The sequence below is a fragment of the Treponema sp. C6A8 genome (assembly GCF_000619925.1).
Taxonomy (GTDB): domain Bacteria; phylum Spirochaetota; class Spirochaetia; order Treponematales; family Treponemataceae; genus Treponema_D.
The window spans coordinates 403,700-519,042 of sequence record NZ_JHVB01000001.1; the positions used below are offsets into that span (position 1 = coordinate 403,700).

The window sequence follows — 115,343 nt, forward strand, 5'->3', positions numbered from 1 at the left end:
GCAGCAATTCTAAGGTCAGAAATACGTCCGTTTGTACAAGAACCGATGTAAATCTGATTTACAGGGGTTCCTTCCATTTCCTTGATTGTCTTTACCTGATCAGGCTTGTAACCGAATGTACATACTGGCTGCAAATCAGAAAGGTCAAGAGTATAAACTTTTTCGTATTCGGCATCGTCATCTGAACGCCATTTTGAATAAGCTTTCAATGCTTCTTCTTTAGAAGAGTATTCGTCTTTAATGAAGTCCCAGAGATAATCAACAGTTTTTTCATCTGGATAGCAGATACCGCTTGTAGCACCAGCTTCAACAGCCATGTTACAGATTGTCATGCGCTCTTCCATATCAAAGTTGTCTACTACTGGACCTGTGAACTCAACTACACAGTTTGTAGCGCCGTTTACACCGATTGTGCTGATAAGTTTAAGGATTACGTCCTTTGCAAAAACACCGGCTTTAAGTTTGCCGTTCAATACAAATTTAATTGATTTTGGCTCGCGGAAAGAACAAACTCCCTTCAAGATTCCAACTTCAAGGTCAGTTGTACCAACACCTGCTGCAAATGCGCCGAAAGCACCGTGTGTACATGTGTGGCTGTCTCCCATGATTACAGTGTAGCCAGGGCGAACAAATCCCTTTTCAGGGAAGATTGCGTGGCAAACGCCGTTAGTACCAATATCAAAAAAGTCTTTGATGTTCTGGCGGCGAGCCCAGTCGCGGAGGATTTTTCCCTGTGTTGCAGTTTTTGAATCCTTTGCTGGAGTTACGTGGTCAATTACTGCCTTAATTTTTGTGCAGTCAAAAACTCTATCCTTATTGCGTTCTACAAGGTCATTGATTGCGATTGGAGTTGTGATTTCATGACAGAATACGCGGTCAAGCTTTAATACATAAGTATTTGGAAATGGTGTGTCTACAAGATGTTCTTCAAATATTTTCTGAGCAATTGTCTTTCCCATTGTCAACCTCTATTTAATAATATTAAAGAAAGTTTAATATTATTAAAGTAGTATGTCAAGATGACGGAAAAATGAAAAAAATCGGCCACAGATAAACACAGAAGGGACACAGATAATATTAAACTGCGTGAATCTGGGTTCATCTGTGGCTATATATTATGATACAACATTAAATGCATTGCCGTTAATCCAGGCTTTGAGGTTTTCGTAAGCGATGTTCTGTAAGCGGGCACGGGTTTCAAGCGGAGCCCAGGCAATGTGAGGAGTAATTACGCAGTTTGGAATTCCAATAAGAGGGCAGTCAGCAGTCATAGGCTCTGCTTCCAGAACGTCAGCGGCGTATCCGGCAAGTTTTCCTTCTTTCAGCGCATCTGCAAGATCCTTTTCAACAATAAAACCACCGCGGGCAGTATTGATAAGATAGGCAGACGGCTTAAAAAGGCTGAGACTTTCTTTATTTATGATATGAGTTGTCTGAGGTGTAAGAGGGGCATGCAGACTGACAAAATCAGAGCGGCGGCAAAGTTCTTCAAAAGTAACTGATTCCGGCATTCCTTCGCGCGGCGTTCTTGTACAGCAGATAACCTTCATGCCAAAGGCACGGGCAAGAGCTGTTACTTTTTTACCAATGTTTCCGTAGCCGAAAATTCCAAGAGTTTTTCCTGTAAGCTCAGACAGAGGTGCATTCCAGTAGCAGAAATCAGGGCAGCGCTGCCAGTCACCGGCCTGTACCGATGCATTATGAAGTGCTACGTGATTTGTAAAATTAAGGATGAAAGCGAATACGTGCTGGGCAACAGAATCCGTGCTGTAGGCAGGAATATTTGTAACGGTGATATTGCGGCGGCGGCAGGCATCCAGATCAATTACGTTATAGCCTGTAGCAAGAACACCGATATATTTCAGATTAGGGCAGGCAGAAAGGATATCTTCTGTAATGTTTATTTTGTTTAAAAAAATCGCATCGGAATCTCCGATGCGATTTTTGACAAGTTCCGACGGAGTGCGTTCATAAACAGTAACTTCTGCAAGTTCCGAAAATTTGTCCCATGGCAAATCGCCAGGATTGACAGCATGTCCGTCTAAAATTGTTATTTTCATAGTCTTTTTTAATTTTGTTTTGAATGGAAGGTACGTTGACCTTAGCCGATTACATCTACTCCGCAACCAGAAATAGCTGCATTGATTGCTGCTTCTGCTCCTGCGTCATCATAATCAACAAGGACCTGTGATTTTTCGCAATTAGCAACAGCATTTGTAACTCCGGCAACTGCAGCTACAGCAGCCTGAACTTTTCCAGCAGTACCTTCATCAAACATACCTACTACATAAATCTTCTTCTGCATTGCAATTCCTCTTTCTTGATGTTTTTAAAATATACACTATCTCAGGTACTCTTTCAAGAAAATTTATAAAAAAAACGCCAACCGGTACTTTTGTACTTATTAAAGCACGATTACCGGCAGGCATTTTTTATAATTTCAGTAGTTTTTTTTTATTTTTCTATTTATTCAGCCTTTGCTTTGAGCTGATTGCTTATTTCACTTACTTTTTCATCAGTAAGGATATAGTGACGTTTGAAAACGATAAGGCCAATAATCAATACAGCCATTGGAATCAAAGTCATGCACATTCTGAGTCCCATTCTTGAAGACTGAGAAAGAATGGTTCCGCTGAAAGAATCTTTACTGATATGGAATACTGCCAGGATGATTGAAGCAATCAAGGCAGAAAGTCCTGAAGAAAGCTTTACAACAAAAGTCTGCATACTGAAAATTACAGCTTCTTCACGGTGTCCGTTCTTAAGCTCACCGTAGTCAACTGTGTTTGCAAGGAATACAGTAACAACGACGTTGAGCATACCGATTGCGCTCATAATAAGGAAGGCAGATGGAACAAGTACCCAAAAGTTTGATGTACCGCTGAAGGCAATAAACAGAAGGATAATGTAGCCGATAAATGCCATAAAGAAACAGCAATAGAAAATTTTCACAGTGTTGATGAAAGCACGGAAAATAGGGAAGAGAATCATCATTGCAAGAATCTGGAAGCCGCCGCCGAAGGTATTGAACAAAGTATAGTTTGTTTCCCACTGAGCAGGGCTGAAATCATACTTGAAGAAGTAGATTACCAGGTTAGAAGTGATGTAAAGGGCTGTGTTAATCATAACGATTGCAATTACCATTGTAACTGCCTGGTCGTTACGGAAAAGAGCCTTGAACATATCTCCAACGCTTGAAGTTTTTACATCAACTGTTGATTTTTCCTTAATATTGATACAGCAGATAACTGTAAAAAGTACAAACAAAACTGCAATTGCAAGGGCAACCATCTTAAATCCGATTGCATCAAGGCTTCCCTTAATCTGAACTGCCTGAGCTGAAGTATTTCCAAAATCTGCTACAGCCTGTTCGTACTGTGCTGTAAGGTTTCCGCCGAATTTGCTTCCAAGGAAAGCAACACATGGAACTGCAAGAATTGAAACGATGGCGCTGCCAACACCGGCGCAAGAGCGGGCAAGGGCAGAAAGACCTTCACGTTCTTTTCCACCTTCAGTAAAGGCTGGTATCATTGACCAGTATGGAATATCCATCATTGTATAGGTTACACCCCAGAGGATGTAAGTAACTGCTGCGTATGCAACTAAACCACGTCCGTTCATTGCAGGAGGGCAGGCAAACATCAAATAAAGAATTACTGCGTTAGTAACTGTACCAATCAAAAGCCAAGGACGGAATTTTCCCCATTTAGTCTTTGTTTTAGAAACAACAATACCCATAATTGGGTCATTGAATGCATCAAAAACACGTGCTGCAAGAAGAATAATTCCCATTGCAATTGCACTTACACCCATAATATCCTGATAGTAGTACAGGATATAACTTGCAGAAAGCATATAAACCATATCCTTTCCGACTGCGCCAAGGCCATAAGAGAGTTTCTCTACAAAGCCTAACTTGCGTTTATTTTCCATAGTTTCACCATCCTCCATTTGTGGTAAATCTTTTTTAAATGCTAATTTTTCAGAACTTCAAGCAGCATTTCTGCAAGAAGCTTCATCTGGGCAGTTCCATTAACTGCAGAATCCATTGCCAGCATGTTTGCAGAAAGGGAAAGCTTTTGTGCCATGCTGAAGAGCGAGTGCATTGTTGTAAAGTAAACGTCGCACTGGCAGTCTGCATAACGTTTTTTGATTGAGCCGTCGCTGATACCTTTTGAGATGGCATTTGCAACGACATCCTGAACTGTGGCAATCATTCCTTCATAGTCAAAAAGACGTTCGTAGCTGATTTTCTGACGATTGATGTAAGAGTCAAAAAAGTATACGAAACGCAGGAAGGTTGACTGAGTATCGTAAAGGTCAACGAACATTTCAAAAATCTTTTCAATCTGTCCGTAGCCTGTTAATGCTTCATAATCCTTTCCCTGCAGGCTTGGCATAATGTTTTCTTTCTGTTTGTTCCAGGCCCAGATTGCAGTACGGATTGCAATTTCATCTTTAGTTTCAAAGTAGCGGTACAAAGATGCAACTCCGATTTCTGCAGTTGCAGCTATGTCATTCATCGTAATTGTATCGATGCCTTTTTCAGAAAAAAGATTGAAGGCGCTTTCAAGAATTCTGTTGATTCTTGAAGTTTTCAACTCATTCTGTTCTTCCTGATGTTTTTCCTTTGGTGTCATTTCTCTTTCCTACTTTTGTTTATTTTTTACTATTTATATTGCCTAAAGCTGCATTCCAAGAGCGAGTTTTACTGCATTATAGGCACCGTCATAAACATGATTTTTGTGAGCATTAAGAATGTTCTTACAGAAATCAAGCTCAAGCTGTGGATTTTCCATAATCTGTTTAACTGCTGCACTTGCGATTTCAGGTGTTGCACATTCCTGAGTTCCGTCACCCAAATCTGCAGAATGAATTGCTCCCCACATTTCGTGTCCGCCGATACGACGGATGAAAAGCTTTGGAACCGGGTAGAAAGCAAGTTCACTTGGTTTTGTAACAAGGAAATCGCAGGCGCGCATTAAAAGATTTGTTATGTAAACTGCAGCAAAGATATCCTTGTTGCAGAAAACGTGTACTCCATTAGAAGAGAAATCATCAGAACCTGAAATTGCTTTTTCTGCAAAGTCGCACTCATCAGTCCAGTTATCAAAATGAGTATGGCAAAGACCTTCGTTTTTAAGTTCCGGAATAAGATTTTTGAGGGTTTCCCAAACGTTAGCGTAGTCTCCGCAGTTTACGTAAATGCAGGCTTTTTTCTGATTTACGTAAGGCATAAGAGTCTTGATAATCTGAGCAAAGAATTCACCCTGAGCGCCAGCCCCGCCGATTGTCAAAAGGAAGCGGATAGGCTTTCCGTTAGAAGCGCGGTCGCAGCGTTTTTTGCAGTCTTCTTCTATATTCTTTACAAGTTCGTCGTCAATGTAGTGGCCTGTGTAAACGATGTCTTTCATAGGCATAGGATTCAAAACCTTATCGCCGTCAAAACCGTTCAATGTAAGGTAGCCCCAGTAAGAATTCTGAGTCTGAATCGTGTGCAGTGAACCTTCCGCAAGATGCAGGGCCATCGGCCAGTTATCAGGAATCGCGTTTACGACTTTAGTCATTCCTGCATGGATGGCAGCCTGAGCAGGCCAGACGTGAGTTCCAATAATAGGAATGTCCTTTGGAATGTTCTTAAAAACTGTAGTCATCAGTTCTGCGTTTTTCTGGTCGCCTGCGTTATATGAAAGCTTTTTGAAGCCTTCATAGTTCAAAGGTTCCCAGACGAATTTATTGAAAAGTTTTGATTTCTGAGAAAGGCGTGAACCCATAGAATACAAATCATTCTGAGCAGAGATGATTTTTGTACAGGTTGTCTCCGGGAATGAGTTCAAGTCAAGCCAGAGTGGAGTGTAGCCCATAGCGTGAGCGGCGCTTGCCATAGCCATAGAGATACGGTAGTGACCAAATCCCATACGGATATTTCCGATAATAATCGGCTTTTCAGGAAGAACTGAAGCAAAATCGCTGGCAGCATTCTGGTCAATTACGATAGTTTTAAGGCCAAATGGCTTTGTAAGTACCTCATTATTTACAAGATTGAGTTTATAATCAACATTGCGGTCATCACCAAATTTCTTGATGAATTTTTTCTGACCTTTACAAGCTTTCTTGTAATCCTTTTTGCTGATCTCATTACCGAATATCTGCATATCTTTCCTCCAAATCGATAGTGCCCTGGTATTTTCCATTTTTTGATTCAACTGTATAAACATTGTCTCTCAAGGCTTTTACACTGAATTCTTCGTTTTTATATTTTTCGTTTATTCCAACGATAGTTTTTGCAATTTCAATTTCTTCTTTGCTTGTTGATTTTGCAGGATCATCAGAATACATAATCTGATTTCCGAACAAAACTGCAACTGTAGCAATAAGTTCCTTTTCCTTTGTAGTAAGCGAACAGTTTTCCTTTCTGATAAAGATTACGTCCGGGTCGTTATTGAAGATGATTTTGTTCCACATAGCGCGGCCGATTGAATCTTTTACGTTAAGATATGCTGAGTTGCGTCCGTTCCAGTTGAGCTTTTTAAGAAGCTTGTTTTCCCAGTGTTCAAAAGTGTCGCAGCCGGTACGAGAAAGCGGGAAGTAGTTGAATGCTGGTTCAAAAGGAACACCGCAGCCAAGGTAGCATACAGGCTTTCCGTCCTTATTCTGAGTTCGGCTTGTAAGGGCTTTTACGGCGCGGTTGAACCACTGGTAAGCAGCTCCTCCGTTTTTATAACATCCCCAAAGCATTCCGGCATACAAAAAGTCCAGCTTGATATAGCGGAAACCCCATTTATTGATTACTTTATCAAGAATTGAATCAAGGTAAGCGATTACTTCAACGTTACTCAAATCAAGACAGAAGAATGTTCCCGGAAGACTAGGCTGCATTTTTCCAAAGTTAGCGCCCCAGAGAGGATTGTAACCTGCCATAACAGGCTTTCCGTGCTTATTTCGTAAAATCCAGTCAGGATGTTCCTGTGCAGTTTTAGAGCGATAATCGATGATAAAAGGCGCAAGCCAGAGGCCCGGCACATAGCTGTTTTTTTCTATTAAATCTGCAAGAGTATCCAGTCCCTGTGGGAAGCGGTCCTTGCGAACGTCCCAGTCACCAAGGGCAATTTCCCAACCGTCATCAATCTGGAAAACGACATTCTTTCCTTCAAAGCCGCCGATATTGATGAGGTTCTGAGTTTCTTTAAGAGCCTTCAAATCATCAACAATGAGGTTGTGATTGATGTTGAAATAGTGATTGTACCAGCTTTCCCAGCCGGCAGGCTGTTTTCCCAAAAACTGAATTGAGTCAAAGCGGGAAGAGTAGTTAGGATTTTCCTTGTCGCAGGAACCAAATAATTTTTCAAGTTTTTCGCGGCATTCAAAATATGAACTTGCTGTAAATACAGTGATTTTTGCCTGAAGTTCGCCAGTCTGCCATTCTTTTCCTTTGTCTGCAAGTTCGTAAGTTACAGTGTTGTTATGACGGTTGAATACAAACTGTACAGGAGGAAGAACGTCATTAATATTTCCGCAGGAAACAAAGCAGAGATAAAAGTTTTCCCATCTGATATATGAAACGAACTGTCCCAGAACGATGTTTTTTGAAGTTTCAAAGTGTGATTCCGGGAAAAGAATGTAGTGATTCCACTGTTTTAAAAGGTGGCATTTAAGTGAAGGCTGAGTTTTGTTAGGCTCAAGCTCTTCACATGGGTTCCATGACTGCCAGCCGCCCATGTTAATCCATGCGTATTTTAAATTATATTTTCCGGCATTACTGACGTTGAGTTCTTTAAGCAGGGTAGAAATCCGGATTGGATCCAAAACTGTGTTTTCTTTAGCCTTATAGGCCTTGCCTGTAAAAAATTCTGTCATAGTCAATCCCAAGGCGATAGTTTTAGTTTTACACTGATAGTATTACTATCACCTTAATATCACTATAACTTGAATGCAGGATTATGTCAAATAGAATTTATAGCATTAGAAGAATCTTTTACTGTTTTTCCAAGCTGACCGCATGCCCCGCCAATTTTTCTTCCGCGTCTGGTTCTCAGCGTTACGTTTAGCCCGGCACGCTCCAGCTTTGCAACAAAAGCTTTTACTTCGCCGGAAGTCGGTTCTACAAAAGGCAGGCTTTTTACCGGATTCCATGGAATAAGATTGATGTTTACGTCAGCCCCGCAGGCAAAATCAATCATATTTTTTGCGCTGATGTCATCTGTATTTCGGCCGCCAAGCAGGGCAGCTTCAAGTGTAACCCTCTTGCCGGATTTTTCTGCATAGTAGGCGATTGCCTTTTTAAGCTCAGGAAGGGGATTGCCGCCTGTAACGGGCATGATTTCTTTTCTCAAGTCTTCGTTGGCGGTTGTAAGGGAAACTGCAAGCCTTATATGAGGACCGTTGTCAGCAAGGTCGTAAATGCCCTTGATAATTCCGCAGGTAGAAAGAGTAATGCGTTTTGAAGAAAGGGCTCGTCCGTCTTTATGGCAGAGAACTTCTATTGCCTTACGGATGGCGCCAAGGTTCTGCATAGGCTCTCCCATTCCCATAAAGACAATGTTGTCAAGTTTGCCGCTTGTTTCTTCCAGATATAAGAACTGCTCGACAATTTCGTATGCTTCAAGATTGCGGGAAAGTCCAAGTGTTCCTGTCATGCAGAAGGCACACTTCATGGCGCAGCCGGCCTGACAACTTACGCAGGCAGTCTTACGACCTTCCTTATCTGTAAGAAGGACAGTTTCTACGATATTTCCGTCGCTGAGTTTTATCTGAAGTTTTATTGTGCCGTCCGGATCCTTTAGCACATTTTCAATATTTGAAGAACGGAGCAGGGCCTTTTCTTTAAGTTCATTCCTTAAATCAAGGCTGAGGTTAGTCATTTTATCAAAATCTGATACACCCGTGCCAATCCATTTAAAAATCTGATTAGCACGGAATTTTTGAGAAAGCCCCAGTTTTTCTCCGATTTCCTGGGGTAAAAGTCCTGAAAGTATTATTTTTTCCATTTTGCTCTGAATACTAAATTCTTGTTAATTTAGCATAGAGATTTTTTACCGCATAATTGCGACCGTCAATTCTCATGTAGTTTTCAAGAGTTTTAACGGCATCTTCTCTTCTGCCAACAGCAAGATAGCATTCTGCAAGATCAATGTAAAGACGAGAGTTTCTCTGGTCATTTTTGATAAGATTATTAAAGCGGGTAATAGCCTCATCAATTTTTCCCTCACCTTTGCAGATAAGGGCAAGACCAATTGCTGCGTAAATATCAAAGTCAATCTCAAGAGCTTTATTATAGAAGTTCTTTGCTTCCTCGTAGTTTCCGGTTGTGCGGTAAGCATCGCCAGTACGGGTAAGAATAACCTTGTTTTTCGGGTCAATTTCAAGAATTTTCTTCCAGTATTCAATTGATTTGAACTGCTGGTTCATGCCGCGGTAGCAGTCTGCAAGACCGAAGAGGGCATAGAAATTGTTTGGTTCACGGTCGAGTGTCATCTCAAAGAACTTAACGCCTTCATCAAAAGTTTTAAGCTTTCTGTGGCAGTTTCCGATTGCAGTCAAAACACGAATGTCTGAATGTTCCTTATTGATTTCGTAAACGCGGGTCCAGTAGTAAAGGGCATCCTTATACTCTTTAAAGTCGTAGTTCAAGTGACCAAGACCGATAAGGGCATAAGCGTTGTCTGTTTCCATATCAAGAACTTTTAGGTAAAGTTCCTTTGATTTTCTGAAGTCATGGATTTTGCGGTAAGCATCAGCTACACGGGTAATTACAGTGATGTTTTTATCATCCTGAACAAGATACTGCTGCCAGATTTCAATGGCGCGTGAATACTGATTCATTGCCTTATAGCAGTCTGCAAGTCCGAAGAGGGCATAGCTGTTTGCAGGGTAACTTTCCAGACATCGGTTATAGTAAGTCATAGCTTCGTGGAAATGTCCCTGTTTGCGCTCTGTATCACCAAGTCCTACAAGAGCATAAGAGTTGTTGTCCTGGATTTTCAGGATTTCTTCAAAGGCGATTTTAGCTTCAAAAAAGTTGTTTTCTTTTAGAAGGAGATAGGGCCGCTTTGACATCTCGGCGATTTTAGCAAGCTGTTCATCGGCTTCGTTAAAATTTTCAGGAACAATAATGTCGTTTTCCTGACTAAATAAATCTTTTTCCACTTTTGTTATCCCCACTTTTTTTTAATTTTTATTTAATAAAAAGTTTACTTTTTTAATCGGTTATCAGCTTTGAAATAACCTTTGCTATCTGCTCATAAATGGGCTCCGTTTCCCTGTTATTATGGGCAAGATAATATGCCTTCAGTGCCTTTAAGCTCTGATTTTTATCCATGTAATGATTTCCAACTCTTGTTAAGCCGTCAGAATAACCAGTGGTGATAAAAATGCGTCTGGCATCTTCGATGTTTCCGTTATTAAACATTGTGTTGGCTTTGCGATTAAGAATTACCTTCTGTTCAGAAGACAGGCCATCAACAGGATTATCGGTCAGTCTTATAAAACCGTCCGGCATCTTTTTCTGCTGAATACTTTCTACGAACTTTTTTTCTATTTCTTTTCTCTTTGCCATTTTGTATTAAATAACCTTAACACACTTATAAATTAATTATAAGGCATAATTTTCAAAAATGCCAATTAATTATAATAAATTTTTATCACTTTTTATAAGCATAAAAATCTACAATTGAACGACCGTAAACACGCTGATCAACACGAGTGAGATTTCCAATAGTGTCTGGCATAAAATGCTCTTCCGGGCGATGAACCATAATCATGCCGCTTTCATTTAACATACCGGCTTCATCTGCTTTTTTGATTAAATCTTCATGAAATTTGTAAGGGAAGGGCGGATCAAAAAAGATGTAGTCAAACTTAGTTTTACAGCGTTTGATAAAATATTCAACCGGCATAAAATGACATTTGATTTTTACGCCGCATTCCTTTTCTGTAACTTCTACGTTTTCTAAAACTGTATTTACCTTAATTTTATCCTTTTCGCAGAGTTCAACATGACTTGCACCGCGAGAGACAGCCTCAATTGCAATTGTGCCTGAACCTGAAAACAAATCAAGCCAGGACTTTCCGCTCAAATCTCCAAGAATAGAAAAAACAGATTCACGCATTCTGTCCATTGCAGGGCGGATAACGCCGTCCGGACACTTTATGATTCTTCCTTTTAATTTTCCACCAGTAATTCTCATTTTTATTTTTATTCCTGTGTAAGCCCGCCGGTCAGAGCGGGCGGTGTTTTATTGCAAAGTACTCAAAACAAAGTTTTGAGTAGTAATTCCCAGAGGGAACGTACGTAAAAAAAATTGCGATGCAGCAATTTTTTAGCTTTACCTGCTTAATACTAACGCTGCGAATTCAATGACCAGTAAATATCATCGCGGGCTAATTTTGAATTTTCTTTTGCGTAATCAAAAACAGTCTTTCCTTCTACCGAACGAAGAGTTTTTAAAGCATCGTGTTCAAGAAGGATTTTTATAACTTCTGTTGAAGATGCGTACTGAGCCGCATACATCAAAGGTGTTTTTCCATTATAGAAAGTGTTTAAAGGAATTTCCTTTTCCAAAAAGAGGTTGATTTTTGCCTTCATTACATAATCAAAAGAGTAATTAGAAGACAAAAGAAAGATAAAGGCTTTTAAAAGTTCCTTATCTGAAGGCTGGTAATAGTCCATAAGACGTTCTGTTATCTGAGGATTATTTCCGTAGCAGACTGCAAGTAAAAATGCCGAAGCCCCATATTTGTTGATTGTTTTTGTGTCAGCCTTTGCTTCCAGTAAAAGATTCATAGTTGAAAGACTGTCAGAATAGCGGGCAGCATACATTAAAGCTGTCCAGCCGTCATCATCCTGCAAGTCAACCTTGGCGCCGCTTTCCAATAGATTTTTTACCTGCCATTCATTTCCGCTGGCTGCTGCCTTCATCAAATCTGTGCGGCCTTTATTGTCCCTTTCATTTGGATTTGGAATAAGTTTCTTTTCTACAGGCTCAACAGGAGGAATTACAAATTCATCGGCAACTGCATAATCCTGAAGATATTCTTTTTTGTAGCGGAGGGAAGAATCCGAAGTTTCCGGCACAAAAGAAAAGCCACTTTCCTCAGCTTCTTCGCTTTCTTCAGGCCGAAGAACTTCTTGAAAAGGTTCTTCTGTTGCATCTGTAATTTCTTCTTCAGATTCATTCTGCTGGCTGTCTGATTCAGGAGCAGCAGGGCTTTCAACATAGGCGCTTGAAACAGATCTTCTTGGTGCTGTCATGGAAGCAAATTTTTTAGAGATTTTTTTATTTGGCTTTATCGAATATTTTTTTAATGCCTCCTGGTGATTTTCTATGAGTTCTATTTTTACGCTTTCAAACTCCTCAGAAAAATCATTTTCAGGCTCAGATGTAACAAAGGTCATGTTTTCTGCAAGGCAGAATTTTTTAGGATTTATATCAAAATAGCACCAGTTTGCAAGGGCAGCCCTTCTGCTTTCAAAAGGCCCCTTTTTGATTTTTCGGGCAATTTCGCCCTTTCTTTTATTGATAGACCACTGGCTGATATTTTCTTCAGATTCTTCTACTTTTGTTTCTTCAAGAGACTTAGTTTCCTGGGCGTAAGCAATAGGCTGCAAATTTAAGAACATGATAAAAAAAGCAAAAGATGATACAGTTTTTAAAATCTTTTTTAACATAGAAAAATTATACCTTATTCGGAAAAAACTCACAAGTTTTTCTATTAATTACATATTTTTCAAGCTACTTGTATGTTTTTCATAAATTAGATATAGTACTAGAACTTGCTGAAAAGCATTTAACACCCCTTGGAAGTCCAAAGCAAAAGCTGAAGGATTTCCCTTATGTCCACAAGGAGGAATGATAAACTTTCTTACAGGTTTATCATTTATAATCAGATACCGTTGGTTTTTCAGATTATACGAATAAGTCCTCCTGAACAATTCTTAGGAGCTACTTTATGAAAAAGTACGAGCTTATGGCTATTTATCCAATGGATGATGAAAAGTCAAAAAAAGGCGCAGAAGATGTAAAAAGCGCTCTTTCTAACTTCGGTGCAGAAATCACAGAAGAAAAACTCTTTGGTGAGCGTGATCTCGCTTACACAATCAACAAACAGAGAAAAGGTCGTTTCTACCTTTACACAATGTCTCTCAACCCAAGCAAAGTTGCTGAAATTGAAAAGATTTTCAAAATCAACCAGAACTTGCTCAAATATCAGTTTGTCCGCCTTGACGACGCAAACTAAGATTTACTAAATCACTTTTAGGAGTTTATGATGACTGACTTGAATCACGTTGTACTTATCGGCCGCCTGACCAGAGATCTTGGTTCTGATGAACGAAGTTTTGGTTATGTTCAGAGCGGACAGGCTAGAGCTAATGTCAGCATTGCAGTAAACAGAAGCCGTAAACAGGCTGATGGCTCTTGGGGTGATGAAGTAAATTACTTTGATGTGACAATTTGGGGAAAAACAGCAGAAAATCTTAAGCCTTACCTTTTGAAAGGTAAACAGATTTGTGTTGAAGGATATCTAAAACAGGATCGTTGGGAAAAAGACGGTCAGAAGCAGAGCAGAGTTTCCATCGTTGCTAACAATGTTCAGCTTTTAGGCGGCAAATCAGAAGGAAGTGGAAGTCCTGTGAGCGGGGGTGCTCCTAGATTCCAGCCTGTAAATAATGCCCCTCAGGGTGGATATAATTCTTATCCAAATGAGTCATTCGGTGATTCTGGAAATGATTTTCCAGAAGATATTCCGTTCTAAATCTTAATTTATTAAGGAAATAATTATGGCTGAAGAAAACAAAGAATATGAAGAACAGGCAGCAGCTCAGGTTGCTCCAGAAGCTGAGGGACGTGACGAAGACCGTGACGGCCGTACAAAGGGAAAGACATACTTCCGCAAGAAGGTTTGCCGTTTCTGCGCTAACAAAACAAAGATTGACTACAAAGAAGCAGACGCTCTCCGCCGCTATATGACAGAGCGCGGTAAGATTCTTCCACGCCGCATTACAGGTACATGTGCAAAACATCAGCGCGAACTTGCAGGTGCTATTAAACGCGCACGTGCAATCTGCTTGTTGCCATACGTGACAGAATAAAATCGTAAACGATTTTATTCTTACGAGGTTTGCTACGCAAACTCTCGCGAGTAGTCTGTAATTTAGGAAAAACAAATTAAAACGCCGTGTCCATACTCCGGATATTAGGCAAAAATAATAAAACAATGGTGGCTCTGACCGGTCACCTTACACAGGAGCTTGTATGAAAGTTATTCTTAACGTAGACGTAAAATCACTTGGTGAAGAAGGAGACGTAAAAAACGTTGCTAACGGTTACGCACGTAACTATCTTCTTCCACGTAATCTCGCTGTTCCTTACAATGAAGCAACAGTAGCAATTTTTGAAGCACGCAAAGCAGAAATCGAAGCTCGCAAAGAGCAGAAACGCAAGGATTCTGCAAGCCTTAAAGAGAAGCTTGAAGCTCTTAACCTCGAACTGGTTATGCCAGCTGCAGCAAACGGAAAACTTTTTGGTGCAGTTACTTCAAACGTTGTTATGGAAGCTCTTGCAAAACAGGGATTCGAAATTGAACGCAAACGCATTGAAATTGCTGGTTCTACAATCAAACAGGTTGGAAACTATCATGTAAATGTAAAGCTTTACGAAGCTCAGGTTGCAGAAGTAAAACTTTCTGTTAAATCACAGACAGAAGAAGAAAAAGCTGCTGCTCCTAAAGCTGAAAAGAAAGCAGCTGAAGAAGCAAAAGCTGAGTAATTTTTAGAATAAAATCTGAAAAATATTCAGTAAAAAAGCCGGCATTTAATGCCGGTTTTTTTTTGATATGATATAATTAATAATATAAATAATATCAGAGGAAAAAAGATGGACGTAAATTTCAGTGATAAAGTTCCCCCGCACAGTATTGAAGCAGAGCAGGCCGTTTTAGGTTCTGTACTTTTGAATTGGGAATCCTTTTCCGAAGTTATTTCAAAATTACGCCCAGAAAGTTTTTATTCAGTACAGAACCAGCTGATTTACGCAGCTTTGCAAAAGCTTTTTACACAGAACATTACAGGCGATTCTCTTTCACTTATAAACGAACTTACAAAAGAAAATAACCTTGAAAAGGCTGGCGGTCCTGCCTATATTGCATCCCTTACAAACGAAGTACCATCTTCTTCCAACATTGAAGTTTATGCAAAAATTGTAATTGACCGCTTTGAACGCCGCGAACTTATCCGCATTTCTTCTGACATGCGCTCTACATCTTTTGAGCTTAATACACCAAGCGAAAACTTAATTGAAAACGCAGAAAAGAAAATTTTTGCCCTGGCAGAAAAGAATGAAAATACAGTAATTCATGCTGCAAACGACATCATGATTAAGGAAATCGGACTTATTGAAGCCCGCTACCGCAGTAAGAACCAGTTTACAGGTATCCCGACAGGTTTTGCAAAACTGGACACCTATACTTCAGGCTTTCAGAATTCCGAACTCATTATTATTGGTGCGCGACCTTCTATTGGTAAGACAGCGCTGGCTCTTTCTATGATGCAGTATATTGCCGTAGAAAAACATATTCCTTGCGGCTTCTTCTCTCTGGAAATGCCTTACGAAGCAATTGGTATGCGTATTCTGGCCCAGGAAGCCCGCGTAAACATGAGTAAAATCCGTTCCGGTATGCTTAAGCGCGAAGATGTTACTAAGATTCAGAACGCTGCCGGCCGCTGGTTTGAAGCGCCTCTTTATGTCGTAGATACTCCTAACATGCGTCTTATTGATCTTAGAGCCATGGCCCGCCGAATGGTAACAAAGCATGATGTAAAAATCATATTCATAGACTATATTGGTTTGATTACTACAGAAGATTCTTCTAAGGCTACTTACGACCAGGTAGCAGAGATTTCAAAGTCGCTCAAGGCACTTGCCCGCGAGCTTCAGATTCCTATTGTTGCATTAAGCCAGGTTGCCCGTGATGCAGAAGGTGAGGAGCCAAAACTCAATCAGATTCGTGGTTCTGGTGCAGTTGAACAGGATGCCGACGTTGTTATGTTCCTTCACCGCGACCGTCTTAAAGAAGAAACAGCCGCTCAGGATGCAAAGATTATTCTTGCAAAGCAGCGTAACGGTGCGACAGGTGACATTAAAATCATGTTCATTCCGTCGTACTCTAAGTTTGAGAACGCCCAGCAGGATGATGAAGGCTAAAATAGAAAATCCGTTAAAAATCGAAGTACAACAGTGCTTCGATTTAGGATTAACGTGAAAATGCCTCAAGTGGCGAGACTATGCGAGCCACTAAATAGCTTTACATATTACCTTTTATTAGTCAGACACGTCAAAGTCGAACTGAACCTGGACATCATAGTCCGGATAAGATTCTTTTACGTCTTCTACCACGTGATTGTAAATCGCCCTCATATCAAGGGAATCAAAGGAAACTACAATATCAAAGCGCATAAGCTTTTCAACTTCATCAATAAAAAAACCGTGCATCTGAATAATTTCGCTGTGTCCCATCACAATACGCATTACATCTTCATGGATTTTTGACGCCTGATCTTGCTTTGTGTTGATGCTGTAAACACCGATTGCAGTCATAACAACATTGTGCTTCTGTAAAACAACATCTGCAATTTTACGTGTAATAGTATCAATTTTATCAGCATTCCAGGTATCAGGAACTTCAATATGAACAGAGCCCAGATGCTTTTCAGGGCCGTAATTATTCAAAACAAGGTCATAAGCGCCGGCAATTTCCGGGTCAACAGAAATTACAGTCTTTTTGATGTCATGGGAAATATCAGAATCAATTCTTTCGCCAAGAATCTTGCTCAAAGTTTCCTGCAAAGTTTCGTAACCGGCCTTAATAATGGCAAAAGAAATCACTACACCAAGCCAGGCTTCAAGTGAAAGATGAAAGAAAATGAAAATAAAAGCCGCAAGAATAGTCGAAGCCGAAATAATTGAATCCATAAGGGCATCCTGACCGCTTGCAACAAGTGAATCAGAATTAACTTTTTTTCCTGTATGCTTTACAAAAAGCCCCAGAAAGATTTTTACAAAAACTGCAACAAAAATGATTATGATTGAAACAGTCGAATATTCAGGAGTAACGGGACTAATTATCTTCTTTACAGATTCAATAAGAGAGGTAAGACCTGCATATAAAATGATGACTGCAATTACAAGGGCTGTCAGATACTCTGCGCGTCCGTGTCCGTATGGATGCTTGCGGTCAGCAGGCTTTCCGGCAAGCTTTGTTCCAATAATTGTAATTACAGAAGAAAGTGCATCTGAAAGGTTATTCACGGAGTCCAGAATAATTGCAATCGAACCTGAAACAAAACCAACAAAGGCTTTAAATGCCGCAAGAGCTATATTTGCTGCAATTCCAATTGCACTTGTTCTTACAATAATTTTTTCACGTTCGTATGCAGTAATTGTCATAGTTACTCTCCAAGTAAAGCGCCGATATTAGTCTTATTCAAAACCTTGATTTTTCCGTCAGCACCGGTAACTGCAATTGCATTTCCTGTAACTGTAATAGGAGTGCCGGCTTTTACCTTTTCAACAGATTTAGATTTTAGTTTGAGGTTTGAATCAAAGCAAGCTAAATGATAAGTTCCTTTTTCATTGATTACGCAGTAAAAATCACTTCCGTCCTGAACCAGAAGGGAATTATCAGCAATAATCTCTTCGCTTTCTGAAACGATTTCCATATTTTCCTTGTCTATTAAAACAAGTTTAACAGCTCCGTTTCCCTTGTTTTCACCGGCAATTGTAAGGAAGTTATCAGAAATTGAAATCATCTGCCTGCTTCTGATTACATTAACAGGGGAGTTCTTTATTGCCTTTCCGCTAAGCTTGTTATAGCGGACGATTTTCAAAAGAGGCTTTTTTTCATCAATTATTACAAGGGCATAATCAGAACCTGCAGCGTCGTTTTCAGCCGCAGCTGTCTGAACTGCAATCTGGTCCCCGGCAATTTCCTTTCTTTCAATCTGAGCTTCAGAATCCTTTTTATCTGCAAGAGTCTGCTGTTTTGAAGCAGTTTCGCGTTCTTTTTCAATTTTTTCTGTCAGCTCTTTTTCAGCCTTCTGCTGCTTTTCAAGTTCCTTTTTAGCGTCGTCAGCATCCTTCTGCGCCTTCTGGTCGCCAGGATTCTGCTCGGCAATTTTCTGCTTTTCCTCAGCATCCCTTTTAGCGTCTTCTGTACGCGCCTTTTCTTCTTCCAGGCGTTTGTTGTCTTCTGCAGCCTGTTTTGAAGCGGCTTTAGCGTTTTCATTTGCAGTTTCTGCTTCACGCTCTTTAATGTCTACAAGATTTTTTCGGCTTTCAATGTTTTTATCATCATCTTCCTTCATTGAAGAAACAACGTTTTTATCGCTGATGACAGAAGTATCAATTGTGGAAAGTCCGCCGTTAGTTACATCATAAAGAGGAATTACAATCTGAGTTTTTCCTGGCCAGTCGTGATAGTCAACTGAAAGACCGCAGTTCTGTAAATCAAGGTGACTTACAACCGCTTCCTTATATTTTTCCTTGAATACGTCAAGCTGGGCGCGGTAAACGGCATTATAAACGGTAATAAAAACTGCAAGGGTATCGGCGTCTGTCTCTGAATAATTGTAGGCGGCGCTTAAATATCCGCTGATAATGCGGCGCAGGTTTTTGATATGGTCAAGCTGGGAACTTGAGCCGATTACAAGAATATCAGCATCAAGTTTTTCTTTTACGCCAGTATCAACGGCGTGAATAATAGAGTAGCGGGAAATATTTCCGATTCGGTCTGCTTTTTCAAGATTTTCTGCAACCTGAATTCCGATTTCGCTACCAATTCCTTTGATTTGAGCGGCAGTATTTATGACAGCATGAGGCCCTTCATAGTTTATAAACTCAATTTCCTGATTTTCTGCAAGGCTTTTTAATTCCGTAGTATTTACTTCAAGAGAGACAAGCAGACTGGAAAATGATATTAAAGAAACAAGTGAAAGAAAAAACTTTTTCATAAAAACTCCACAAATAAAATTCTGTTTAAAGTATCGGCAGTTTCATCAGAATTCAAAAACAGATTGCTTATAAGTTTTTTACAAAGAGACCCTTTTCCTCATTAAAGCCCATTTTCTTAAGGTAGTTAATATGAGCCTGAACATCAGTTTTCATAGTAAGCTTTTTAATGCCGTTCTGAGCAAGATAATTATAAAGGAATTTTCCAACAGAACAGTCACGGTAGGCTGGAACAGTGTAGTCAAGGTCAATCTCAAAAGATGCATCTGCAGATTTAGTTCCGTACATTACGCCGGCTGTATTTGCTCCGTTGTAAATAAGGTAAACGTCGCCTTCAGGTTTTTCAGCGCTCTTTATCTTTGCAAAAATGCCAGGGAAGAAGAGTTCAATGTCGCTTTTGTAAAGTGAAGCAAAATATGGAAGAATTGCGTCTGTTACTGGAACCTTTACAACTGAATATTCCTTCTTTGTGTTGGAAAGCTTATAGAGGCGGTACATATTGATTGCAATAAGGGCAAGCTGCATTCCGGCTGTCGGGTAAGATTTAATAACCAGAGCATAAACTGCAAAAATCACGCTTCCCGCAGTATTTACGATTCTAAGCTTTTTGAGCGAAGTCATAAGCATAGAAACTACAACTAAAATTGAGCCAGTATAGCCCACTAATTCGATAATTGTTGATATATTCATAAAAAAATTATACTTGATACTCGCTCTGGTGTATATTTAATTTCTTGATTTTGAAGTAAAATATGATAAAATTTAAACCCATAAATTTGTTTTATAATTAAAAGTGAGTAAAATCATGTCAAAAAAAGAAAAAAACAGAAGATCACTTAACTTTAAGTTGATTGCAATTCCTGCGATTGGCATTCTTGCCGCTCTGATTGTAGTTGTTTTAATGTCTGCCATGTCTATCATAAAAACAGCAGAACAGTTTGCAAAAATGCAGGGAGCCCCTGTTGTAGAAAAGGTTTTTGACCACATAGACGGAGATAAATTCGAAAAATTAACAATGAGCCTGAACAAAGATGACCCTTGGGCTGAACAGACAAGACTCTGGATGCTTGATGTGGCTCAGGTTGTAGGCTGTGAATATCTTTTCACCATGAGCCCTGTTTCAGGTTCAACTTATCAGTATGTTATAGATGGAAGCTGCGACCCGTCCGACAAGGAGCGCTTTTCTCCAATGGGTACAGAAGAAAACATTTCTTCCTGGTCTTCTGCTCCTTTTGAAACAATGAAAACCGGCCAACTCACCTCTACAAAAATGGTTTATCAGAAGGGCTGGGGCTGGACAGTTTCTACCTACAAGGCAATTAAAAACTCAAGCGGAAGAAACGTAGGCTTTATCGGCTGTGATTTTGAAATTTCTTTCATTATTAATATGATAAAAAAACGAATTACAATCATCTTTTCTATAAGCGCTGTAATTTTCATTGTATTTGTCATTATTATCCTCAAGCTCAAAAGCCTTATGCATCAGATTCACGCATCAGCTGAAAAAGAAATGCACATGGGTGAAGAGCTTTTTGAAGCGGCCCAGAACCTTGTTGTTTCTACAAAGGAAACAGCCGCTACCAGCCAGGATTCAAGCGCCGCAGTAAAAGAAATTGTTGCAACTATGGAAGATTCCAACGTCCTTTCAGAAAATATTTCAAAAAAGATTAAGGACGTTTCTAACGTTGCAAACATCACTTCTTCCGACGTAACCCAGGGTGTTGCCCAGATTGAACACAACGTTCAGCAGCTGCATGAAATTTTTGACGCTAACCAGCAGACAATCGAAGGAATTAAAAACCTCAGCGAAAAGATTGAATCTATCTGGGATATTGTAACGCTCATTAATAACGTTGCAGACCAGGCTAAAATCATCGCTTTCAATGCCGAACTTGAAGCTAGTACAGCGGGAGAGGCCGGAAAATCCTTCCGAATTGTTGCCAATGAAATCCGCCGCCTTTCAGACGGAATTATCGACGGAACCCGGGAAATTAAGGAAAAAATCAACGAGATTCAGCATTCGTCAGACTCCCTTATTCTTGCTTCAGAAAGCAGTACAGAAAAAATCAACATCGGCTATGAAACTGCAAACGGCCTTGGAGAAAAATTCGAAAGCATCAAAAAATCTGCTGAAATTACAGCTTCAAGCGCCCTTGATATTGCAGACATTATCCAGCAGCAGGCCAGCGCCAGCGAGCAGATTCTTATCGCCCTTAAGGAAATTTCAGCGGGCGTAGAAAACTTTACTGTTGCCACAGACAATATTTCGGGAGCTGCCGAAAACGTAAGAAAAATCTCCGAGGACTTGAATAATGCAAGCCATGACGAGTGAAAATCTTAGCGCATCAGGTTTCCTTGTTTTTTCAGTGAAGAAAGCTTTATACGCAATTAAAACTTCGTCTGTAAAGGAAATTATGCATTCAGCAAAAATTCATCCTCTTCCTTTTGTACCTGATTATATAGAAGGAATTGTAAACTGCCGTGGTGTGCCCTATACAGTGGTGAATTATGCTAAAATGATTAATGATGGTGAAAATGAAATTGAAGGCAGGACTGTTCTTGTTTTTAAACGCGAAGACGATCAGTTTGCCCTTCATATTTCCAATATAGAAATGTTTTTTGAACCTGAAGAAAATGACGTACGCGCGGACGGGATTCGCTATAAAATGAATCTGATTCCATTTTTTGACGCGGACGGTGTAGAAAAAAGACTTCTGGAGGATTTAAAGGTGGGGGATTTATGAGTAAACTTCGCATGCTGATTGCAGACGATTCTGCAATTACAAGAGGCTTATTTGAAAAGGCATTTACACAAAACGGTTTTGAAGTAGTATCGCTTGTTTCAAACGGAAGAAAAGCAGTAGATTTTTGCCGCGAAACAAAGGTTGATTTTGTTTTAAGCGATTATGATATGCCCGAATTAAACGGCGCAGAAGCAACTAAAATTATCACAGGCGAACTTGGCATTCCGGTTGTAATTTATTCAGATGATTTAAGTGTAAAAGCTGAGTGTATCAGCGCGGGGGCAGCACTTTTTACTAAAAAGCCGCCTCTTACTGCCTACAATGCCCAGACAATGAACGCTTTCGTTGCAGGCGTGCAGGAGGCACTGAAAAACGTAAAAGGCAGCCTTCATACAACAGCAGAATCTCATTCTATAAAAGACACGGTTCACGAAGTTCTTGGCAAGAAAGGCTTTAAGGTTTTGTGCATTGGAGCTTCAACAGGCGGACCGACAGCAGTTCAGAAGGTGCTTTCAGGGCTTGGAAATAATTTTCCTCTTCCTGTTTTATACACCCAGCACCTTGATATTGGCGCTGATGAAAAAATGGCAAAATGGTTTTGCGAAACCTGTCCGAATATTCCGATGTCTCTTGCCCGCGACGGAGAAATTGCAAAAGCCGGGCACGCTTACCTGGCTCCGGCAGACAAGCACCTTGTAATTGATTACGTAAAAAATGAACTTCCGGTTCTGCATCTTTCTGATGAACCGCCTGAGAGATTTTTGCGTCCTGCAGTAAATAAGCTTTTCCGCTCGGCCGCAAAAAATTACGCAAATAACTGCCTTGCAGTTTTAATGACAGGCATGGGACGAGACGGTGCCGAAGGCTGCAAGGAAATCATAGACAACGGCGGCTACACAATCTGTGAGGATAAATCTACCTGTACAGTTTTTGGAATGCCTGCTGCCGCCATTGAACTGAATGCCGCTACAAAGGTTTTTCCTCGTGACAGAATCGCCGGTGAAGTTTTAAAACTTGTAAAGTAGGACTTTTAAGGATTTTAATATGGATGAAAGTGAGTTTCTTTCAATAATAGCTTTGATTACCGCTCAGACTGGCATTGTTCCCCGCGAAAGTCATAAAATCGGTATCAAAAATTTTATTGAAAAAAGACTAAAAGAAATTGATACTCAGGGACTTCCTTATCATTCATATTTAAGATTAAATAAAGAAGAATTCGACCTTTTAATCAACGCTGCCACAGTAAACGAGACTTATTTTTTCCGGGAAGAAGCCCAGTTCCAGCTTTTAAAAGATAAGATTTTCCCCGAGCTTCGCGCAAAACTTGGAACTTCTCCTATGAGAATCTGGAGCGCAGCATCTTCCAGCGGAGAAGAAATCTATTCTCTTTATCTTCTTGCCCAGTCTTTGAATATCAAAAGTGAATGCATCGCAAGCGATATAAATTCATCGGTTCTTGAAAAATGCAGGGCAGGCCTGTATGCCAGCAGCACTACAAAAAAAATAGACGGCGCAAAATTTCATTATCTTCTGGCTCCCTTTCAGAAAGCAGATAAGTCAGTTTCATTCCCGGCAGCAGTCAGCAATAAAATAGAAAGAAAACAGCTAAATCTCAGCGACCAGGCAGCAGTCTTTCCAAAAGATTTAAGCCTGATTTTTATTCGCAACGTTTTTATCTATTTTACAATGGAAATGCGCAGGCAAATCCTTGAAAAAATTGTAAACGAAAGCCTTAATTCGGGCGGCTATCTTTTTGTTTCAATGAGTGAAATTGCTTCTATTGAAAAATCAATCATTCCAAAAGAGCTGGAAAAATGCTCAGACGGCAAGGTATTTTATTTCAGAAAAAAATGACAGAAACTAAAGCAGAATTCTTCAAGAAAACTTTCTCAACTGACGCCGGAAAATCAGAAAAAATCCTTCCGATGGAACTGGAAAATTCTCCTGTCATTAAAAATTATCTTCTGGAAACAAGGTGGCTTGCCCAGGCCCTAAAAGACCGTCCTAAAATTGCCAGGGAAATTTTCCGCGTTATCTGCATCACAAAAAACAATTCGCTTCTTTTAGGCTTTAATCCGGTTTATAAGCTTTACCGCTCTCTTGAAGAAGTTTATAAGGCCCTTGTAGACAAGAAAATCACTTTTTCACAGTCACTTTTCCTTCTTTTTGAAGCAGTATCAGAAAAACTTTTTGACTTCTGCAATCTTATAGAAAGGGGAGAACTTGACCAGGTAAATGAAACTGACATAAAGACTTATCTCATTTTCCTTGATAAAGCCCTTGCCGGAGAAATTTTCAATGCCTCTCATCTGCTTTCAAAAAAAGAAAATCCACTTTTATTGCAGAACCCGCAGCAGGAAGGCGAAACTTCACAAACCATAAAACCGGAAGAAAAAGATCCTCTTATTCATATTCAGTCTTCTAAAATCGGCCACTTTGTAAACCAGCAGGAAGAGATGATTGCCCGCTCCTATATCATCATGAATCAGGTTGACCTTTTGAAAAACGCCGTGCGGGAAGGTGACATGCGCACTGCCCGCGATTCCTTCAAACAGATAGCCCTAGACACTCAGACTCTTCAGAATTCCCTTTTGATTTCCCATGATGAACTTATGAGCTACATCCACGATGATAATTTCTTGCAGAATCACAAGGATTTACAGGGCTTTTTTGTATTTGCCAACGGCCGCAAATATCTTATTCCTTCAGAATTCGTAGTAGACATTGTAACCGGCAGCGCCCTTGATTATGAAGAAAAGATGAATCAGAAATACCTGATTTACACCCAGGAAAACGAATCTGGAACAGAACGCACAAGAGAAGAAATCCCGGTTTATTCTCTTTCATCACTTTTACCGGGCCAGCCTCCTGCAAAACACGCAGTTCTTGATTCAATCCTTCTGGTAAATTTCCAGCAGCAGAAAATCGGAATTATCGTAGATAAAATGCAGAAATTCGTTTCCCTTATCAAAAAGCCAATGCCTCCTGCCTTCGCCAATTTCCCGATTTTAAAAGGCCTGGCTTTTGATGAAAAATACGACATGATTCCTATTCTCTACATCCCGGAAATCATGAAAAAATTCCGCGCAATGCGTCCATACGACCAGAAGGTTTTTGAAGCCCATGCTGCCCGCCACATTCAGCGGGTTCTTATTGTAGAAGATTCAGAAACCACCCGCCTTATCGAGCACACAATTATTGAAGGCCGCGGTTTTCTGGTAGAAGAAGCAGCCGACGGAATTGAAGCAATGGCAAAAATCAAGGAAACTCAGTTTGATTTGATTTTATGTGATGATGACATGCCGCGCATGAACGGCGAACTCTTTTTGGACAATGTACGCCGCATGGAAAATTACAAAAATATCCCTGTAATTGCGGTTTCAAATAAAGACATAGCCAAGTCAACAGCCTTTATCAGTAAGGCAGATTTCAAGCGAGATGCATTGATTAAAAAAATAAACGAGCTTTTCAAAATTAGCGGAGGAAAGCAGAAATGAAAAAGCAGATTCTTATTTTAGAGCCAACTACAACACTTCAGGCCCTTTTTACAGAATGCACTAAAAAAACAGAACTGGAACTCAGCTTTGACACAAACGGAATCAGATTTTTAGTAACGCTTTATAACATGCTGCCTGATGCCGTATTAATCAATGCAAGAAACATGAATCCTTCCTGCATAGAAATCTGCCGCTTAATCAAAAGTGTTTCCCGCTTTAAGAATATTCCTATTGGAATTTACGTAACAAGTGACTTTGTTTTTCCTGCCGAATTCAAAACAACCTGCGGAGCCGACCTCTTTATCATTTTTAAGCCGGAAGATATTGCTAATAATATAGAAGAACTTTGCGAAAAAAAGAATACAGAACTTGCAGTTCCTGAAAAATACGACACAATCAAAAACGGAAGCTTTCAGAAAATCTTCTTTATGATAGACCATCTGGACGCTTTTTCTAAAATCGTAAATGAACTTTTGAACCTTATTACAGAAGTATGCCAGATTCCAGCCGCAGCAATCATTATGAATGATGATGATGGGGCAGAAGGCTACTATATCTGCGGAGAAAACTTTACCGAAACAGAAACAAATGACTTTTTGAAAGTCTGCGTAAATGATTTTGAAAAGCGCTTCCCGACTCAGAATATGACAAACTTTATTCCTCAAAAGCTGAGTACAGAAGTCCAGCTTGAAAAATATCACTCAGACGTAATTCCTCTTTCTGCCTATCAGGCCTTTGTTTTTACAAACAGCGAAGGAAAATCATTCGGTACTTTGAGCGTAGTTCGTGAAGGTGCCTTTACAGTAAAACAGACAGAAATCTTTTCTTATATGGTAAAGGAAGCGGCTCTGCTTCTTGAAACTGCCCTGAAAGAAAAACAGAAAATCAAATTTGAACGAAATATCCGTAAAGCCTTCAGCCGTTTTGTTCCTGAACAGATTATTGATGAACTTGTAGACGAGGCAGAAAAAAATGAAAAAGTAACAGTTGGAGAAAAACGCGACGTTGCCATTCTTTTCAGCGATATCCGTTCCTTTACAAATATCAGCGAGCACAACAAGCCAGAAGTAATCGTTGCATTTTTGAACCGCTATTTTACAATCATGACAACCATTATCAAAAAACACGGTGGAACTGTTGATAAATTTATTGGGGATGCAATTATGGCCTTGTTCGGCGCCCCTGTAAGTTATGAAGATAACGCCCTCAGAGCAGTAGCCGCCGCCAACGAAATGAGGGAAGCCCTTGCCACAGTTCCTCTTGAAGACCTTGTGCTTCCTGACGGCATGTCTTTTGATACAGGAATCGGCATTCATTACGGTGATGTAATTGTCGGTTCCATCGGTTCTGATGATAAAACTGATTATTCTGTAATCGGTGATAACGTAAACCTTGCAAGCCGCCTTGAAGGACTTACAAAAAAATACGGCACAAAGATTCTTGTAAGCGGCTCTGTTAAAAATGACATTAAATCTGATGAGTTTATTTTCCGCCATCTGGATGATGTAAAAGTGAAGGGTAAAGCAAAGGCTGTTCATATTTTTGCCGTAGACCGTGAACTTGCAGATTTTTCTGACCTCTACCGCGATTCTTATGATAAAGGACTTGCCCTATATCAAAAGGGTGTCTTTAATCTTGCAAAAGAGTATTTTGAAAAAGCCCTGGAAGCTGCCCCTTCAGATAAGGCAACAAAACTCATGCTTGCCCGCTGCGAAGATTTCATAGCCAATCCGCCGCAGAACTGGGACGGCGCCATTGCATTTAATGAAAAGTAGAAACTCACATTATTGACATCCATCCCTGTCTCTTGTATTGTGGTAAAACATTTATATATATGGAAAAATAAAACCACTAATAAAAGGAGGATTTATGAAATCTTTATTGAGGTTTACCGTGGCAGCTATGCTTTCTGCGGTAATGTTTACAAGTTGTTTGACAACAGGCGGTACAGCTTTAACTGAAAAAGCAACAGAAATGACACCAGAAAATTCCGTTGTTATGATTTTTGTTGAATTTGATGCTTATTCAACTGATACCCATCTGGTACAGATTAATCCTGCTTACCCTGCAGGAAAAGCTTCCGCATCTGCTAAGAATGGCGGTGCAACAGAACCTCTCGTTCCTGGTTCATGCTATATGATTTATTATCCTAGTCTGGAAAAAATTACATGGGCTGGAATACCATCTATTGATGGTTCAATAGCATTTCCATACCTTAATGCCACCCAGACTAATAAAATGACTTATGGTCATAGAATCGAAGTTCCTGCAAAACCAGGACTTTATGTTTATTATCCTGAAATTGATATTGATGCAATCAAAGAATCAGGTGCCCTTGTAATCGGAAAGCTTACAAACGATATGGAAGAGTGGCATAAAATTCCTAGCTACAGAAATAGAATTAGAAAATGTTTTGAAAAAGCTTCAAAGGCTTATGCGGGAACAGCATGGGAACCCCTTATTGATGAATATGTAGAGGAGTGGTCAGAATGAAAAATAAAATCTTAATTTGCGGTGTATTATTTACAGCCCTTTGCAGTGGACTTTCTGCAAAATCAAAATATATTGATATTCCTGGCGGAAATGAAGTAACAGTTGTTGGCCGCCTTAATTTTTCAACAGATGCAGACAAAAACTTCTTATTTGATACTTTTGAAGTTGATGAAGATAAGAGAAATTATCCGGACATTTATGCCCTTCCATATATTCCGGGTTCTGCCGGTCTTTTGACCAATGTTCATAAGTGGAAGGAACTTATTAAATTCGACAAACAGGCCTGGGGAGTAAACGGCGGTTACTTCTTTGTTCAGTATAAGCTTCTTAAAGACCGCACTTTGTATTTTTCTAGCATTACACTTTTTGTAGGCGGCTCTTACTATCTTCCTGTAAGACTGCCATTGAACTTTAAGGTAACAGTTCCAGAAAAAGAAAAATTCCTTTATCTTGGAGATTTTACTTTTACTGCTAAAGGCTGGGCTTTTGAGCTTTCTGCTTCTGTAAAAGACAATTATGATGATGCACAGCTTGCATTGAACAAGGTTACAAAGAAGCAGTATGACCTCTGCCGTGCCAGCCTTGAAGAAATCACAGAAGAAGATTTGGAAACTATCAAAAAGACCTTCTATTATGAGCCAACAGGTTATTCTTTTGCAGACTGGTATAAAAAAATTGACGATATGCTTGTGGAAGAAGATAATTCTGAAGATGGATCTGAAGAAGCTTCAGATTCAGAGTAGGAGCTTTATAAAATGAAAAAGATTATTTCAGCTTTGCTGACACTTTCTTTTGCTGCCGCTCTTTCGGCTCAGGTAAAAAATTATGTAGGTATTGTCCGCGAAAAATATTATCCAGCTCATGAGGAATTCCTCAAGGAACTTGCAAGCTCTCTTAAGGGCCGCGGATATGCTTCTTACGCAGAATATGTAGACGCATATCTTAAGGGCGGTTTTGGTTCAGGCTTTGTTTACGTTGATAAAGACGGAACAAACTATGTAATCACAAACCGTCACGTTGTAAGCCAGGCCGCTTCTGCTTCAATCGAATTTGAAAATGAAAACGGCAGCACAACAAAATATGAAAATCTTTCTGTTGTAATCACAGATGACGACATCGACCTTGCTGTCTTGAAGTTCGAAGCAAATGCAAAGCCTTTCAAATCAGGCCTTACACTTTCTTCTGCAAAAGTTTCTGATGGTCAGAACGTTTGTTCAGCTGGTTTCCCAGGCCTTGGAAACGATCCTGTATGGCAGTTCGGAAAGGGAAGCGTAACAAATGCTACAGCCCGCATTAAGGATTTAATTGACCCTTCAATTTCAACCGTAATCCAGCATTCCGCTCAGATTGATGCCGGAAACTCTGGTGGCCCTCTTTTGATTGAATCAAAAGCTGCTCCGACCGGTTATGAAGTTGTGGGAATCAACACATGGAAGGCTGCCGGCCGCGATTCAACAAACTTTTCTATTCCTGCAAAGCTGGCCCTTGATTTAATCGAAAAGGCAAAAAAAGCCGCTGACGAAAATGCTGTAAAAGCTGACCGCGCAGCAAAATTTAAGGCCGCTCTTACAGATTCTGCTAACGATTACACTTCTATCGTAAAGTTTATTTCTTATGATTACGCAGCTGCTAACGGTGAGGATGAATTTGATGAAATCCTCCGCCACGGTTCTACAAAAATCCGTAATCGTGTAGCCGCTGAATTTGCTTTTGACCCGATTGAAGGTCTCCGCTATGCGGTTGCCTATAACCTTTACAATAATTATTCCGGCGAAAATGCAACAGAAGAAAATCTTTCTAAGGTAGTATGGGCAAAAGAGCACGGACTTTTCCGAATTTCTTCTATTAACGAAGGTAAAAAGGAAAAGAAATCTGCTTCAAAGACAAGCTCAAAATCGGCCTCTGATGTAAAATCTACTTCAAAAAAATCTTCAAAGAAAAAGAAGAAGGGAACTTTTGATGTAAGTTTTGAAGGTATTGATAATCCATATTATGTTGGTATTGCCGGCGGTATGCTTTTCCCAATTGGAAAAAGTGAAGAAAATATTGATTTAGCAAACAGCTTTAACATTGCAGTAGAAGTATTCCCAAATGAATTCGGTATTTTTGGCGGAGTTTTTGAATATCAGCACACAAAATTCGGTACAGAAGACATGAATCTTTTTGGTGCAGGTGCTGCCATCAGAGTTCCTTTGAGTTTCAATTTCTTTACTCTTTGTCCTACAGCCCAGGCTGGTATGAAAGTTGGTTTTGGCAATATCAAAGATTTCCAGGTATTTGCAGAACTTGGTCTTACAACAACCTTCAACTTTGGTATTGATTATTTCAGACCAGGTTTTGAACTTGGAGTAAGAGGACTTTCTGATAAGTGTACAAGTTCAGACTTAAGGGGTACAGACTTTACTCTTAAGAGTGCTGACTTTGTTGCAAAACTCTTAATCGCCTTTACTTTTGATTAATCATAAGTAAACTGATTTTCAAACGGCATACTTTCTAAATGCACTTATTTCCTATATAATAATTGCATTATGTTAGAAATGTCGAAAATCAAGAAAATCCTTTCGGGCGCAGGCTGCAAGTTTTTACTTACATCAGCGCTTCTGGAAGGATTTTTTATTTTAAATGTCACGGCGCAAAGTCAGATTTCATATAATGGAAGCCCGACTTACACCCTTGTTGAGCGCACGGATCTCCTTCGTTATGACAATAATAAATATGTAGGCCTTATGAGCCGCGAAGTCCGTTCCTTTATTACGCCGGTTTCACAGAGCAACGGCTATCTTTATGAAGGAAACTTTTTTGTAAACGAAAAAACTCAGAGAAATTCATCATCGGTTGCTTCTGGCATTCACGATTCAATTCTTTCGGTTTTCAGAATCGGAAAGGACGGCATTTTGACAATGGTAGAAGACCATGGTTACCCAAGTTTCAGAAGCTTTCCAAGTTATCCGGCTCATAAAATTCAGCTGGGTGAACGCTGGCAGGCAAAGGCAGAACGCGCAGTTGACCCTTTGAACAAGGGAGTCGTTACCAAAATGCCTATTTATGTGGAATACACCTATGCCGGTGACGAAACTTTGAACGGGGAACCTGTATACCGCATTAATGCCCAGTGGGCAACCCGCTATGGAATGGGAAGCGGCACTTCTTACATTGACTGGGGCGGAGACCGCGAGCTTCAGAAGGCAATGGGAACTCACAAGGCTTCAATTTTGGTAAGCAAGGCAAGCGGAGCGGCTCTTGTTGTCCGCGATACAGTAGATGAAACTTTTGTTTATTCAGACGGAAATCAGATTCACCTTAAGGGAACAATAAATCTCTTTACAGAATATCCGCCAAGCGTAAACCGAGACAGGCTTCTTCCAGCCCTTCGCCGTTTTGCTATGATTGATGAAGAGGAAGAGGCAAAACTAAGAGAGGCTGTACCTGTAACGAAAAAAACTTTACCAGAAACAAGCGTGTCTCTCCTTGTTGAAAAAGAAGATACTGCGCTTGATACCGATATACCGCAGGAAAGAGTTGATATTGCCATGGCAGACCTTCCTGTTGATGACAGCCTGCAGGCCGAAGCTTTTTCTGAAGATTTAGAGCCTCAGGTAAAAAGTGATTTAACAACAGCCTTTAATCCTGATGAATTGCCGGAACTTCCAAAGAAGAATGCCGCAGCCATCACAGTAGACCAGACACCGGCTGGACTCCGCCTTACAATTCAGGATCTGCAGTTTGAAGCAGACAGTGACAAGCTTCTTCCGGGTGAGCAGAAACGTCTGGACAATATTGCAGCCGTACTTAAAGAGGCAGGAGAGTCTCAGTTTTTGATTGAAGGACATACAGCCCGAGTCGGCAGTACAGACGGTGAGATGGAGCTTTCTTTAAGCCGTGCCCGCACAATTGCAGAAGAACTTGCAAAGCGGGGTATTCAGGCAGGAAGATTTATCTGCAAGGGTAGCGGGGGTAATAAGCCGGTTGCCGATAATACCACTGCGGAAGGCCGCGCCCGTAACCGACGCGTAGAGATTACGATACTGGAATAGATTATCGGGTCAAGCCCGATAATGACACAAAACAAAAACGATAATTAAATATAAAAGGAAATATTAATGACAGAAGAAGAAAAAGAAACGTTATACACAGACATCAACGAGCTTTTGGATATTTTTAATCAGTTCAGCCCGATTCAGTCAAACGGCACTTATGTTCTTGAATCAATTAAGCCCTGCATTACAGAAATGACAGGCTACATCATTAAAGATAAAAACGAATCTGCAAGTCTTCTGGACTGGCTTGATTCATCAGATTTCTGGACTGCCCCGGCAAGTACCCGCTTTCATGGAAACTTTAAGGCAGGCCTGAGCCTCCACACCCTTAAGGTCATTCAGCAGGCTTTGCTTCTTGCCCGTCCTTTGCTTGAAAACTTCTGGACAAGCCCGGATGCAGAAAAATATCCTGTAACAGCAGAAGATATTTTTGTGGCAGCCTTGGTTCACGACTTCTGCAAAACTGATTTTTACGGTGTAGAATACCGCAACGCAAAGGACATCACCGGTAACTGGATTAAACAGCCTTACTATAAATCAAAGGCAGAAAACCGCAACCTTGGACACGGAAACGAATCAGTCCTCAAGCTGCTTGAAATCATGCCGTCTTACATCAAAAAGCGTCACGTTCTGGAAGCTGTAAGCCGCCACATGGGATTTTCTGATTTAAGTGAATCTGAAGGCTACAACTACTCAAACTTTTTGCAGAATCCTCTTGTAGTGCTCATTCAGCTTGCAGACGAAACTGCAGCCCAGTGGTTCAACTGCTAAATTGCCGGTTTCCCTCAAAAATAAAAAAAGTTGCGGGTCATAAGTTAGTATAATATACTGATTTTGTGCGAAACAAATATTTTATAACAGTCTTTTTTTTATTTTTATTTCTTTCGGGAAGCTCAGCTTTCAGCCAGCTCTATTTTACAGCCAGGCCTTCTTCAAGCGGCATGCTTCATGTAGAAGGTACTGAGCTTTACGACACCAACCAGCGGCGGGTAGTGCTGAACGGTGTCAGTACCCACGGCCTTTCCTGGTTTCCAAAATACATAAATTATCATCTTTTTAATCAGCTGAGTACGGAATGGAATACAAACCTTATCCGTCTTGCCATGTATTCGGAAGATTATGTAAACGGAGACCGAAAAAAGAACTTAAAGCTTTTGCACAAGGGAATTGAATATGCCATCGACAACGATATGTATGTAATCGTTGACTGGCATGTTCTTGAAGATAAAGATCCAAATAAATACCTGCCAGAAGCAATCAACTTTTTTAATCAGATTGCCAAGGAATATGCAGAAGTTCCAAACATCATTTATGAAATCTGTAATGAACCAAACGGCGAAACTACATGGGCAGACATCAAGGAATATGCAAACATCGTAATTCCTGTTATCAGAAGGCATAATGCAAATGCCCTTATTCTTGTGGGAACTCCGAACTTTGACCGCGAAATTCAGTTTGCAGCCGCTGATCCGCTTGATTTTAATAACATAATGTATACCTACCATTTTTATGCGGCTTCTCATAAGGATGATTTCCGACAAAAGCTGATTGATGTTGCAGGCGGCGGAACTCCGATTTTTATTTCTGAATGCGGCTTTTGTGAAGAATCTGGTAACGGAAAAATTGATTTTGAAAGCACGAAAATCTGGTTTGATTTACTTGATTCCCTTCATTTAAGCTATACAATCTGGAATATTTCCAACAAGGCAGAGGCTGCGGCAATTATTAAGGAAGATTCCCGAGCCAGTGAATACCTTATCAATGAAGATTTAACTTCCTACGGACTTTATGCAAGGGCCCTTTTCCACGGTGAAAATCTGGATGACATTCAGGTAAAGTTCAATTTACTGTATGAAATGAAAGTGCTCTGGCGAACAAGGCCTTATCTGGTATGGATTAATTTTGCAATTCCGATTTTCGCACTTCTTCTCTTTATTTTAATTCTTCTTAAAATTGGAAAGCACTTTAAGCACAAGAAAATTGCAAGCTATGATGATTTATTAAAATACAGGGAAAAGTCTGGTAAGGAAGATGAGGAAGGCAAGAAAGGGGAAGGAAACTTTGTCGGCGATCTATTTCTATTTTTAAGCAGCTTTTCTACGCTGATATATCTTTGCTGGCGAGTTACTTTTTCTGTACCCTTTGCCTACGGCTGGATTGCAATTGCGGGAAACTTACTTCTTCTTGCAGTTGAGCTTCTTGGTTTTGGAGAATCGCTTATTCATTTCAGCGGCATGCTCAAGCTTCGCAGTCATCCTCTTCCAAAAATCGCTGATGACGAATACCCGGACGTTGATATTTTTATTGCCACCTACAATGAGCCGGCAGAAATTTTACGAAAGACAATTATCGGCTGTAAATATATGGAATACCCTGACAAGGCCAAGGTGCATATTTATCTTTGTGATGATAACCGCAGGCCTCAGATGAGGGCACTGGCAGAGGAGCTTGGCATTAACTATTTTGACCGCCCGGACAATCAGGGGGCAAAAGCCGGAAACTTGAACGCGGCACTGGCACGCTCTAATTCTCCTTATGTGGTTACCTTTGATGCCGATATGATTCCTCAGAGAAAATTTCTTCTTAAGACAATTCCTTATTTTGTTGATGCGGAAAAAATCAATGAAAATCTTCCACAAGAGCAGCGCCGCCACCTTGGTTTTATTCAGACTCCTCAGTCTTTCTATACTCCTGACGTTTTCCAGCATAATCTTTATGCAGAGCATATCGTTCCAAACGAACAGGATTATTTTTACGACATTATCGAAGCGGCAAAAACTTCCAGCAATAGCGTAATTTACGGCGGTTCAAATACAATCCTTTCCCGCAAAGCCCTTGATGACATAGGCGGTTTTTATACCAAGTCCATTACGGAAGATTTTGCTACCGGTATGCTGATTGAATCGGCCGGTTATCTCAGCCTTGGACTTTCTACGCCGCTGGCTTCCGGTATTGCGCCTTCTTCATTTAAAGAACACATTCAACAGAGAACCCGCTGGGGCCGTGGCGTTATTGCAACTGCAAAACAGCTTAAGTTCTTCCGCAGAAAAAATCTTTCTCTTTCTCAGAAATTGAGTTATCTGAGTTCTGTTTTGTACTGGTTCTCTCCTATAAAGAACTTTATTTATCTTCTTGCACCATTGATGTTTGCAGTATTCTGTATTCCGATTTTCAAATGTAATTTGATGGACCTTCTGCTTTTCTGGTTTCCTATGCACGTTATGCAGACAATTTCTATCAGAACAACAAGTAAGGGAAAGATTTCTGCCCAGTGGAGCGGTATTTACGAAACTTCTGTAATGCCATTCCTCTTGCTTCCTATCATCAAAGAAGGGCTGGGAATTACACTTTCTACCTTCAAGGTTACCAGAAAGGACAAAGTTAGCTTAAAGCGGGTAATTGATAAAGGCTCGCTTATTCCTTTTGTTTTAATTCTGCTTTTGACCCTTGCGGGTATTGTACGAATGGGCTACATGCTTTTTTTAATGAAGTATGTGGGTATTCTTGCGGTTGTTTTCTGGCTGGTAAGAAACAGCTACTACCTGGCTATGAGCCTTTTTATTGTAATCGGCCGTGATAATGACGGTGAAAACGTTAAGGTTTTTGCAACAGAAGCAATTTCTATTGTAAAAGGCGACGGCAAGCAGGCAGACGGAGTTACGACAAGGCTTACAGAACATTCTGTTGATATCTTTACTGATGAGGCGGATATTCTTTACCTGGGTGAGCCTATTCAGCTTTCAATTTTATCTGAGCTTTATGATTTAAAATTAAAGGGAACCATTGTTTCTATCAGAAACTCCTATCACCCTGATGTTCCGAGTGTTTATACTGTAGAAATTCTTGATTTCGGCGGGGTAAAAGACCAGTATATCCACATGCTTTATGACAGAACGCCGACACTGCCTCAGCATTTGAGGCTGCGTGATGCCTATATTTCAAACCTATGGAAAAACCTTGCCCACAGGCTTAGCAGTAAATAAAAAATTAAAGTCCTTCTTACTGCACGGAAAAATTCTCCTAGTTAGACGGATATGTCCGCCTAGCTTGACTGATATGTCCGCCCAGTTTGACGGAAGCGTCCGTCTAGCTAGACGGAAACGTCCTCCCAGTTTGACGGACAAAGACAGCCTATAATCAGTTCTATATATTACACCACTTGTGATTGATATTGAGCGAGACGGGGCTTCCGGGGTTGAGGGAGTTTGTATCCAGAGTTTTTAAGTCTGCTGTGATGATTGTCTGGCAGGCTTTTTCTTTTATAAAAGTCGTTTCGATTACAAAGCGGGTGCGGTCGCCAAGGAAGCTTGCAGATTTTACTGTTCCTTCCAGGTCGCCCGGGGCAGTCCTCTTGTTTAGCTCAAACCATTCTGGGCGTATGATGTAAGACTGGCCTTCAAGTTCTATAAAGTTAGCGCGGCCGGCAAAGTCTGCGGTAAAATTGTCGTGGGGCTTAAAGTAAAGGTCGCGGGGAACTCCGTACTGCAAAATCTTTCCGCCGTTCATAACTGCAATTCTGTCTGAAAGGGAAAGGGCTTCTTCCTGATCATGGGTAACATACACGGTTGTGATTTTTAATTCCCGCTGAATTGCGCGCAGTTCTTCACGGACTTTTTCGCGGAGTTTTGCATCAAGGCTTGAAAGAGGCTCGTCCATGAGTAAAATCTGGGGATTTAAAACAAAGGCTCGGGCAAGGGCAACTCGCTGCTGCTGACCGCCGGAAAGTTCATTTGGATAGCGGTCTAAAAGCGATGATAAATCAAGGGTAGCGGCAATTTCGCTAGTTTTTTTCTGAAAATCCCGGTCCTTTTTGATTTTTAAGCCGAACTGAATATTCTGGCGCACTGTCATGTGAGGGAAAAGGGCGTAATCTTGAAAAACCATTCCAATTTTTCGTTTGTCCGGCGCAATTCCTTTTTGATTTACGCCAAAAAGTTCAATTTCTCCGCCGGCTGGCTGCAAAAATCCCGAAATCAGACGTAAAAGGGTAGTTTTTCCGCAGCCGCTTGGGCCCAAAAGGGTTGTAAAACTGCCTTTTTCTACATCAAGAGAAAGATTTTCTATTGTAGCCGGGGCTGGTACCTCCGTGCCCGGGGCATTTTTCCCGTTTTTATATGAGAAAGTTACGTTTTTAATGCTTAAAGCGGCTTCAAAATCAGAAAACTCTTTCATTTTTTGCGTCCCCATAATTTCAGCGTTGATTTTCCAATAAGTAAAAGAGCAAAGGTTATAAGTGTCAGAACAAGGGCAAGGGCAGCTGAGTCACCCCAGAAGCCTTCTTCTGCAAGGTTTAGAATCTTTACCGACGAAAGCGGTGTGTCAAAAGAGACTAAAAATATTACCGCGCTCATTGTGCCGACTCCCCGCATAAAGTCATAAATAAAAGAGTTGAAAAGGCCTTCTTTTGAAAGCGGCATCAGAATAAAAAAGAGAAGCTTTAAGCCGGAAGCCCCCAGCGCGCGGGCACTGTCGTCCAGGGATTTTTTTATCTGCGAGTAAGAGGCAGAGATTGCCCGGTAAGAAAATGGTATAAAGCCGATTGTGATTGCCATTACAATCAAGAGGTTTGATTTATAAAAGTTGACTTTTGCGGCTAGGAGTGAAATTGCAAGACCGTAGAGAGTTCCCGGAACGGCTGCCGGCAGCTGGATTACTGCATCAATGTATTTTGCAAGCGGTGCCTTTGTGCGGAAGGTAAAATATGCAGCAAGGCTTGCAATCAAAGTGCTGATGGTGGCGGCTTCCAGAGCAAAGCGGATGCTGTTTAAAAGTTCATTTTTACAGCGGGCAATTGTCTTTATGTGACTTAAAGTCGGGGTAAAATTAATGCCCCATACTTTTTGGAAGGCACCCGCAATAATGGCTGCAAACTGCAAAATTACGCAAAGGGTAATAAAAAAGCAGAAGGCTGTGAGCAGAATGCGTGGTAAAAGCGGCAGTTTATTTTCTGCTGTAAGCTGAGATCGTCCGCCTACAACCGCCAGTTTTTCCATATTTTTTGAAACAAACTTATTCTGCAAAACAAAAAGAATAATCGAAGGAATGATAAGGATAATTCCAAGTACGGCGCTTATTCTTCCGTTCATCCAGCCGGTAAGCTGGGTATAGATTTCTACGGCAAGAACCTTGTAGCGGCCCGCAACAATCATAGGGTTTCCGAAATCACTCATTACAGAAACCGCTATATAGAGGGCAGAAGAAATCAGTCCCGGAAGGGAAAGGGGAAGGGTAATCTTTAAAAAGATTTTTAAGTGCCCCCCGCCAAGCGACCGTGCCGCCTGCTCAAGATTTGGATTTATATTTTCCAGTGTCTGCACGCAAATCATGTAGGCCATGGGAAAGAAACATAGAGCCTGGGCAATCAAAAGGCCCCAAAAGCCGTAAAGGTTGACGTCCAGTCCGAGCATAGTTTTTGTAATAAAGCCCTGTCGTCCTAAAAGAAGGATGAAGGCAAGGCCCCCTACAAATGGCGGTGTAACCAGGTGCAAAAATGGTACAAAAGTAAAGAAGCGGCGGAAGGGTACGGCGCCTTTTACCACCGCAAAGGCATATACATAACCAATGGCAACGGCGGCGGAGGTAGAACAGATTACTTCTATCAGCGTGTTTAAGGCTGTTTTTCGCCATACAGCGGTGGTGCCAACCTTTACAAAGTCTGCCTTTGTCGGTGTTAAGAGTACATAAACAAGAGGAGAAAGAATGCAGATTAATAGAAAGAGACAGACTCCCAGCCAGACAAGGGTAAGAGGGAGGCTGTCTTCAATTTTTAGCTTATTAAAGCTTATTTTACTTCTGCAGTCCATTTTGCAAGTACTTCGTCCTTCTGGGCAGCGGCTTTATTTACATCATATTCAATTAAATCAAGCTGGGTAACAGGAATTGAACCTGGGGCGCCCTTTGCTTCCGGATTTACAGGCATTGTAAAGTCGATTGAACTCATAAGCTCCTGAGCTTCTACAGAAAGCATAAAATCAACAAACTTCTGTGCCGCTTCAAGATTCTTTGTATTTTTCATAATCGAAATACAGTCGATGTCTACTACACTTTGAAGTGGCGCAACTGTGTAAACCTTAAAGCCGTCTGAGTGGTATTTGTTCACTACATGAAGGAAGGTAACGCAGAGGGCATATTCTCCGGTTCCGATAAGGCGGCCAGGTGCAGAGCCGCTGTCAGGAAACTGACCAACAAGGCCTGCAAGGTTAAAAAGGTAATCCCAGCCTTTTTCCCAGCCAAGACGCTGAAGCTGATTCTGAACAAAAAGGTAAGCAGTAGAAGAGGCAACCGGGTTTGTAAGAACGATTTCGCCCTTATATGCAGGATTTACAAGGTCATCCCAGGTTTTAGGTACCGGAATACCCGCAAACTTCTGATTATAGCGGTCTTCATTAATTCCAATTCCAAGAGAAAGTACGCAGAAACCTGTCCAGGTTCCGTCTTCAGCAACTGCATATTTTGGAAGATTAGCTGCAACAGGCGAGCGGTAAGATTCAAGGGCTCCGTCCTTATCCAGCTGGATATGATATGAGGTGGCTCCTCCCAAAAGTATGTCTGCCTGAGGATTATCTTTTTCTGCACGCACGCGGTTTACAAGTTCACCGGTAGAAGCGCGAAGAAATTTTGCAGGAATGCCTGTTTTTTTAGTAAAAAGCTCAGTAAGCGCCTGAGTTTCTTCTTCGTGAATAATCGAATAGATGGATACTGACTGCTTTGCGTTAGATTTTCCGCAGCCTGTAAAAAGGGATAAGGCAAGAATGCCGCACAAGGTTAGACAGATAGTTTTTTTCATAAGCTTGACCTCACTTTATTAAGGGTTTAATACAAACCCTTAAAACGGCTGAGTCAAGGCTTTAAGCGAAGCGTGCCTTGACCAGACGTATTTTCTATGCGCTTAATTTATACTAAATCTGATATTATTGTTATAGTCAATTTTCCTAAAATATATTAATACCAGATTTGCAAAATCACCATATTTTATTTTTAATGCAAATTTGTTATTATAAGAAATTAATATTTTGATTAAGGATTAAAAATGAACAGAAGACTTATCACAGCAGCTTTACCATACGTTAATAATATTCCACATTTGGGAAATATAATTCAGTCGCTTTCAGGCGATGTTTTTGCACGTTTCTGCCGCAGCCGTGGCTACGACACTCTTTATGTTTGTGGTGTTGATGAATACGGTACCGCAACAGAAACTAAGGCTCTGGAAGAAAAAACTGAACCTCGAGCTCTTTGTGACCATTACTATGGCGAGCACACAAAAATCTATGAATGGTTCCACATCAATTTTGATAAATTCGGACGCACTTCGAACGAGCAGTGTACTGAAATTACTCAGTCGCTTTTTAATGACCTGGACAAGGCCGGCCTGATTCACGAGCATGTAAACAAGCAGCTTTTCTGTCCTCACTGTAATATGTTCCTTGCTGACCGCTATGTTGACGGAACTTGTCCTAAGTGCGGTTATGAAAAGGCCCGTGGTGACCAGTGTGATAAATGTGGTTCGCTGCTTGATCCAATCGAACTTAAAGAGCCTCGCTGCCACACCTGTGGTTCAACTCCTGAGGTTCGCGAAACAAAGCATCTTTACATTGACCTTCCTGCTATGAGTGACAAGCTCAATGCATGGATGGACAAGGCTAGTGTAGAAGGACGCTGGTCTGACAATGCCATCAACATGACTAAGGCATGGATCCGCGACGGTCTTCAGGAACGTGCTATTACCCGTGACCTTAAGTGGGGTATTCCGGTTCCAAAGGCTGGTTATGAAAATAAGGTATTCTACGTTTGGTTCAATGCACCAATCGGATATCTTTCTATCACAAAGCAGCTGGCTGATGAACTTGTAAAGGCTGGCAAGCAGAGCTTTGACTGGAAGAGCTGGTGGCTGCCTAGCGAGTCGGAAGAAGCTAAGGGCAAGGAAAAGGTTGATTTGTTCCAGTTTATCGGTAAGGACAATATTCCTTTCCACACTGTTGTATTCCCTTGTACAATGCTCGGATCTCCTCACGACTGGACTAAGCTTCACCACATGTCTTCTACAGAGTTCCTTAATTATGAGGATGGTAAGTTCTCTAAGAGTCTTGGAATTGGTGTATTTGGTTCTGATGCTATTGAGAGTGGAATCCCTGCTGATGCATGGCGTTTCTATATTTTCTATAACCGCCCTGAAAAGCAGGACTACCAGTTTACCTGGAAAGACTTTATGGAAAAGCTCAACGGCGAGCTGATTGGTAATCTTGGTAACCTTGTAAACCGCACTCTGCTGTTTGTTACAAAATATTATGATGGAAAAATTCCTGACGCTCCTGTAGACCAAGAGCTCTGGCAGCAGGTTCGCGAGCTCGAGGCTAAGGCAACTGAAAGTCTTGAATGGGCTGATCTGAAAGATGCTTTCCACACTATGTTTGAGATTTCTGATATCTGTAATAAGAAGTTCCAGGCAACTGAGCCTTGGAAGGCACGTACAGAAAACCCTAGCGTTGCTGAAAGCCTTATCCACAACCTCTGTTATGTAATTAAGGATTTGATGATTATGATGAATCCTTATATGCCTCAGTACACTCAGAAGATTATGAGCTACTTCGGTAAGTCTATTCAGGAAAGCAAGGTTGGAATGGAGACAAAGCCTGGTTATACTTGGGCAGACCTTGGCGTGACCGAGGGCTTGAGCACTGTCGGTCCAACTGAAGTTTACTTTAAGCCAATGGATCAGAAGACTATGCTTGCATTCCGCGAAAAGTTCGGCGGTAAGCAGAATAAGGAAGCTAAGAAAGGCGAGGGCAAAAAAGAAAAGAAGGCTAAGAAGGCTGAACCTGTTGTATTGCCTATCGAACAGCAGGCTGATTTCTTCAACAAAAATATCGAACTTACAGTTGCAAAGATTGTTGATGTAAAGCCAAACCCAGAGGGAGAAAAACTTTACATTGAAACTTTGGATGACGGAAGCGGTACTCCTCGTACTATTCAGTCGGGCTTGCGCATGTTCCTTAAGGAAAGCGACCTTCTTGGAAAGCACGTTGTAATTGCTTCTAACCTGGCTCCTCGCACAATGCGTGGTGTAGAAAGCCGCGGTATGCTTCTTGCCGGTCACTATGAAGTTGACGGAAAAGAATGCGTAGAAGTTCTTGACGCAGGTTGGGCAGCACCAGGAACTAAAGTAGTTCTTGAAGGCGCTGACGCATCTGCCGCTAAGAAATCTGAAATCACAGGTGACGAATTTTTCTCTGTTCAGATTGCCGCTAAAGACGGTCTTGTTCAGATTGCAGGCAAAAAGCTTTTGGCAGACGGAAAAGAAATTAAAACTGGAAAAGCACTTAATTCTGATATAGCATAAATAGAGGAGAAAAAAATGGATGAAGAAAAGAGCAAGAAAAAGAAATTACCCTTACCAGTTCGGCTTCTGCTTATTCCGGTCAAAATAGTATTAGGGATAATTGCTCTTGTTATCATCTGGTGCACCTTCTGTTTTTTCAACAGAACTTCATCAGTTTCTGCAATGCCAGACGGATTTGCCCTTTACCTCAGAAGTGATTCTGTGTGGGAAACTGTAAATCCTTTGCTGGACATTGACGCTTCACTCGTTTTGCTCTCTACTCCTGAGTTTCAGAATTTCAGACAGCCTTTTCTTGAGCTCAAAAAATCTCCGCTTAGAAATAATTTCTTTGTAAAAACAGCCTTATCACGAAGAGTTGATACAGCTGTTTACAATTTCAACGAGAATGAAAAGCTTGATGCTGTCTTTATTCTTGATGCCGGAATTCTTTCCGGTTTTACCCGCCTTATTCCTTTTTGTATTAAAAACTTAAAACTTCAGCCTCAGAATTTAAAAATTAATACTTTTAAAAATGAATACGGCACTTATTTTGAACTTGAAGGAACTGGATATTTTGTTATCCATAAAAATCTTGTCATTTTTACAATGAACGATAAAAACCTTTCAAAAATCATGACTTTTTCTAATAAAGGAAAATACAATGATTATGAAATGAATATCTTCAATGAAAAGATGAAGGAACCTCTTAGAATTGCGGTAAACAGTTCAAACGTTGTTGAAAATTTTTCATCAATGCTGCAGAACCCTTACATCAATTCAATCGTAAAAAATCTTTCAGACCAGGAATATTCAATTTTGAATTTTGGTATTTCTGAAAGCAATTTAAACATCAGCCTTTCAGTTCCTTTTTCAATTCCAGAAGAAGCTGCTGATAATCCGCTTTTGAAGCTTATTTCAAAAGATTCAAAGGTTCCAAGCCTTCTTCCAAAACTTGCAGACACAGTTCAGTATTACACTTTGATAAACTGCGGTTCCCTTAGAGAATTAAAGGATGCGGCTCTTATTGCTCTTCAGGATAAAAATATTGCTGAAAAATGGAGCATTACTGATTACCGCTGTAAGCTTATCTTTGGAAAACCACTTGAAGAACTTCTTTTTTCATGGACAGGTGATGAATTTATTGCCTTTGGAATTGAAGGAAAGGCTGAACCTGTTTTTGGAATAAAAATTTCAGATGAAAGTAAGCGCCAGGAAATCTTTGATACAATTTTTTCTTCGATTATTCTTCAGTCCAACGACAGTCTTTTAGTAGATGGAATCCGTTTGCCATGCATTGAATTGCCGCCATTCCTTTCCGCCCTGGTAACTGCCTTTGGAATTGATATTCCTCGTCCTTATTATCTTGTAACTGACGGCTTTATCTTCTTCTCTCAGTCACCAGAAAATCTTGTAGGCTTTAATTCAGCTCTGAAAATAGACAACAGACTTTCTAAAAATGAAAACTGGAAGGCTGTATCATCACTTCAGTCTCTTTATTCTTCATTGTCAATTTACTACAACCTTGAACGCAGCGTTCCTTTCTTTGTCCGCGGAAATTCTACACTTTCTAAAATCATCCGTCTTTATAACCTGGGACGCTTTGACCTTGATGTAAAAGATGCAACCCTTACTTTAAATTTGCAGTCGGCAAATGTTCAGAACGGTTCTGTACTTAATATCCCGGGCTTCCCGAAAAAACTCAGCGAAGACACATCCCACACTTTGATTGCTTCAAACGCTCCAAAAAGTAACCTTATTTTCTGGAAGGAAGGACTTGAAAAAATCAGGATGCTGAACCTTTCTACCTTTGCTGAAGGAGAAACTGTAATCAGCGATCTGGAATATTTAATTGCCGCATCTGAAGAAACTGCAAGTGAAAGCGGTGGAGAAATCTGGGCTGTTACAAAACAGGGGCTCTGCTTCCTTCTTGATAAAAATCTTCAGGCTGTAAAAGGCTTTCCTCTTATGCTGGGAGTTTCAACTCTTTGCCAGCCGACAGTCTATAAATCAAGCCTTATGATTGCGACCCGCGATTCAACTTTGTGCTTTGTTTCATCAAAAGGTGATGTAAAGACAATTGAAACTTCAGCAGAAGAAAACATCCGTTCAACACCTTCTGTTTTTGGCGATTACATAGCTTTTTATGAAAAAGGATTCTTGGGCGGAGTTCATATCCTGAAAAACCTTAAGGAAATTACAGAAACTCCTTTTGAAATTGACGGAATTGCATATGAGGCACCTTGTCTCTTCAAAAAAGATTCAAAAACTTATGCCGCCTTTATTACTCAGGCAGGACTTCTTTATCTTTTTGATTTGCAGACTAAGAGCGTTGTTTCAGGCTTCCCTGTAAAACTTGATGATATTTTCTATGTAAACGTAAAAGCCGCTGACGATTATATCTTTGCACTTTCTTCTTCAGGAAATCTTTACAGAGTTTCTATGGAAGATGCAAGTTCAACATTGATTAAAATCCCTCATCTTTCAGCTCAGTCAGGAAGAATTACAGTCTGTGATTACGACAAGAACAAGTCTGAAGAAATCTTTGTAAGCGGGGAAGGTAATCAGCTTTACGGCTTCTCTTCTTCTTTAGACATGCTTTACAAGTTCCCGGTATCGGGCTACGGAAATCCTGTTTTTGCAGACATAAACAGCGATAACAAAAAGGACTGCATTGTAATTACATTCGACAGCAAATTAAATGCCTTGAATGTACTTAAATAAATTAGATTTTAGGAGAAGGATTTTGAAAAAACTAGGAAAAATCATAGGCTTATCGGCTTGTCTTATTTCATTTTTGTGTGTGTCATGCGCGACACTTCAGAATGACATTTTTATTTCAACTGAAGATAACGCATATATCTATTCTTCTATCGAATACTACGAAACAAGTTTTATAAAAACTGACTGCAGCTATCAACTTGATTCTGCCTCTACAATGGGCAAGGTAAATTCTCTTCTTTCTGAAATTACAGAATATATCGCTTCTTCAAAACTGGCTGAACCTGTAATCATTGCCCGCCTTACAGCCATCAAGGGCCTTCTGCTTGAAATGAGCGGAAATAAATCTGAAAGTAACACCTGCTACAGAAAAGCCAAGACTTTACAGGCAACAGACCGCTATGTTCTGCTTTTGAAAGTTCGTCTTGAAAAAGATGATAAAGCAAAACTTGAAGCCTGCAAGGGAATCCTTGATATTGATGCAAAAAATCCTGTAATTCTTCTGGAAGCTGCAAAAATCTTAATCAGAACTTCATCATACAAGAATGCCGTTGCCAAAATGGATGAAGCATCATTGCTTTTTGACAATGAAAATCTTGAAATTTACAACGAAGTTTACAAGCCTCTTAGAGATTATGCCTGGAACATGTATTCCATTTCTAACGGAAAAACAAAAATAATTTCCCAGGAAAATCTTTCAACACCTTTGACGGTAAAATCAATGGTAGAACTTGGCTTTGACAACTCAACTCTTTTTGATAACTATAAATCTTCTGCAAAACAGAACATAGAAAAAAAGATTCAGGTTCTTACTGATGAAAAATATTTTAACTCGCCGTCAGATTATAACGGACTGCTTTCTTCTTCAAAAGAAATTTTAGAAAGCCAGAATATTTCCAGAAGATTTTGTGCAAGATTTTTGTGGAATACCTTTGTAAAACGTCAGGGAAAGCCTAAGCTCCTTACAAAATACTCAGACCGCTATAAAGCTTCAGGTCGCGCAATGAGTCCAGTAGCTGATGTTTCTGTTTATAACCCGGATTTTGATGCAATTCTTGGAGTTGTTGAAAACGAAATCATGGAGCTTCCAGACGGTAAAAATTTCTATCCTGATGATATTGTCAGCAAATTAGATTACTTAAAATGGATTAAGAAAATTGAAAAATAATATTTACTCAATTAGTGTTTCTGAAATTAACCAGTCTTTAAAGCCTAATGAGGGTTCTTTTTTACAGACTCCCTTCTGGTGTCAGTTTAAAGAAGCCCACGGCTGGAAATACCTTCGCTTTAAGATTGATGCAAAAGTTCCTGTAGAAAATGGAAAACGCGAATGTGACGGTGACCATATGGAAGACCGTTCATATGAGGCAGGCGTCCTTATCCGCTCATTTGCAAAAGGACTTTTCAGCCTTGCTTATGTTCCGCTTTTTCCAGCTCTTTTATACGAATGTACTGCAGAAGAAAAAATTGCCTCCGCTTTTGAAGAAGAAAGCAATGAAGTTTTAATTGATGAAACTCTTGTTACTCCAGAAACTCAGAGCATTGAATTTGCAAACTTTATTTCTGAACTTACAGAGGCACTAAAACCATATCTTCCAAAAAACTGTATCTGCGTGCGCTATGACCCTGCAGTTGAGTTTTCAACACCTTTTGACCGCGATGCCTTTAATTATGGCCTTAAGGTTGTTTCATATGCAGACCGTCTCCACCTTAAAAAGGCCCGCGTAGACATCCAGCCGCCAGATTCAACTCAGATTGATTTGACAGCGGAAGAAGAAGAAATCTTAAACCGCATGAAGTCAAAATGGCGCTACAATATCCGCCTGGCAGAAAAAAAGGGCGTGCAGATTGAAAAAGTTTCCGGTAATGACAGCAACTTATCTGAAAAATTAGATAAATTCTACGAATTATATAAGATTACTTCAGAACGGGACGGCATTGCCATTCATGCAAAGTCATATTATGAAGATTTACTTCGCCGCTCTGCAGAAGATATTGCGGCAGGAAAAGACGTACCGGAAGTCAGTCTTTATCTTGCCCGCCATGAAGAAGATTATCTTGGCGCAATCATAACTCTTTTTTCAAAAACAGAAAGCGTTTACCTTTACGGCTGCTCTAGTAACGTAAAAAGAAACCTTATGCCAAACTTCCTCTTGCAGTGGACGGCCATGAAAGATGCAAAGGCATACGGAAGCCTTTATTACGACATGTACGGAATGCCTCCTACCGATGATGAAAATCATCCTATGCACGGACTTTATCTTTTTAAGACTGGCTTTGGCGGAAAGAATATTCACCGCACAGGCACCTGGGACATTCAGCTTAAGGCTATTTACAGCCTCTGCGTTATGGCAGAAAACCTTCGCGCCTTCTGGCACAAAAAAGTGCTGAAGAAAATCCGCGGACGCTAGCCGCAGCCAAGGGATGTTTTTATGAAAAAATGCCTTGTGATTTCCGGCGGAGATTTTTACGACGCGCCACGCTCTTTGTATGAAGAGGCTGATTTTGTTATCGCCTGCGACAAGGGCTGGGATTACGCCAAAAAACTTGGTTTTAAGCCTGACGTTGTAATCGGTGATTTTGATTCTAGCCTGCTGGCGGAGGAAGGGGGCGCTGAAAAGTCGCAGGACGGCACTGTCAGACAAGACGGTACCAAAATCATAAAGCTTTCCCGAGACAAGGACGACAGCGACACTATGGCAGGCGTAAAATACGCCATCGAGCAGGGCTGCGGTGATTTTACCTTTATCTGCGCAGCAAGCGGTCGCTTCGATCATTTTTTCTGCAACATCCAGACTCTTTCCTTTATTGCAGAACGCTTTGGTAAGGCAAGCTTGCTTTCTGAAAAAGAAGAAATTACAGTAATTAAAAACCGCTCTATTGAAATTCCTAGAAGAGAAGGCTGGAGCCTTTCAGTTTTCTCTCTTTGTGACGAATCCCGGGGCGTTTCAGAAGCGGGAACCCGCTGGCAATTGAATGGGGCAATTATGCAGCAAAACGCCCCTTACGGTCTTAGTAACGAATGGACTGCAGACAAGGCGGCAGTTTCGGTGGAAGAGGGCACTCTCATCATCATCCTTTCAAAAATGGATTAACTATGGACGACAAAGAATATTATTCAATTATGAACAGGACCTCATCATTTGTAATCAAGCAGGTTCTGGAAAAAAACAAGAAAAAGGTCGGAAAAGCTCTGCAAAAATCCTTTACCAAGCTTGAACAGTACCAGGGAAGGGACGACGCAGAAATGCTTTTAGAAAAACAAAATAATTTTGATAACTAAAAAATACTGTGTTATAATTTTTATAATATGGTAAAAAACGAACAGTTCCTTATCGATTTTATTTCTAATTGTAAGAACACGTGTTATATAACCTCAGATTCATCAACTATGGGGCAGATTCCCAAAATTCTTGGACAGGACTACTGCGTCATAAATCTTCTGAACGATTATTCGCCATTAAAACCATTTCTTGAACTGCTTCGATTTTACAATCCGCCATTCAGAACTCTTGAGTCCTGCGTTTATCCGCCACAGCTTGAAACTTTTGCCACCTACATTCACAACGGAACAGCAACCGAACGCCAGGATTTGATTCTTGAAGACGAATTTTCCTATGAAAAATCACTGATAAAAAATGCCATTATCAAATTGATTGAAGACCAGAACGACGGCACAAATTACATTTTTCTCAATGCACAGCAGATGAATGAAGATTCTCTGGAAATTGTACGCGAGCTGGAATCAAAAGAAATAAACGGAAAATTCATCTTCTGTTTTGACTCTTCGGATCCTCTTACGGCCCGCAAAACCGTAATGAACTTTTTGAAAAAGGTTGAAAGAGGTTCTCACGCCCTTTGTGATTTTAAGCTAGAAAAACAATATGGAAAGGATCTGGAAGACGCTGTACCGGAGCTTTCCCCTGAAGATTTAATAAACGCCCTCAGAAATGCCCGCCTCTTCCTTGATGTAAAGACAGTTCTTGGTCTGGCAGCAGAAGGACTTGAGCAGCTGGCAAAGGCAACGTCTGTAAAGCAGGAGAGGGAACTGGCTTTGGAAATTTCTCTTGCTTATTATCTGAGTTCAGATCTTGATAAGGCTGCCGTTCTTCTTGCTGATATTTCTGATGCCGGAATCGACGACATTTTTGATTTGAAAGCTAAATTGTATCTTTCTAAGATCTATCTTTCAAAATCAATGATTCCTCTTTCAAAAAAATATTCTGCCAGCGTTCTTCAGAAACTTATTGAAGCAAAAAATAAAAAATCTCATCTTTATGCTCTTGCCTGCATGCTGGATTATTTTTCTTCAACAAGAGAAGACAATTCAATGCTCTGTGACAAATACATGGAAGCAATGGATATTCTTTTACGCTGTGATTTGAACAACAACTATCTGAATACAGCCCTTCATTTCCCGGTCCAGATTTTTGAAGATAAAAAGAACGAAAAAATCTTTGCAAACATTCTGGAAAAAACAGAGCGAATTGCAGATGAAATCCAGAACCGACATCTGGTTGCGGCAGTTTACCACTGGAAGGCAATTCACGATGAATTTAACGGCGATATAAACTCCGCCCGCAAGGATTTTGACAAGGCTGAAAAAATCAGGACTGAGCTTGGAGATCTGGAGCAGCTTTTACGCATTAAAAACGGCATTTCAGACTTCAATCTTAGAATCTGTCATATAAAAGAAGCCTACAACGTTCTCAACGACTTTACTGAAAACCTCTTTTTAATCAATGATTATCCGCTGATTATTGAGTCTCTAAAAAATCAGGGGCAGGCAGCCTTCTACTTCCATGATTACGAAACAGCAGAGCAGATTACTTTAACACTGCTTGATTTGTATAAAAAATTCATTACCACAGAAGTTGCCATCAACTCCTATGTTCCAAAGCAGAACGACTTTTTCTGCTTTCAGGCAGTAACAGATATTTACAATCAGGATTTCTTCCATGCCGAGATGAATTATTCAATACTCTTAAACGGCATGAATGAAATAAGCGATAACTGCAAGCCTTTTGTGCCATTTATTCAGGCCTGTCTTCTTGCCCAGAAAGGAGATTTTACAAAATCTCAAAAGGCTTTAGACACGGCAATTTCACAGCTCAAAAAGCTTGAAAAATATAATCATATTATTGTCTTTATTCTTTATGAATATGCAATTTTACTGGACAGGCTTGAACAGAAAGAACTTTCAGAAAAGGCCTTTAATCAGGGACTTGAAGTTGCAAAAGAGCACAGCCTTGTTCATTTTTACAAAAACAAGAAAGAATACACGCTGGCTGATTATGTAAAGAGTTTTTCAAAGCTTGCTCCTCTGAACATTAATCACAGAATGCTGGAAGATAAGGCGGCCAAAGATTATACAATTAATTCCCTGCATAATAAGATTAATGAATATCAGTTTATAAATAAGGTAAACTCCTTCAGCGGAATTATTTCTGGAAGCAAGGCCTACCTTGAAAAGATTTCCTATCTGATTTGTGAATTCCTTACAGCTCAGTCTGTAACCTTTGCTCAGCTTGGACTTTCAAAAAAATGGTCAAATGTGACTTCCTTTGCCCAGTCCAGCACAAAGGAAAAAATGCTGCCTGAAAATATCTGGGAAAATCTATTTCAGAAATACGGCAATCAGGAAAGACTGGAACTGATTTTTGATTCAGATTACGAATTTTATTACTGTAATCTTTCAAAATTTGATTACCATGGGGCACTGATAATCATTCCTTATGCCAAAAAGATTTCAAGTTCAGTGCTGCAGATTATTAATATTGCCCTTGCAAATATCCAGAGCCAGCTCGTAATTTTCCAGCAGAATGAAAACATGGCGGCCATAAATGCCACTGACCCAATTACAGCCCTTCCAAACAGACGCGGTCTTTTACGCCATCTGACTCTTGAAAGTGAAAGAATTGAGCGATTCCACAAGCGAAAAGGACAGGTTATTCAAAAAGCAATCGCAATCATTGATATTGATAACTTTAAATACTACAACGAGCGCTTCGGTCATATTGTAGGTGACTTCCTGCTCAGAAGCTTTGCTGACATTCTCAAAAAGACTTTAAGAAGAATTGACTTTGTATGCCGTTACGGTGGCGATGAGTTTGTCGTTGTAATGAGCGATACAACTCCTCTTGAAGCAGAACGCATGTGTCAGCGTCTTTATATTGAACTTTCAAAAGAAGATTTCTTCCTTACAGAGCTTAAGAAATTCACAAGACAGGATATTGATATTCCGGAAAATAAGAAAATCGGCTTCAGTATGGGCTTGTGCAGTAACTCTGACATTCCGGCCCCGGAAAATCTTACCGAAGTTATGAGAAATGCAGACAAGGCCCTGAAATACACCCGTGAAAAGAGCAAGGGCTCTGTATCTAACTGGCTGAAGATAAAGGATTTACTGTAAGTGGTCAAAAAGGCTCATCGCCGTATTAAAAAAGCTTTTTTCCATAAAGGCAGAAAATTCCCTGTCCAGCGTGATTAGATTTTCCCGCAATTCTTTCATTGTCTCTGCTGTAAGCACAACCTCACAGTAACCGTGCTCGCGGTTCTGTTTTGCCTGATCGTTTACGGTCTGAGTAACGTGCTTTACAAAAGGCATGCTGCTGAGTTTTTGCAAGACGTCTGCTTCCAAGATAGGGAACTTCAGGGACATGGCAGGACGTTCTTTACCGCGAGGGCAGCCCAGCTGGCTTTCAAACTGCAGCTGGCTCATTCCGCTCAGGCGGGGGTTGAGTTCAAAAATTACCCAGCGATGATTCACCTCGTCCCAGCCGAAGTCTACCTGGCAGATGCCGTTTACTTTTATGAGATTTGCAAGGCGCAGAAGCTCGGAGTTCAGGCTGGCGAAAGGGAAGGTGGCACCGGCATTTGTACTAGTGCCTTCTACCGGCCCGATTTTTACACTCTGTTTTGGGCTTGTGATTCCGTACTGGTTTACGCTTACCATAAAAGGCTTAAAGACTCTGTAACCGCTTTCCGGCCTTCCCCAGATTTCCATTGCAAACTGAGGGCCCTGAACAAACTCTTCTACAATTTTGTCTCCGTTGTTTTTTTTGCCGTTCAAAAAGTTTTTTACCTGACCAAAGGTGTGGCAGACTTCCATTCCGTAGCTGGAAAGTCCCGAAGTATCCTTTATGATAACAGGGAAGGTCATGTTTTTTATTCTGTAAAAAACGCTTTCCTTATAAGGGTTTTCTTTTAGCTCTGCCCGGTTGCGTTCTGCCCAGAAAAGCTCGTGATGAACGTAAACTGCCTTTGCAACAGGGAAGCCGTTTAATTCAAGAAATGAATGGGTCTGTATTTTATCAAAAGACATGAGACTTACATCAAGCGTATTGCAGATTACATTTATTTCCTTTGTCTTTAAGATTTCTGCAATCTGAGCATCTTTGATAGGAAGCCAGTCAAAGGGGGTTACCCAGTAGGTTGCGGCAATTACAAGGTCAGGCTGCAAGCCTTCAATTAAAGCCGCAACTTCTTCCGGCAGATTTTCTTTTCCCTGTGGAAGGATTTTATATTCAAAGTGACGGGATTTTTCAGAGAGTTCGTTACCCTGCAAATCTAAAAGGAACATGCCGGGCAGTTCAGAAACAATCGTAAAATGATGCTTTTCAAAACAGTCTGCACCGAAAAAATCAGCCAGAACGCGCTCCGTGTTTTTTGCGTTTGAAGGAAGATTTGTATAATGATAGGTCGGGCCATCGAAGTTATTTGAATTTGTACTGTATATAATTATATTCATAGTCAGATTGCATTGAAAAAATGACGTGAGTGGAGCGGAGCTGCAAAGTCATTTGAGAGCTGGAAGGCGAAGCCTTATAATAATTTCCTATCAGCTCTCACTCATGTCTTTGCAGATACGCGCAGCGGAAGTCATTTTTTCTGTTAACATAACACTTGAATTTACCTTATTTTGCAGTATATTTACAAGCATGACAAAAGAAGAGTTTATTTTCAAAGTCGAAACAAAAAGCGGCTGGAGCTTTGTCTACAAGGGAAAGGAATATAACCTGACCTACGGTGTAGATAATGCCGGCCGCGATTACATACTTTTTGGCCGCACTTTTGAAGGCGAAAAATACTATTCGGTAAAGGAGCTTTTCAACAAGGCGCGAATTGAAAATCACTTCTTCAGGGAGATGCTGGAAGATTTATGAAAAATCAGCTGGACATGACCCAGGGGTCAATTTTTAATAAACTGATAATTTTCTCTGTACCGCTGATTTTGTCAGGCGTTCTTCAGCTTTTATTTAACGCCGCTGACGTAATTGTTGTAGGCCGTTTTGCGGGCGACAATTCCCTTGCGGCTGTCGGTTCTACCAGCTCTTTCATCAACCTTATGCTCAACCTCTTTATCGGGCTTTCCATCGGTTCAAGCGTTGTTTCAGCCAACTATTTTGGAGCCGGAAAAATCAAGGAACTTCAGAAAACCGTTCATACTTCAATGCTGCTTTCCCTTTACAGCGGAATTGCCCTTACTGTGGTCGGCGTGATTTTTGCCCGCCCGATTTTACACCTTATGCAGGCGCCGGAAGAAGTTCTTGTACTCGCAGTCCTTTATCTTCGCATTTACTTTGCCGGAATAAGTGCTACTGTCATTTATAATTTTGGAAGCGCGCTTTTACGTGCAAAAGGTGATACTCAGCGTCCTCTTTACATTCTTCTTGTGGCGGGTGTAATCAACGTAATCTTAAACCTGATTTTTGTTATTTTCTTCCGTATGGATGTTGCGGGCGTTGCCCTTGCTACGGTAATTTCTCAGATTTTTGCCGCCGCTTTTGTTGTAGTTCTTTTAATGCGGGAAGAAGACGGCTTTAAGCTGGAAATAAAAAAGCTGAAAATCCATAAATATATTCTCATTCACATTATCAGAATAGGTGTGCCGGCGGGCTTTCAGGGAATGATGTTCTCGATTTCAAACATGGTAATTCAGTCTTCTGTAAACTCTTTCGGGCCGGTTGTAATCGCAGGAAGTTCGGCTGGAATAAATATTGAGGGCTTTGTTTACCTTGCTATGAACGGCTTTTCTCAGGGGGCTCTGACCTTTACTTCCCAGAATATGGGGGCAGGGCACAAGGACAGAATCAAAAAGCTGGTATTTATTTCACTTCTGACAGTCCTGGTTGTCGGTGAGGGACTTGGCTTTCTTGTCGTTATTTTTGCCCGACAGATACTTGGAATTTACTCTAAAAATCCTCTTGTAATTGCAGCCGGTATCCGTCGTCTTACTATAATCTGTTCGACCTACGCCCTCTGCGGCATCATGGACACAATGAGTAACATCATACGAGGAATAGGCCACAGCCTCCTTCCGATGATTGTCTGCATTGTGGGAGTATGCGTCTTCCGAATTGTATGGCTTTCTACAGTCTTTTTGACTCCCCAGTTCCACACGGAATTCACTATTTTCGTTTCCTATCCGATTTCCTGGGCTGTAACCTTTATTGCCCACTGCATATGCTTTTCAATCGCTTTCAAAAAGCTGCAGACATCAAAATTACAGGCTTTGTAGAATTTTATGTAAAAATCCACTAAAATAAACTTCTATGAATATGGAAGCCTTTATTTTGGGTTGCGGCGGAATGATGCCGCTTCCTTACCGTCATCTGACTTCTGTTTTGTTGAGGCGTGACGGTGATTTGTTTTTATTCGACGGTGGTGAAGGTACTCAGGTTTCCCTAAAACGTCTGAATCTCAAGTGGAAAAAAATCAATGCAATTTTTGTTTCTCATACTCACGCTGACCACGTAACAGGACTGCCGGGAATCCTTATGCTTTCTGCCCAGGTTGACCGCACAGAACCACTTTACATTTACGGACCTCCGAAAATCAAGGAATACATTGAAACAAGCCGCCGCGTTCTTGATATGTACATCAACTATCCTATTGTTGTAAAGGAAATTACTGCGCCTTGCGTTGTTCACGGCGGAGAGGATTTTTATATCAGAGCCTTTCCTCTTGACCACACAAAGACCTGCGTAGGCTACACTCTGGAAGAGCTTGACCGGCCTGGCGAATTCAATCCTGATACAGCCCGTGAACTTGGCGTTCCTTGCGGACCTCTTTGGGGAAAGCTTCAGAAGGGCGAAGAAGTGCAGGCTGAAGACGGTTCTATCGTAAAGCCGGAACAGGTAATGGGAAAGCCACGCAGCGGAAGAAAATTCAGTTTTGTAACGGACACTCTTTATAAGCCAAGTATTGCTGATGAAGTGCGCGGAAGCGACCTTCTTGTTTGTGAAGGAATGTTTGAACACGCCCTTTTGGATCAGGCAAAAGAGAAAAAGCATATGACAGCAGTGCAGGCCGCAACAATTGCCCGCGATGCCAATGTCCGCCGTATGTGCATGATTCACTACAGCCCGCGCTACACAGACAAGGAACTTTCTGTTTTATTGGAAGAAGCCCAGGCTGTATGGCCTCAGGCAGAACTTTCAAAAGACCGCATGCATATAGAAATTCCTTACATTGACTAAAGCCTGAAAGGCGGCGCTATGATTCGTGTCTGTGATTTTTCTAAAGCTTATAAATCCTCTTTTCAAATCAGCGGAATTAATTTTTCGGTTGAGCCCGGAAAAATCACGGCCCTGGTTGGTGCTAATGGAAGCGGAAAAACAACGCTGATTAAAGCTATCTGCGGCTTTCATTATGCAGACAGCGGAAAGATTCTTTTAAGCAGGGAAGATGCCTCTTCTGAGGTAGACATCACACAAAAAACTGAAATGGCAATGAGCCTTACTGGCTATGTTCCTGAAGTTTCAAATCTGCCCCCGGAGTTAAAGGTTTATGATTTTTTGAAATATGCCGCAAAGACACACGGCCTTTCAGATGAAGCTGTAGAAAAAGCCCTAGAGGATGTAATCAAAAAATGTAATCTTGGCGAAGTTTCCAGTAAAAAAATCAAAACTCTTTCCAAGGGCTTCCGCCAGCGGGTTAGTCTTGCCCAGGCTTTGATTTTCAATCCGCCAAACCTCATTCTGGACGAACCGATAACAGGTCTGGACCCGCTTCAGATTGTAGAACTGAGAAAAGACTTAAAGGAACTTTCCAAAACAAAATCAATTTTAATTTCCACCCATATTCTGCAGGAAGTAGAAGAACTCTGCGACAATGTTGTCGTAATAAAAAATGGAAAGCAGATTGCCTTTGGAAGCGAAAAAGAAATCCTAGAGAAAAACGGAGCAAAATCTCTTGAAGAACTTATATAAATCTCAGCTGAAATTCTATTTGACTCCTAAAAGCCTTCTCCTGGGCCTCTTATTCTTTATTTTTACTTATGCAGACTTTTTCCTCCGCCACAACTTTTTTTCAGGTCTTCAACTTTCAATAAGTTTTCTCTTTAATTCAGTTCCATATATCAGCATTATTTTGATTCCAGCCCTTGCTTCAAAATCAAGAGTCGCATTATATGATGATTTTATACCTCTGCCTTTCTATAAGCAGCTGCTTGTAAGGCTTTTAATTTTACTTAGCATTTTTACAATTTATCTTTTACTTTTAATTCCGGCAGTTATCATTACAGGACTTTTTTATCCCTTTGATTTTGCAGTGGTAATTACAAGCTTTCTTTTCCTGCTTCTTTATGGAGCCTGTGTAATTTCCCTCTGCCTTTTGATTTACCAGCTTTTTCAAAATCAGATTGTGGCTTTTGTAATTTCTTCAGTCCTGCTTGCAATAATCAACAGCGCCCACAATTTTTCGGTTTACATTTCAAGTTCAAGCTTTTTTGCAGCCATCTTCAAAACCTTGAGCTTTGCCTGGCACTTTGACGCATCCGGAAAAGCAATTTTTGATTCCCGCGATTTTATCTTCTTCATTGTTTTTACACTGCTTTTTCTTTACCTTGCCTTTATTGCTTCAGAAAAAAAGAAGGGAAGAAGCTTTAATAAAAGCCAACGCTTTAGAAATACTTCCATTATTTTTATTCTGATAATGCTATTCCTAAACTCCGGCCGCTATTACTTCCGCCTGGATTTTTCTAAAAACAAGAACTTTTCCCTTTCAAAATATTCAAAGTCACTTTTGCAGAATCTCCCTGAGCCGGTCATAATCACATTCTACCGTTCAGGCACTTTAAGCAGACTTTACCCTCAAATCCGGGACGTTACGGATTTTCTTGACGCCTACAGTTCAAAAAATAAAAACATCAGCTTTAAGCTGATAAATCCTGACGGAAAAGCTGATATAAAAGAGCAGCTTAATAATTACGGCATTCAAAGCCAGCAGATAGATACATCTTCCGGCACTTCAAAAGGCTATACGGAAGTTTTTTCTTCCATCGTTTTGGAGTATCAGGGGCATTTTGCGGTAATTCCTTTTATCCTTGGATCAGAAACTCTTGAATACGACCTGGATGTAAGGCTCAAGTCTCTTCTAACAGGAAAAAGTCCTTATGTAAACATCATCCTTGGAAACGGAATGAATTATTCCGAGGATTATTCTTACATTGCCCCGATTTTTAATTCAGAAGGCATATTAATCAATCCACTTTTCCCGGGCACAGCTGATTTTACAAAGAGGCTTGAAGAGGCAGAGGGAGTTCTTTTAGTTATCGGCGACAGCAAAATCGGAATTGAGGATGCCACTGCTATAGAAAACTATATTTTAAGCGGCAAGGGTAACGCAATTTTTATGCTTTCCCCTTATTCCTGCGATATTGCCGGCGACTGGCGCCTTTTACAGAACGAACGCACAAATCTTGTAGAAATGCTTGAAAATTGGGGTCTTCGCTTTAAGGAAGCCATTGCCACTGATATTTCTTCTGCAAGAATTACAATGGTAAGCGGCGACAACAATCCGGCAGAAAATCCCTATACCCAGGTTTTAAATTATCCGATGTGGATAAAACTTTTGAAACAGGAAAATTCAAAGCAGGGACTTACTCTTTTCTGGCCGACACCTTTGGAAATTGAAAGTCAGGATTCTGCCGGGGCATATCTTGTTTCTACGCCTCAGGCCGGAGAGTTTACAATTAATAGAAATACTTATACAGAGGCAGGAAGCCTTATAGAAACAAATCCATTTGTAATCTCTACAATTAAAGCTGAGGGTAAAAAAGAGACAAAGATTCTGGCTGCCCAAATCAAGGGAAAAATCAGCGGGCTTTACAATTATGCAAGCTTTGACAATGCAAGAATTCTTGTAATTCCTGACCAGTATTTTTTGAACACCCTGATGAATAATTATTCCGCAGATCCAAGCCAGAAGGGAAATGATTTTTCAAATTTTGATTTTACTGTAAATCAGATTCTTAAGCATTCTGGCGAAGAAGAGCTTGCCGAATTACAGTTTAAGACAGAAGGTTAGAATGAAAATTAAAAACTCAGTACTTTATACATTATCAGCCATTCTTCTTTTTACATACCTCCTTTCTTTTACAAAGGTCTTTAATTCAGATAAAAGAAAGGTTCAGAAAACAGCCTTATTAAATCCAAAATATAAAGACCAGATTACTTCAATAGAGCTTTCAAGTGAAAACCAGCAGCTTATTTTAGAAAAAAACAATGATATTTGGATTGTAAAAGATGGAGAAGCTGGCTTTACCGCACCAGCCAGCAAAAATCAGATTGAAAATTTCATCAATACCCTTACAAAAATAGTAAATGTGTATAAAATTTCAGACCAAGTGTCTAAAAACGATGACTATTCCTTTAATTTTTCTGTAAAAATCAGCTATGCAGACACTTATTCCCAGCTGATTTTTGGTAAGCAGGATTTTTCCCAGACATTAAGATACTTTATGACAGGCCGTTCAGCAGCGGTTTATCAGGCGGGAAGTGATTTTGAAAGCATTCTGACTATCAGCCAGCGTTTTTGGACAGAACCTGAATTAATATCAAAATCCATCACAAAAAACATTTCATACACTGACATTCAGCGAATCACAATTTCAGATTTCCAGACCACCAGAATCCTTACACCAGAAGACAATACTTTCAAAGCCTATGCTTCTGACCTGCTGGAACTTCGCCACGGCGGCATTTACCAGCTGAAAGAGTCTGCAGAGGATTCGATTGCAGAGCCAATAAACATTCCGATTTTACGAATCAAACTTGAACTTGGCAACAAAGATGAAATTGTAATTCAAGCTTACAAAGCCACGGAAGAGAATTACCGTCTTTCTGTCCATTATCCAAAAATCAAATATGAGGCGGACTTTAAAATCAGCCACTGGACTTTATCAAAGCTGAGTCAGAAAGAGCTGAAATAAATTGTAGATAAAATGAGCGGCAATGCCGGCCCCTATAAAAGAAGTCTTTTTATAGCAGCATCTTAAAACGATGTGGGCAAATAAGGCGTTAAGCACAGCAAAAAGCCCCGCATAAGAATGGGCAAATGCAAAGAAAAGGGCAGTAAGGACTTCAATTAAAATCACAATTTTTTTCCGCCCGCCAGCATATTGTAAAAGAAATTCCGGCAGGTAAAATCTGTAAAGAATCTCTTCAAAAGAAGCAGACAGCAAAAATGTCAGGATGCAGAAAAGCCATTCAGTGGCATTTTTTGGAATGGCAATCTGATAATCAGGGCCGTCAAATTTTACTAAAAGGGCAATTCCATTCAGAAAAAAGGTAATTGAAAATAAAATACAAAGGGAAAAGGTCGCAGTGAAAATCAAATCATAAAATACAAAGAGCTTTCCGAAATGCTTTGACTTTTCCCATAAATTCTTATGAAAAAAGAATAAAAAAAGGGCAGAGGCAAAAAAAACAGCCTGAAAAAGAGGAAAAGTCCATACAGAAAATGACTCAGGAGCAGGCACCGTAAAAATCGGCGTAATTACAAAAAAGTAAAAAACTGCGCAAAAAATTCCGATTTTTAATAAGGAAGAATGTAATTTCATCTATATTATGATATAATATTTATGTCTTAATTGCAAAAAGTGAGGAAAAATGTATTCAATTATCGGAGTAATCACAGTAATAGTTTTTTTTCTGTTGCTCGGTGCCATCTACACAGCCTTTAAAACTAAAATCAAATTTTTTGTATCAGGCATGGATTCAGGTTTTTCTTTTGCAGATATAACTACACTTTGGGAAGCTGCCGAATATACAGGTCTTGAAAATCCAAACTCCCTTTATTATTCTATGCCGGCCCTTACAAAATGTATGGAACGCATTTCTACAACAGCGCAATCCATGGACCAGAACAGCGCAAAATCATATCAGTTTCTTTTGTCAAAGCTCTTTGATTACCGCACAAAAATCCAGAATGAATCTGATTCAAAAAAAGGAATGCAGACGACACTTTCCCTTGACCAGGGACAGAAGCTGAGAATCATCTTGCCGGGACAGGGCGTTTTTACATCAGAAATCATGAATAACGGCAAGCAGCTGGTTATTTCCATTCCTAAAAAAAAGGATTTAATTGAAGTTCCTGCAAACATGTGGCTTCATAAAACCCTTACAATTTACCTGTGGCGCAAGGGGGATGCCCGCTACGTTTTTGATTCTGCTGTAACCCAGACTGGACTTTATCTTGGTGCCCCTTGTCTTTTTATCAATCATTCAAACAACCTGGTTAGAACACAGAAACGCAAGGCTGTAAGAGCAAAGTGCGAAATCTACGGCTATCTCTATATCATTAAAGAAAAAATTGCAGACTATCACGCAGTTGAAACTCATAACGGTTATAAATGCCTTATTGAAGACATTTCTGAATCAGGAGCCCTTATCAGAATCGGCGGAAAGGGTCTTTCTAACGTTCAAATTAAGCTTCAGTTTAACATTCAGAATATGCTGATTGTAATGTTCGGAACCATCAAGAATTCTGAATTCAATCCTGTAAAAAATGAATCGCTGCTTCATTTTGAATGTACACATATTGATCAGCTTATGCGTAACGAAGTTTTAAGTTTTGTTTACAATTTGCTGCCTCAGACAGAAAAAGAAGTTATGGAAGCCCTTTCTCTTACAGATGAGGACCTTGCTTCTGATGTGACAGCTCCAAAAGAAAGTTCAGAATTAGACATTCCACAGGCTGAAGAAGTACCGGAAGAAGAGCATGAACCGGAATTCGACGAACCGCAGGTATCCAATATATAAATTATTTGTTTTATAGATAGAGGTGAGATATGAAAAAAACTATTTTTGCACTGGCAATTCTCTTACTTTCTTTTAATTCAATTACAGCAGCTCAGAAATCTTCAAAAACAGTAGATTTTATAAAAGGAAACCTGGCAGATAAAACACAGGCAGTTCGCGATGCCTCAGGTGAAGAAGGCATATGGCTTTCTGCAAAGGCTCTTGAATTCGCCCTGGAAAATAAAACTTACATCGGAACAGACCGCGACCTTGATGGTCTTGTAATTTCTTCAATTCTTTCTATTCCGGCAGATTTATTTTCAAAAGATTCTGCAAAATCAACTTCTTTTATAAATTCTTTTGCTGAAGTATTTAAGAACTTTTCTGATTCCAGCACAGTTCAGATTGCAGTATTACAGAAGATTCTGCTCATCAAAGATAAAACAGACGTTTCTGCTTTTACAGGTCTCTTAAACAACTATATCCAGAATGTAAATTCAAATGCAGATTCAGGGGTAATCAAGGCCGTTTTAAATGCCCTTGAAAGCATTGGCAACAGGGACTCTTTTGTAATTCTCTATAATCTTTGGAACAACAAACGCTTTTCTGCCTATTATGATGATATAGAAAAAGCCCTTGTTTCACTTTCTGCCTTGTCTGTAAATGAAATCATTCAGATTTGCCGCTCAAAAGATATTGCCCAGATCTGCAAGGTTTTTGCCTTAGTTCAAAAAAATACAAAAATTTCAAAGAATTTTCTCTGTGAGATTTCCGAAATTTCATTGTCTGAGACTATATTATTAGTAGACAGTTCTTCCAAGTACACAAATGAAGTTGACAGCTTACAGAGCCAGTGCCTGAAGATTCTTGAAGAAAACAAGTGGACAAGAGCTTCTTCAATTGCAATTGATTACCTTCGTTTCTGCAAAAAAATGTTTGATAACGGTTCAATTAAAGAAGATTATTTTGCCTCTGTAATTTCTTCTATGGCAGAAATCTCTCCGATTGAATCTGTAAGCCCGCTTTGTTCCCTTATGGAAGAATTTAACGGCAAGAAAGAAAAGAATGAAAAGATTTCCATTCCTGCCGTTAAGGCTGTCATTAATACTTTAGGCGCCATCGGAAACAAAACGGCATTTGATTATCTTCTGGCTGTAACTTATTTAAGTTATCCGGAAGATGTTCTGTCAGCAGCCCGGGAAGCGCTGGCAGGACTCAGATGGCAATAAAGCTTTTAGAAAAACCTTTTTTTACAGCAACTTTAATCTGTATTTTAATTTTTTACTCAAATTCAGCCCGGCTAAATCAAAGAAGTCGGGCTCGTTTTTGCCTTGAAGAAAGTGCAGTCAGCTCAGTAGAAGGCGAAATTATTTCTTCGCCAGCAAAAACTCAAAGCGGAAAATATTACATTTGCAAGCTAAGCTTAAATACTGTTTACGGCAAAGTCTCTGATGCGGATGCAAATTCATCAGCAAGGGGGATAATTACACTTTTAATTCCTTCTGAGCTTGCAGAAGTTTATTTCCCGGGAAAGCTTTACACCGCTGCAAATAATAAAGGAGCCTTTTTATATGAAAGCGGCGCCCTTTATAATTTTAAAGGCTCCTTTTCAAATTCAGTTTTTATTGCAAAAGACTGCCGGACCTGCAGCTGGAAAAAAGGCATTTACGGCAGAATCGATTACTTCCGAGCCTTATGCCGCCTGCAATTTAAACGCCTTATGTACGCCTGGGGCAATGCCGGCGGCCTTTTACTTGCTCTTTTGTGCGGCTCCCGCGAGTATCTTGAACCTGTTCTTTATTCCAACTTCCGCACAGCAGGACTTTCCCACATAATAGCCCTTTCAGGCATGCACCTTTCAATGTTCAGCGCAATCGCTCTCTTTTTTGGCAGCCGATTTGGACGCAAAAAGCTGACCTTTATAATCCGCGTGACAGCCCTGATTCTTTTCGTATGGTTTGCAGGCTTTTCTCCTTCATTATTGCGGGCCTTTATCTGTTCCATGCTGCTGCTTTTTGCTGCCATAGCCGGAGTAAAAGAGCCTGATATGCTTATGATTTTATGCTTTTCATTTTTGCTTCAGTGCATTCTTTCACCTTCAGACTTAGTAAATGCAGGCTTTATGCTTTCTTATGGGGCCCTGGCGGGAATCCTTATCACAAGCCGTTTTCTTACAAAAATCATCATGCGCTATTTGCCGCCTTATTTTTCACTTTCCCTTTCTGCTTCCTGCGGAGCCCAGATTTTTACTGCGCCCCTTTCCCTAAAGCTATTCGGAAGCTTTTCTCCCATAGGTGTAATTGCAACAGTTTTCGTTTCGCCCTTAATTACGATTTTTATTTATTCAGGCCTTCTTTTTATTATTCTCAGCCTGATTTTTCCACATTTATCTTCATATAGTGCATTTTTTTTAGCGATTGAGTATAATTTTATTAAGATAATCACAGGAGCATTTTCACAGGCTCCGCTAATTTCTTTTGGAGAATAAATTTGAAGACCCCTGATTATAACTCATCATCTGAATTAAAGAATGTCCTTGATGCAAATGGCTTTTCAATGCAGAAGAAATTCGGACAGAACTTTTTGATTAATGAAAACGCACGAAAAAAGCTTATAGATGCCCTTGAAATTGATGATAAATCTAAAGTATGGGAAGTAGGTCCTGGGCTTGGTGCAATGACTTCTGAAATCCTGAGCCGGGGCGCAGAACTCACCTGTTTTGAAATAGACCACGGTTTTGCAAAGCTTGTTAGTGAATTCTTTGATGATGAAGCTAAAAAAGGAAAATTCCACCTTGTAGAAGGAGATGTCCTTAAAACCTGGAAAAAGTATCTGGAAGAGCAGGGATCTGCGCCTGACAGATTTTTCGGAAATCTTCCATACAATATTGCTGCTACAATAATTGCAGACACAATCGAAAATGACGTCCGCTTTGAAAAATGTGTCTTTACAGTTCAAAAGGAAGTTGCCCAGCGTATGTGCGCAAAGCCTGGCAGCGATGACTATTCTTCTTTTTCTGTTTTGTGCCAGTGGGCTTATGACGTTAAACCTCTTATGGATTTGGGCGGCGCTAATTTCTGGCCAAAGCCAAATGTAGATTCCCGCTCAGTTGTATTTACCAAGAAAGAGGATTTCCCACGCTGTAAGGAACCAAAGCTTTTTGTAAAAATGCAGAGGGCGCTTTTTTCATCAAGAAGAAAAAATGTCAGAAACAATCTTACAGCCTTTTTGAGTAACGGCGACCTCTGTGCCCAGGCGCTTGATAAAGCCGGAATCGAACCTCAGAAAAGAGCTGAAGTTCTTACATTGGAAGAAACACTCCGTCTTAGTGACGTACTTAATGAACTTGGAGTAAAAAAATGAGCGTAAATATTGCAGCTAACCTTAAGTTAATTAATGATAAAATCCGCGATGCAGAAAAACGAGCCGGCCGTCCTGAAGGCAGCGTAAAGCTTATGGCGGTAAGTAAATTCCATCCGTCAGAAGATGTTCTTTCTGCAATTGAAGCAGGCCAGTTTTTGTTCGGTGAAAACCGCGTTCAGGAAGCCTTTGAAAAATTCCCGCCTATTATTGAAGCTCACCCGGATACAGAACTTCATATGATTGGTGTATTGCAGTCTAATAAGGTAAAAAATGCGGTAAAGGTTGGTTCCTGCATTGAATCTGTAGACAGACTTTCTCTCCTGGACGAAATTGAAAAGCAGTGCGCAAAAATCGATAAGAAAATAAAAGTGCTTTTTGAATTTCATACAGGAGAAGAATCAAAATCTGGCTTTGAAAGCCAGGAAGAACTTGAAGAAGCTTTGACAGCAATTAAGGATGGAAAGTATCCGCACGTAATTCCATCTGGCTTTATGACAATGGCGCCTTTTACAGAAGATAAGAACCGTGTAAGAAAGTCCTTTGTTATGCTGAGGGAACTTGCCCAGCGCATGAAGGAAAAATATCCTGACTTTGAAATGAATGAACTTTCTATGGGAATGTCAGGCGATTTTGAAATTGCAATTGAAGAAGGTTCAACTCTTGTACGAGTCGGAACAGCCATTTTTGGAGAAAGGGATTATTCAAAATAATGAAACATACAGGAATCTTAAAAATACTTACAGTCCTCTTTTGTCTTGGTCTGAGCGCAAACCTTTTTGCAGAAGATCACACTCCAGAACCATATCACGACAATGAATTTCCTCAGGTATTAAAAGATATCCGCCGTTTTGAAATCATTACCCTTGGTGCCCTGCCTTTTGTCACTCTGCAGACAACCCTTGGTTATTCCTGCTATCAGTACGTTAACCATGATTTTTCTGCCGCATATTTTCCAAATCCTTTCGCCGCTTCTTCCTACAGCCAGGACGAGCAGATTGGCATTCTTTTAACTTCGCTTGGAATCTGCGTGGGAATAGGTCTTACAGACTTAATCATTCAGCTGGTAAAGCGTTCAAATGCAAAAAAACGTGCAAACATCATGGATTCAGACCTGATGATTCAGCCGGTTGAAAATATAAAAATGCCAGTACCGCCGGAAGGGGGCTTTCCGCCGCCGCCTCCGGAAGAAGAAAAAACGGGAGACCAGTAATGCCTTTTTTCAGCGCAAAGGTTCCCGCCGACTATTCTAAAGCAGAAAGACTTGATAAATACATTGCCTCCCTTCCAAACGGAATGAACCGCTCAAAATTAAAAAGCGGAGTAACAGAAATCCTTATAAACGGAAAGAAAGTAAAAATCAGCCAGAAGGTAAAGGCAAACGACCAGATAGACATTCAATGGGAAGACAATATCCCTGATAACATTGAACCAGAAAACATCCCCCTTGATATTGTTTACGAAGATGACAATGTAACTGTTGTAAACAAGGCTCAGGGAATGGTAACTCATCCTGCCTGCGGAAACTGGACGGGAACTCTTGTAAACGCCCTTTTGTACCATTGGGGAAGGGCTTCCATTGAACAGCTGAAAGAGGGAAGTGATTCAGAAATTCTGGAACGACGCCGACCGGGAATTGTTCACCGCCTTGATAAAGAAACAAGCGGCCTTATCATAACTGCTAAAAACCGTGACAGCGAAGAATGGCTGCAAAAACAGTTTAAGGAAAAAACTTTACAAAAAGAATACATCTGCATCTGCACAGGCCGCCCTAAGGCAATGAAAGGCGATATCAGGACTCAGATTATCCGCGACCCTAAAAACCGCCACCGCTTCAAGGCTGTTGAAAATACGGACGAAGGAAAATTTGCCCGTACAATTTACCACTGCCTTGCCACTTACGGAAATTATTCTCTTATGAGGGTTCGCATTAAAACAGGCCGTACCCATCAGATTCGCGTGCACATGAAGTTTTTGGGCTGCCCGATTTTAGGAGACGCCACCTACAATAAGCCCTGCGCCGACTTCCCAGAGGCAACTCTTATGCTTCATTCCTGCAAGCTGAAAATCCATCTGCCTGGCTCAGAGGACCTTACGGAATTCCGGGCAAAAACACCCCAGCGTTTTCTGGAAGTAGAAAAAAAGCTGAAAAAGAAGTTTCCAAAGGGGTGAGCTTATGAAAATTGAAATCATTCAGCAACCATCGGAAACTTTTCCTTTTGCATTAATTTATAAACCTAAGGCCTTGGCTTCCGCTCCTATTACAGAGGATGATAAGGACAATGCCTTCTTTCAGGCAGCAGAAATGTTTCCACAGCTTTTGAGCGTGCAGGGAAGAAAAGCCATTGAACACGGACTTTTACACCGCCTTGATACCGCCACAGACGGCTTACTTTTAATTGCCGCAAGCCAGGAATTTTATGATTACATGATCTGCGAACAGGAAGAAGGGCGTTTTATAAAATATTACAGGGCCCGCTGCCAGCTGCAAGCTGATAATTGCAGAGAACTGGGGGGATTTCCAGAGGAGGGTGCAGCTGTAAGTGACTGGCTGCCTAATCCCCCGGCGCCGAAGGCGATTTTTCATCATGTAAAAATTTCTTCATATTTTCGTTCCTACGGCAAGGGCGGAAAGGAAGTGCGGCCGGTAACAGAAAAGTCAGGCCCCGCAGCTCTTAAAAAAGTGGGAAAATTAAAGCTCTATACAACAGAAATCTGCAGCCTGGAAAAAGAGGACAAGGTATTGAAGGTAGAATGCAGGATTTCTCAGGGCTTCCGACATCAGGTTCGCTGCCACTTAGCATGGACTGGGCTTCCAATCATAAACGACCCGCTTTACAACGCAAAAAGCCTTGGAAGTGCTGAGCCTTTGCAATTTACTGCGTCTGCAATAGAATTTATAAATCCAAAAGACGGAAAATTATTCCGGGGAGAAATCTAATGAAAGTAAGAAAAATTTTTTCAATCATTTTTTTGAGCATTAACGCGCTTTTTTTATTCAGCTGTGAAGAGCAGAAAAGTAATAAAAATAATAAAGTAGAAAAGTTCATTAAAAAAACGGAATATTTTTATGACGGAAACCAGATTGTAAGAACTATAACCAGCGGAATTGATAATAAAGTAACAAAATTCATTGAAACTTATGATGATAAACACAACCTGCTGAAAAGCTATTGCGAAACAGACGGACTCCTGTTTGAATACGTTTACAACGAAAATAATCAGAAAATCTATTCAAAAGACAATGGCGGTTCGGGGCACGAATACTTTTATGAATATGATAAAAACGGCGATATGGTATATTTCCACAGCACCATTGGTGGAGAGCCTTACCTGGAATACTATGCCGAATACAAAAATCATAAAATGGTACACCGCTACAATGAAAATTATTTCGGGGAATTAACCCATGAATGGTGGCATTATTCTGATGATTTTACTAAATGCACTTACGAAAGCTATGTCGGTGATACTGAGTATTTAGAATTTGATCTGGAAGGGCGAAAAATCTACAAAAGAAAACCTGCTGAAATTTCTGAAAGTAATTACGAAGAATTTTACGAATATGACGAAAAGGGCAACCTCATTTTATACAAAACAATCATGGATGGAAAAGAATCTGTCATAATTTACAAATACAACGATAAAAACGACAAAATCTACGAAAAGATGGGTTCCTATGAAGAATTCTATGATTATGAATATGACGACCAGGGCAGAATAAAGACAGAAATCTGGAGAGATTAGGGGAAGACTTAAGCTTATGAAGAAATTTATTTTTATAAAATAGTAGAAATTATAAATAAAAGTCACTATACTGATTTTCCCTGCAAAAAATCACCTTTGCAGAGCCGACAGTTCGTAGTCCTTCCTGTCGTAAATCAAAACCAGGTCAATTCTTTATTTTTTCAGAGGTTATATTATGCCTAATGAGTTACTGCTCATCATCTCTCTGGTTGTATCTTACAGCCTTTTGATTGCTTTTTTCAAACTTTTTGGAAAGCATGGTCTTTATGTATGGCTTGGAATCAGTACGATTTTAGCCAATATTGAAGTTACAATTCTTGTTGTTGCCTTCGGTATGGAACAGACACTTGGTAACACACTTTTTGCTTCTACCTTCCTTGCAACTGACATCCTCAGCGAAGTTTACGGCAAAAAGGATTCTCAGAAGGGTGCCTATATCGGCATTATGGTTCTGCTTGTATTTATGTTCTTCTCTTTCTTCTGGCAGATTTACACACCTTCAGAAAACGACTGGGCTATGCCAAGCGTGAAGGGGCTTTTTGCAAACACACCTCGCATGCTCCTTGCAAGTCTTTTTGGTTTTGCCGTTTCTGAATGTATTGATGTTACTCTTTACCACAAAATCTGGGAACTGAGCGAAAAGAAATGGGGAAATCATTCAAAGTTCCTATGGCTGCGCAACAACGGTTCAACCTTGATTTCTCAGTTTATTAACATCTTTATTTTCAACTTTGGAGCTTTCTGCTTTATTTACGATTTGAAAACTCTTACAAGCATTACTCTTTCATGCTACGTAATTTATGTATTTACATCTCTGCTTGATACACCATTTGTTTACATAGCAAGAAAGATTAAAAAAGACGAATAAATTAAATAAGTTCTGCGGCTAACGCTTCAAGCTGAGCTTCAGTTTCCTGAGTTACCGCAGTCTTAATTGTAACTTTATTCTGGGCAAAGCTAATGTTCTTTGAGTTTTCAAAGAGGGCTGCCATTCCTTTTGCAGCGGCCGGCGCCCAGGTTCCGTTTTCTATAAAGGCAATCGTGCGGTTCTGATAGTCACGCTCTTTAAGATGATCGATGAACTCGCGCATTTTAGGGAAAACTCCGCCGTTATAGGTCGTTGTAGCCAGTACCAGCTTTCCGTAACGGAAGGCATCTTCCACGCATTCATAAATATCTTCGCGCGCAAGGTCGTTCAGCGCAACTTTAGGGCAGCCTTTAGCCTTGAGCAGTTCTGCAAGCTTTTCAGCGGCTTTTTTAGTATTTCCATAAACCGAGGTGTAGCAGACTGCAACACCATCTGTTTCCACTCCATAGCTGGACCAGATATTGTAAGTATCAAGATAATATTTAATGTTTTCGTTCAAAACAGGGCCGTGAAGGGAACAGATAATCTTAATATCAAGGGCAGATGCCTTTTGCAATACAACCTGCACCTGTGCCCCGAACTTTCCAACAATGCCAAAATAATAGCGGCGGGCCTCGCAAGCCCAGCCTTCAGGATCTTCTATGTCATTTGCCCCGAATTTTCCAAAGGCATCTGCGGCAAAAAGAACCTTGTCTGTGCTGTCATAGCTCATTAAAACTTCAGGCCAGTGAACGTTCGGAGCGGTAATAAAGCTCAGGATGTGCTTTCCAAGTTCAAGTTTTGTTCCTTCTGCGGCTACAAGCTGGCGGTCTGCAAAATCTGTTCCAAAATAGTTTTTCATCATTACAAAAGCCATTTTAGAAGCTACAATCTTTACATCAGGATAGCTTTCTGCAAACTTTTTGATGTTAGCAGAATGATCCATTTCCATATGATGAACTACAAGATAGTCAGGAGAGCGTCCGCCCGCTGCTGAAAGTTCATTTTTAATATTTACCAGCCATTCGTCACCAAAATTCTGGTCTACGCTATCTATTACTGCAATTTTTTCATCAAGAATAAGGTAAGAATTGTAGGCCATTCCATTTGGAACCTGGAACTGGCCTTCAAACAAATCGATTTTGTGGTCATTTACACCAATGTATTTTATTGTGTCTGAAATTTTCATATCTAATGCTCCTGTAAAATACTATATGTATATTAACATAAGAAAAGCATTATTGATAGAAGAATATTTTGATTGATTTATGGCTTACAGGAAAGTCTTGCAAGAATTTCAATTAAATAGTTTAATGACATTGGAGACCATATGAAATTAATTAAAAATATCTTTGCTTTCATAGCATTTGGATTCCTGCTTGTTTCATGCGAAAAAAAGACATCGGGAAATGAATCAACATCAAACGAAAAGACATCTCAGGAAGAGAATGCAGCAGAAAAAAATACAGAAGTTTATAAATATGTAAATACAATTGACGGTATAAATTTACGTGAAACTATAGGTGGAAAACGCATCGATGTCCTGGACTTTAATGTCCGTGTTAAAATTCTTGAAAAAAGTGATTATGCAGAAATTGACGGTAACAAAGATTACTGGTATAAAATCCGGGCAGAAAACAATGAAGAAGGTTTTGTTTACGGCGCATATTTATCAGAATCAATTGAAGACGCTGAAAAATATCGCCGACTTGAACTTAGAGCAAAAATTATAGAATGGTTACAAGGCTGGGAAGAAAAGCTTTCAGAAGATATTAATATCGATCCAAATCCATATAATATCATCAAGGATGAATGGGGTGAATTCGCATTGAGTATGCGTGAATTCGATGGTCTGGATTTTATTTTATATGAAACTTATGACAAAGAGACTGACGAACACGGCATGTTCCTCTATTATGCATGCCTTTATAATGCTAATGGAACAGACCTTCCAGATTTTCTTCCTGTACGACTTATGGACGACATAGAAAAATTCAGAAGATATTTTGGTAAACCAGATAACAGAAAAGACTGTGAAGATGGTACAGAAGAGGAAAGCTGGGTTTTGATGGGCGATTTTTATATTTCCGCAGTTTATTCCCCTGCAGATGAAAAAATAACCACAATCTTTATTGGGAAAGAAGGCTGGTAAGGTGGTCTTTTGATAATTGACTAAACTCAAGTTTTTTAATATAATATTTTTACTTTAATTGCCCGGTTGGCGGAATTGGTAGACGCGCTCGGTTCAGGTCCGAGTGATTTTATCATGCGAGTTCAAATCTCGTGCCGGGTAATTTTTTTTGCCCATATCAATTTACAGACAGCTGTAAAGCATTCCTACAAGACCGAAAAGCACTACAATACAAGCCGCATAGACCCAGAGAGGAAGTGAATCAGATGAAGCCTTGCTGTTTTTAAGAGGCAGATACATCTGATTTTTTTTCATCTTGATATTTTTTGTTTTTGAGTTAATGCCTTTTTGAGAGGCATTTCCACCACCGGAAGCGCCACCGTGACCGTTTACGGCATAACCGCACTGAGGACAGCCGTTTATAAAGTCCTGGGTATTTCCTGTGTGGCCGCAGTTTGGACAAAGCACAGCCGCAAAGAATTTTCCGCATTTGGGACAGAATTTTGATTTTCTTGGAACTTCTGCGCCGCAGCACTGACAGAAGAATTTCGCTTCCTTACCAGCCATCAGCACACTTCCAGAATAAGAGATTTTTTGCTTTTGTCGTATTTAAGGATACGGGCAGAGTAGTCTTTGATTTTCTTATCAACGCATACACTGATATAAGGAATTTCATCTGAAGAAAAATCAGGAGTAAAATCTAGTGTACATTGTATTTTTGTATCAGAAAGGGAATTCAATTTTCCGCTGAGGATTTTTCCGCTTTCCGGCATGGAAAGTAAAATCTGTCCGATTGCAGGAAGAGGCGCATCGGGATTCAAAAAGTACAGTTCTTCCTTTGTGATATTCTTAAAATATCCGTTTATTCCAAGTTCAGAATATTTTTTCTGATCTTCTGCAGAAAGGGGAGCTTCTTCATAAAGATAGATGCCTACATTTTCGCCGCCGATTCCGCTTTTTACAAACTGAACAAGAGTTTTCCACAGGCGGGGATATTCGCAGGAATTAAGGATAATCAAATCAGGCTGGATTTCTTCTATATTGTCCAGAGCCTTTAAAAACCATTTATAAATAATTGTATCAGCGCCGTAAGTTTTTGCTATTGCGCTGATTTTTGAACTGATTTCTGTATTTTCTGTAATAATCAGGACTTTCATATCTGCTACTCAGTTCCAAGGTTTACAACATTATAATCGTAAATCTGCCATACTCCTTCACGCTGTCGGAGCTTGTAAGTGTAGCGTTTTTTCTCGCTGAAGTTCTGATATTTGAACCATTCGATTACAGTTACGTTTCCTTCTGTCGGAGAATAGGTTGTTCTTTCAATCTGGAATTTTTCAGGAACAGCAACGATGTCTGTATCAATTTTTGTCTGCATCAAATCAGCCTTGAAAGTAGAAAGGATGCGTTCACGTTCTTCTGCTGATGATGAAATGTATTTTTTGTTGAGGTTTGAGTTTCTCTTCAAAAGTGATTCCAGATCCATATAAAGGAAGTACTGGTCCCAGAGAGATTTCTGACGGGCAATGATTGTCTGCTCAACAACCTTATCAGGAGCAATGTCAGCAGGACGGAGCAGTTCAACAGATTTTTCCTTTACCGGGATAAAGTTTGAAGCAGTTGCCTTAGGGCTTGGCAAAATCTCAAGAGTAAGGCGGTTTGATTTAAGTGAAAGATACTTTGATTTATACAATTCAGGATAAAAAAGGAGTTCAAGATAGTAAATTGAGCTTTCTGTAATATTAAGATAGTCCTTTACGTTTTCAACAAATGAATATTCTTCTCCCTGTTCAAGAGAAATTTCACGGAAGTAAACTGTCTGATTAGTTGTACGGCGTTCAATCAGATCTACAGTCTGTTCAAGACGGCTGTTTTTTACTGTGTAGGCATTAAAATCGATGCTGAACATTCTGTCATCGGCAAGCTTAAAGCGTAAAGTTTCTGTTCCGTTGTTTTTAATGGAAATGTGTACGAATACCGGGCTTTCTTCTGCAGCTCCCGGGTAGTAAATGTTTTTATTATAAAATTTTATGCTTACAGAAGCCTTTGAAAAATCCTGACTTTCAGAAACGCTCTGCGCAAATGTCTGTCCAAAAACAAAGAGAGTTGTTATAATTACAAAAAGTTTACGTAAAGACAAAATAGTTCTCCTTTTATATTTATATTATCGGTAGAAAAAAATGAAATCATTAACTATAAACGACCTTCTGCACAACTGGCAGGCATTTCATAATGCGGCAGAAAAAATCACTTCCTCATACGAAAATGAAAGCTTTCCGCTGACTCTTTCGGGCCTTCACGGAAGCCTTTTTTCATATTTTATTCAGGAATTTTCCCGCCACAAGCACGCAAAAACAATCCAGGCTTTGCAGTATTCTGCTACAAGCAAGAAGAGTCCTAAGTACAATTCCTTTTCTACTGATATTTTAATTGTCGTTCCTACCGAATTTGAAGCAAATAACCTTGCAGTTGATTTTAATTCTGTTTTTCCCGAAGCCGAAGTTCTTGTTTTTCCTGCCTGGGGAGTTTTACCTTACCGAACGGCAGCACCAGGTTCAGTTGTATTTGGAAAGAGGGCAGGCTTTCTTTCAAAGCTTGTTCAGAAAAATAAGCAGGTTACTGTAAAGGAAAAAGCCCGTATTTTTATTGTGCCGGAAAGAAGTTTTTTGTCGCCTCTGCCGCCGCCGGACTATCTTCGTTCACTCAGCTTTAAGCTTGAAAAAGGGGCAAAGCTTGATACTGCAAAGATTGCAGACAAGCTTACAGGTCTTGGCTATACCCGCGTTCCAAAGGTTACTGTCCGCGGCGAGTTCAGCCTTCGCGGTGAAGTTCTTGATATTTTCCTTCCTGCAGAAGAAAACGCTGTCCGCATAATTTTTGATTTTGATGAAATTGAAAGCTTTAAGGATTTTGACGCCGACACTCAGTCTACGATTAAAAGCCGTGATGACGTTACCATTTACCCGATGAAGGAAGTTTTATGGACAGAAGAACTTGTTCAGACTCTTTCCAAAAACCTTGAAGACTATGAAGCAAGTGCTGTAATGCCTTTTACGGAAGAAGCCGCAAAAACAAAGGAGAAAATCCTTTCTGAATTAAAGACCATTCACGAAAGCGAAGGTGAAGAGTTTTTATATCAGCTTTTGTGGGACAAGACTTACAGTTTTCTGGACTATTTTGATCAGAGCGCCTTTGTATTTTTCTACGATTACGACCGTATGGATAACGCAAAGCTTCTTATTGACCGGGAATTCCATGCAAGTTACCGCAAGGCTCATGAGACTCTGCCTGTTTTACCGCCGGAAAAAGTCCTTTTTGACTTTGGAAAACTGGTTTCTAACACAGATAATGCAATATTGCTGCGTACTGTGGCAACTGACAAGGAGGAGGATGCCTTACCCCCCGGCGGCGGCGAAGCCGACGATTCATCTTCTGTCATTAAAATTGAATGTGAACCGGGCCACTCTTACTTTGGCAATATAAATTACCTTAAGGACGAGCTTCGCGAAATGCAGAAAGAGGGCTGGTACGTTTATATTTTTGCGGATAACGAAAACCAGTCGCTGCGATTAAAAGAAATTTTCAGGGAATTTATTGAAGGCGGAGAAGGGGGAGCGCCGCTTCATCCGCTGGAGCTTTATCCGAACGCAATTTCGGCGGGCTTTATTGTACCGGAAATCAAGCTCCTTGTGATTCAGGAAAATGAGATTTTTGGCCGCAGAAAATATGTACCTAAAACCGTCAACAAGGCAAAATCCAAGCCGATTGATACCTTTGTTGAACTGCAGCCGGGAGATTATATCGTTCACGTTAACTGGGGAATCGGACTTTTTCACGGAATTGAGCGTGTAAAGGCAGCAGGAAACGAACGAGACTACATTAAGCTTGAATATGCAGACAAGGAATACGCTTTTGTTCCGATTGAACAGGTAAACCTTGTTCAGCGTTATATCGGTAATGAAGGTGACCACCCGCGTCTTGACCGCATAGGCAGCAAGGCCTGGGAAAGCCGCAAGGCAAAGGCTAGGGCAGCGGTAGAAGAAATTGCCCAGAAGCTTATTGATTTGTATTCACGGCGACAGGCAGCGGTAGGTTATGCCTTCCCAAAAGAAACTGAATGGCAGACAGCCTTTGAGGCCGCCTTCCCATACGAAGATACTCCTGACCAGATTACGGTTACAGAAGAAATTAAGGCTGATATGGAAAAGCCTGTGCCTATGGACCGCCTTATTTGCGGTGACGTAGGCTACGGAAAGACTGAAATTGCAATGCGCGCTGCCTTTAAGGCCGTTATGGGCGGAAAACAGGTTGCTTTCCTTGCGCCGACTACAATTCTTGCAGAACAGCATTATGATAACTGCGTAGAACGATTTAAGAACTTCCCGGTAAAAATTGAGCGTATGTCCCGCTTTGTAAGCGCTGCCGAGCAGAAAAAGACTTTGACAAGGCTTGCGCTAGGCGAAGTTGATATTCTTGTGGGAACCCACCGCATTATCCAGAAGGACGTAAAGTTCAAGAACCTGGGCCTTATGATTATTGATGAGGAGCAGCGATTTGGCGTAAAGGACAAGGAACGCCTTAAGGTGATGAAAAACAACATCGACTGCCTTACAATGTCTGCAACCCCGATTCCGCGAACTCTGCACATGAGCCTTTTGAAAATCCGCGATATGAGCCTTTTGACAACACCGCCTCAGAACCGCCAGCCGATTGAAACAGTAATCGATGAATATACAGATGCGCGAGTAGCACATGCAATCAGGCAGGAAATAGAGCGGGGCGGACAGATTTTCTATCTGCATAACCGGGTTGAAACGCTGATGGACGTAAGGCAGAAAATTGAGCAGATTGTACCAGAAGTTTTAGTTGACGTTGCCCACGGTCAGATGACAAGTACTCAGCTGGATGACATTTTCCACCGCTTTAAGATGGGTGGCTTCCATGTTCTTATTGCAACAACAATTATTGAAAACGGAATTGATATTCCAAACGTAAATACAATCATCATTGACCGCGCCGATATGTACGGTGTAAGCCAGCTTTACCAGCTGAGGGGACGAGTAGGGCGAAGCGACAGACAGGCTTATGCCTACCTTTTGTACCCTGAGCACAAGGCGCTTAGCGAAGTTGCAATGAAGCGTCTTCAGGTTATAAGTGACTTTACCGAGCTTGGAAGCGGCTTTAAGATTGCCATGAAGGATATGGAAATCCGCGGAGCCGGTAACCTTTTGGGACGCGACCAGTCTGGTGAAGTTTATTCTGTCGGTTTTGATATGTATGTACGCCTTTTGAATGACGCCGTTAACCGCCTTATGGCCCAGAAAGATTATGATGCGGCTGAACATTCAGATGTTATCATGGAACTTGAATACACAGGCTTTATTCCTGACACTTACATATTTAACCAGCAGATTAAAATGGAAATCTATAAAAAGATTTCTTCTGTAACCACTGACGCAGAATTTGATTCTGTTCTTGGAGAGTTAAATGACCGCTTTGGTCCTATACCGGAAGAAGTTTCAAGTCTTCTGGCTTTGGCTGAAATCAGGATTTTGTGTAAAAAGCTTAAAATCTCTTCTCTCAGAGAGCGTCAGGGCGAAGTTAAGGTTGAATTCAAAAAAGTTTCAGATATTTCAATCGATAAGTTTATGAAGCTCTTGCAGAAAAATCCTGGAACAATCAGGCTTGATCCGCAGCTTCCGAATATGATTTTCCTTAAGCTTGGAAAAATCGGACTTAAAGAAAAATCTGAGTTTATACGTGAAAAATTAAGCCAATTAGGCTAATATGAGGTTACTATGAAAAAATTACTTTTACCATTGTTACTTACACTTAGTTTTACAGTTGCCTACGCAAAAGACCTTCCGTCGGAAGATATTGAGGCCGCTTTTGCAAACTCTAATCCTGAAACTACAATTTTATCAGAAATCCCGGACTGCCAGCTTATTTCAAAGCTTCTTCCTGACTACAATTTAGATTCAGATCCAAGTCTTTTCCGCGAAAAGATTTTCTACATTAATAATGATAAAGCAATGTCAGAAATCTCTCAGATTATGCGTTCAATAAGCACAATGCAGGGAATAAAATATTATTCAACGGGCAGTAAAAAGTGGGAAACCTTATATGAGGTGGCTACTTTTATAGACAGTCCAGAGACTAAAAATCCGATAGGCGAGGAAGAAATAAAAGAAGCTCTTTCTGCCGACGGTAAAAAAGTTTACTGTCTTTTAGAAGATCATTCTCTTGGAACCTGCGTTTATGAGCTTTCATACTTTGAAACAGAAAACGAAATTGCAGTGAAATTTCATCTTGTAGAACCTATCAAGCTGGGACCTGTAAAGGCTGTAAAAGCTGATAACCTTGTAATCAATCTTATTGTCCTTAAGGAAAAGAAAAGCACAGATGCAGACAAGCTTACACTCTATATCAACGTAAAAGCAAAATACGTAAAGCTTGCAATGATTGAAAACCGCCTGAACAAATCATTTGAACGCCGCATAGATTCAATGTACAGCTGGTTTGAAGATCAGATTAATAAATAAAAATAAGGCAAAATCCGGCGATTTGGCTGCATAAAGCCTGCCAGGTGTTTTTTTTTCAAATATATGATTACTTTTTTATAATACATGTTCTGTCTACCAATAGACAAACTTTATGTAAGGGCCCCTCGCCCTGTGTAAGCGTCATTTTTTTGCCCTATCAGGCCTATTAGAACCGTTGAAACATCTGATTTTTTTATCAATTTAAAAAGGCTTGATATATTTTCTATTTTAAAGACATAATATAAATTTGGCAGGGATTTTCTTCGCCCCAGATTTCTTTGATGACTTCCAGTTCTTTGAATCCACAGGAAAGATAAAAATGGTTGGTAATATCATAATCTGGATATACGCCCATCTGAACGGTTTTTACCTGCATAAAAGAATAGCCGTTTTCGATTGCGATTTTCTTTGCTGAGTCAAAAAGCTGCCGACCAAGGCCTTTGCGATGAAAATCTTTTTGCACTCCCATTACCGCAAGCTCAACAGTCTCTTTGCCAGTTTCTTTAAGGCAGAGAAAACCAACGTATTCATCTTTTTCTTTTGCTGCAAGGAATATCCAGTCTGCACAATCTGAAATATATTTTTCCCGGCTCTCATCAACTTCGAACCAATCACGCAAACCTTCGAGAATTTTTCTTGCTATTTTATGTTTTGTGTCAGGTGATTCAATCTGTTCAATCATATTTTACTTTTCCTCTAAAAATCTCAAATAGAAAGATTCATTCCTCCGCCATTGTTAAGGGATGTGATTTTATCACCACCACAACCACACCTGCAGTTCACAAATTACAAGGCAGACTATGTTTATTGTTAGTCCTTTCTGATTGAGTTTCATTTCTTTTTTTCTGATTCAGGAATCTCATTTTCTGTTTCTGGAACAAGATTCCATCTGTTTGAAATATCCTTAAGCAGGAAGGCGTAAGAAATCCAATAAAGAATTTTCAGAATCAAATCTGCTGCCAGATAATACATCTGGTAGCGAATTATATAGACTATATCGTACAACCAGTTTTTTGAATAAAACAAAAAGCTTATATAACTTGGTAACGAAAAACTGTAAGTTACCAGCCCCAGAAACACATCAAGTGAAAGGTATAAAATCAGGTATTTTTCTATTAGCGAAAGTTTTTTCTTATCTTCGATTTTCTGAATTTTTTGAGAAACAATAATGAGGACAATCAGCGGAATTAAATGAAGAATAAGGGACAGAAAAAGCGAAAGATTTTCCTCCCTGTTTTCAAAATAGCGTATAAAATTGAAAAGTGAATACGAGGCATTGAGTATAAGAGTAATCAGAAAAAATAAGGCTGGTTTGTTTTTATATTTTTTCATATGTTATTTTTGTTTTTATAGTTCCATATGAAGCAAAAGTTTTCGAAAACACTTGAGAAGAAAAGAATGTGCATAATAAAATAATGATGTAAAGCTTTTTCATTTTATCATTGACTTATAATAATTTAGAAGCATACACCCCTCGCCCTTACTCAATCTCATTAAAGTTCTTTCTGCGGTAAGAAATACTCATAATAAAGCCAATAGAACTCATAGCCATTAAAAGTGATGAACCGCCGTAAGAAAGGAAAAGAAGCGGAATACCTGTAATAGGCATCATTCCCATTACCATTCCGACATTGATGAAAAAGTGGAAAAGAAACATTCCAAAAATTCCTGATGCGATGTAGGTTCCGAATGAGTTAGCGCAGCTTTTCAAAAGCCAGAGAATTTTCAGGAAAATAAATGAATAAATGGCAAAGATTATGCAGGCTCCAAGGAAGCCGATTTCTTCTGAAATAATACTGAAGATAAAGTCTGTACTTTGCTGTGGCAGAAAGCGGTAATGGCTCTGGGTTCCATGAAGATATGACTGCCCAAATAGACCGCCGGCACCAATGGCAACCTTAGACTGAATGATATTCCAGCCCGCACCTCTCGGGTCTTTATTTGGATTCATAAAGATGATAAGACGCTTAATCTGGTAATCCTTAAGAACTTTGCTGGCAGGAATAGAAAAAATCAAAGCAAGGGTAATTGCGCTGAAAACGTAGGTAATCCATTTGAAATATTCAGGACCGTGAAAATATCTTCTTACAATATAGCCAAGAACAGTAATCAGCATCGTTGTAAAAATCAGGATTGTTCTAAGCTTCATGTTTGTAAGGATTGAAATAATCGCTACAGGATGATTGGCAATTTCAGTATTCCATACAGGAACTACGGTGTTGAAAATCGTAAGGCAGCCGAAGAGTAAAACGTAACCGATATATTTTACAGGCACGTCTGCCATAAAGCACATAATAAGGTAAACCGGAATATAAACGCTGGCAGTTCCCAGGTCAGGCTGCAGCATTATAAGTCCAAATGGAACCATCATAATAAGGGTTGCAAAAACAAAGCGCTTGAACTGGTTTTCTCCGCGGCTTTCATAAAGAAAGTTTGCAAGATAAAGGATATAAAAAATCTTTCCGAATTCAGAAGGCTGAATACCAAAAGAACCAAATCCAATCCAGCTGTAGGCGCCGTTTACATATTTACCAAAAATACGTGTATAAACAAGAAGAAGAATCAAAAAAACATAAAGATAAAAAGTTGATGACTGAAGGCGGCGGTAATCATAAAGGGTTATCAACACCATCAAAACAGTACCAATTGAAGCCCAGATAATCTGCTTGATATGTTCATTTGTAACCGAAATTCCGTCTGAGTTGATTGAAGATGAATAAATAAAAAGAACTCCGATAGTAACAAGAGAGAGAACTGCCAGAATCAATAAATAATCAAATTTAGCTAAAAACCTGTTTTTCATTTCCCCTACTCTCGTCTTCCTACGTTCTTGTTAAGATATTCAAATCCAAGCTCTTTAATTGCTTCTGCATAAGTCTGATGGGCAAAAATTCCCTGAATGATGATGTTTGTACAATATGGAGCCCACCATTCCCACTTATTAACGGCTTCTACGATTGTTGCAACGCAGACCCGCTCTTCCGGAGGCGCATCGTAAGGCGCATAGGCAACCAGCCATGAATGCCACTGGTTCAAGCTCTTGTACTGATCAACTTCTGCAGTACCGGTCTTACAGGCAATCTGTACAAGTTTATTGTGCATCGGATACTGTGGAGTACCGTCTGTTACTGTATAGCGGAGAGCTTCCTGAACTTCAAGCCAGACCTTTTTATCGATTGTAGATTCAGTCAGAATTTCAGGCTTTACTTCCGAAATAACTTCATTTGTTACAGAATCACGGACTTCCTTAAGAAGATGAGGCTTGTAAATGACACCTTCGTTAGAAACCATTGCAATCATATTTGCAAGGTGAAGCGGAGTTGCTTCAAGGTAGCCCTGACCAATAGAACAGGACATTGTATCACCGCCAAGCCATTTTTCGTGGTAGCGTTTTTCCTTCCATTCGGCAGTCGGAACAAGTCCAGGAACCTGGCTAGGCAGGTCAATCTGAGTAATCTGACCAAGGCCAAATTCTTTTGCGTAGGAAGAAATCTTTTCAATACCAAGATAGTCACGACCGATTGTCCAGTAGTAAATATCACATGACTGAGCCAAGGCATTTTTAAGATCAAGCCAGCCGTGTCCGGGTTTGTGAATATGACAGTGGAAAACACGTCCACCATAGTTCATGAAACCGCGGCATTCAATTTTATTTGACGAAGGATAGGCATTTTCCTGAAGCATTGCGGCAGACATAATGATTTTAAAAGTCGAAGCCGGCGGATAGGAAAGCTGAACAGCACGGTTAATCAAAGGCTTTGATGTATCGTTCAAAAGTTTTGCGTATTCAGTACCCGCATCATCGGAACTGAAGATGTTTGAATCAAAGTAAGGATAAGAAACCATTGCAAGGATTTCACCGGTTGCAGGCTTTAAAACAACGGTTGCCCCTACTCTGTTTCCAAGCGCCTCCTCAGCAAGCTTTTGTATATCCGAGTCAATTGTAAGTACAAGGTTGTTACCCATTTTTGGAGGCTCGACGATAGGTACATCAGAAATAACACGGCCAAATACGTCGATTGTGGACATTTCACGACCTACAGTACCCTGCAAAAGCGTATCATACTGCTTTTCAATACCGGTTTTACCTACAATACTATCCTTAGTATAACCCTTGTTATACAAAACGTTCATTTCTTCCTGAGTAATTGTACCTACATAGCCAACAATATGAGAAAGAGACGGCGTATGAAGATAGTTTCTTACAGGTTTTGAAGCCCATGAAACGCCAGGCAAATCCGTAATATTTTCTGCAATATTTGAAATGATGCTGAAAGGAACGTTAGATTTTACTACTACGCTGGAATAGGAACGTCGGATATTTTTTGGAATTCGCTTATCAATTTCAGATTTAGGGATGCTCAGATACTTTGCAAGGCGTGATGCAACAGTATCATACATATTGGCAGGGATATTTCCCGGCGTAACTTCCACCGCAAAGCTTTCCGTATTAATAACCATAGGAAGATTTGCGTTACGGTCAAAAATTTCTCCGCGCTGGGCCGGCAATGTTGTAATCAAACTTGAAATTCGCTGAGACTGAGAACGGTAGTGAGTTCCGTGAATAATCTGCATTGAAAAAAGACGCAGAATATATGAAATGAATATCAGCGCAAAAAGAATGAGAAGAAGAAATATACGTGCGTTTTTTGAAACTGTATTTCCGCTGCCGTTATACATTATCTACCTTGTCCTGAGTTGTTGAAATTTCCAGAAGATTATTAAAGAAGCTCAAAAACTTGAAAATCACAGGTGCCAGCAGAATATTTACAATAAACTCAAAAAGGAATTCCTGCGAAATAATTCCAGCATGAAAAACATTTACATTCGGGAAGAATACGATAACTGCAGAAACTAAAAGAGACTTGAGGAAGGTTGCAAGCCCGATTGTTACCATAGGAATTACAAAACCTTTGAGCAAGACAGTCTCTGTAAAAGAGCCGAAAATATAGCCCATGATTGTTCTGAAAAGGCAGTTGAAGCCGAAAGGAATGCCCGTTACAAAATCAAGGAAAAGACCTGAAATAAAACCTGTTACAGAGCCCGCTGTTTTTCCATTCAAAAGGGCAAAATAAACAGTAGAAATTAAAACCAGATCCGGTACAACCATAAGAAAAGTTATGTTTGAAAGAATAGATGATTCAATAATTACAGAACAAAAAAGAATAAAAGTGCTTACAAGAATTGATTTTGTCATTCTTTTTCCTCCTGAAGGTGTTTGTCATTAAGTTCCTTCTGGTTTACTACAATGACGTTTTCAAGACGTGAAAAATCAATAATAGGAGTAACTTCAATATTTAATGAAGAGTTGTAATCCAATACAGTGATTTTAGAAATCGTTCCAATCTGAACATCACGCATATAGTTGCCGTTTTCACCGGAAGTAACGATGAGGTCTCCGAAATTCAATTCAGGAGCAACACGCTTTCTGATGTACTGCATCTGAAGAGGCAAGTCAGGGTTTCCCTGGCCTGTTACAAGGCCTAAGTCTCGGGTGTTCTGAATACGGGCAGAAACGTTATTGCTTACATTGTAAACAGGCATGATAAGGCTTGTAAAAGTTCCTACCTGAACAATTTTTCCAACAAGACCGCGGTTTCCGTTCTGATATGCAAGGACAGGCATATTTTTTTTAATGCCGTTTACACTACCCTTGTCTATCGTAAGATATGAAAAGGAATTATCCAGCTCTCTTGAAATAATCTGAGCCGGAATATTTTTTTCTTCAGCGCTTACAGAAAAATCCAAAAGTTCACGCAGACGTTCATTTTCCTTTCGAATATCAACATTGCTGCGCTGCATTTTTTCATAATTTTCAAGCTTGATTACAAGCTCGTTATAGTCTTTTTTCAGCTTTCTCAGCTCGGCAACAGATGTAACTGTATTTCTAATTCCGTCGCTTACAGAAAATACGCACTTTTCAATTGACGATACAATGGAAAAACCTATCTTCTTAAAATTAAGGATAAATTTTCCCGAATTGAATGTCAGCATTGTTGATGAAACAACAACAAGGAGAATAAAAATAAACTCTGAAAAGCCGAACCTGAAGCCTTTGCTTTTTCTTGCCATGATTATTAGTCGTTAAGGCTGTCGTAAATAGAACGTTCAGAAGACATATCTTTGAACATTTCAAATGCCTTACCAGCACCAAGAGCAACACACTTAAGAGGTTCTTCAACAAGAATTACAGGAACACCAGTTTCTTTAGAAATGAGTTTTGGAAGTTCACGAAGCATAGAACCACCACCAGTCATTACGATACCGCGTTCAATAATATCAGAAGCAAGAGCTGGAGGAGTCTCGCTCAATACAATCTTAATTTCTTCTACGATTTTGCTTACAGGTTCCTTCAAAGCTTCACGTACTTCTACACTGTCGATTTCAAGACGGCGTGGAAGACCAGTTACAGCGTCTGTACCTTTAAGCTCCATCTTTTCGATTGTTTTTTCAGGGGCAGCATTACCAATCTGAACCTTAAGGCGTTCAGCGGCAGTCTGACCGATAATAAGGTTATGTACGTTCTTTACGTGCTTTACGATTGCTTCATCAAACTTATCACCACCAACGCGGATAGAATGAGTAACAACCATACCACCCAAAGAAATTACTGAAACTTCGGAAGTACCACCACCAATATCACAAACCATATGGCCGGCTGGTTCAAAAATTGGAATTTCAGCACCGATAGCGGCAGCAAGTGATTCTGCAATTACTTCAACTTCCTTTGCACCAGCTTTTACGGCAGCTTCAATTACGGCGCGGCGTTCAACATCAGTGATACAAGAAGGAATACCAATCTTCATGCGTACAGATTTGAAAATCTGATGACGTGGGATAATTTTAGAAATGAAGTATTTAATCATCTTTTCTGTACTGTCGATGTCGGCAATAACACCGTCAGCCAGAGGGCGGATAGCAATAATATTTCCAGGAGTTTTATCAAGCATGCGCTTAGCTTCAGAACCTACGGCAACAATCTTTTTTGTACCGCGCTCAACAGCAATTACAGAAGGTTCATCAATTACGATTCCCTTATCGCGCACATAAATCAATGTATTACAGGTACCTAAGTCAATTCCAATGTCAGTAGAAAAATGATCCAAAAAACTCATTCGAGTCCTCCCAACTTATTTTTTATACGAATATTTTATATTTTAATTTTCGGACATTTTTTGCAAAGCAAGCGGATGATTTGCCTGAATTTTTAAGGCGGCACGCCATTCAGCTCTGGCCTTTACAATATTGCCCTGTTTTTCATATATTACACCAATTCCATAATGAGCGTCAGCGGAATTTTCAGTTTTTTGCAAAACATTATTAAATTCTTCCAATGCCTCGTCATACTTTTCTTCATCGATAAGTATGTTCGCCATCAGGTTTCGTGCTTTTATAATAATATTATCATTTTTACTATTATTTATCACCCTGAAAAGGTACTGTTTTGAAACATTATATTCTTTTGTTTTGTAATATTGTTCGGCAATTGAAAGCAAAAGTGTATCAGATTCTCTGATTAATAAGGCTTCTGTAAATGAAGAAATGCTTTCTACTGTCATTCCAAGGGCAGCATAACTTAGTCCCAGATATTCCGGAATATCATCAGCCTTATAGCCGTTTTCTTTTGCAAGAAGTAGATATTTTACGGCAAGGTCAGAATAATAGTGGCTTGAAAGGGAGTTTTTATAAAAATAAGATTTACCCAGCATGTAATAAATCTGAGGCTGAATTGATTTTTTTGAATTATAAATTGCGATTCTTAAGTTTGTAATGCATTCGTCCAGATATTCCTGGGCTTTCTGATTTTCCAGCTGTGACTGAGAAAGAAAAAAACTTGCATAGCTGTTGTAAATTAAAGCTGTATTATTGAACGGTTTTGTCTGTAAAAACTGCTTGCTTATATCATAGACAGTCTGGTAATCATAATTATCATTCCAGGCTTTTTTGATGTTTCTGATGCTTATATTGTTTTTTTGGCTTTCGATTATTATATAGAAGGTAACAAAAAGGATTAAAAGGACAGAAAATACCGCTGCAAATATTTTTGACATTTTGAGCAGCTTCATATTCCTGATTTTGTAAAGGTTTGTATTCTCTGCAATCTTCATTTTTAATTTAATATAAAAAAAAGATAGGACAATAAGCCGGGTTCTGTTCTGTAAAGCCTGAAAAATCAGACTTCACGCATAACCATCTATCCACACAAGCCTGTTACCAGCCTGCTCCAGCGGTTTACCCGCAGTAAAAAGCTCGGAAAAACCTTACTGCTGCTTAACCTTGCTCCAAATGAGGTTTACAAGCGCCGGTCGTTACCGACCTGACCGGTAGTCTCTTACACCACCTTTTCACCCTTACTCCTTTTACAAGGAGCGGTACATTTTCTGTTGCACTCTCTGTCGAAAAACGGGGCTTTGCAGAAATCTGCAGCTGCCTGTTTTCGCCCGGTTATTACCCGGCATTTTTTCCGAAGGAGCCCGGACTTTACCTCACCACTGCCCTGTATCATCACAAGGCAGCAAAGCGGTTATATCCTATCCTATTTTCAAAAATCAATTACTCTTCAGAGTCGTCTTCGTCAGACTCCTCATCAGCTTCATCATCAAAGTCTTCGTCCTCATCGTCCTCAGACAAATCTGAATCATCTTCTTCATATGAATCGCCGAGTTCTTCGTCTCTGCTTTCCATATCTTCGTCATCACCTTCGTCTTCAAAATCATCATCAAGATCAGCAAGACTTCCGGCTGCATTGATGTCAAAGTAGTTCTCTGCTTCGTCTTCTGCTACCTCTTCGTAGAAAAGAATACGGCTGCAGTATGGACAGAAATTAATATTATCACCAACGCGAACGATGTTAGCAAACTGTGCAGGAAGAATCATGTGACATCCTGTACATACACCGTTACGAACAGCTACTATACCGTCAGAATTGCGCTGAATGATGCGCTGAAATTTAAAGAGGATTTCTTTATCAACATTCTGAGAGATTTTATCTTCTTCAGCCTGGAGTTCAGCGATGCGTGAGTTGTAACCAGAAATTGTGTTATCCAAAGACTGGCGGCTTGCATTCAAATCTGATTCCTGTGAAGCAATCATAGATTCGTAGTTTTTAAGGTTTTCGTTCAATTCAGAAAGACGTTTTTCTTCTCTCTGCAAATCTTTACGAACATTATTTTCTTTATCTGTAGCTTCTGCAATCTGTTTCTCAAGAGCTTCGTATTCACGGTGAGTTGTAATGTTATCCATTCCCTTTTCACCAGCTTCTCTTGATTTTACAGCTTCGTCTAAATCAACCTTAAGTACGCCAACTTTTTCTTTAAGTTCATCATACTCTGTATTTTTTGCAATGTATTCTTTTTTAAGACGAGCTAAAAGTTCATCCTGGCTAGAAAGCTGTTTTGGAGCTTCAGAAACCTTTGCTTCCAAATCATATTTTTCTACTAGAATGTTCTGTAATTCTTTTAAATTGTCAAAAACTTCTGTTACCATGTAACTATCCTTATAAAAATATTATTAACTATACATTAAATACGATTTTTAGTCTAGACAAAAGAGGCGGAGTTAAATTCTTAAATCCCCCCACCCCCATGAGAAAAACTTAAGTTTCGATATAATCGCGAAGTCCGTTGGCACGGCGCGGATGACGAAGTCTTCTTAAAGCCTTGGCTTCAATCTGACGGATACGCTCACGTGTTACGTCAAAGTAAAGACCAACCTCTTCAAGAGTAAGAGAATAGCCATCTTCAAGACCAAAGCGCATCTTAAGAACTTCCTGCTCACGCGGTGGCAGAGTATTCAAAACAGTTCGCAGCTGTTCCTGAAGCAATGTAAAGGCTGTCTGTGTTGCAGGATTTTCAACTTCCTTATCTTCAATGAAGTCTCCGAGGATTGAGTCTTCCTCTTCACCGATTGGAGTTTCAAGAGAAATAGGCTCGCGGGCAACATTTTTAACCTGCTTAACCTTTGCAACGTTCCAGCCAAGCTGCTGTGCAATTTCTTCATCAGTTGGTTCGCGGCCAAGCTTCTGCATAAGCTGACGGCTTTCGCGGACAACCTTGTTAATCTGTTCAATCATGTGAACAGGAACGCGGATTGTACGTGCCTGGTCAGAAATAGAACGTGTGATAGCCTGACGGATCCACCAGGTTGCGTATGTAGAGCACTTAAATCCCTTGCGGTATTCAAATTTTTCTACAGCCTTGATAAGACCAATGTTACCTTCCTGAACAAGATCAAAGAAGTGAAGACCACGGTTTGTATATTTTTTAGCGATAGAAACTACAAGTCGGAGGTTGGCGTTGATAAGGCGGTTTTTAGCCTTTTCCATCATTACGCGGCCCTTTTCAATGTTCTGAGCCATTACAAGAATGTCTTCAACATTATTTTCGAACTCGTATTCAAGACGGTGAAGCTTGCGGTCAATCTTCTGAATCTGTGTATAAATTTCACGGATTTCATCAGCGCTCATATTGAGTTCTGCTTCAAGAATGACAGCCTGTGAACGGATTGAAATTTTACGACCAAGGTTACGAAGCTCTGAAGGATTAGAAATACGAAGTTCCTTCATCTTCTTTTCCTGTTTCTGGTGATATTCTTCAATCTTGATTACAGCATCACGGTATTTCTGAGTAAATTTATCAAGTTCTTCTGACTGAATGTCTACTTTTTTTAACTCTTCAAGAATTACTCCACGAAGTTCAACAAGCTGCGAATCCTGGAAAATTGAACTTGACTGTTCAGCTTCAAAGAGCTGCTTTTTAATATTCATGTACTGCTTGATTTCCGGCAAAACAGGTTTCAAATGCTCGCCGTAATATCCGCGAAGACGCTTTTTATCAGCCATTTCTTCGTTGATTTCCTTACGGGTTTTTCCTGATTCATGAATATCAATGCGGGTAAATGCTTTCTGTGCAATTGCAAAAAACTCTGGAATCATGATTCCGGAATTTTTGATTACATCCTTTATGATGTTATTTCCCTCTTCCATTGCCTTGGAGAGTTCAATTTCCTGCTCAGCAGTAAGAAGATTTTCACGGCCGATTTCACGAAGATAAAGTCTGATCGGATCATCAATACTGGCTTCTTTATCACTGTTTACAAGACGTGATTTTGAAGCAGCTTTTTCAGCCTTTTCAATTTCGGCTACAGAATCATCCTGAACACCATCTTCATCATCATTTTCAAGAATCATTGAATCGTCATCTTCATCTGACTCTTCAATTTCATCATCCTGAGGCTCTTCGTCATCAACACCGATAATTCCTGTTTCTACAGGCTCGCGGTTGATTTCCTTAAGCTTATCAAGAACAGGTTCCATCAGTTCATCCTGATTTACAAAGTCCTGTCCAAGACGCTCAATAATTTCATCCCATGTAATAAACGGTTTTGATTTGGCAAATTCAAGAAGTTTCTCAATAGTAGAATCGAGTGTTTCGGTCATCTAAGTTCCCTTACTTTTGTAATTTTTGAACCTGTCGGTCAAGTTCAAGTTTTTGAGCCAGAAGATTGTTCAACTGCTTTCTATCATCATCGGTAATAATCTGGTAATTCCTTATGCGTTGCATCAATTTTTCTCTCTGATCGTTGAGTTTATTTTTCTTAACAAACTTTATAGTATCCCTAACAATGATACTCACATCCACACTCTTATATAAATCAGAAGAAAGGCTTGCCGTTATAAAGTTTACAAGGCTTTCATCGCTGCACTTTGTAAGGATAGAATTAATCTCAAATGAATTTTGGCTAGAACATTCCTCCAGTATCTGAAATAACTTTTGAGCTGACGGATTTTTAAAATCATTCCGGGTCAATTCCTGGCGTAGAACCATAAACTGGTTAAGGTCGGCGATAACTGCTACCAAACCGCGGAGTTCCGCATCTGGTTTTATTGCAATGTTCTGTGGTTTTGTATTGATTTCCTGCCGGAAGTTTGCGCGTTCTTTGGCCTGACTACGATTGTTAAAATCCCTTTTTACAGCCTCCGGTTTCAGATTGTATGCCTGACTTAATTGATCCAGGCATGATTCTTTTTGAATATCAGACTGAAGCGAATCGATGTACTCAAAATATTCAAGGGCAGCCTTAGTTTTTCCCTCTGGAGTGTCCACAGGGTATTTTTCACCTAGTCTAATTAAAAAATAATCGCTATCTAATATAGCACTGTTTACCTGTGCAGTCAAGTTTTCTTTTCCAAATTTATTAAGAATTTCTGAAGGGTCCTTGCCGCCACGCAGCTGAATTACTTTTACTGTAAGTCCGCTTCGTCTGCACATTAAAATTGCTTTTTTTGTAGCTGCCTGCCCCGCCTCATCAGAATCAAAAGAAAGAAGAATTGTATCTGCAAAGCCCTGAAGGATTTTTACCTGCTCTTCTGTAAAGGCAGTTCCCAAAGGCGCCACGGCATATTCAAGACCGCTCTGATGATAGGCAATACAGTCCATATTCCCCTCACAGACAATTACCTTATTTTCCTGGCGGATGGCATTCTTGGCAAAATTGAAGTAAAAGAGAGTGTCGCGTTTTTTATAAGTCGGAAGTTCCGGCGAGTTGATGTATTTACGCTCTTTATCATCCGGCGGCATGGCGCGGCCACTAAAGGCGACAACCTGTCCCTTGCGGTTAAAAATCGGGAACATAAGGCGGTTAGAAAAAATCGTAATGTCCGGATAGTTCTTGCTGAAAAGGCCTGACTTTGCAAGAAATTCGTCGCTGTAATTTTTAGACTTCAAGAATTTTTTAAGCCAGCGGCGGTCTGCAGGAGCAAAACCAAGCTTGAATTTTTCTATGATTTCACGGGAAAGCCCTCGGCCAAGGGCATATTTTAAAGCCTGTTTACCCTGCTCAGTTTCCAGAAGAAAATAACTGAACATTGTGGCGGTGCGCTCATAAAGCTCCAGAAGCTCATTTACAGTGTTATCAGGAACAAAATTCCCAGGCGCAGAAGCACCGTCTTCATACTTAACTTCAATTCCTGTTCTTTTTGCAAGTCCGATTACAGTGTCATAAAAAGAAGTTTTTTCCATTTCCATAAGAAAGGAAATTACCGTACCGCCTTTATGACAGCCGAAACAGTTAAAAAAGTGATTGTTGCCGTCTACATGAAAGGAAGGTGTTTTTTCTCCGTGAATAGGACAGCAGCCCCACCAGTCGTTTGGACCACGGCGTTCAAGCTTTGTGTATTCGCCGACAATGCTGACTATATCTGCCTGAGAATTAATTGCATCTACTGTTTCTTTAGAAATGCGGCCTGCCAAACTCAATCCCCTTCTTACAATTAATCTTTAGTATAGAGATTATGATTGACTTTATGCTGCTCAAAGGTAGTAGAAAAAACGTGACGTCCGGCACCCTGATCAGCAATCTGAAAGAAGTAATAATCAGTTTTTGGAGTATTAGCAGCGGCATCAAGGGCAATAAGGCCAGGATTAGAAATTGGTCCCGGAGTAAGCCCAGCCCATTTATAAGTGTTGTAAGGATTATCGATTTTCAAATCATCAAGAAGAATTCGCTTTGGATGAGGCTTTCCCTGAATTTCAGTGATGATATATTCAACAGTTGCGCAGGAATAAAGACCGATATTACGGCGAATGCGGTTTTTGAATACACTTGCAATAAGAGGCGCTTCATCAGCAATTCTGTATTCACGCTCAACAATAGAAGCAAGAGTCAGGATTTCAAAAAGCTCTGACGGAGATTTTTCTGCAAGTCCATCAACTTCCTTTATTTTTTCAAAGAAGTTTTCAACCATAATGCGGGCAGCAGCCTGAGCAGACATTCCGCTTGTAAAATAATAGGTATCCGGAAAAAGATAACCTTCAAGAGACTCGCCTGAAATCTTAAAATCAGAAAAAATATCAGAAGAAGTATCGTGACAGAAGGAAATAAAATCATAAGCCGAGCAGATTTTATTGTTTTCAAGAATTGCGGCAATTTTAGAAATCGTAAGGCCTTCAGGAAGTGAAATCACGATAAATTCCTGCTGACCGGATGATAATTCCTTTTGAATTTCAGAAAAATCCATAGAAGGCTTTAATCTGTAAATTCCGCTTTTCAAAACCAGACCTGATGAAGCTGGCTCTTTAAAAAACAAAAATGAATTCAAAGCCGGAAATCTTACGGAAAAATAAAAAAGACGGGCATTTTTTATAAGTTTTTCTTCTTTCAGGAGCTTTGAAATCTGAGTAACAGACATGCCCGAAGGAATTTCTACGCGTACATCTCTATCATCTGCTTTATTAAGAGGACGTGTCTGAATAAAAACAAAGGCATAAATACAAAGCAGCATCAACATTAAAAAAGATGCAATAAAAAGCAGGATTTTTTTCATGAGTAAAATTCTTTAACCTCTTCAAGTGTCATGCAGTCATAAACAGAATTTTCAACAGTCTTGGCAAAGTTTTCTAAACCGTGAGGAAGTTCTGTTTCATTTTTACGAAGAAATTTTGCAAGAAGCTTTATTTCTTTTGCAGTAAAGGAATAGTTCAGTGTGAATGCGGATTCGTTTTCGCTCATACTTTTACTTCAGTATCTTCCTTTGCAAGATTAATTTCAAGTTCCGGATGACCTACCTGAATTGCATACTGTCTAGATGTATTCAAGATGGCATTTAATTCTGCATCATTGTAAGTAGGTTCATGATGGAAAATATACATCTTTTTTATATTCCAGAAGCTGGCGTAATCAACTGCATAACAGAAAGCTGAATGCCCCCAGTTCTTTTTAGCGATATGATCCAGAACCGTATACTGAGAATCAATAATTATGCAGTCTGCCCCATCAAAAACCTTTTTACGGTCTTCGGTTACAACAAAATCTTCAGGCTCAAGCTCAACATCAGTTGCATAAACAACTTTTTTACCGTTTTTTTCAAATGAATAACTGAAAGAATCTCCGGGATGCTTCATTTTGCAGACATTCACCTTAATGTCATTTACCATAATTTCATCTGTCTGCTTAAGGGTATGGAAAGTGATATTTTTTGTGAATGCGTTATAACCTACAGGGAAAAGATATGGATTTGTCATCTGCTTTTCAAGATAGGCGCGGGCATTTTCATATGGCGAATAAATATCAATTGTTACAGAAGGATTGTAAATATCATCAAAAAAAGGAAGTCCCTGAATATGATCCCAGTGAAAGTGTGAAAAAAAGATGTGATAATGCTTGTTTTTAGGCTTGTCTTTTGATTTTCCAAGGGCACGGATACCAGAACCTGCATCAAGAATGATTTCGGTATCACAGTCTTTAAGTTCTACACAGGCAGTATTGCCGCCTGTAGTTCCATAAATCCAGTCAGGAAGGTTTGATACGAAACGGGCACGTGTTTCATCAGATTTTAAGTCGTCCGCACTTACACGCTGTACGACTGCCATAATTTTTGATTTTATTTGCTGCGGTGAAAGCGGAGTTGGAAGAGAACCCCTAACTCCCCAGAAACGAACTAACAAAGTGCCCCCTCAATTTTTAACATTTTTAAGTTTATAATATTTTGGGGATTTATGGTAGTGATTAAAAAGGATTTTAGCAAAAAAAAAGAGCTAGGAAACCTAACTCTTGAAACATCATGGGGAGTAGAGGACTCGAACCTCTGGAGACGCGAGTCGAGGGATTTACAGTCCCTTGCAATTGCCGCTATGCGAACTCCCCGAATTAAAGCTGCCTGTAGGATTTGGACCCACGACCCCGAGATTACAAATCACGTGCTCTACCAGCTGAGCTAAGGCAGCAGATTTATTTGTTGTTCATCGCTTAGCGCGTCGAACGTGTTATAATATATTCTTTTGAAAGATTTTAGTCAACACCTAAAATACTATTTTTTCAAAATTTCTTTAAAAAATGGCAAATATTTTTTCTGCACTACAGTCTTCCAAAGATACTCCTTGTGAATATATGTTGAGGCTGTCTTAATCAGCTTTGTAATTTCAGAAGGCTTGAGTTTTTTAAGCATGATTACTTCGCAGAGTTTTGCAACAAGACAGTCTGTCGTATTTCTCTGATAGAGGAAGCCTGATTTTTCATCAATGATTTTATTGAGTCCGCCGGTTTTGTGGGCGACCGGAAGAGTACCGTAACTCTGAGCAATATAGTCTTCAAGTCCGCAAGGCTCAAAATATGAAGGAAGCACGATAAAATCATTTATGGCGCAGACCATTCTGGCAATCGAGCGGTTATAACCGTTGAGGTAAGTAATTTTTCCGGGATAGCGGTTAGTAAGCTCTGTTATGCTGTTTTCAAGATCTGGTTCACCCTGCCCCATAAAAATAAATCTGACATTTGCAAAGTTATCCAGAATTACAGGAACAGCAGAAGCAAGGACTGTAAGGCCTTTCTGACTTGCAAAACGTCCGTGGTAAGCAATATAGATTTCCTTAGAAAAATCAGAAGAAGTTTCAAGCTTTCCGATTTTCTTTACGCCGCTGCAGTCATAGTTATCTGTATTTACGATATTCTGAATGAAGAATTTGCGGCACTTCCACTTACCTTCTAAATCACGTTTTTCAGGATTGAATTCAAAAGGCAAAAGGGAAATATTTTTGTCTTCCGGATTATAGCGGTCAAAATCAAAACCATTTGTAATTCCGGTAATTTTAATTCCTCTTTCGGCAAATATAGGCGCAAGTCCGTCCGTCAAATCCCAGTTATCAGGATCTGTAAGCTCTGTAGCATAAACTTCAGAAACCGTAGAAAGATGGGCGCCACTCTCCGCTGCCAGCAGAAATGGCTCAACCATATGGCGGTTCAAGGCGCGTCGCAAAAGAGGCGTTTTTAAGCCGGTATACCATGCAGCTTCACCAATACTTGAAAAACTATGATGATAAGCAGGTCCGCAGTTATGAATCGTTACTACAGTCTGTATTTTTGAAAGCTTTTTTTCTGCCGCAAGCAAGGCCGGAAGAGTTGAAGTTGAAGCATCCTGACAGTGAATGATTTCAGGTAAATCAGCTTTTTTCTGCATAAGGGCATAGGCGACAACAGCTTTCTGGAACAAAACATCTTCAAAAAGAGCATCCTCATGGCCGGAACCTTTTCTGTGACAGGGATTTTCCTCTTCTTCATGAGCCGTATAGGTGTAAACACCCTCTTTTTCAGCAAAACTTGGATGATTTACAAAAATTACGGAAAAATCTGAATCGCAGTAAGTGCCCCGGCTATAAGTAACAGTCTGCTCTTCCCCGCAGAGTTCAATATTTGCCGAAGCAATGTCTTTTTCAAGATTTTCGATATTATCCCAGGTATTGCACTTAAAAACCGGGATAAAAAGACATGTCTTATTATTTAATTTTGAAAATTCGTTGCAAAGTGAAAAAGTAACGTTTTTAACGCCGCCTGCCTCAGCAATTCCGGCGCATTCCATACTTACAATCCAAAGTTTCATAAAAACCTCTATCTTGAAAAATACGTCTGGTCAAGGCACGCTTCGCTTAAAACCTTGACTCAGCCGTTTTTAGGGTTTTGTTATAAACCCTAAATCAGGTCTGAGTTTTTCAGCCCCGTTCAAATAGACATTTTGTTTTACTATACTTTCCTCTGCGTAGGCCGTAATCATAGCGCGGATAACGTTTTTCATACCGCCTTCGATAAAAGCCTCCTGACTGCAGAAAAGCGCAAGATCAGAAGTTTCAATTACAGTCTGGCCAAGACGAAGCGCAGTTGCAGGATTCAAAACCGTAATATCATTTGTAAGTGTGAACTGAACAGAGACAATATCCTCTGCTTTCAGTTTATTTAATGTTACAATCTGATTGAAAAGAGTGCAAACATTTTTTGTAATTTCTTCTTTTTTATTTTCTGAACAGACCGCGCCGCGCACGGCAATAAGTTTCTTATTCATTCCAGTCACCTGAGTTTGTATTTGTATTGTCTGTCTTCTGATTTTCCGGATTTTTTCCGGCAAAATATTCAGAAGCGTCAAAGTGATTTCTAATCTGATTGTAAAGGCTGATATCCGGCATTTCGCAAGAAGTAAGAGAAACTGTTATTATTTCAAGCTCCGGGTATTCCTTATATGACTGAATTGCACGGATTAAATCTTCCCGACGTACGTTTTCGGGATGAAAATTTGGGTTTTCTTCATGTTTTTTTATATAGTAATTTCCCGCAAGCTGAATTATGTAATCAGCCGCTGAATCAAAAAACTTCATAAGGCTTTCCTGGTCTGTGACCTTATTTGCCTTGTAAAGTTCCAGAAAATCTTCCGGCGTTACGGTCATTGAAATTGAAAAATTAAAATTGTAGGCAAAGGAAGGAGTTGAATCTGTACTGCTCTTGTAAAAATCAGCCGAAGGAAGTTTTGAAGAAAAGGTTTTAGTGGTTGAAAAATAAGGCTCTATATTGAATCTGACAAGGGAAGCGTTAGTTGGCAGCAGGAACTGCCAGAACCAGGAGAACTCACCGTTCTTAACGATTTTATCGCTTACGCCGCTGGTTTTGGAAACGACCAGCGCGTATGATTTAGGAGGCACTTTTACCTGAGTCCATCCCACAAAAAAAACAAAGGCAGAGAAAATAGTCAAAATGAATAAACAGGCTAAAAACTTCTTCATGGAAATCAAGTTCTTTGATAATATACTATCATAAATTGTTTGGGCAAGCATGCAGACTGAAAATGTTTTTATAAGACAGCTGAAAAAACATCCTCTTTCTTTTTTATACAGACTGATAAAAAACATCGTATTTTCCCTGTTTTTCTTTTGTCTTGTACTTGTGGTGCTTTACATTGCCGGAAACTATCAGAATTTCCAGGCAGAAAGCCAGCAGCTGATTTTATCAACACTTTCTTTCAGTTCGATTGTCCTTTTGATTTTTTCGATTTTGATTTTTGGAGAGACTATAATCAGACTTATCACAAAAGGGGAAAAACTAAAAAGCGTGGCAGTTCTGCTGACTATGATTTTTAACATTCTTTTCAGCCTTGTCTGCATGAGTTTTTCAAACGTTGTATATTATCTTTCTGAAGGATTTTAAGGATTTTAGATGAAGCTGATAAATTTTATTAGATTTTTTCTAATCAAAAAAATAACAATCCCTGCCCTGCTCAAGGAATTCGGCGGCGTTTTTGAAGAGGCCGGCTATAAGGCTTACCTGGTAGGAGGCGCCGTACGCGATATTTTCCTTGGCAAAAAGGCTTCTGACTGGGATGTAGCTACAAACGCGACACCACAGGATGTAATGAAGCTTTTTAAGTTTGTAGTGCCCACCGGCATTGAGCACGGCACCGTTACAGTTCACTACAAAAAGCATGAAATTGAAGTTACTACCTTCCGCACAGAAAGCGGATATTCAGACGGACGCCACCCCGACAGCGTAAACTATGCTGCCACAATCGAAGAGGATTTGAGCCGCCGCGATTTTACCATGAACGCAATTGCCGTTGACCTTAAAAATGGCCGCATTGTTGACCCTTACGGCGGAAAAAGGGATATTCAGAAAAAGCTTATCCGCACAGTTGGAGTGCCCCGCGAGCGTTTTTTAGAAGACGGACTCCGCCCTATCCGCGCCATCAGGTTTTCAAGCCAGCTGGAATTTAAGATTGAAGATAAAACATACCGCGAGATTTCTACAGAGCCAGTGCTTAAAAAGATTTCGGGTATTTCCCTTGAACGCTTCCGCGATGAATTGCTGAAGCTTTTAAAAGCTCCTAAGCCCTCTCTTGGAATAAAACAGATGGAAGAAACGGGCATTTTGAATATCTTTATTCCCGAATTTACAGCCTGCCGAAACTGCATTCAGAGTGACGACCGCGGCTACCACATTTTTGACGTTTTTGACCACAACATTTACGCCTGCGACGGTGCCCCGGCCGCAAAACCTTTAGTCCGCCTTGCAGCCCTTTTTCATGACATCGGAAAGCCTGCTGCCCGTACAGAAAATACGACTCCTGAAGGCCTTAAGGTATTTCACTTTTTTAATCACGAAGCAGAATCAGAAAAGCTTGCCCGAAAAATCATGATTCGCCTTAAATTCTCCAATGCCGACACCGACCACGTCTGCCACCTTGTAAAGCATCATATGTTTTACTACACCCCGGACTGGACAGATGCTGCCGTGCGCCGCTTCCTTGTAAAAGTTGGCTCGGAAAATATCCCTGATTTAATTGACCTTCGTCTTGCCGACATGTACGGAAAATACAATCAGCCTGTCCGCCTTCACGACAGCGCCGCCTGCGACAATTTAATTGAGTTTCAGGAAAGAATTAAGGCAATTGAAGCAAAAAATCAGGCTCTCAGCCTTAAAGACCTTGCGGTAAACGGAAAAGATTTGATTGGCATAGGCATTCCCGCCGGCAAGCAGCTGGGCACAATTTTAAACCAGCTTTTTGAAGCCGTTCTTGAAGACCCGGCAATGAATGATAAGGAAAAACTTCTGGAAATTGCAAAAAAGTCTATAAGAGATTAAAAAAATGGTGTTCCCGGAGCCGTCACATCGTTCCGGCTCCGGTCGGCTGTTCCGCGGCTTGCTAACGCGCGGTCGTCCGCTTACGCTCCCGACTGGCTTCGCCACCGCTCCATAGCCTAACACAAAATTATGTATATCAAACTAATTTTCATTTACAAAAATAGCTTTTCCAGATACCTCTTTTACAGCTATTGGTACTGCAACTCCATAGAACATAACAAAGCCTCCTGAAGATAAATCCATATCTTCAATGATAACTCCATTTGCCCCAATTTTTGCTGCCTGTTTTTTTAATTCAGCAATTGCATAATTAAGCATATCTTGTTCTGTCTTTCCAGCATCACTTGCTGCTGTAACAATTCCTACAACTTCATAATTCTGAGGTGCTTCCGTATAAATTATAACTTGTTCTGGAATTGTTGCCTCTCTTTTTATACCTGTTACCAATGCAGTTCCACTAGCTGTTGCACAAGAAAAAATAATTAAAGAAATAAAAATATACGAAAAAACAAAAAATAATTTTTTCATCTAAAATCTCCAATTATCAATTATTGTAACATGACTTTTCTCTTATTTGTTAGAAAATCTGTTATTGTTTTTTTTCATTTTTATTACTTATTTTTAGGTTCATACCCTTTTGGGATTTCCTTTTTAGGTGCAGGCTCTGGAGAAAGTCCATTCATACGGTAATAATCTTCATTCCAGATTATTTTTCCACACCCCTTTCCATTTGATTTATAATTTGTACAACCTAAAAAGTACCTGCCATCTTTTTGCAATTTTGCTACTAAATATCCGTCACACATATCACATTTCTGAACAGCTAACTTTCCAGCTTCAATTCTATTTGTCATAAAATCGCAGACTTCAGGATCATTCATACAAATCCATAAGTTCAAACCATAAGCGGCTTTTACTTTATGCTGTAATGGATAACCACACATCGGACAGGATTTTTTGAATTCCAATCCTAGTTTTACTTCTTCACTCCAATCTCCTTTTAGAACTACATTTTTATAATCATGTTTAATTTCCAAAAGAAATTCTGATGGATTTTGTTCTGGTGCTATGAAATAAACTCTGTTTTTTGTTCTCGTCATAGCAACATAAAATAGACGTCGTTCTTCAGCAGCTTCGATAGCATTATCTTGTTTTACAACATAATTTAGTACGGGATCATTTTCAATTTTAGCAGGAAATCCATAAGTTTCATTTTTGCCATTAATAACGATAACATTATCATATCCCAAACCTTTGGATGCATGAGCCGTCATAAATGTTATTTTTAATTCAGGATATTTAAGAGATTTAATTTTGTTTCCGTAATCTTTACATTCAAATAGGCTTGAACGTTCCAAATTTTTCCCGTCAAACCCAAATCTTCCAAGCAAAAGGATTTCTTGTTTTTTGGAATCCTTACCGTCCATCTTGTTGAATTCAATAATTTGCTCGATTGCAGTTTCTACAGATTTTGCAAGATTGTAATTCGCATTTCCGCCAAAAAATTTTTGTTTTGCATCATAAGTATAAATAATTACAGGTTCATTTATTGTCTTCGGAGATTTAAGAGACTTTTTAATCTGTGCAGTATTTTTCTGAATAAAGTTTCCTGCAATATCAATAACTTCCTGCGAATTTCGATAGGTTTTTGTGATTTTTAAGAGTTCTGCATATCCCATTATCTCAGAAAATTTTGTAAATAAAGTGATATCAGAACCACTGAAAGCATAAATCGATTGCCAGTCATCACCAACAGCAATGATTTTTGCAGAAGTAACATCATGCAAAGCCCCAACCAAATCAAAACGCTGGCGAGATATATCCTGATATTCATCAACAATGATATATTTAAATTTAATCTGATCACTCACATTTTTAGATTCACGCAAAAGCTTTGCAGATTTATTTATCATGTCAGAAAAATCAATAGCATTGTTTTTGTGGAGATATCGTTCATATTCCAGATAACATTCTTTACAGATTCCCAGGAAAAGTTTTGTACGTACATTGTTAGACTGTAATGACCATTCATCAAATTTCTCAACTGGATATCCATTTGTCTTGAAGTTTGAAATAAAGCGATCCACAAGATTTATAAGTTTTCTGATATATCGGCTTCCATCTTGATTTGAAATCTTCTGCATAACTTCTTTATTATCACGAGGATTCAAAATGAAGCCAGAATTTTGCAATTGTTCTTTTAAATGTTCTAGAATAGTTCGTCCATCAATAAATTCAGAAAAGGTATAAAGAAGTGTTGTTCCATGCTGTTTATGCAAATCAACCTTGTCATGCACAGCCTTTTTATACTTTTCGAGTTCTTCTTTGGAATAACGATTACTGTTTCCAGATTGCGTAATTCCAAAATGCTCTATGTAAGCTTCTTTTCCATTTTGCCTAATTATAAAATCTGGAGTATAAGGCTTTTTAGCACCTTCTATATTAAATTTATATCTTGGTTCATATTCATATTCAATATTATTCAAATACAAAAAGTTAGCAATTTGAACCTCTTCCTGTGAACGAAGTACTTCATTTTGAATTGTAATGTGTTCTTTTCCGCGGGCATTTTTCATTTCTATTTGATAGTTAACTTCGCCAACTTCGCTTTTCATTGTAGAAAAATTTGAATTGCTAAGTTTTGTAAAAAGCTCGTTTTTATCTTTAACCTGAATGGGAGCATCAAAATAAGTTGCAAAAAATTTTATTAAATCATCAATAAGTTTTTGATTCTGTAAAACCGAATCCCGGAAGTAATCTTCAAGAACAAAATACAATTTTTCATTCTGAACAATTGTTAATTTTTCTTCAGAATCTTTTTGAAGAATTGCATTTCCTGTTGAATGAAAAGTTGTAATCGGAGACTCTATTTTCAGCTGCTTATTAATTTTCTCTTTTAATTCCCCTACTGCTTTATTTGTAAATGATACAACAAGAATTTCTGCAGGATTTATATTTTTCTTTTCAACAAGATATTTAACTTTTGCAGCGACTGTTGTTGTTTTTCCGGCACCTGCACCAGCAATTACAAGACAATAATCTTCATCAGTCAGAACAACTCGTCTTTGATCATCATCAAGCATTATATTTTTATCAATATCATGCAAAATAGTATCAAGATAAGTTTTTTCAGATTGTAGTTTCTCTGATATAAAATCCTCATTATGTTTTGTGACAATATTTACAATATCCGAGTATTTTTCCAAAACAGAAATAATCAAATCATTTGATACTTTATTTTTCTTGCAAAAATCAGAAAGTAAGTCGTCTGTCTTAAGTTGCTGAAAATATGAAATTGACTCCTTGCAAGATTCAATTTTCTTAAGATAATCACTTTTTGCAATATAGGAATCTGAAGAAAGAAGTTTTGTCAAAAAATCGTATAATTGTATAACCTCATTTAATTTGGGATTTTCAAAATTATGTAATTCATTAGAGTTTATTTCTGTTTGATTTTCTTTTGCTCCAAAAATACGATTCAAAATCGACATAATAATATTTTATCACACATTTTTTTATATGCCACAGTATTTACTTTTCTTCTTCTCTACTTTTATTAAATTATGTTATAATTAAATTAAGGACATATTTATGAAAAAGACTACTCTATTTATTACACTTTCTATGATTGCGTCACTTATGTTTGCAAAAGCGCCAAAATATGATTTGGATTACGACGTACCACAAGCCTTTGATGAAAGCCCTGTGATTGATTTACAGACATATAACTGCAAGGGCGTTAATTCTGTTTCTGTGACTTTTTATGCAAACAAGGCAAATATAATCACTCTCTACGGAAACAATCCTATTTCAAAAGAATGGGAAAAAATTGCTTCCTGTGATTTGAAAGGATTTTCTGATAAGGATTATGAAAGTTTCTTGAATAAGGATGCTTTAAACTGGCGTTATTTTACTTTTAAACCAGAAAATCAGGCGGAACTTTCCTATAAGATTCAAATCTCTGGAAAAATCTTAAAAGTTGAGATTAGACCTAAAGGTGAAGATTTTGACACTTCTCCGCTTCCAAAAATCAATCTTAGCGATGCCTATGTTTTCGACATTAAAAAAATCAGAGCTGAAGATTACCTTGTTTTCAAAAATTTTACGAAATGTGAAGAACTTAAATGCGTTCCATATTATTTTGACAAAAAAACTTATAAATGGTGTCATTCTTTTGAAAATGCGACAGTAAAAGAAAATGCAAAGATTGAATTGATTGATGATGAAGAAATTGACGGTATTCCTTATATTGCCGTACAGGTTATTCCGCAGGGAAATTACAGCTTCAAATTATACGAAAAGAATAATGATTTATTTATTGAAATCAGTGACGAAAATCCCTCTGAAAGTGATGATATAAACTTTATTAAGGAATAGTAATTCATTATCTTTTATACTTTCCGAAAATCTGCTATATTTCTACAAAAAGAAACACGAGGAAACTATGGCAGAATTGGAATACACTGACATCAACAAAAGCTATGAGGCAGCGCTTGAAAGAAGCAAGAAAATTGAAGCTGACCTTCTTGTAAATCCTAAAAAATACCGTGTACTGACTGGTGACCGTCCTACAGGACGCCTTCATATCGGACATTATTTTGGTTCTCTTCAGAACCGCGTTCGCCTTGCAAATATGGGCGTACCGACAATGATTTTGATTGCTGACTATCAGGTTTTGACAGACCACGATGCTTATCAGGAAATCAGCCAGAATACAAAACAGCTTGTAATTGACTATCTTGCAGCAGGAATCAATCCTGAAAAACAGGATGTAATCATTTACCCTCACTCTTACGTTCCAGAATGTAACCAGCTTATGCTGCCATTTTTGACTCTGGTTTCTAATGCTGAATTAAGCCGAAACCCTACTGTAAAAGAGGAAATCGAAAGCGCAGGTCTTAAAAACGTAAATGCCGGAATGTACACTTATCCGGTTCATCAGGCATGCGATATTCTTTTCTGTAAGGGAAACATCGTTCCTGTTGGAAAAGACCAGCTTCCTCACCTTGAAATGACACGTACTATTGCAAACCGCTTTAACCGCAAGTTCTGTCTGGACAGCGGAAAAGATCCTGTATTCCCGGAGCCTCAGGCTTTGCTTTCTAAAACTCCTATGATTTTGGGACTGGACGGAAGCCAGAAAATGAGTAAATCACGCGGAAACGCAATCATGCTTTCTGCAACAGAAGATGAAACTGCAAAAATGATTAAAAAGGCAAAGACTGACCAGGACAGAAACATCACTTATGATCCTGTAAACCGCCCTGAAGTTGCAAACCTTCTTATGCTCATCAGCCTTTGTACCGGTGAAGAGCCTGATGCAATTGCCGCAAGAATCGGTGACGGTGGCGGCGGAATGCTCAAATCAACTTTGACAGAAGCTTTGAACGAAAAACTCCGTCCATTGCGCGCAGAACGTGCAAGACTGGAAAAAGACCCTGAATACATCCGAAAAGTGCTTCTTGAAGGTGCCGCTCGCGCCCGCGAGATTGGTATTAAGACACTGGAGGAAGTACGTTCGGTAATGAATATGTGTATATAGTTTTTTGTTCACATAATAACTGTAAAAACAGCCCTTGAGGGCTGTTTTTTTTTATCTCCCACATCCTTTCTGTGTTAAATACTTTGAAAAGTTATTTTACTTACAAAAAATTGTCTGTCTGACCTTGATTTTATAGAGTAATCTCTATGAAAAACGTATTACAGGTTATTGAAGATTATATATCAGGCTGCAGACAGAAGATTGAAAGTCCTTTTTCAAAACTCTTTCTTCGCGCAGTTCTTGCCGGCGCAATGATTGCCCTCGGGGCATGTGCCGGAAACGTTGCATCTCACGCCATCACTAATGTCGGACTTGCCCGCGTTGCAAGCGCCGTCGTTTTCCCTGTTGGGCTTATGATGATAGTTTTGATTGGCGGCGAATTATTTACAGGCGACTGCCTTATGGCCATGAGCTGGATGAACAAAAAAGAATCATTGCTCAGCATAATCAGAGTTCTGGCAGTAGTTTTTGCAGGTAACTTCACAGGCGCTACTTTGATTGCTCTTGGAGCCTTTGCAAGCGGACAGTTCAACTATTCAGCAGGACTTCTTGGCGCCTATTCAATGAAGGTTGCCCTTGGAAAAGTTAATCTTTCATTTGCAAGCGCCCTTGTTTCTGGCATTTTGTGTAATATCCTTGTTTGCGCTGCAATTATTATGGCTGGCGCTGCAAAAGATGTAACAGGCAAACTTACAGCAATCTTTTTTGTAATCATGCTTTTTGTAGTTGAAGGTTTCGAGCACTGCGTAGCCAACATGTACTACATCACAGCAGGTTTGCTTGCTTCCCTTAATCCATTATACGTTCAGACAGCCATCGAAAAACTGGGACTTTCTGCTGAAAGCCTGCAGACTCTGACTGTCAAATCTTATCTAATCAGCAATTTAATTCCTGTTACCCTTGGAAATATCATAGGCGGCGCAGTCTGCATAGGACTTCCGCTTGTCTATCTTAATTTGGGTCAGAAAAAGAATGATTTAAATAACAAATCTGTTATGGAGGTAGCATAATGATTCATTTTATTGGAGTAGCATTTTTAGTTTTGCTCGCTGAGCTTGCAGGAGTAGCACTTACAGCATTAATCTTAAAAGGTTATTGCAATCTTAAAAAATAAGCATAAAAGGGACTTGCAAAAAAAACATTGCAGTCCCTTTTTTATTGCTCAAATTCTGATGACTAAGCGCACAAACAAGTTTATAATGCTTGCTATGAATGCGGTGGAATACTTTCAGGACTGGCTTGAAGATTATCTGAACTTTGAAAAAAATCCCAAAAAAGACATTTTCTGGCTGGATACAATAGACTATCTTTGCAAGCGCTTTGAAAACCCTCAGGATTATGCCCCTTGCGTTCATATTGCGGGCTCTAAAGGTAAAGGTTCTGTTTCCCGCATGATTGCCTGCATTCTTGAAGAAGCCGGCAACAAGGTTGGTGTTTTTTCTTCTCCTCATATTTCAGATTTCCGAGAGCGAATTACCCTGCCTACCACATTTTTTGATGAAGAAACCTACGAAGCGGCCATCCGCGAGATGATTCCAAACATTGAATCAATTATTCCGACTTCCCTTCCTGCCGAACGTCCTATTACCTGGTTTGAGCTTGTTACCCTTTATTCTTTCCTTGTATTCCGTAAGGCCGAAGTTGACTGGTCTGTTTTTGAAGTTGGACTTGGCGGCCGCCTTGATTCCACTAATGTCGTGCGACCGAAACTCTGCTGCATTACACCGATTGAACTGGAACATACCGAATTCCTTGGTGACACTATCGAAAAAATTGCTGGAGAAAAGGCCGGAATCATAAAAAACTGTACCCCGGTTGTAGTTGCACGACAGACTACAGAAAGCGTAAAGAAAGTTTTTGAAGAAAAGGCCTTTACCCGCCACGCTCCTATTTATTTTGTAGATGAGGTTACAAAAAATCTTTCCCACAGCTTTGATCTTGAAAAAAAGGTAATGAACATCTCTTTTGAAAGCGAGATTTTTAACCGTCCTATAAAAACAAGCCTCAAAATGCTTGGTAAAATGCAGCTGGAAAATGCGGCTCTGGCAGCCATTGCGGCGCGAAAGCTCTTCCCTAATCTTGATGAGGAGATTATTGAGCGCGGACTTGCAAAAGCTAAGCTTCCTGCCCGCTTTGAAATCCTTACCGAAGTTCCGGGCTACCAGCAGCTTCCTGCCTTGATTTTAGACGGCGCCCACACCCTCAATTCCATTACCCTGACTCTTGATACTTTGAACAAGCTTTACGGCGAAGAAAAAGTCAGTCTTCTTTTTGCCTGCGCTGCCGACAAGGACGTAAAGGACATTGCCAAGGTTCTTAAAGGCCGATTTGAGCATATTTATGCCACCCGCCCGGGTGACACAAAGCACTCAGACCTGCCTTCCCTCGAGTCAGCCTTCAATGCCGCCGGCCTCTCTTACGAACTCAGCGACGACTTCCCTCAGATGATAAAAAAAGCGCTCAAAGAAGCCTCTGAGCGCGGTGAAATCTTACTTGTTACCGGTTCCTTCTACCTGGTTGCCGAAGTAGACAGGATTGTTTTTCATAAATGAGGTTATAGGTGTCAGGTTTTAGGTTCTAGGACATACATATTGCGACAAAATAAAATTCCTATAACCTAGTACCTAGCACCTATTTTACAATTCTCAGAACCCTCTTGGTTATTGAAGTTAATACCTCATATGAGATTGTATTACCAATTCTCGCCAAATCTTCCGCTGTGTTCAGAGCCCCGCTTTCCTTCGGCCCGAAAATTACAGCTTTATCCCAAAGCTTTACGTCCGGGTTATTCTTGCCAATGTCTACCATGCACTGGTCCATGCAGATACGGCCGCGCACCGGATAATTTTTTCCGTTAATTGTAACTTCAAGTCCCGGACTGAAGCGGCGCAAAAGTCCGTCTGCATAACCGATTGGTAAAACGGCAATGTCAGTATCCTCGGGGCACTCGTAAGTACGTCCGTAAGAAACGGTCTTTCCCTTAGGGAAATGTCTGATTGCAACAACCTGACTCTGCAGCGCCAGAACAGGCTTTATATCAAAATCTTTTTTCTGAGACTGTAAATATTCCTTAGTAATTTCATCAGGATAGTAGCCGTAAGTAATGATTCCGGGGCGAACAAGATCAAAATGCAAATCTGAATTGTTCAAAAGTCCTGCACTTGCTCCGCATGACAAAATGCCGGGCTCTATACCAGCCTTTTTTACCTTTTCTACTGCAAGTTTAAAGGCCTCGCCCTGTTCCTTAGTGAATTTCTGGTTATCTTCAGAAAGGCTGTCGCTTACGCAAAGGTGGGTAATCATACCGCCAATCTTAAGGTGAGCCGAACCGCTGATAAGCTTTGCTTCCTCTCCAGCTTCTTCGGGATAGCAGCCGATTCTTCCCATGCCAGTATCAACCGCAAGAAATACCGAATGCTTTAGGTTTTTATCAACCTGACGCTTAAAATAGCCGTCAGCGGCTTCACTCAAAGCACCAATATATTCCTTACTGAAAACAAGAGGCGTTAATTCATATTCAAATAAATCATTAAATTCTTCCGGTACGCAAAGGCTCAAAAGCAGAATGTGAGCCTTAATTCCCGCATGACGAAGTTCAACACCTTCGCCCACGCTGGCAACTGCAAGATATTCAACGCCAAGGCTTTCTGCAATCTGAGATGTCAGCACCGCATTGTGACCGTAGCTGTCTGCCTTTACCGCAATGCAGAGCTTTACGCCCGGCTCAACAAAGTTTTTTATCTGTTTGATGTTATATTCAAGATTTGATTTATAGATTATTGCTTTAGTACAGCGATTCATTTTTTTAATCCACCCTAATAATATTTTATTTTCTTCTACCCTTTTTTACAATATATACTACGTTGAAAAATACCGATAAATTCGGTAAACTAAATCATTCCTTTTAAATGAGAATTATTATGAAAAAAATTATAGCAAAATCCTTAGTTATACTTCCAGTTATTTTTACAGCCTGTACTTCAGTGCCATCAAATAATAGCAAATCAGAAACAGAAAGCCCTTCAAATAACACATCAAAAGAAACAGCAGAAAACACACAAGATACCCAGTTCATTAAATCTCTGGACAATGTAAGTCTTAAAATTACTTCAAGTCCAAAAGTGACAACTGCCGGAACAGATTTTAATACTGCTTTTTCTCTTGCAATAACAGGAAAAGACGGCGCACCCCTTGCAGCCTTCCCTGTAACAGTTTCTTATCCTTCCGGAAAAGTTGATGGAAAGGTTCTTTTTTCAACAGCAGAATTAATTTCAGATGAAAACGGTTTCTGTACTTTTAAAGCAGAGAAACCAGACTTCGCCTGTGATGAAAAGCTTGCTTTCTATCCTACACCTATTTCCACTTCAGAAGAAGTAATTACAGCAGCGCAAAAAAAAGCTGTTTATGCAGACTGGAAAGTAAAATCTGACCTTACAAAAAAAGGCGCAGTACTCTTTATCTGGGAATTTAATGAAAAGAACCGTCCAACCCGTAACTCATATGAAGTTCTTTCAAAGCTCAAAGGATATGGAATCTGGAATGTCGGAAATGCTCCTGTAAACGAACCTAGCGACATTGGCAAATCACTTCAGACCTTATACAAAGAAAATTACGAAATTATTGAAGACCAGTATGGCTATTTAATCTGCGGAACGATCAAGTTCTCTCAGCCTGTAACAGCTCTTGAAAACGGTACAGGCTACTGCTGCACAATGGTTGCAGATATTTCTGCTGTAAACATGAAAAACGGAAAGGTTGTTTACACATGTAAATTTGAACAGTACGCGCAGGGAACAAACTGGAACAACGTAACACAAACCTGTAAAGATAAACTTTCGACAACAATTGCAGACAGCCTTATTTTCGGGCTATAGGATATACAAAGGGGTAAAATATGATTTACACAGACACACGAGATTCAAGTGTAAAGGTTGATTTCAAGACTGCCGTAATGGGCGGTATGAATGCAAAAACTGGCGGACTTTACATTCCAACAAGTTTTCCAAAGCTGGAGTCTTCTTTTATCTTAAAAGACCCGGCTCCTTCTTTCCGTGACATTGCCTTTAATATGGCAAAACCTTATGTAGAAGGTGAAATTCCTGATGAAGATTTGACTCAGATTATTCAGGATGCTTATCCTTTTACCCCAAAAATTGTTCCTACAGATTCAATTTCTTACATTCTTGAACTTTTCCACGGACCTACCTGTGCCTTCAAAGATTTTGGAGCACGCTTTATGGCTCGTGTAATGTCATATTTCAACCGTTCAGAAAAAGACAACCTCCACATTCTGGTTGCAACTTCTGGTGATACAGGTTCAGCCGTTGGAAGCGCCTTCCACAACGTACCAGGCATTGACGTTACAATCCTTTATCCGGAAGGAAAAATCAGTCCTCTTCAGGAAAAACAGCTTTCTACATTCACTGGCAACGTTCGCGCCCTTAAGGTAAACGGCACTTTTGATGACTGTCAAAAACTTGTAAAAACAGCCTTTACAGATGACGCTCTTCGCGGAAAACTCCGACTTTCATCTGCAAACTCAATCAATATTGCCCGTCTTTTACCACAGAGCTTCTACTACATGTATGCAGCCTGCTATGTACGCAACCGCTGTGTAATTGATTCAAAACTTAAAGATCCTGCAATCATTATGGTTGTTCCTTCAGGAAACTTCGGAAACCTCACTTCAGGTTTGATTGCAAAGGAAATGGGCGCTCCAATTGCAGGTTTCACAGCCGCAACAAATACAAACCGCACAATTCCAGACTGGATTTCAACCGGCGATTACAATGCCCGCCCTTCTGTAGAAACTTTCGCTAACGCAATGGATGTTGGCGCTCCAAGTAACTACGAACGCATTAAGGCAATGTACTCACTTGATCAGGTTCGTTCAATGTTCGCTTCTTACTGGACAGACAACGACGGCATCATGAAAGCAATTAAAAACTGCAATGACAAAACCGGTTATATCATCGATCCACACGGAGCAATCGGATATCAGGCTTGGGAAGAAATTAAAGCCGGCGGACTTAATACCTGCAAGAAAAACGACTGGAAAAAGCCTGGTCTTTCTCCAAACCTGCCAGAATGGGCTGCCAAAATCGATTCAAAAGAAGCTGTCGGAGTAATTTTGGAAACAGCCTCACCTGCAAAATTCGGACAGATTGTAAAAGATGCAATCAACAAGGATCCTGCAATTCCAGAGCGTCTTGAACAGATTCTCCGTCTCCCAGATCAGGCAGTTCCAATGGAAAATGACTATGACAAATTCAAAGAGTGGCTTCTTGCCAATCTTTAGAAATCTGATACCGGCTGTAATAATTACAGCCGGATTTTTTTCGTGTAATACTTCTTCCTCTACCGCCTCTGATGTAATTTCCTTTGAGGCTATGAATACTTTTATGAGCATTAAAAGCTTTGGAAAGAATGCTCAGACCGCAAATAAAGCTGCAAAGAAAAAAATCCTTGAAACAGAAAAACTGATTTCCGTTACAGATTCAGAAAGCCAGGTTTATAAGATTAATAATTCCTGCGACAGTGAAATTATTCTGTCAGAGGAATTAAACTCCCTTCTTTCACAGTCCCTTGATGCAGCCAGCAAAACAAACGGAGCTTTCAATCCCTTTTTGTATCCCATAACAAAAGAATGGGGCTTTACAACAAAAAACTATCATGTACCGGGTGACGCCCGCATAAAAGAACTTTTGACTCTTACAGACTATAAAAAGGCTAATAAAAAAGGCAATGTATTGTTCAGAGCCCCTGGAATGCAGCTTGATTTCGGCGGAATCGGAAAGGGCTATGCAGGAGACCTTGCCATAAAAACCTTAAAAGAAAATGGAGTAAGCTCTGCAGTTCTGGACCTTGGCGGTAATATCCAGCTGCTTGGAAGTAAGCCGGACGGGAGTGACTGGAATATTGGTCTAAGAAATCCCTGGAAAGCTGATGAAGGCCCTGTTTTTGCCCTTAAGCTGAGTGACTGCGCAGTTATTACAAGCGGCGGCTATGAACGCTTTTTCACCGGCGACGACGGAAAAGAATACATCCACATATTTGATTCCTCAACAGGCCGCCCGGTAGACAATGAACTTGTTTCAGTTACCATCATTACAAAAGACGGCATTACAGGTGATCTTTTAAGCACAGCTCTTTTTGCAATGGGAAAAGAAAAAGCAATCGAATTCTGGAAAAGCTCTTCATATTATGATTTTGAAATTATTCTTTTATGCAAAGATATGTCTGCAGTTATTTCAGAAGGAATTGAAAAGTCTTGCACAAAGCTGGCTGATTTTAGGAAAATTGAAGTCTGCAAGAAGCAGTAAAATAAAGAGCGCAAGTTGAATAATCAAGAGAATAAAAACATTTGAAGAAGTCACTTCTTTTTCCGAATATTCAAGTTCCCCCTGCTGCAACACCCTTTTAATTCTATAAAACACATTTCCACTTGTATTATAAAATAAATTCATCAGGGAATAAAAATATGCTGCAGTCAATCCCAACACAGAAGTTCCACGTGTTCTGATTTTTGAAGCAGACTGAGAAATACAGATTACAGAACTTAAAACCAGACACTTTCTAACTGCATCAAAAAAAGCTGCTTCATAAATCGTAAATTCTCCCAGTCTTAATAAAACTTTTCCTCCACCGCTGAAAAAGCTCAGAAAAATGATAAAAATCCATAAGGAAATATGAGGCAATAAACGAAGCTTTCTTTTATTCAAAAGCTGAAAGATTAATAAAATTGCAAAAAGTACCGTTAAAATCCAAAGAGATTTTATTACAAATGGTACAATTATTAACAAGATGACTAAAATAATAGACAGAAAATCAAGTTTTTTCTTTTCTTTCGTCTTGTTTTCATATCCTTTAATCACCGGAACTTTATATATACCAAATTTTGTACTTATAAAGGCAGTTAACAGACCTGAAAAAAGTGAAAACAAAAGCATGAAGCCAAGAATATTATAAACTTCTTTTCCCAGATATAAGGCGGCGCAAACAATCTGAATATAAGAACTTGCAGCTGCCCCGCATAAGGAAATACCGTAAACAGAAAAAAGCATTTCCTTAAAAAGACGTCGGTTAGCAATACTAATCAAATACATCAGGCTTCCCGCCCCCAGAGACTGACAGAAGGAAATCAAAAAAAAGGGAGAAAAAAGAGTTCCCGAAATAAAACTTGAAGTAACAGACTTTAAGACAAGAAGGCTTATAAAATCCAGGGGTGCAAAATCAAGGGCAAGTAAAATTACTATATTACCAAGCCCTAGTTTCAAAAAAGGCAGATGCGGCAGAAGAAATTCTGCATAAGAAAAAAGAAGAGTCAGGGCTGAATAATATGCAAGTTTTTCTTTATTGCGCAATTGCATCAAAATCATCCCCGCTTACAACAGTTATTATCACGTCATTTGGAAGACAGATAATATGCTTTCCCCAGCCCTGATGAACACAGGTCTTATTTTTACAGGGAGAATCAACAATTCTTACCCTTCCATCATTTACTTCAATTTTTGTAATTCCAAGCCTTCCCGAAACTTCATAAGTCCTGTTTTCCAGAAGACTGTATTCGTACTCATTTCCGTCTGCATTTACAATAAATTTATTGCCGTTTTTTATGCGGATTTTTGAAATTAAATAAACAGAAATAAATAAAATGCAAAGAAAAATTAAATAATCACCCGTTTTTAACTTCATTTTTTTTACTGAGTAATTTTAGGCTTGCGTTCTTTTTTAAGGTTTGTAATCGTAAAATTGATAGTCTTTTCGATTTCTTTTCCAGGTTCAATAGAAACATTCCAGAACATTGTAGAAACAAAGCTGAGATGAACCGGAGAATTGTTGAATTCACTTACCAGAGGATAATAAATATAGTGAGATTTTTCGTTAGGCTCAAAAGTAAAGGAAATGCAGCCTTCTGTATCAGAAAGCCTTATAGAATCAATATCGCTTAAGAATTGATTGCCATTCTGTTCAAGCAGGGATTTTGATGTATCAATTACACACTTCTGATCATCAGTTGCAGTTTCAAGGTTATAGTAAACCAGAGAATCCGGATTATATTTTGTGTGGGCAATATTTGATTCAAGAGCAAAAATGGCATTCAAAGGCTTTTCACTTTCATTACGAAGAATATACTGAATAATCATTCCGGTTGAATTAATCAAAAACTTCTTTCGCAGATAAATCTTTTGTTTTGAAGAGCCAAAAAGAGCGTTTGCTCCCAGCTGCAATTCGTGATGACTCTGAGAAAACTTAATCTGATTGTACTGAACTCGGGAGAAAATACCGTCTCCTGCAGGAATGCCTTTTTTATAATCTTCAAACTGGCTTTCTGTAAAAATGTGATCTACGAAAAGTCCCCGCTTGTAGTTACCGTTTGAAAGATTGTCAGCATAGTTGCCGGTATTTTTGAGGATATCCAATTCCAGAATAGAACCGCCCACGCTTGATATGCAGGCAAAATAGTTCTGCATTCGGCAGATATACTCATTCATACCGTCGCAGTTGTAGTCAAAACAGGTAAGGCTTTCCTTAAATGCATTGTCTTCACGAAGGATTTTTTCAGCTTCCATCAAAAGCTTATATGACTGCTGGCGCAGCACAGCTGAAGTTGTAAGAAGTCCCTTTCCGTTCTGCCCCTGCCAGAGTTTATCGCGGGCAGAGTTCTTTCGCATTTTATCACTCTTATACTGATTAACCAGCATTCCAACATAGAGAATACGGCTGAAAAGCTTCTTTACAGTTTCGAATGATTCCTGAAGGTCGTAGAAAGTATTGATATCGTCCGGGTTTACCTTATCTGAAAGCTGAAGATATGATTTATTAATTGCTTCAGTAACATAAACACTTTCCTTTACGCCCGAGTTCTTTTTGTAAGTAAAAGGAATTGTTGTCTTTACAGTTTCAGATTCTGCAAGTTTCTGTGCCAATTCAGAAAATTTATCTTCATTCAAAAGACTTTCAAGGCACGAACGTTTTAAGTCAATGCAAAGGATTCTGTCAGGAGTCTGCTGGAATACCTGACCTTTCTTTTCGAGCTTTGCATTAAGCTTTTCAACCTTCTGAATAAAATCATCAACAAAATTGTCTGTACACTCAATAAAGTTATGATAAATCGGGAAAATATCAATTGATTTTCCAAGATTTGACATTATCAGAGGAAGAAGATTAAGTTTTTTTGACGGAAGGCAGGCGCTGTCCAGGAAAACATATTCAAAACCGCAGGTAACAAGGTTATTTACCATTGAAGAATCCCAGCAGTCCGCAAATAATGAACAGCCGCGAGGCCTCTTTCCAAGACTCTGCCTTATTTCTGCCGAAAGAAGATCCAGCTGACCGTTCCTGTCTGCAGTAAACAAAAGTGGAAGCAGTGGATCATAATATGCCCCGCCAGAAATTTCAATCTGATTACGTTCTATAAGCTGTTTTAAAAGTGTAAGGAATTCCGGCCGCTTTTTCTTGTAAAACTGAATTCTGTTTCCCGGGAAATAAAATGTAAAATGAAATTCCGGATGCGCAAAAAGAAACTTAGCGAGCGGCTTATAAAGCTTCTGGTACTCTTTTTCTAGCAGTTCAGTAGTATCAAGGTTCGAAGATGCAGGTCTGTAAATAAAACTTATAAAAGTGGTAGCCATAAAACCTTTCCGGCCAGCTTTCCCACTTAAACCTGCCGCTCAAAGTTGTTATAATGCCAGTTCCCCAACAGGCATTTCCAATTATTAATTAAAATTGACTTTTATTATCTTATATATTTTATAACAATAAGCCCACAGTTTAAAGTATTTTTTTGTTTTCCTTTCAATATTTTTTTCTATTAAATTATCTTCAAATTCCTTTTCAAGCTCTGAACCGGCTTTAATGCCCCGTCCCAAATCAGTAAGATTTTTAGGAACCATTTTTATTATCTTCTGAGGACAGACAAGGCTGCACTTTCCGCAGCCGCAGCAGGACTGAGTAACTTCTGCAACGTGATCATTCATTACGATTGCCTTCTGTTCACATACCTGAACGCAGTCTCCAAGTCCAAGACAGACAAATTTATAGCCAGGATCAGTAAAATAAATGGATTTTACCATGGCACAGGTATACTGCCTGTTAAAATCAATCGGCTGATTACGAATCTGCTTTTTATTCTGCTTTAAAACTACGGCTTTTTTATCCGAAACGATGATTTTTCTTTTATGTTCAGCATAAAAGTCGGAAGCATCATTTAAGCTTACAAGAAGATTTTCAAAATTATTGTTTTTTTCATTTACAGACGGCTCCAGCACATAAAAAACAAAACTGATTAAAAGAGCCAGAACAAGAACTATAAAAATCAAAAGAAAAATAGAAAGAATCATCTTAAAGCCCCCGGATTCAGCCAACTTATATCAAAAACAGAGAAAATCAAAAGAATTACGCCAAGGAAAATGAAAAACAAACTGTAGAATTTTTCATTCATTTTCTGCCCGTTATTCATAAGTCTCTGTCTTAAAGTAATGATAAAAGGACAAAGAACTCCAATCGAACAGATAACGCCGGTACAGATTACAAGAGTATTAATCCATGAGGAACTTTCTGCAATGGCTAAGAAAACAATACTGTATGAAATTATAAATTCAGTAGAAAGCTTGTTTGTTGTAAGACGAACCAGACATTCAAAAAAAGCCGAAATACCGACAAGAATAAGAAAAATTACCAGAGGGAAAATTTCTGTAATCTTTAGAGGAAGAAGAATTTTTGAAGTAATAATCCATGAAAGAATGGCTGTGATATAAATTGAAGAGACATTCTTAACAAAGAAGATAGCATTTGGAATTTTTGCAATTCCAAATTCTCCTACACGGCTTATTCCAATTCCATAGAAAAGTACAGCAGAGGCAAAAAATGTGTAATACAAAAATGTTTCAAGATAAAGCATCCTGGGCCTCCAGATTTTCATAAGAATCAAATTTTCGTTTTATAAACT

Annotated in this window: 102 protein-coding genes, 3 tRNA genes and 1 other RNA gene (2 of these 106 running past the window's edge); 53 read left to right on the top strand and 53 right to left on the bottom strand. The window is 39.7% G+C overall.

Annotation, left to right across the window (positions count from 1 at the left end):
* The 12 genes from T530_RS0101800 to T530_RS14525 form a co-directional block, all read right to left on the bottom strand.
* Nucleotides 1-959, bottom strand: the 5' portion of a protein-coding gene (locus tag T530_RS0101800; RefSeq protein ID WP_027727536.1) for a 3-isopropylmalate dehydratase large subunit. The gene continues 325 nt to the left of window position 1, outside the view; only the first 959 of its 1,284 coding nucleotides appear in the window; it begins with the start codon at nucleotides 957-959; its stop codon lies off the left edge, out of view.
* Nucleotides 960-1,115: 156 nt separating this feature from the next.
* A complete protein-coding gene (locus T530_RS0101805) occupies nucleotides 1,116-2,060 on the bottom strand; it encodes a D-2-hydroxyacid dehydrogenase (RefSeq protein ID WP_027727537.1) in 945 nt (314 codons plus the stop codon).
* A 41-nt stretch (nucleotides 2,061-2,101) separates the two neighbouring features.
* Nucleotides 2,102-2,305 (bottom strand): cation transporter, encoded by a 204-nt coding sequence (locus T530_RS0101810; protein ID WP_009107006.1) that lies wholly within the window; start codon nucleotides 2,303-2,305, stop codon nucleotides 2,102-2,104.
* Between the two features lie 161 nt (nucleotides 2,306-2,466).
* A complete protein-coding gene (locus T530_RS0101815) occupies nucleotides 2,467-3,933 on the bottom strand; it encodes a glycoside-pentoside-hexuronide (GPH):cation symporter (protein ID WP_027727538.1) in 1,467 nt (488 codons plus the stop codon).
* A 41-nt stretch (nucleotides 3,934-3,974) separates the two neighbouring features.
* Nucleotides 3,975-4,640 carry a TetR/AcrR family transcriptional regulator gene (locus tag T530_RS0101820; protein ID WP_027727539.1) on the bottom strand — a complete coding sequence of 222 codons (666 nt, stop codon included), beginning with the start codon at nucleotides 4,638-4,640 and terminating at the stop codon, nucleotides 3,975-3,977.
* Between the two features lie 42 nt (nucleotides 4,641-4,682).
* The gene (locus T530_RS0101825) at nucleotides 4,683-6,155 is read right to left on the bottom strand and encodes a hypothetical protein (protein WP_027727540.1); all 1,473 of its coding nucleotides are present in this window, start codon (nucleotides 6,153-6,155) and stop codon (nucleotides 4,683-4,685) included.
* The gene (locus T530_RS13240) at nucleotides 6,139-7,857 is read right to left on the bottom strand and encodes a glycoside hydrolase family 36 protein (protein WP_051537742.1); all 1,719 of its coding nucleotides are present in this window, start codon (nucleotides 7,855-7,857) and stop codon (nucleotides 6,139-6,141) included. Before T530_RS13240 ends, T530_RS0101825 begins: the two co-directional genes overlap by 17 nt.
* A gap of 86 nt (nucleotides 7,858-7,943) precedes the next feature.
* On the bottom strand, nucleotides 7,944-8,987 hold the full coding sequence (rlmN, locus tag T530_RS0101835; RefSeq protein ID WP_027727541.1) for a 23S rRNA (adenine(2503)-C(2))-methyltransferase RlmN: 1,044 nt from the start codon (nucleotides 8,985-8,987) through the stop codon (nucleotides 7,944-7,946).
* A 13-nt stretch (nucleotides 8,988-9,000) separates the two neighbouring features.
* A complete protein-coding gene (locus T530_RS0101840; RefSeq protein ID WP_027727542.1) occupies nucleotides 9,001-10,146 on the bottom strand; it encodes a tetratricopeptide repeat protein in 1,146 nt (381 codons plus the stop codon).
* A gap of 52 nt (nucleotides 10,147-10,198) precedes the next feature.
* Nucleotides 10,199-10,555, bottom strand: coding sequence for a hypothetical protein (locus tag T530_RS0101845; RefSeq protein WP_197018225.1), 357 nt, complete (start codon nucleotides 10,553-10,555; stop codon nucleotides 10,199-10,201).
* Nucleotides 10,556-10,640: 85 nt separating this feature from the next.
* Nucleotides 10,641-11,186 carry a 16S rRNA (guanine(966)-N(2))-methyltransferase RsmD gene (rsmD, locus tag T530_RS0101850; protein WP_027727544.1) on the bottom strand — a complete coding sequence of 182 codons (546 nt, stop codon included), beginning with the start codon at nucleotides 11,184-11,186 and terminating at the stop codon, nucleotides 10,641-10,643.
* Nucleotides 11,187-11,338: 152 nt separating this feature from the next.
* A complete protein-coding gene (locus T530_RS14525; RefSeq protein WP_051537744.1) occupies nucleotides 11,339-12,667 on the bottom strand; it encodes an ankyrin repeat domain-containing protein in 1,329 nt (442 codons plus the stop codon).
* Between the two features lie 281 nt (nucleotides 12,668-12,948).
* Here T530_RS14525 and rpsF point away from each other — a divergent pair, with 281 nt between their 5' ends.
* The 5 genes from rpsF to dnaB all read left to right on the top strand — a co-directional run bounded on the left by rpsF (nucleotide 12,949) and on the right by dnaB (nucleotide 16,199).
* The gene (rpsF, locus tag T530_RS0101860; protein ID WP_027727545.1) at nucleotides 12,949-13,236 is read left to right on the top strand and encodes a 30S ribosomal protein S6; all 288 of its coding nucleotides are present in this window, start codon (nucleotides 12,949-12,951) and stop codon (nucleotides 13,234-13,236) included.
* Between the two features lie 30 nt (nucleotides 13,237-13,266).
* Nucleotides 13,267-13,752: a single-stranded DNA-binding protein gene (locus tag T530_RS0101865; protein ID WP_027727546.1), complete on the top strand. Its 486-nt coding sequence runs from the start codon at nucleotides 13,267-13,269 to the stop codon at nucleotides 13,750-13,752.
* 25 nt (nucleotides 13,753-13,777) lie between these two features.
* Nucleotides 13,778-14,089: a 30S ribosomal protein S18 gene (gene rpsR / locus T530_RS0101870; RefSeq protein ID WP_027727547.1), complete on the top strand. Its 312-nt coding sequence runs from the start codon at nucleotides 13,778-13,780 to the stop codon at nucleotides 14,087-14,089.
* Between the two features lie 163 nt (nucleotides 14,090-14,252).
* Nucleotides 14,253-14,765: a 50S ribosomal protein L9 gene (gene rplI, locus T530_RS0101875; protein WP_027727548.1), complete on the top strand. Its 513-nt coding sequence runs from the start codon at nucleotides 14,253-14,255 to the stop codon at nucleotides 14,763-14,765.
* A gap of 108 nt (nucleotides 14,766-14,873) precedes the next feature.
* Entirely contained in the window at nucleotides 14,874-16,199 is a 1,326-nt protein-coding gene (gene dnaB / locus T530_RS0101880; RefSeq protein ID WP_051537746.1) for a replicative DNA helicase, read from the top strand.
* A 117-nt stretch (nucleotides 16,200-16,316) separates the two neighbouring features.
* Here dnaB and T530_RS0101885 read toward each other — a convergent pair whose 3' ends face one another.
* From T530_RS0101885 to T530_RS0101895, 3 genes are all read right to left on the bottom strand, one after another.
* A complete protein-coding gene (locus T530_RS0101885) occupies nucleotides 16,317-17,441 on the bottom strand; it encodes a cation diffusion facilitator family transporter (RefSeq protein WP_027727550.1) in 1,125 nt (374 codons plus the stop codon).
* Nucleotides 17,442-17,443: 2 nt separating this feature from the next.
* On the bottom strand, nucleotides 17,444-19,003 hold the full coding sequence (locus T530_RS0101890; protein WP_027727551.1) for a P83/100 family protein: 1,560 nt from the start codon (nucleotides 19,001-19,003) through the stop codon (nucleotides 17,444-17,446).
* A gap of 67 nt (nucleotides 19,004-19,070) precedes the next feature.
* Nucleotides 19,071-19,691, bottom strand: coding sequence for a YgjV family protein (locus T530_RS0101895; RefSeq protein ID WP_027727552.1), 621 nt, complete (start codon nucleotides 19,689-19,691; stop codon nucleotides 19,071-19,073).
* 115 nt (nucleotides 19,692-19,806) lie between these two features.
* On the opposite strand from T530_RS0101895, the gene T530_RS14530 reads away from it, so the two are divergent.
* From T530_RS14530 to T530_RS13265, 12 genes are all read left to right on the top strand, one after another.
* Nucleotides 19,807-21,333: a methyl-accepting chemotaxis protein gene (locus T530_RS14530; RefSeq protein WP_027727553.1), complete on the top strand. Its 1,527-nt coding sequence runs from the start codon at nucleotides 19,807-19,809 to the stop codon at nucleotides 21,331-21,333.
* Nucleotides 21,323-21,745, top strand: a complete 423-nt coding sequence (locus T530_RS14535; protein WP_027727554.1) for a chemotaxis protein CheW — start codon at nucleotides 21,323-21,325, stop codon at nucleotides 21,743-21,745. The genes T530_RS14530 and T530_RS14535 overlap by 11 nt, the downstream gene beginning before the upstream one ends.
* Nucleotides 21,742-22,770, top strand: a complete 1,029-nt coding sequence (locus T530_RS0101910) for a chemotaxis protein CheB (RefSeq protein ID WP_027727555.1) — start codon at nucleotides 21,742-21,744, stop codon at nucleotides 22,768-22,770. Before T530_RS14535 ends, T530_RS0101910 begins: the two co-directional genes overlap by 4 nt.
* Before the next feature lie 19 nt (nucleotides 22,771-22,789).
* Nucleotides 22,790-23,599, top strand: a complete 810-nt coding sequence (locus T530_RS0101915; protein WP_027727556.1) for a protein-glutamate O-methyltransferase CheR — start codon at nucleotides 22,790-22,792, stop codon at nucleotides 23,597-23,599.
* Nucleotides 23,596-25,242 (top strand): response regulator, encoded by a 1,647-nt coding sequence (locus T530_RS0101920; protein WP_027727557.1) that lies wholly within the window; start codon nucleotides 23,596-23,598, stop codon nucleotides 25,240-25,242. The genes T530_RS0101915 and T530_RS0101920 overlap by 4 nt, the downstream gene beginning before the upstream one ends.
* Nucleotides 25,239-27,017 (top strand): adenylate/guanylate cyclase domain-containing protein, encoded by a 1,779-nt coding sequence (locus tag T530_RS0101925; RefSeq protein WP_027727558.1) that lies wholly within the window; start codon nucleotides 25,239-25,241, stop codon nucleotides 27,015-27,017. The genes T530_RS0101920 and T530_RS0101925 overlap by 4 nt, the downstream gene beginning before the upstream one ends.
* Nucleotides 27,018-27,111: 94 nt before the next feature.
* Nucleotides 27,112-27,735, top strand: a complete 624-nt coding sequence (locus tag T530_RS0101930; RefSeq protein ID WP_156011489.1) for a hypothetical protein — start codon at nucleotides 27,112-27,114, stop codon at nucleotides 27,733-27,735.
* Entirely contained in the window at nucleotides 27,732-28,478 is a 747-nt protein-coding gene (locus T530_RS0101935; protein ID WP_027727560.1) for a hypothetical protein, read from the top strand. The genes T530_RS0101930 and T530_RS0101935 overlap by 4 nt, the downstream gene beginning before the upstream one ends.
* Before the next feature lie 12 nt (nucleotides 28,479-28,490).
* Complete coding sequence (locus tag T530_RS0101940) at nucleotides 28,491-30,194, top strand: S1C family serine protease (RefSeq protein ID WP_027727561.1); 1,704 nt, start codon at nucleotides 28,491-28,493, stop codon at nucleotides 30,192-30,194.
* Between the two features lie 69 nt (nucleotides 30,195-30,263).
* The gene (locus tag T530_RS0101945; RefSeq protein WP_081773640.1) at nucleotides 30,264-31,769 is read left to right on the top strand and encodes an OmpA family protein; all 1,506 of its coding nucleotides are present in this window, start codon (nucleotides 30,264-30,266) and stop codon (nucleotides 31,767-31,769) included.
* A 66-nt stretch (nucleotides 31,770-31,835) separates the two neighbouring features.
* The gene (locus T530_RS14540; RefSeq protein ID WP_051537748.1) at nucleotides 31,836-32,543 is read left to right on the top strand and encodes an HD domain-containing protein; all 708 of its coding nucleotides are present in this window, start codon (nucleotides 31,836-31,838) and stop codon (nucleotides 32,541-32,543) included.
* Between the two features lie 65 nt (nucleotides 32,544-32,608).
* Nucleotides 32,609-35,755 (top strand): cellulase family glycosylhydrolase, encoded by a 3,147-nt coding sequence (locus T530_RS13265; RefSeq protein ID WP_252507345.1) that lies wholly within the window; start codon nucleotides 32,609-32,611, stop codon nucleotides 35,753-35,755.
* A 160-nt stretch (nucleotides 35,756-35,915) separates the two neighbouring features.
* Here T530_RS13265 and T530_RS0101960 read toward each other — a convergent pair whose 3' ends face one another.
* From T530_RS0101960 to T530_RS0101970, 3 genes are read right to left on the bottom strand one after another with little or no spacing between them, the layout of a single operon-like run.
* The gene (locus tag T530_RS0101960) at nucleotides 35,916-36,944 is read right to left on the bottom strand and encodes an ABC transporter ATP-binding protein (RefSeq protein ID WP_081773641.1); all 1,029 of its coding nucleotides are present in this window, start codon (nucleotides 36,942-36,944) and stop codon (nucleotides 35,916-35,918) included.
* A complete protein-coding gene (locus T530_RS0101965; protein WP_038073270.1) occupies nucleotides 36,941-38,575 on the bottom strand; it encodes an iron ABC transporter permease in 1,635 nt (544 codons plus the stop codon). Before T530_RS0101965 ends, T530_RS0101960 begins: the two co-directional genes overlap by 4 nt.
* On the bottom strand, nucleotides 38,554-39,558 hold the full coding sequence (locus T530_RS0101970) for an ABC transporter substrate-binding protein (protein ID WP_027727565.1): 1,005 nt from the start codon (nucleotides 39,556-39,558) through the stop codon (nucleotides 38,554-38,556). Before T530_RS0101970 ends, T530_RS0101965 begins: the two co-directional genes overlap by 22 nt.
* Nucleotides 39,559-39,801: 243 nt before the next feature.
* On the opposite strand from T530_RS0101970, the gene metG reads away from it, so the two are divergent.
* The 7 genes from metG to T530_RS0102005 are packed head-to-tail and all read left to right on the top strand — an operon-like array spanning nucleotide 39,802 to nucleotide 51,220.
* Nucleotides 39,802-42,111, top strand: coding sequence for a methionine--tRNA ligase (gene metG, locus T530_RS0101975; protein WP_027727566.1), 2,310 nt, complete (start codon nucleotides 39,802-39,804; stop codon nucleotides 42,109-42,111).
* A gap of 15 nt (nucleotides 42,112-42,126) precedes the next feature.
* Nucleotides 42,127-44,811 carry a hypothetical protein gene (locus T530_RS0101980; protein WP_027727567.1) on the top strand — a complete coding sequence of 895 codons (2,685 nt, stop codon included), beginning with the start codon at nucleotides 42,127-42,129 and terminating at the stop codon, nucleotides 44,809-44,811.
* A 22-nt stretch (nucleotides 44,812-44,833) separates the two neighbouring features.
* Complete coding sequence (locus T530_RS0101985; protein ID WP_027727568.1) at nucleotides 44,834-45,976, top strand: hypothetical protein; 1,143 nt, start codon at nucleotides 44,834-44,836, stop codon at nucleotides 45,974-45,976.
* Nucleotides 45,966-47,219, top strand: a complete 1,254-nt coding sequence (locus T530_RS0101990) for a peptidoglycan bridge formation glycyltransferase FemA/FemB family protein (protein WP_051537750.1) — start codon at nucleotides 45,966-45,968, stop codon at nucleotides 47,217-47,219. Before T530_RS0101985 ends, T530_RS0101990 begins: the two co-directional genes overlap by 11 nt.
* Nucleotides 47,220-47,240: 21 nt before the next feature.
* Complete coding sequence (locus tag T530_RS0101995) at nucleotides 47,241-47,903, top strand: thiamine diphosphokinase (RefSeq protein WP_027727570.1); 663 nt, start codon at nucleotides 47,241-47,243, stop codon at nucleotides 47,901-47,903.
* Nucleotides 47,904-47,905: 2 nt separating this feature from the next.
* Entirely contained in the window at nucleotides 47,906-48,091 is a 186-nt protein-coding gene (locus tag T530_RS0102000; RefSeq protein ID WP_027727571.1) for a hypothetical protein, read from the top strand.
* 27 nt (nucleotides 48,092-48,118) lie between these two features.
* The gene (locus T530_RS0102005; RefSeq protein ID WP_081773642.1) at nucleotides 48,119-51,220 is read left to right on the top strand and encodes a GGDEF domain-containing protein; all 3,102 of its coding nucleotides are present in this window, start codon (nucleotides 48,119-48,121) and stop codon (nucleotides 51,218-51,220) included.
* Here the strand turns inward: T530_RS0102005 and T530_RS0102010 are convergent.
* Nucleotides 51,212-52,558, bottom strand: a complete 1,347-nt coding sequence (locus T530_RS0102010; RefSeq protein WP_027727573.1) for a hypothetical protein — start codon at nucleotides 52,556-52,558, stop codon at nucleotides 51,212-51,214. The two genes, T530_RS0102005 and T530_RS0102010, sit on opposite strands and share 9 nt — an antisense overlap.
* A 190-nt stretch (nucleotides 52,559-52,748) precedes the next feature.
* Here T530_RS0102010 and T530_RS0102015 point away from each other — a divergent pair, with 190 nt between their 5' ends.
* From T530_RS0102015 to T530_RS0102040, 6 genes are read left to right on the top strand one after another with little or no spacing between them, the layout of a single operon-like run.
* Nucleotides 52,749-52,973 carry a hypothetical protein gene (locus T530_RS0102015; protein ID WP_156011491.1) on the top strand — a complete coding sequence of 75 codons (225 nt, stop codon included), beginning with the start codon at nucleotides 52,749-52,751 and terminating at the stop codon, nucleotides 52,971-52,973.
* Nucleotides 52,970-54,328: an MATE family efflux transporter gene (locus T530_RS0102020; protein WP_027727575.1), complete on the top strand. Its 1,359-nt coding sequence runs from the start codon at nucleotides 52,970-52,972 to the stop codon at nucleotides 54,326-54,328. Before T530_RS0102015 ends, T530_RS0102020 begins: the two co-directional genes overlap by 4 nt.
* Nucleotides 54,329-54,362: 34 nt before the next feature.
* On the top strand, nucleotides 54,363-55,289 hold the full coding sequence (locus T530_RS0102025) for a ribonuclease Z (RefSeq protein WP_027727576.1): 927 nt from the start codon (nucleotides 54,363-54,365) through the stop codon (nucleotides 55,287-55,289).
* An 18-nt stretch (nucleotides 55,290-55,307) separates the two neighbouring features.
* A complete protein-coding gene (locus tag T530_RS13270; RefSeq protein ID WP_038073472.1) occupies nucleotides 55,308-56,021 on the top strand; it encodes an ABC transporter ATP-binding protein in 714 nt (237 codons plus the stop codon).
* Complete coding sequence (locus tag T530_RS0102035) at nucleotides 56,005-58,119, top strand: Gldg family protein (RefSeq protein WP_027727577.1); 2,115 nt, start codon at nucleotides 56,005-56,007, stop codon at nucleotides 58,117-58,119. The genes T530_RS13270 and T530_RS0102035 overlap by 17 nt, the downstream gene beginning before the upstream one ends.
* A 1-nt stretch (nucleotide 58,120) precedes the next feature.
* Nucleotides 58,121-59,023, top strand: coding sequence for a DUF4340 domain-containing protein (locus tag T530_RS0102040; RefSeq protein ID WP_027727578.1), 903 nt, complete (start codon nucleotides 58,121-58,123; stop codon nucleotides 59,021-59,023).
* On the opposite strand, the gene T530_RS14545 is transcribed toward T530_RS0102040, so the two are convergent.
* Nucleotides 58,994-59,653 carry a CPBP family intramembrane glutamic endopeptidase gene (locus T530_RS14545; protein WP_027727579.1) on the bottom strand — a complete coding sequence of 220 codons (660 nt, stop codon included), beginning with the start codon at nucleotides 59,651-59,653 and terminating at the stop codon, nucleotides 58,994-58,996. The genes T530_RS0102040 and T530_RS14545 overlap by 30 nt on opposite strands.
* A 49-nt stretch (nucleotides 59,654-59,702) precedes the next feature.
* Here T530_RS14545 and T530_RS0102050 point away from each other — a divergent pair, with 49 nt between their 5' ends.
* The 10 genes from T530_RS0102050 (at nucleotide 59,703) to T530_RS0102095 (ending at nucleotide 68,808) form a co-directional block, all read left to right on the top strand.
* On the top strand, nucleotides 59,703-60,854 hold the full coding sequence (locus T530_RS0102050; RefSeq protein ID WP_027727580.1) for a PilZ domain-containing protein: 1,152 nt from the start codon (nucleotides 59,703-59,705) through the stop codon (nucleotides 60,852-60,854).
* 29 nt (nucleotides 60,855-60,883) lie between these two features.
* Nucleotides 60,884-62,062 (top strand): hypothetical protein, encoded by a 1,179-nt coding sequence (locus T530_RS0102055; RefSeq protein WP_027727581.1) that lies wholly within the window; start codon nucleotides 60,884-60,886, stop codon nucleotides 62,060-62,062.
* Nucleotides 62,053-63,321: a ComEC/Rec2 family competence protein gene (locus T530_RS14550; RefSeq protein WP_051537752.1), complete on the top strand. Its 1,269-nt coding sequence runs from the start codon at nucleotides 62,053-62,055 to the stop codon at nucleotides 63,319-63,321. Before T530_RS0102055 ends, T530_RS14550 begins: the two co-directional genes overlap by 10 nt.
* A 2-nt stretch (nucleotides 63,322-63,323) precedes the next feature.
* Nucleotides 63,324-64,196, top strand: a complete 873-nt coding sequence (gene rsmA, locus T530_RS0102065) for a 16S rRNA (adenine(1518)-N(6)/adenine(1519)-N(6))-dimethyltransferase RsmA (RefSeq protein ID WP_027727582.1) — start codon at nucleotides 63,324-63,326, stop codon at nucleotides 64,194-64,196.
* A complete protein-coding gene (locus tag T530_RS0102070; RefSeq protein WP_027727583.1) occupies nucleotides 64,193-64,906 on the top strand; it encodes a YggS family pyridoxal phosphate-dependent enzyme in 714 nt (237 codons plus the stop codon). The genes rsmA and T530_RS0102070 overlap by 4 nt, the downstream gene beginning before the upstream one ends.
* The gene (locus tag T530_RS13285; RefSeq protein WP_038073274.1) at nucleotides 64,906-65,406 is read left to right on the top strand and encodes a hypothetical protein; all 501 of its coding nucleotides are present in this window, start codon (nucleotides 64,906-64,908) and stop codon (nucleotides 65,404-65,406) included. Before T530_RS0102070 ends, T530_RS13285 begins: the two co-directional genes overlap by 1 nt.
* Nucleotides 65,406-66,365, top strand: a complete 960-nt coding sequence (locus tag T530_RS0102080) for an RluA family pseudouridine synthase (RefSeq protein ID WP_027727584.1) — start codon at nucleotides 65,406-65,408, stop codon at nucleotides 66,363-66,365. Before T530_RS13285 ends, T530_RS0102080 begins: the two co-directional genes overlap by 1 nt.
* Before the next feature lie 4 nt (nucleotides 66,366-66,369).
* Nucleotides 66,370-67,134: a pseudouridine synthase gene (locus T530_RS13290; protein ID WP_051537754.1), complete on the top strand. Its 765-nt coding sequence runs from the start codon at nucleotides 66,370-66,372 to the stop codon at nucleotides 67,132-67,134.
* Nucleotides 67,134-67,940 (top strand): hypothetical protein, encoded by an 807-nt coding sequence (locus T530_RS0102090; RefSeq protein WP_027727585.1) that lies wholly within the window; start codon nucleotides 67,134-67,136, stop codon nucleotides 67,938-67,940. Before T530_RS13290 ends, T530_RS0102090 begins: the two co-directional genes overlap by 1 nt.
* A gap of 175 nt (nucleotides 67,941-68,115) precedes the next feature.
* Nucleotides 68,116-68,808, top strand: a complete 693-nt coding sequence (locus T530_RS0102095) for a queuosine precursor transporter (protein ID WP_027727586.1) — start codon at nucleotides 68,116-68,118, stop codon at nucleotides 68,806-68,808.
* Between the two features lies 1 nt (nucleotide 68,809).
* Here the strand turns inward: T530_RS0102095 and T530_RS0102100 are convergent, their stop codons facing one another.
* On the bottom strand, nucleotides 68,810-69,976 hold the full coding sequence (locus T530_RS0102100; protein ID WP_027727587.1) for an FprA family A-type flavoprotein: 1,167 nt from the start codon (nucleotides 69,974-69,976) through the stop codon (nucleotides 68,810-68,812).
* 141 nt (nucleotides 69,977-70,117) lie between these two features.
* On the opposite strand from T530_RS0102100, the gene T530_RS0102105 reads away from it, so the two are divergent.
* Together T530_RS0102105 and T530_RS0102110 are read left to right on the top strand one after the other, a co-directional pair.
* Entirely contained in the window at nucleotides 70,118-70,939 is an 822-nt protein-coding gene (locus tag T530_RS0102105) for an SH3 domain-containing protein (protein WP_027727588.1), read from the top strand.
* Between the two features lie 60 nt (nucleotides 70,940-70,999).
* Nucleotides 71,000-71,080 (top strand) — tRNA-Leu (locus T530_RS0102110).
* Between the two features lie 21 nt (nucleotides 71,081-71,101).
* Here T530_RS0102110 and T530_RS0102115 read toward each other — a convergent pair.
* From T530_RS0102115 to T530_RS0102125, 3 genes are read right to left on the bottom strand one after another with little or no spacing between them, the layout of a single operon-like run.
* Nucleotides 71,102-71,485, bottom strand: coding sequence for a zinc ribbon domain-containing protein (locus T530_RS0102115; protein ID WP_038073277.1), 384 nt, complete (start codon nucleotides 71,483-71,485; stop codon nucleotides 71,102-71,104).
* Entirely contained in the window at nucleotides 71,485-72,075 is a 591-nt protein-coding gene (locus tag T530_RS0102120; protein WP_027727590.1) for a hypothetical protein, read from the bottom strand. The genes T530_RS0102115 and T530_RS0102120 overlap by 1 nt, the downstream gene beginning before the upstream one ends.
* A gap of 5 nt (nucleotides 72,076-72,080) precedes the next feature.
* Nucleotides 72,081-73,058, bottom strand: coding sequence for a hypothetical protein (locus tag T530_RS0102125; RefSeq protein ID WP_027727591.1), 978 nt, complete (start codon nucleotides 73,056-73,058; stop codon nucleotides 72,081-72,083).
* Between the two features lie 40 nt (nucleotides 73,059-73,098).
* Between T530_RS0102125 and mfd the strand changes: the two genes are divergently transcribed.
* Both mfd and T530_RS0102135 read left to right on the top strand, forming a co-directional pair.
* Entirely contained in the window at nucleotides 73,099-76,704 is a 3,606-nt protein-coding gene (gene mfd, locus T530_RS0102130; RefSeq protein ID WP_027727592.1) for a transcription-repair coupling factor, read from the top strand.
* A gap of 12 nt (nucleotides 76,705-76,716) precedes the next feature.
* Nucleotides 76,717-77,460, top strand: a complete 744-nt coding sequence (locus T530_RS0102135) for a DUF6675 family protein (RefSeq protein WP_027727593.1) — start codon at nucleotides 76,717-76,719, stop codon at nucleotides 77,458-77,460.
* Between the two features lie 223 nt (nucleotides 77,461-77,683).
* Here the strand turns inward: T530_RS0102135 and T530_RS0102140 are convergent, their stop codons facing one another.
* The 20 genes from T530_RS0102140 to T530_RS14555 form a co-directional block, all read right to left on the bottom strand.
* Nucleotides 77,684-78,142, bottom strand: coding sequence for a GNAT family N-acetyltransferase (locus T530_RS0102140; protein ID WP_027727594.1), 459 nt, complete (start codon nucleotides 78,140-78,142; stop codon nucleotides 77,684-77,686).
* A gap of 149 nt (nucleotides 78,143-78,291) precedes the next feature.
* Nucleotides 78,292-78,792 (bottom strand): hypothetical protein, encoded by a 501-nt coding sequence (locus tag T530_RS0102145; RefSeq protein ID WP_027727595.1) that lies wholly within the window; start codon nucleotides 78,790-78,792, stop codon nucleotides 78,292-78,294.
* 148 nt (nucleotides 78,793-78,940) lie between these two features.
* Entirely contained in the window at nucleotides 78,941-80,263 is a 1,323-nt protein-coding gene (rodA, locus tag T530_RS0102150) for a rod shape-determining protein RodA (RefSeq protein ID WP_027727596.1), read from the bottom strand.
* Nucleotides 80,264-80,268: 5 nt separating this feature from the next.
* On the bottom strand, nucleotides 80,269-82,140 hold the full coding sequence (mrdA, locus tag T530_RS0102155; protein WP_027727597.1) for a penicillin-binding protein 2: 1,872 nt from the start codon (nucleotides 82,138-82,140) through the stop codon (nucleotides 80,269-80,271).
* Complete coding sequence (gene mreD / locus T530_RS0102160) at nucleotides 82,133-82,657, bottom strand: rod shape-determining protein MreD (RefSeq protein ID WP_027727598.1); 525 nt, start codon at nucleotides 82,655-82,657, stop codon at nucleotides 82,133-82,135. Before mreD ends, mrdA begins: the two co-directional genes overlap by 8 nt.
* Nucleotides 82,654-83,532 (bottom strand): rod shape-determining protein MreC, encoded by an 879-nt coding sequence (gene mreC, locus T530_RS0102165; RefSeq protein ID WP_027727599.1) that lies wholly within the window; start codon nucleotides 83,530-83,532, stop codon nucleotides 82,654-82,656. The genes mreD and mreC overlap by 4 nt, the downstream gene beginning before the upstream one ends.
* A gap of 5 nt (nucleotides 83,533-83,537) precedes the next feature.
* Complete coding sequence (locus T530_RS0102170; protein WP_009107210.1) at nucleotides 83,538-84,575, bottom strand: rod shape-determining protein; 1,038 nt, start codon at nucleotides 84,573-84,575, stop codon at nucleotides 83,538-83,540.
* Between the two features lie 42 nt (nucleotides 84,576-84,617).
* The gene (locus T530_RS0102175; protein WP_027727600.1) at nucleotides 84,618-85,568 is read right to left on the bottom strand and encodes a lipopolysaccharide assembly protein LapB; all 951 of its coding nucleotides are present in this window, start codon (nucleotides 85,566-85,568) and stop codon (nucleotides 84,618-84,620) included.
* Between the two features lie 16 nt (nucleotides 85,569-85,584).
* Nucleotides 85,585-85,998, bottom strand: an RNA gene (gene rnpB / locus T530_RS14620) — RNase P RNA component class A.
* 15 nt (nucleotides 85,999-86,013) lie between these two features.
* Nucleotides 86,014-86,946 carry a zinc ribbon domain-containing protein gene (locus tag T530_RS0102180; protein WP_027727601.1) on the bottom strand — a complete coding sequence of 311 codons (933 nt, stop codon included), beginning with the start codon at nucleotides 86,944-86,946 and terminating at the stop codon, nucleotides 86,014-86,016.
* Between the two features lie 109 nt (nucleotides 86,947-87,055).
* Nucleotides 87,056-88,897: an RNA polymerase sigma factor RpoD gene (rpoD, locus tag T530_RS0102185; protein WP_027727602.1), complete on the bottom strand. Its 1,842-nt coding sequence runs from the start codon at nucleotides 88,895-88,897 to the stop codon at nucleotides 87,056-87,058.
* Nucleotides 88,898-88,907: 10 nt separating this feature from the next.
* Nucleotides 88,908-90,710, bottom strand: coding sequence for a DNA primase (dnaG, locus tag T530_RS0102190; protein WP_027727603.1), 1,803 nt, complete (start codon nucleotides 90,708-90,710; stop codon nucleotides 88,908-88,910).
* Between the two features lie 20 nt (nucleotides 90,711-90,730).
* On the bottom strand, nucleotides 90,731-91,783 hold the full coding sequence (mltG, locus tag T530_RS0102195; RefSeq protein ID WP_027727604.1) for an endolytic transglycosylase MltG: 1,053 nt from the start codon (nucleotides 91,781-91,783) through the stop codon (nucleotides 90,731-90,733).
* Nucleotides 91,780-91,968 (bottom strand): hypothetical protein, encoded by a 189-nt coding sequence (locus T530_RS0102200; RefSeq protein ID WP_027727605.1) that lies wholly within the window; start codon nucleotides 91,966-91,968, stop codon nucleotides 91,780-91,782. Before T530_RS0102200 ends, mltG begins: the two co-directional genes overlap by 4 nt.
* Nucleotides 91,965-92,828 (bottom strand): MBL fold metallo-hydrolase, encoded by an 864-nt coding sequence (locus tag T530_RS0102205; protein WP_252507346.1) that lies wholly within the window; start codon nucleotides 92,826-92,828, stop codon nucleotides 91,965-91,967. Before T530_RS0102205 ends, T530_RS0102200 begins: the two co-directional genes overlap by 4 nt.
* Before the next feature lie 192 nt (nucleotides 92,829-93,020).
* Nucleotides 93,021-93,102: transfer RNA gene (locus tag T530_RS0102210), tRNA-Tyr, on the bottom strand.
* 7 nt (nucleotides 93,103-93,109) lie between these two features.
* Nucleotides 93,110-93,182, bottom strand: a tRNA-Thr gene (locus tag T530_RS0102215).
* 83 nt (nucleotides 93,183-93,265) lie between these two features.
* Entirely contained in the window at nucleotides 93,266-94,831 is a 1,566-nt protein-coding gene (locus T530_RS0102220) for a glycogen/starch synthase (RefSeq protein ID WP_027727607.1), read from the bottom strand.
* Between the two features lie 69 nt (nucleotides 94,832-94,900).
* On the bottom strand, nucleotides 94,901-95,287 hold the full coding sequence (gene aroH / locus T530_RS0102225) for a chorismate mutase (RefSeq protein WP_027727608.1): 387 nt from the start codon (nucleotides 95,285-95,287) through the stop codon (nucleotides 94,901-94,903).
* Nucleotides 95,280-95,999, bottom strand: coding sequence for a hypothetical protein (locus tag T530_RS14555; RefSeq protein WP_156011493.1), 720 nt, complete (start codon nucleotides 95,997-95,999; stop codon nucleotides 95,280-95,282). The genes aroH and T530_RS14555 overlap by 8 nt, the downstream gene beginning before the upstream one ends.
* 49 nt (nucleotides 96,000-96,048) lie before the next feature.
* On the opposite strand from T530_RS14555, the gene T530_RS0102235 reads away from it, so the two are divergent.
* Complete coding sequence (locus T530_RS0102235) at nucleotides 96,049-96,420, top strand: hypothetical protein (RefSeq protein WP_027727610.1); 372 nt, start codon at nucleotides 96,049-96,051, stop codon at nucleotides 96,418-96,420.
* 9 nt (nucleotides 96,421-96,429) lie between these two features.
* On the top strand, nucleotides 96,430-97,851 hold the full coding sequence (locus T530_RS0102240; protein ID WP_051537758.1) for a CCA tRNA nucleotidyltransferase: 1,422 nt from the start codon (nucleotides 96,430-96,432) through the stop codon (nucleotides 97,849-97,851).
* A 141-nt stretch (nucleotides 97,852-97,992) separates the two neighbouring features.
* On the opposite strand, the gene T530_RS0102245 is transcribed toward T530_RS0102240, so the two are convergent.
* Nucleotides 97,993-98,379 carry a hypothetical protein gene (locus T530_RS0102245; RefSeq protein WP_027727612.1) on the bottom strand — a complete coding sequence of 129 codons (387 nt, stop codon included), beginning with the start codon at nucleotides 98,377-98,379 and terminating at the stop codon, nucleotides 97,993-97,995.
* 83 nt (nucleotides 98,380-98,462) lie between these two features.
* Nucleotides 98,463-101,342, bottom strand: a complete 2,880-nt coding sequence (locus T530_RS13300) for a UvrD-helicase domain-containing protein (protein WP_081773643.1) — start codon at nucleotides 101,340-101,342, stop codon at nucleotides 98,463-98,465.
* Between the two features lie 100 nt (nucleotides 101,343-101,442).
* Between T530_RS13300 and T530_RS0102255 the strand changes: the two genes are divergently transcribed.
* From T530_RS0102255 to T530_RS0102275, 4 genes are all read left to right on the top strand, one after another.
* A complete protein-coding gene (locus T530_RS0102255; protein ID WP_027727613.1) occupies nucleotides 101,443-102,228 on the top strand; it encodes a hypothetical protein in 786 nt (261 codons plus the stop codon).
* Nucleotides 102,229-102,295: 67 nt separating this feature from the next.
* Entirely contained in the window at nucleotides 102,296-103,393 is a 1,098-nt protein-coding gene (gene trpS, locus T530_RS0102260; protein WP_027727614.1) for a tryptophan--tRNA ligase, read from the top strand.
* A 146-nt stretch (nucleotides 103,394-103,539) separates the two neighbouring features.
* The gene (locus T530_RS13305) at nucleotides 103,540-104,403 is read left to right on the top strand and encodes a formate/nitrite transporter family protein (RefSeq protein ID WP_038073282.1); all 864 of its coding nucleotides are present in this window, start codon (nucleotides 103,540-103,542) and stop codon (nucleotides 104,401-104,403) included.
* A gap of 162 nt (nucleotides 104,404-104,565) precedes the next feature.
* On the top strand, nucleotides 104,566-105,945 hold the full coding sequence (locus tag T530_RS0102275; protein ID WP_252507347.1) for a folylpolyglutamate synthase/dihydrofolate synthase family protein: 1,380 nt from the start codon (nucleotides 104,566-104,568) through the stop codon (nucleotides 105,943-105,945).
* A gap of 79 nt (nucleotides 105,946-106,024) precedes the next feature.
* On the opposite strand, the gene alr is transcribed toward T530_RS0102275, so the two are convergent.
* On the bottom strand, nucleotides 106,025-107,194 hold the full coding sequence (gene alr, locus T530_RS0102280) for an alanine racemase (RefSeq protein ID WP_038073285.1): 1,170 nt from the start codon (nucleotides 107,192-107,194) through the stop codon (nucleotides 106,025-106,027).
* Nucleotides 107,195-107,313: 119 nt separating this feature from the next.
* Between alr and T530_RS0102285 the strand changes: the two genes are divergently transcribed.
* Genes T530_RS0102285 through T530_RS0102295 form a run of 3 tightly spaced genes read left to right on the top strand, consistent with a single transcriptional unit; the run spans nucleotide 107,314 to nucleotide 110,715 of the window.
* Nucleotides 107,314-108,267, top strand: a complete 954-nt coding sequence (locus T530_RS0102285; protein ID WP_027727617.1) for a hypothetical protein — start codon at nucleotides 107,314-107,316, stop codon at nucleotides 108,265-108,267.
* A 20-nt stretch (nucleotides 108,268-108,287) separates the two neighbouring features.
* Nucleotides 108,288-109,691, top strand: a complete 1,404-nt coding sequence (gene thrC, locus T530_RS0102290; protein WP_027727618.1) for a threonine synthase — start codon at nucleotides 108,288-108,290, stop codon at nucleotides 109,689-109,691.
* Nucleotides 109,654-110,715 (top strand): FAD:protein FMN transferase, encoded by a 1,062-nt coding sequence (locus T530_RS0102295; protein WP_027727619.1) that lies wholly within the window; start codon nucleotides 109,654-109,656, stop codon nucleotides 110,713-110,715. Before thrC ends, T530_RS0102295 begins: the two co-directional genes overlap by 38 nt.
* Here T530_RS0102295 and T530_RS14560 read toward each other — a convergent pair.
* The 6 genes from T530_RS14560 to T530_RS14565 form a co-directional block, all read right to left on the bottom strand.
* Nucleotides 110,644-111,762 (bottom strand): Gx transporter family protein, encoded by a 1,119-nt coding sequence (locus T530_RS14560; RefSeq protein WP_051537760.1) that lies wholly within the window; start codon nucleotides 111,760-111,762, stop codon nucleotides 110,644-110,646. The two genes, T530_RS0102295 and T530_RS14560, sit on opposite strands and share 72 nt — an antisense overlap.
* On the bottom strand, nucleotides 111,746-112,087 hold the full coding sequence (locus T530_RS13315) for a NusG domain II-containing protein (protein ID WP_051537762.1): 342 nt from the start codon (nucleotides 112,085-112,087) through the stop codon (nucleotides 111,746-111,748). Before T530_RS13315 ends, T530_RS14560 begins: the two co-directional genes overlap by 17 nt.
* Nucleotides 112,088-112,092: 5 nt before the next feature.
* A complete protein-coding gene (locus T530_RS0102310; RefSeq protein WP_027727620.1) occupies nucleotides 112,093-114,027 on the bottom strand; it encodes an alpha-amylase/4-alpha-glucanotransferase domain-containing protein in 1,935 nt (644 codons plus the stop codon).
* 84 nt (nucleotides 114,028-114,111) lie between these two features.
* Nucleotides 114,112-114,735: a hypothetical protein gene (locus T530_RS0102315; RefSeq protein ID WP_027727621.1), complete on the bottom strand. Its 624-nt coding sequence runs from the start codon at nucleotides 114,733-114,735 to the stop codon at nucleotides 114,112-114,114.
* Nucleotides 114,732-115,295 carry a hypothetical protein gene (locus tag T530_RS0102320; RefSeq protein WP_027727622.1) on the bottom strand — a complete coding sequence of 188 codons (564 nt, stop codon included), beginning with the start codon at nucleotides 115,293-115,295 and terminating at the stop codon, nucleotides 114,732-114,734. Before T530_RS0102320 ends, T530_RS0102315 begins: the two co-directional genes overlap by 4 nt.
* Nucleotides 115,282-115,343 carry the end of a hypothetical protein gene (locus T530_RS14565; protein WP_051537764.1) on the bottom strand. Its footprint extends 565 nt past the window's final position, so 62 of the gene's 627 nt are visible here — the last part of the coding sequence; its start codon lies beyond the right edge, outside the window; the stop codon is at nucleotides 115,282-115,284. The genes T530_RS0102320 and T530_RS14565 overlap by 14 nt, the downstream gene beginning before the upstream one ends.

Bases quoted from the DNA above. Each gene is read 5' to 3' on its own strand.
- T530_RS0101805 (WP_027727537.1), bottom strand. From the start codon at position 2,060: ATGAAAATAACAATTTTAGACGGACATGCTGTCAATCCTGGCGATTTG.
- T530_RS0101810 (WP_009107006.1), bottom strand. From the start codon at position 2,305: ATGCAGAAGAAGATTTATGTAGTAGGTATGTTTGATGAAGGTACTGCT.
- T530_RS0101815 (WP_027727538.1), bottom strand. From the start codon at position 3,933: ATGGAAAATAAACGCAAGTTAGGCTTTGTAGAGAAACTCTCTTATGGC.
- T530_RS0101820 (WP_027727539.1), bottom strand. From the start codon at position 4,640: ATGACACCAAAGGAAAAACATCAGGAAGAACAGAATGAGTTGAAAACT.
- T530_RS0101825 (WP_027727540.1), bottom strand. From the start codon at position 6,155: ATGCAGATATTCGGTAATGAGATCAGCAAAAAGGATTACAAGAAAGCT.
- T530_RS13240 (WP_051537742.1), bottom strand. From the start codon at position 7,857: ATGACAGAATTTTTTACAGGCAAGGCCTATAAGGCTAAAGAAAACACA.
- rlmN (WP_027727541.1), bottom strand. From the start codon at position 8,987: ATGGAAAAAATAATACTTTCAGGACTTTTACCCCAGGAAATCGGAGAA.
- T530_RS0101845 (WP_197018225.1), bottom strand. From the start codon at position 10,555: ATGGCAAAGAGAAAAGAAATAGAAAAAAAGTTCGTAGAAAGTATTCAG.
- rsmD (WP_027727544.1), bottom strand. From the start codon at position 11,186: ATGAGAATTACTGGTGGAAAATTAAAAGGAAGAATCATAAAGTGTCCG.
- T530_RS14525 (WP_051537744.1), bottom strand. From the start codon at position 12,667: ATGTTAAAAAAGATTTTAAAAACTGTATCATCTTTTGCTTTTTTTATC.
- rpsF (WP_027727545.1), top strand. From the start codon at position 12,949: ATGAAAAAGTACGAGCTTATGGCTATTTATCCAATGGATGATGAAAAG.
- T530_RS0101865 (WP_027727546.1), top strand. From the start codon at position 13,267: ATGACTGACTTGAATCACGTTGTACTTATCGGCCGCCTGACCAGAGAT.
- rpsR (WP_027727547.1), top strand. From the start codon at position 13,778: ATGGCTGAAGAAAACAAAGAATATGAAGAACAGGCAGCAGCTCAGGTT.
- rplI (WP_027727548.1), top strand. From the start codon at position 14,253: ATGAAAGTTATTCTTAACGTAGACGTAAAATCACTTGGTGAAGAAGGA.
- dnaB (WP_051537746.1), top strand. From the start codon at position 14,874: ATGGACGTAAATTTCAGTGATAAAGTTCCCCCGCACAGTATTGAAGCA.
- T530_RS0101885 (WP_027727550.1), bottom strand. From the start codon at position 17,441: ATGACAATTACTGCATACGAACGTGAAAAAATTATTGTAAGAACAAGT.
- T530_RS0101890 (WP_027727551.1), bottom strand. From the start codon at position 19,003: ATGAAAAAGTTTTTTCTTTCACTTGTTTCTTTAATATCATTTTCCAGT.
- T530_RS0101895 (WP_027727552.1), bottom strand. From the start codon at position 19,691: ATGAATATATCAACAATTATCGAATTAGTGGGCTATACTGGCTCAATT.
- T530_RS14530 (WP_027727553.1), top strand. From the start codon at position 19,807: ATGTCAAAAAAAGAAAAAAACAGAAGATCACTTAACTTTAAGTTGATT.
- T530_RS14535 (WP_027727554.1), top strand. From the start codon at position 21,323: ATGACGAGTGAAAATCTTAGCGCATCAGGTTTCCTTGTTTTTTCAGTG.
- T530_RS0101910 (WP_027727555.1), top strand. From the start codon at position 21,742: ATGAGTAAACTTCGCATGCTGATTGCAGACGATTCTGCAATTACAAGA.
- T530_RS0101915 (WP_027727556.1), top strand. From the start codon at position 22,790: ATGGATGAAAGTGAGTTTCTTTCAATAATAGCTTTGATTACCGCTCAG.
- T530_RS0101920 (WP_027727557.1), top strand. From the start codon at position 23,596: ATGACAGAAACTAAAGCAGAATTCTTCAAGAAAACTTTCTCAACTGAC.
- T530_RS0101925 (WP_027727558.1), top strand. From the start codon at position 25,239: ATGAAAAAGCAGATTCTTATTTTAGAGCCAACTACAACACTTCAGGCC.
- T530_RS0101930 (WP_156011489.1), top strand. From the start codon at position 27,112: ATGAAATCTTTATTGAGGTTTACCGTGGCAGCTATGCTTTCTGCGGTA.
- T530_RS0101935 (WP_027727560.1), top strand. From the start codon at position 27,732: ATGAAAAATAAAATCTTAATTTGCGGTGTATTATTTACAGCCCTTTGC.
- T530_RS0101940 (WP_027727561.1), top strand. From the start codon at position 28,491: ATGAAAAAGATTATTTCAGCTTTGCTGACACTTTCTTTTGCTGCCGCT.
- T530_RS0101945 (WP_081773640.1), top strand. From the start codon at position 30,264: ATGTTAGAAATGTCGAAAATCAAGAAAATCCTTTCGGGCGCAGGCTGC.
- T530_RS14540 (WP_051537748.1), top strand. From the start codon at position 31,836: ATGACAGAAGAAGAAAAAGAAACGTTATACACAGACATCAACGAGCTT.
- T530_RS0101960 (WP_081773641.1), bottom strand. From the start codon at position 36,944: ATGAAAGAGTTTTCTGATTTTGAAGCCGCTTTAAGCATTAAAAACGTA.
- T530_RS0101965 (WP_038073270.1), bottom strand. From the start codon at position 38,575: ATGGACTGCAGAAGTAAAATAAGCTTTAATAAGCTAAAAATTGAAGAC.
- T530_RS0101970 (WP_027727565.1), bottom strand. From the start codon at position 39,558: ATGAAAAAAACTATCTGTCTAACCTTGTGCGGCATTCTTGCCTTATCC.
- metG (WP_027727566.1), top strand. From the start codon at position 39,802: ATGAACAGAAGACTTATCACAGCAGCTTTACCATACGTTAATAATATT.
- T530_RS0101980 (WP_027727567.1), top strand. From the start codon at position 42,127: ATGGATGAAGAAAAGAGCAAGAAAAAGAAATTACCCTTACCAGTTCGG.
- T530_RS0101995 (WP_027727570.1), top strand. From the start codon at position 47,241: ATGAAAAAATGCCTTGTGATTTCCGGCGGAGATTTTTACGACGCGCCA.
- T530_RS0102000 (WP_027727571.1), top strand. From the start codon at position 47,906: ATGGACGACAAAGAATATTATTCAATTATGAACAGGACCTCATCATTT.
- T530_RS0102005 (WP_081773642.1), top strand. From the start codon at position 48,119: ATGGTAAAAAACGAACAGTTCCTTATCGATTTTATTTCTAATTGTAAG.
- T530_RS0102010 (WP_027727573.1), bottom strand. From the start codon at position 52,558: ATGAATATAATTATATACAGTACAAATTCAAATAACTTCGATGGCCCG.
- T530_RS0102015 (WP_156011491.1), top strand. From the start codon at position 52,749: ATGACAAAAGAAGAGTTTATTTTCAAAGTCGAAACAAAAAGCGGCTGG.
- T530_RS0102020 (WP_027727575.1), top strand. From the start codon at position 52,970: ATGAAAAATCAGCTGGACATGACCCAGGGGTCAATTTTTAATAAACTG.
- T530_RS0102025 (WP_027727576.1), top strand. From the start codon at position 54,363: ATGAATATGGAAGCCTTTATTTTGGGTTGCGGCGGAATGATGCCGCTT.
- T530_RS13270 (WP_038073472.1), top strand. From the start codon at position 55,308: ATGATTCGTGTCTGTGATTTTTCTAAAGCTTATAAATCCTCTTTTCAA.
- T530_RS0102040 (WP_027727578.1), top strand. From the start codon at position 58,121: ATGAAAATTAAAAACTCAGTACTTTATACATTATCAGCCATTCTTCTT.
- T530_RS14545 (WP_027727579.1), bottom strand. From the start codon at position 59,653: ATGAAATTACATTCTTCCTTATTAAAAATCGGAATTTTTTGCGCAGTT.
- T530_RS0102050 (WP_027727580.1), top strand. From the start codon at position 59,703: ATGTATTCAATTATCGGAGTAATCACAGTAATAGTTTTTTTTCTGTTG.
- T530_RS0102055 (WP_027727581.1), top strand. From the start codon at position 60,884: ATGAAAAAAACTATTTTTGCACTGGCAATTCTCTTACTTTCTTTTAAT.
- T530_RS14550 (WP_051537752.1), top strand. From the start codon at position 62,053: ATGGCAATAAAGCTTTTAGAAAAACCTTTTTTTACAGCAACTTTAATC.
- T530_RS0102070 (WP_027727583.1), top strand. From the start codon at position 64,193: ATGAGCGTAAATATTGCAGCTAACCTTAAGTTAATTAATGATAAAATC.
- T530_RS13285 (WP_038073274.1), top strand. From the start codon at position 64,906: ATGAAACATACAGGAATCTTAAAAATACTTACAGTCCTCTTTTGTCTT.
- T530_RS0102080 (WP_027727584.1), top strand. From the start codon at position 65,406: ATGCCTTTTTTCAGCGCAAAGGTTCCCGCCGACTATTCTAAAGCAGAA.
- T530_RS13290 (WP_051537754.1), top strand. From the start codon at position 66,370: ATGAAAATTGAAATCATTCAGCAACCATCGGAAACTTTTCCTTTTGCA.
- T530_RS0102090 (WP_027727585.1), top strand. From the start codon at position 67,134: ATGAAAGTAAGAAAAATTTTTTCAATCATTTTTTTGAGCATTAACGCG.
- T530_RS0102095 (WP_027727586.1), top strand. From the start codon at position 68,116: ATGCCTAATGAGTTACTGCTCATCATCTCTCTGGTTGTATCTTACAGC.
- T530_RS0102100 (WP_027727587.1), bottom strand. From the start codon at position 69,976: ATGAAAATTTCAGACACAATAAAATACATTGGTGTAAATGACCACAAA.
- T530_RS0102105 (WP_027727588.1), top strand. From the start codon at position 70,118: ATGAAATTAATTAAAAATATCTTTGCTTTCATAGCATTTGGATTCCTG.
- T530_RS0102115 (WP_038073277.1), bottom strand. From the start codon at position 71,485: ATGGCTGGTAAGGAAGCGAAATTCTTCTGTCAGTGCTGCGGCGCAGAA.
- T530_RS0102120 (WP_027727590.1), bottom strand. From the start codon at position 72,075: ATGAAAGTCCTGATTATTACAGAAAATACAGAAATCAGTTCAAAAATC.
- mfd (WP_027727592.1), top strand. From the start codon at position 73,099: ATGAAATCATTAACTATAAACGACCTTCTGCACAACTGGCAGGCATTT.
- T530_RS0102135 (WP_027727593.1), top strand. From the start codon at position 76,717: ATGAAAAAATTACTTTTACCATTGTTACTTACACTTAGTTTTACAGTT.
- T530_RS0102140 (WP_027727594.1), bottom strand. From the start codon at position 78,142: ATGATTGAACAGATTGAATCACCTGACACAAAACATAAAATAGCAAGA.
- T530_RS0102145 (WP_027727595.1), bottom strand. From the start codon at position 78,792: ATGAAAAAATATAAAAACAAACCAGCCTTATTTTTTCTGATTACTCTT.
- rodA (WP_027727596.1), bottom strand. From the start codon at position 80,263: ATGAAAAACAGGTTTTTAGCTAAATTTGATTATTTATTGATTCTGGCA.
- mrdA (WP_027727597.1), bottom strand. From the start codon at position 82,140: ATGTATAACGGCAGCGGAAATACAGTTTCAAAAAACGCACGTATATTT.
- mreD (WP_027727598.1), bottom strand. From the start codon at position 82,657: ATGACAAAATCAATTCTTGTAAGCACTTTTATTCTTTTTTGTTCTGTA.
- mreC (WP_027727599.1), bottom strand. From the start codon at position 83,532: ATGGCAAGAAAAAGCAAAGGCTTCAGGTTCGGCTTTTCAGAGTTTATT.
- T530_RS0102170 (WP_009107210.1), bottom strand. From the start codon at position 84,575: ATGAGTTTTTTGGATCATTTTTCTACTGACATTGGAATTGACTTAGGT.
- T530_RS0102175 (WP_027727600.1), bottom strand. From the start codon at position 85,568: ATGAAGATTGCAGAGAATACAAACCTTTACAAAATCAGGAATATGAAG.
- T530_RS0102180 (WP_027727601.1), bottom strand. From the start codon at position 86,946: ATGGTAACAGAAGTTTTTGACAATTTAAAAGAATTACAGAACATTCTA.
- rpoD (WP_027727602.1), bottom strand. From the start codon at position 88,897: ATGACCGAAACACTCGATTCTACTATTGAGAAACTTCTTGAATTTGCC.
- mltG (WP_027727604.1), bottom strand. From the start codon at position 91,783: ATGAAAAAAATCCTGCTTTTTATTGCATCTTTTTTAATGTTGATGCTG.
- T530_RS0102200 (WP_027727605.1), bottom strand. From the start codon at position 91,968: ATGAGCGAAAACGAATCCGCATTCACACTGAACTATTCCTTTACTGCA.
- T530_RS0102205 (WP_252507346.1), bottom strand. From the start codon at position 92,828: ATGGCAGTCGTACAGCGTGTAAGTGCGGACGACTTAAAATCTGATGAA.
- T530_RS0102220 (WP_027727607.1), bottom strand. From the start codon at position 94,831: ATGAAACTTTGGATTGTAAGTATGGAATGCGCCGGAATTGCTGAGGCA.
- aroH (WP_027727608.1), bottom strand. From the start codon at position 95,287: ATGAATAAGAAACTTATTGCCGTGCGCGGCGCGGTCTGTTCAGAAAAT.
- T530_RS14555 (WP_156011493.1), bottom strand. From the start codon at position 95,999: ATGAAGAAGTTTTTAGCCTGTTTATTCATTTTGACTATTTTCTCTGCC.
- T530_RS0102235 (WP_027727610.1), top strand. From the start codon at position 96,049: ATGCAGACTGAAAATGTTTTTATAAGACAGCTGAAAAAACATCCTCTT.
- T530_RS0102240 (WP_051537758.1), top strand. From the start codon at position 96,430: ATGAAGCTGATAAATTTTATTAGATTTTTTCTAATCAAAAAAATAACA.
- T530_RS0102245 (WP_027727612.1), bottom strand. From the start codon at position 98,379: ATGAAAAAATTATTTTTTGTTTTTTCGTATATTTTTATTTCTTTAATT.
- T530_RS13300 (WP_081773643.1), bottom strand. From the start codon at position 101,342: ATGTCGATTTTGAATCGTATTTTTGGAGCAAAAGAAAATCAAACAGAA.
- T530_RS0102255 (WP_027727613.1), top strand. From the start codon at position 101,443: ATGAAAAAGACTACTCTATTTATTACACTTTCTATGATTGCGTCACTT.
- trpS (WP_027727614.1), top strand. From the start codon at position 102,296: ATGGCAGAATTGGAATACACTGACATCAACAAAAGCTATGAGGCAGCG.
- T530_RS13305 (WP_038073282.1), top strand. From the start codon at position 103,540: ATGAAAAACGTATTACAGGTTATTGAAGATTATATATCAGGCTGCAGA.
- T530_RS0102275 (WP_252507347.1), top strand. From the start codon at position 104,566: ATGACTAAGCGCACAAACAAGTTTATAATGCTTGCTATGAATGCGGTG.
- alr (WP_038073285.1), bottom strand. From the start codon at position 107,194: ATGAATCGCTGTACTAAAGCAATAATCTATAAATCAAATCTTGAATAT.
- T530_RS0102285 (WP_027727617.1), top strand. From the start codon at position 107,314: ATGAAAAAAATTATAGCAAAATCCTTAGTTATACTTCCAGTTATTTTT.
- thrC (WP_027727618.1), top strand. From the start codon at position 108,288: ATGATTTACACAGACACACGAGATTCAAGTGTAAAGGTTGATTTCAAG.
- T530_RS0102295 (WP_027727619.1), top strand. From the start codon at position 109,654: ATGACAAATTCAAAGAGTGGCTTCTTGCCAATCTTTAGAAATCTGATA.
- T530_RS14560 (WP_051537760.1), bottom strand. From the start codon at position 111,762: ATGCAATTGCGCAATAAAGAAAAACTTGCATATTATTCAGCCCTGACT.
- T530_RS13315 (WP_051537762.1), bottom strand. From the start codon at position 112,087: ATGAAGTTAAAAACGGGTGATTATTTAATTTTTCTTTGCATTTTATTT.
- T530_RS0102310 (WP_027727620.1), bottom strand. From the start codon at position 114,027: ATGGCTACCACTTTTATAAGTTTTATTTACAGACCTGCATCTTCGAAC.
- T530_RS0102315 (WP_027727621.1), bottom strand. From the start codon at position 114,735: ATGATTCTTTCTATTTTTCTTTTGATTTTTATAGTTCTTGTTCTGGCT.
- T530_RS0102320 (WP_027727622.1), bottom strand. From the start codon at position 115,295: ATGCTTTATCTTGAAACATTTTTGTATTACACATTTTTTGCCTCTGCT.